We start from the raw sequence: 113025 nt of genomic DNA on the forward strand, positions 1-113025 counted from the left end.
CACCACATCACCGTGATGGCCAGCGATCCGCAGCGCAACATCGACTTTTACACCAACGTTCTGGGGCAGCGCATGGTCAAGGTGACCGTGAATTTCGACGATCCCGGCACCTATCACCTGTACTACGGGGACCGTACCGGGCAGCCGGGCACGATCATGACCCACTTTCCCTGGCCCGCTGCGGCGCGCGGCGTGCGCGGCAACGGCGAGATCGTGGCGACGGCCTACAGCGCCCCGGCGGCCTCGTATGACTACTGGCTGGGCCGCCTGACCGCGCTGGGGCTGGAGGTGCGCGGGGGCGTGCGCTTCGGCCAGCCCATGCTGACTGTGGATGACCCGGACGGAACATGGGTGGAACTGGTCTTCGAGGACGGCGCACCCGTGGAAGAGTGGCCCGCCTCACCCATCCCGCCCGAATACGCCCTGCGTGGCTTTCATTCGGTCACGGGATGGGTCAGGGAAACCGGGGCCGTGCGCGATCTGCTGGTGCGCCAACTGGGCTTTACCGAAGTGGGCACCGAGGACGACGCGGAAGGCCAGCGCACCCGTTTCCGGGGCAGCGGCGATGACGATGGGGGCGCAGGTGTGGGCCTGTTCGTGGACGTGGTGGAACGGCCCGGTCAGCCGCGCGGCTCCTTCGGCGCGGGCAGCGTGCATCACGTCGCGCTGCGGACCCGCGACGACGAGCAGCAGACCGCCTACATGGGGCAATTAACGGCGGCAGGCTTCAGGCCCACGCCCGTGCAGGACCGCCAGTACTTCCACAGCATCTACTTCCGGGAAAGCAACGGCATCCTGTTTGAGATCGCCACCGACGCCCCCGGCTTCCCCGACGACGAGGCGGTGGATGAGCTGGGCAAGCACCTCAAGCTGCCTGAGTGGTACGAGGCCCGCCGCCCCACCATCGAGGCCCATCTGCCGCGCATCGTCAGTCCCGAATACGGCGTGACGCTGGGAACGCGGGACCTGGGAACGGCTCCGGCCATTCAGGAGGAAGCCGCACCCTCCGGCATTCAGGTGTTCACCGCCGGACGCCCGCTGGGCGAGGCGTGCGTGGCCGCTATTTTGCTACACGGGCGCGGGGCGACGGCGCAGGACATCCTCTCGCTGGAGGGGGAACTGAACCTGAGCGCCTTCACCTATCTGGCCCCGCAGGCGGACGGCAACAGTTGGTATCCGCAATCGTTCCTGGCCCCATTGGAACAGAACCAGCCGCATCTGGACGTCGCGCTGGCCACCGTGGACGCCCTGCTGGCCGAACTGGAAGCGCAGGGTATCCCGCCGCAGAACGTGGTGCTGGGCGGCTTCAGCCAGGGCGCTTGCCTGGCGCTGGAATATGCCAGCCGCAGCCGGGTCAAACTGGGCGGCGTGGTGGCGCTGAGCGGCGCACTGATCACGCTGGACGGAACGGACGATCTGGACGGCCTGCCCGTGTTCATGGGCAATGCCCCGGACGACGCACATATTCCGCTGGACCGCTTTGAGGCCAGCGCGGAACTGCTACGTTCACGCGGCGCGGCGGTGGATGCCCGCGTGTTTCCGGGGCTGGGCCACGCCATCAACGCCGACGAACTGGATGCCATGCGGGCGCTGATGCAGGGGATCGTCGGACGGGTCTAACAACTTTCAGCGCAGAGTCGCCGCAATAAAGATAGGCACGGCGTCCGGCCCCTCGAAGCCCGGCCCATAGGCGCGTACGGTCACCAGCACGCGGTTGCCGTGCAAGTCCACCCGCTCCAGCGAGTACCGGGCGGCGCACTTGCGGTCTGTGGGCAGGCTCAGATCCTGGTGAATGGTCTGCGTGTTCACGGTCAGGCTGAATCCGGTGGGCGCATTCCCCGGCCCCAGCAGATCACCGTAGGGGCAGGCCGAGGGCAGGGTGTACACGCTCAGCTTGATCGGGACAAGCACGGACCAAAGGGCCACGTTGGTGATTCCAGTCTGTCCCGCGCCCAGACCGTCGCTCCACTGCGGGAACGGCTGCGGATACACGCGGTTGTATTTCGCGGCGGACACGGCCCCCGGCGTCAGGCCGTAAGCAGCCAGCGTGGCCGGAGTGGGCGGCGTGGTCAGCAGATTCCAGCGCAGCGTATTGGGCAGAGCGTCTGCCGTTTTCTGGCGGCTATAGAGCAGTCCTCCCGTAGCCGTGCTGAACACCTTCAGACTGGCCGTGCCGAGGCCGGAGCCGTCCTGAACTCCCGAACTCAGGACCATCACCCGCGCCGAGGTCGGAGAGAAGCGCACCTGATTGACCGGAATGCGCTCGTTCGCCGCAGCGAGCGTGACGGTGGCGGCCAGGGTCAGCGTCAGCAGATGTCTCATGACTGAGCGTACACCCTGGGCAAGACTACAGAAAATCCTTCCAAAAAACCCTGCTCCATCCTGACTTTTCCGCTCAGGATGGAGCATTGAGTTTGTAATGGCAGGAAGATAGAATGGTCTTATTGAGAATTATTCCCATTAAGGATTCTCTGCCAGGAGGCTCCATGACCACCCCCAACACAGCCACGCCCGCCCGTTTGACCGAACCCAGTCGCCAGCCCCGTTTCAATCTGTCGCCCCAACTGCGCTTTGCCGTCCTCATGACGGGTCTGACCCTGCTGGGTCTTCTGGTGGGCGCGGCGGGGCAGTATCTAATGAACAATCCGTTCGTGATGTGGGGCGGTTACCTCGTCGCGTATCTGGCCGGGGGCATTCCCGCCGGGCGCGAGGCGCTGCACAGCCTGTTCGCGGAAAGGAAACTGGACGTCGATTTGCTGATGGTGGTGGCTGCCCTGGGCGCGGCGAGCATCGGGCAGGCGGCGGACGGGGCGATTTTGCTGTTCCTGTTCAGCCTGAGCAACACCCTCCAGGACTGGGCGATGGGCCGCACCAAGAACGCCATCAGCGCCCTGATGGACCTGAACCCGGCGGGGGCCACCGTGCGGCGCGACGGACGCGAACGCTGGTGCGAGCTGGGCGAGATTCAAATTGGCGACGTGCTGATCGTCAAACCCGGCGAGCGCATCGCCGCCGATGCCCGCGTGACGCGTGGGCAGACCGCCGTGGACGAGTCGCCCATCACCGGGGAAAGCCTGCCGATTGATAAGACGGTGGGCGCGGAACTGGCCTCCGGCACCGTCAACCTGAACGGCAGCGTGGAAGCCGAGGTGGTTCGCCCGGCGGGAGACAGCACACTGGCCCGGCTGGTGGCGCTGATGGAACAGGCGCAGACCGCCAAGAGCCGCACCGAGACCGTCACCGAGCGCTGGGAAAGCCCCTACGCGACGGCAGTGCTGGTGCTGGTGCCGCTGGTCTTCGCGCTGCTGCGCTACGGATTTAACCTGTCGGTAGACGACTCGTGGTACCGCGCCATGACCTTCATGGTGGTGGCCAGCCCCTGCGCGGTGGTGATCAGCACGCCCGCCGTGATGCTCAGCGCCATGGCGGCGGCGGCGCGCGGCGGCGTGCTGTTCAAGAGCAGCGCAGCGATGGACGCCCTGGCCCGCGTGAACACGGTGGCCTTCGACAAGACCGGCACGCTAACCCAGGCCAAAATGACCGTGGCCCGCGTGCTGGCCGACGATGAAGCGGGGGCGCTGGCGCTGGCCGCCGGACTGGAAAGCCACAGCGAACACCCCATCGCGCAGGCGGTGGTGACGCTGGCGCGTGAACGGGGCGTGTCTCCGGTCCCCGTCCACAACGCGCAGGCCGTGCCAGGCATGGGCATTGAGGCCACGCTGGACACTGGCGAGCTGGCCTGGGCCGGAAATCTCCGCCTGATGACGCGCGAGGGGGCCAGCCTCTCCCCCATTCAGGACGCCGCCCTGCGCGAGCTGAACGCCGAGGGCAGCAGCACCGTGATCGTGGGCGTGGGCAACCGCGTACTGGCCGTGATGGGCGTGGCCGATACGCTGCGCCCCGGCATCGCTGAAGCCATCGCGGGGTTGCGGGCGGCGGGCGTGGCCCATCAGGTCATGCTGACCGGAGACAAGCTGGAGGTGGCCCAGGCCGTGGCGGGCCAGATCGGCCTCACCGAGTACCGCGCCGAGTTGCTACCCGAGGACAAGCTGCGGATCATGGGCGAATTGCCTGGCCCGCTGGCGATGGTGGGCGACGGCGTGAACGACGCCCCGGCCCTGGCCCGCGCCGATCTGGGGATTGCCGTGGCCAGCGGCACCGATGTCGCCATCGAAAGCGCCGACGTGGTCCTGATGAAAAACGATCTGGGCAAGCTAGCCGGAGCCGTGAAGCTGGCGAAAGACGCCCGGCGCACCGTGTTCCTGAACCTGGCCTTCGCCTTCGGGGTCATTCTGATCATCGCGCCGCTGGCGGTGGCTGGGCACATCCCGCTGCCGCTGGGCGTCATCGCGCACGAGGGCGGCACCGTCTTCGTGGTGTTCATGGGGCTGCGCCTGCTGGGGCACCGGCTGTGAGCCGACGGCGAGGAACGGCTCGCCGGGGGTGGGGGCCGCGCATTCTGGGTGGGCTGGTCGCCGCTTTCATCCTGATTCAGCTTGTTCCCTATGGACGGGCGCACACCAATCCTCCAGTTATGGCCAGTCCGCAATGGGCCGACGCCACCACCGAGGCGCTGTTTGTCCGCGCCTGCGCCGACTGCCACAGCAACAGGACGGTCTGGCCGTGGTACTCCAATGTTGCGCCGGTCTCGTGGCTGGTGCAGCGGCATGTGGACGAGGGCCGCAGCAAGTTCAACATTCATGTGCCCGGCTTTGGCCGCGACGCCGATGAGGCGGCCCAACAGGTTCGGAGCGGCAAGATGCCTGAGTCCACCTATCCGCCCCTGCACCCCACAGCCAGACTGAACAGCGCGGAGCGGGCGCAGCTTGCGCAGGGGCTGGCGGCCACCTTTGGCGACGATGAATAGGGAAAGGAGAAGTAGGGAAGAGCTTGAATGACGCCCACAGCAGGAAGTTCCAAACATCTGGCACGCCAGGCCGGAAGCACCGATCACCTCGCCCGCAAAAGCCAGGAGGAGGAACTTCGCCAACGCCTTCTAAACCCACCTCGCACCACCGCCCACCCCGCCTCCCCTACCCTGAAGCTACTCAAATTCAGGAGGTTCCAATCATGGGAGAAGGCAAACCAGAGACCACCCCGAGCAGCAACCAGGCCAATCATCCTGCCCAGGAAGGCCACAGTCCGCAGGGCGGCAGCAAGGACACCAACGATCTGCACGACATCAAGGGCGTTCAGAAGACCGGGATGCAGGAAAAGGCCAGACAGGCCGAGAACCTGCCGGAGAGCGTCATCGGCACCGATACTCTGAAAAACCCCAACCAGCGCTCGTAACCGCAAGCCAGAAAAGGAGTCTATATGGGAGAAGGTAAACCGCAGTCACAGGCCAAAACCAATGTCCAGCAAACCGATGTGCAGACCACCGACAAATGGGAAACCGGGACCCCCAAGACCCCCAGCGATGAGGAGTTGAGCGCCGTGGTGGAAGCCATGAGCGACAAGCACGCCGGGGACGGGTCCACCACCTCCACCGCGCAGCAGGTGTCCAGCACGCTTGACCCCCGCGCCGAGGGGCAGGGTGGCGACGCCATCAATCCCAGCAGCTTCGGCGGCCTCAAAGATGGCCTGCCCGCCAGCGGCGCTCCGGCAGACCCCGACAAGACCGTGGACGAGAACGAGAAAATCTAAACCGTTGGAAGCGAAAAATGGACCGCTGGCAGTATCGCCACGGTCCATTTTCTATGGCTGGTCAGAATTCCAGCAGCACATGCTCGGCGCTGAAACCCGGCCCCATCGCGCTCAGCAGTGCCTTTCCCTGCGGCCCGGCTTTCAACGCTTCGTCCAGCACAAAGAGGACGGTGGCGCTGCTCATGTTGCCGTGGTCACGCAACACCTTGCGGCTGCTGTCCAGCGCGCCTACTGGCAGGTCCAGCGCTTCCTCGTAGGCGGCGAGCACCTTGACGCCGCCAGGATGGACGATGAACGTAATGATCTCCTCCTGAGTCCAGCCGTGGGCAGCCAGCGCCTCAGCGACGTTGCCGCGCATCATGCCGCGCACCAGCGATGGAATATCGCGGCTGAAGCGTACTTTCAGGCCATCATCCACCACATCCCAGCCCATGATGTCCTCGCTGTTTTCAATCAGGGTGCTGTACGCGCCACGAAGGGACAGCAGCGGCGGCGGGCCGGGAACATCGGGCGACGTGACCACCAGCGCCGCCCCACCATCCGAAAAGAGCGCCGTGCCCACGAAGTTGCTCTTGGATTCGTCGCCCTTCACGAGGGTCAGACTGCACAGTTCCACCGCCACGTACAGCACGCGCTTGAAGCCTGCGCGCACCAGATCGGCGGCCCGCGCCAGCCCTGCCGCGCCGCCCGCGCAGCCCAGACCCCACACGGGCAACCGCGCTGCGTGACGGCTGATTCCCAGCGACTCAATCAGCCACGCGTCCAGGCTGGGCGTGCTGAGGCCGCTGGTGTTGACCACAATCACCGCGTCGATGTCGGTGGGGCGAAGCTCGGCACGGGCCAGTGCCTCGGCCCCCAGCCGGGTAATCAAAGCGCGGGCCTGCTCGATAAACACGGCGTTCTTCTCGCCAAAGCCACGCGACTCCAGATACCACTCCAGCGGACGCGACAGGGCACGCGACTCAATCTGGGCGTTGCCGAACACATCCAGCAGATGCGGGCGCGCGGCCATGCGTGGAAACAGCGTACGGGCCGCCTCCTTGATCTCAGACTGGGCCACCTGATGCGGCGGCGTTCCGGTCACCAGGGAACGCAGGACGGGCAGTGAAACGGCAGAACTCATTCGGCCATTGTGGCGCGGAACGGTGGGGAAAAACAGGAAAGGGGCGGGCTGAATCGCACCCGCCCGCCCCGTTAGTCCTTGCGACTTATTTCTGGTTCTTCTCCCACTCCTGCTTGCCCACCTCGTCGAGTTTCTTGAAATCCTCGTCGCTCAGGGTGAGGCTGGCGGCGGCCACGTTTTCTTCCAGATGGCGGACCTTGCCGGTGCCGGGAATGGGAAGCATCACCGGACTGCGCTTCAGCACCCAGGCCAGGGCCACCTGCGAGGGGCTGGCATTCAGACGCTTAGCGACCTCGTCCAGCACGCTGCCGTCCTTTGCCAGACTGCCCGCCGCCAGCGGGAACCACGGCAGGAACCCGATGTTCTCGCGCTCGCAGTAATCCAGCACGTCCTCGGATTTGCGGTTCACAAGGTTGTAGAGGTTCTGAACGGTGGACACCGGGAACACCTCGCGGGCGGCCTCGATTTCTTCCACACTCACTTCTGAGAGTCCAGCGTGGCGAATGACGCCCTCCTCGATCAGCTCGCGGATGGCCCCGAACTGCTCGTCGCGCGGGACGTCGGGGTCAATGCGGTGCAGTTGCCACAGGTCAATGCGGTCCACACCCAGGCGGCGGCGCGAGATGTACGCCTGCTGCTTGAGGTACTCGGGGCGGCCTACCGGCGTCCAGACATTGGGGCCGGTGCGGGTCAGTCCGGCCTTGGTGGCGATGACCACCGTGTCGTAGGGGTGCAGCGCCTCGCGGATCAGTTCCTCGCTGACGGCGGGGCCGTAGCTGTCGGCGGTGTCGATCAGGTTGACGCCCAGCTCAGGCAGGCGGCGCAGGGTTTCCAGCACGCCCTCGGGATCGGCGGGATCGCCCCAGATGCCGTCGCCCGTGACCCGCATGGCACCGAAGCCCAGGCGGTTGACGCTCAGGTCTCCGCCGATCTTGAATGTGCCGCTGTCGGCAGCGTTGGGTTGTTCGGTTGTCGTTGATTTGTCGGTCATGGGTGGTGCCTCCATCTGTGAATATGCGCCTTTTTAAAACAGGCGGGGAGAGGTCAGGGTTGAGCGTGTCCAGAGGTTTAGAGCTATGAATTCTCCGCCTCCGGCACGGCGCAGGTCTCACGGTACACGAACTGCTCCAGGCGTTTGCGGTGGCGGCTGCTCCAGTCGATGGTGGGGCGGCTCTGGTCTGCGGGCAGGTAGCCCAGGCGAAACAGGGCCATCAATTCCAGATCGCCCGGTACGGCCAGCAGGTCCTTGATTTCCTGCCAGTGGTGCGGAATCTCGGCGGGCGTGCTGACGAACTGGATACCCATGCCCAGCGCCCCCACCGCGTTCCAGATATTTTCCACCGCCGCGCCCAGCCCGAACACGCTGTAAAAGCCCGACAGCTCGCCGGGGCGGTACTCGGTTTTGTCCAGCAGCGCGGCCAGCAGCAGAGGGCTTCCGGCCACCAGTTGGCGGTTGTCCTCGCCCAGCTTTTTGGGCACACCCAGTTGGCGCATGACCTTCAGGCCCGCGTCGCTGAACACCTGCCGCGTAAACGGCTTGAGCGGTCCCGGCAGATGATCGATGTGGATGCCGTCGCGCTTAGCTTCCATCTCGGCCTGCGAGAAGCGGAAATAGCGGCGATAACGCTCGAAGAACAGCCCCGCATCGATCAATTCGGTCATGCTCTGGCCCGACAGTTCGGCCACCCGCCCGATGGTCTGGGGGCTTTCGATCAGCACGAAACGCCACGGCTGGGAGTTGAAATGGCTGGGCGCGGCCTGCGCCACCCGCATCAGCATGTGCTGGTGTTCGCGGCTGACCGGGTCGGGCCGAAAGGGGCCGTTGGTGGTGCGCCGCCGCAGCATGCCCTCGATCACTGGGGGCGGAACGGTGGATGGAGGGGCAATGGGTGGAGAGGTCATAGGGGCAGGCTAGCAGGCAGAGTTGAACCGTTGCAGGCAATCTGGCCTGTTCCCCACGAGGCGGTGGCAATTAGAGTCGGATCAGCCACTGATCGCCGCGCTGACACCTTGAAAACCTCAGCGCCGGACAAATGGAAATGGGCGGGGTTCCAAACGGCATTTTTCCCGTTCAAGACCCCGCACCTGACCCTTCATAAGCACGCTCTCAAAAAATTGGTTTCCCAGACGTAGGAAAGCGCAGGAAACGGCGTATCCGGGCTATCTGTTGATCAATCTGATGGGACGACCCTTCGGACTGCATTCGCCTTCAGAGGTGTTCGCCGCAGCCCAGCCACCCGTTTACTCCACGCCGAAGCTGATGAACTTCGTTTCCAGGTACTCGTCCAGACCCCAGTGTCCGCCCTCACGGCCCACACCGCTGTTTTTCATGCCGCCGAAGGGCACGTGCGGCGCACCCGCACTCGGCACGCCGTCATTGATGCCCACGATGCCGTACTCCAGCGCCTCGGCCACCCGGAAGGCGCGGCCCAGATCGCGGGTGTAGGCATACGCGGCCAGCCCGTATTCCGAGTCGTTGGCGAGGCGCAGCCCTTCCTCCTCGGTGTCGAACACCACGACGGGGGCCACCGGGCCAAAGGTTTCCTCGCGCAAGATCAGGGAATCGGGGTGAACGTTCGTCAGCACGGTGGGCTGGAAGAACAGGCCGCCCGCCGCCTCGCCGCCCACGGTGGCCGTCGCGCCCAGCCGCAACGCGTCTTCCACCTGCGCCTTTATCTTGTCCAGCCCTGCCTGCTCCACCACCGGGCCGACACTTGTGCTGTCCAGCAGCGGATCGCCCAGCACCAGCGCCCGCGTCTTCTCGGTCAGGATACGGGTAAATTCTTCGGCCACCTCGCGCTGCACATACACGCGGTTGGTGCTGATACACGTTTGCCCGGCGTTGCGGAACTTGCTGCCGACCACTTCACGGGCGGCTTTGTCCAGATCGGCATCGGCGAACACCAGGAACGGCGCGTGGCCGCCGAGTTCCAGGCTGACCCGTTTGATGGTCTTCGCGGCCTGCTGGTACAGCAACCTGCCGACAGCGGTGGACCCCGTGAAGGTCAGCTTCCGCACCCGGCTGTCTTCCATGAACGGCGCGGAAAATTCGGCGGCGGAATTGGTGGGCAGCACTTGCAGGGTATTGAGGGGGCCGCCCGCTTCCAGCCACAACTCGGCCAGATACAGCGCGGTCATGGGACTCTGCTCGGCGGGCTTGAGGACCATCACGCAGCCTGCGGCCAGCGCGGGGGCGGCCTTGCGGGTGATCATCCCAGCAGGAAAATTCCAGGGGGTCACGGCATAGACGATGCCCACCGGCTGGCTGGCGGTCATCCCACGCTTGTGGTCAAAGCGCATGTTGACGCGCTCGCCGCTGATGTTCCCGGCTTCCCCGGCACACCATTCAATAAAGCTGGCGGCGTAATGCACCTCGCCGCGCGTCTCGGTGATCGGCTTGCCCATTTCCAGCGTCATCAGGCGGGCGAGTTCCTCCTTATGGACGAACATCAGGTCATTCCACTTGCGCAGGATCAGGCCGCGCTGGTAGGGATTCACTTTGCGCCAGCTTTCCAGGGCAACTTCGGCGGCGTCGATGGCCCGCCGGGCGTCGTCTGCCGTGCAGTCGGCCACTACGCCGATGCTTTCTCCCGTACCGGGGTGAAAGACCTCGAAGGTCTTAGGGGCGCTGCGCCACTCGCCATCAAAGTAGGCTTTGCTGCGGGTCACGGGATCGTTTTGAATAGTGGTCATAGGGCCTCACTTTCGGCGACAATTGTTGCGCCGGGCACCGGGATGTCCGGCAACAGGAAGAGTTCGGTGGTGAGGGGGTCCGCGCCCAGGCGGGTGAAGTCGGCCTGACGGACGTGATCCTGCCACGAGTGTAGACCCCCAGCACCTGCGCCAGCGTGACGCCCATACCCGGCGCATCCGGCTGACCGACTCCATGTCCACCAGAGGCCGAGAACCCGCGCCGTGTTCAAGCGCAGCGCACCAGACGGTCTGGTAGAAGTGGCAGACTGAGCTGGAACCTGGTTTGAACTGGAATGCAAATACGCCGAAACCGGACCCATCCCCATCACCTCTCCCGAGGCTGAGGATGGGTCCGATCCTTTCCCAAAGAAGTTGCTTTCACCATGCTCCCCATGCCCCCAGCCCGTAAGCAAGTGCGCAGGCCAGCGCCAGCCGCCAGTGTCCCGCACGGCCAGGACGGGTGCGCGGCATCAGCATCAGCAGCGCCAGCGCGGGCAGCAGCCCCCACCACCGCTGCCCCGCTGCGAGGGCCAGCGCCAGACAAATCACCACACCCGCGCAGACGGCGAAGAACAGCAGATGATGTGGGCGGCGTGATGCACCCCTGCGCCAGTCCAGTTGCAGGGACAGGCCCAGTAGGCTGAGCGCGGTCAATAACACGCCGGTCAGCAGCAGGGCGGGGTGATACAGGCTCACCCGGTCAGGATATTCGCCTGCACGGCCCGGCCATTGTGGGCGTATGGTCTGTGATGATGAATCTCAAGCCTGCCCCCCCTCTGCTGGCCGCGCTGGCGCTGTGTTCATTTGCACTGTGTTCGCTGACGGGCTGCCGCAAAGCCGCACAGACAGGCGGCAGCGAGGATCTGGTCTCGAAGGTGCTGTTCACCGCCACCGGCTCCTACGACGCGCAGGCAGACCTGAAGGAACGTATTCCGGGCCTGCGCCGCACCACCTGGACCACGAAACCGCCCCTGCCCGTCCAGAAGATCGTGTTGCAGTACGACAGCAACGCCCGGCCCCTGTCCTGGTTCCTGAACCTGAGCGGCGCGCAGTTCACGGCCCAGTCGCTGGCAGGCGAGGGCGCGGCGCAGGTGCAGACTCCGCAGGGCCAGGGCTGGCGTCCCGCGAAGGGCACCCGGCTGGAAGACGTGCTGATCGTGGCCACGGGCCAGGACAGCATGAACGTTCTGACCCGCGCCTACGTGACCCAGAACGACCCTGCACTCCTGAAGGCGTTCGCGGCGCGCTGAGCGGGGTCTGCACGGAAAGAGGGAGCGGGCTGTCCGGCCTCGCTCCCCCTCTTGTTCGCCCTCCCGCTACGGTCCTTCGGTGTAAATGCGGCTGGGATAGTAATACTTCTGCAAGGTCAGTTTACCCAGGGCCACCAGCGGCACGGCCAGCAGCGCACCCACGAAACCCAGCAAGGAGACGCCGATCAGAATGGCGACCAGCACCGTGACCGGGTGCAGGTCGGTGGTGCGGCTCAGGATGTAGGGGCTGAGGAAATTGCCCTCGATCTGGTTGGCGATCACGAACACGGCGACCACGGCAATCTCGGTGAACAGGACGTTGGGCATGGTCAGCCCCAACAGCAGGGCGGGCGTGGCCCCGATGATCGGCCCCAGATACGGCACGATGTTGAAGGCCCCGGCGATAAAGCCGATGGCGGCGGCGCTGGGCACACCGATCAGGGTCAGGCCCAGCCACACGAACACGCCGATGAACAGCGCGATCAGCAGTTGCCCCCGCACGTAACCGCCCACCGCCGTGCCGATCAGGCCGCTGAATTCCAGGGCGCGCGGCTGCCAGGGGCGCGGAAAGATCGCCAGCAGCGTGGCGTTGACTCGGCTGTAATCGGCCATCAGATAAATGCTGAGCAGCAGGATCAATACGACCTGACCCACCACGCCGCCCACCTGAATCAGGCTGCTGAACAGCGTTCCAGTGGAGTTCAGCGCATTTTTCAGGAGCGGCACCACGTTGTCGCCCAGATTCTGAACATAGCTCTGCGCCGCCGTGATGATCTGCTCGCGGGCGTTGGTCAGGCCGCCCACGCCCCGGTCCGTGAGCCAGCCCGCCAGACGGTCCAGAATGGTGCCCAGTGTGCCGATCTGGTCGGGCAGCTTTTGCACCAGCATGACCAGTTGCCCCGACACCGTGACCAGCAGCAGCCCCACCAGCGCGAACAGTCCGAAGAACAGCAGCACCACAAAGAACACGCCCAGCCCCCGTGCCACCCGCCCGCGTTGCAGCCAGTTCAGGAGCGGATTGGCCAGATAGGCGATTAAAAACGCCACCAGGAAATCCACGATCACGGTATGGACCTGCCCGGCCAGCAGATAGATCAGATAGGCGACCACGGCGAACGCCACGGCCCGCACCCAGGGATTGCGCCACAGGTATTGGAAGGCGTTGGGCGGCGACGCATGCAGCGGTGGATTGATCGGCCCACCGCTGCCGGAGGACACCAGAGCAGGTGGCGCTTCGGCAGGCGGGGCTGCGTCCTGACCCACGATGGGCGAGATCAGCACTGATGGCCCCGTGGTAGATGATCCAGGAGTGGGCGCAGCCTGCCCGGAATTGGACGGACCGGAACCGGAAGATTCAGGGGGAGGATTGTTGGGATTCACTGTCATTCACTGTACGCCACCCAGCACCCCGGCATGACTCACACAGCAGTCCACATCAGCCCACTCTAAAACTGCCGGGTCAGCACCTGCCCGGCCTCACCCAGCGCCTGTTCGGGAGTATCGCCCACCTGTACCCGCACTGACCCCGCGTTCCCGGCGCGGACGCTCACCCCCGGCGGGTACTGCTGAACACTGTCCACTGCTGGAATGCCCTCGAACAACACCTTTCCCCCCCTGTCGGTCACGCGCGCCCACGACTGGCCCACGAAGCGGAGGGCGACAGTGCCAGCGGCAGCAGGAGTAGAGGCGGAAGTGGTCGGAGCAGCGGGCAGTGGAGGCAGCGGCGTCAGCGTTCTGACTCCAGTGTTCAGGTCGGTCAGGACGCTGGGCTGCCGGATACCGGGCGGCGTGACACTGGCGGGCAACGTGGCGCGCAGATTGCGACTCTGTCTCAGATCGATGGTCTGTTTCAGAGGTGTCCGGCCTGCCGCTTCCACGCGCAGTTCGGCCCTGATGCGGGCGTCCACGGGGAACGACAGCACTGGCGTCTGGCCCAGATTGCGGTTATCGAGGTAAACAGCCACGCCGTCCGGCACGCTCTTGACACTCAGGCGCACGGTACCCTGCGGAGGAATGGGCGGGACAGGGGGCGGCGTTGGAGGCGGAACAGGCGCAGGCGTGGGGAGAGCCGGAACCACCAGAACGGGCGGCGGGGGGACGGCGGCTGCCGGGATCGGACGGCTCAGCAGCAGAGTACCGACGGCCAGCAGCAGCACCAGCAGCACCGCAATCAGGGCAATTCGAACCGGCCCCAGCGTCGGCTCACTGGCCCCAGGTGAGGGCGGCCCACCGGGCACGGCAACCTCCCTCTGCGGCTGCGCGGGTTTCGGGGACGGGGGTTTCGGGGGAATGGGGCGGATCAATCGGTCAAAATCGGCCAGCAGCGGCGCGGGGTCCAGCCCCAACTCGCGGGCGTAGGTTCGCAGATAGGCGCGGGCAAAGGTGGCCTCGGGCAGACTGCCAAGCTGAATCTCCTCCAGCGCTTGCAGGTAATCGCGGCGGATGGCGGTGGTCTGCGCCAGCTCACGCAGGGTCAGCCCGCGCGCCTCCCGCGCCTCCCGCAGGACCGGGCCGAAGCACGGCGCAGTATTGGCAACTGTAGGTTCGGTGGGCGCAGCGTCCCCTCTCAGGGTGCTTTCTGGGCGCAGGGGCCTGGTCATGGTTGCCAGCTCACAGTCTCCAACTCACCATCCTCAAACTCACGGTCTCCAAACTCGCAGTGTTCAATCTGAAAATCCAAACTGAAGGAAAGGCTGCAGTTCCCGCTCATCCCTCATAGGGTTTGCCCAGCGCCTTGGGCGCGCGGCTGCGTCCGGTGAAGATCAGGGCCAGGATGGTGATCAGGTACGGCAGCGCCTGCACCAGCGTGGGCGGCAGCAGGTCCCCGCCCCCCAGCGCGATGGACAGCGCCTGAAGGAAGCCGAACAGCATGGTGGCCCCCAGCACCCCCAGCGGTTTCCACTGCCCAAAGATCAAGGCGGCCAGCGCGATAAAGCCGCCCCCCGCGCTGATGTTGCGGACATAGGAATCCAGGTTGCCGATGCTCAGGAACACGCCTGCCGTCCCGGCCAGCACGCCGGACAGGATCACGGCGGTATAGCGCATCCGCTTGACGTTGATACCCATGCTGGCCGCCGCCCCCGGCTGTTCCCCGGTGGCGCGCAGGCGCAGGCCAAACGGCGTGCGGTACAGCACGTACCACGTCACCGCCACCGCCAGGAACGCGAAGTACACGGGCGGGGAGAAACGCAGTTCACCGACGCCCCACAGCGGCAGCGCGTTGGCGACCTTGGGGCTTTCGGTGGAGCTGCCGTACATCGCGGTCAGGATCACGGCAGGCACACCCGTCGCCAGCAGGTTGATGGCCGTGCCACTGATCACCTGATCGGCGCGGTACTTGATGCTGATGACCGCGTGAATCCAGGCAATCAGCCCGCCCACCAGCGCCCCACCCAGCCAGCCTGCCCACGGTGCGGCGGTCCCCAGCACAGGTTCCAGCACCTTGGTCAGCACCGCTCCACCCAGCGCCCCAAAGATGATCAGCCCGTCCAGCGCGATATTGACCACGCCGCTGCGCTCGCTGAACAGCCCACCCAGGGCAGTGAGCAGCAGCGGAACCAGACTGCGGATAAAGGTGGCGAGAAATGCCGCCGTGATCAATTGTGCGAACAGCCCGTCCATTATTTGCCCCCTTCGCGGGTGTTCTCTTCACTGCTCTGGCCGACGTTGGGACTGGGGGTGCTGGCCTGTTGCGCGGCCACGCCGGGCGAGAGTTTGCCACCGTCGTCGGTCCCGGTTCTATCCGTGGCCGCCACCAGTTGCGGCGGCGGCGGGTCCACCAGACGGCGGCTCAGGAAGCCCCCCGCCGCGATGAACAGCACGATCAACGCCTTCAATACGGTCACGATGTCCTTGTTCACGCCGTCCAGTTGCTGGTCCACGTCCACGCCCCCCGTGTCCACCGTGCCGAACAGCAGACTGGCCAGCACCACCCCGGTGGGGGTGTTCTGGCCCATCAGGGCCACGGCGATGCCGTCGAAGCCCACGTTGACCGGCATGTTGCCCTTCAGGCGGTACTCGTCCAGCGCGCCGCCGTTGACGTAATGCGTGCCCGCCAGCCCGGCGAACATCCCCGCCAGCGTCATGGCCAGGATGGTCCCGCGCGCCACGCTGATGCCGCCGTATTCCGCCGCGCGCGGCGACAGGCCCACGGCCCGCAGCGCGTAGCCAGTGGCCGTGCGCCACATCAGCGTGCCGAACAATGCCACGCAGGCCAGCGCGATCAGAAAGGACGCGTTGAGCTGGCTGCCGTTGATGTTCGCCGGAATCCCGATGCGCCATGTCAGTGCGCCCGCCGCCAGCGCAATCACGACGGCGATCAGCCCGCCGTTTTTAACGGCTTTCAGCAGGGGCCGCGCGACCAGCAGGGCGACGACCGCCACCACGATGCCGATGCTCAGAACATAGCCGCCGCCCGCCGGGCCGACATTGAACACGTCCAGCAGGGTGGGAAGCTGGGCCGCCTGCTGCAATTCCTGGCTCTTGGCCTCGAAGCCGGGAGCCTTGAAGGGCAGGGGATATGTTTTGCCCAGAAAGGGAAATGAGTCACTGCCGATCATGAAGATGAACACCGCCGAGGCCACGTAATTGAGCATGATGGTGTTGATGACCTCGCTGGAGCCGAATCTGGCTTTCAGCAGACCCGGAATCGCGCCCCACAGCGCCCCGCCCGCCGCCGCCGCCAGCACCGACAGGGGCAGCAGCGCCCAGCCCAGGCTGGGGGGACCGTACACGCCCATCAGCATCGCGCCGATGGCCCCCATGGTCAGTTGCCCCGGCGCACCGATGTTGAACAGCCCGGTGCGGAAGGCGAAGGCCACGCTCAGGCCAGTGAAGATCAGGGGGGTGGCCAGCTTGAGGCTCGACAGCAGCGGCGACAGGCGGGTAACCGGTGCGAACAGCGTGGAATACACGAAATACACCACGTCGCTCTTGGCCAGCCAGCCCTGCCACAGCGTCAATTCGCGGCCCGAGGGATTGACGATGGGCTGGACCACCAGCACCACCACCGCGCCCACCAGCACCGCCAGCGTGATGGCCGAGACCGGCACCAGCAGTCCACGCATGCGGTTGAAACGGTCCAGCACCCAGGGCCGCGCGCTCAGGCCCGCGCCCGCCGCGATCAGCCCGGCCAGCATGGGCAGAAACAGGCCCAGGTTCATGCCGCCGCCGTCGTAGAAGTTGCGGAGTTGCCGCTTGGCCCCGGCGCGCAGAGTGCTGTCGGCGGCCACCCGCTCGATCTGGGCGGCCAACCCGCTGTCCAGCACCAGCACCGCCGCCACCGCCAGCACGGTGACCAGCAGGCCGGTGATCCAGAACCAGCCCGCGCGGCGCACAGCCCCGATCAGGGTGGCGAGGGTCAGGGCCAGCGTGGCCCAGCCCAGGATCAGGGCGCTGCCGGGCGCGGCCTGCGGGGCCTGCTGGTTGCTGGCGAGATTCAGGACGCTGCCGCTCAGGTGCAGCAGCACGGCGTCGGCGCTGAAGCCCCGGCCCAGCGCGGCCAGTGGAAACAGCAGCATACCGGCGGCGGCCACCGCGCAGGCGATCAGCGCGACGCGAGCCGCGTCCCCGGATGGACGAGAGTGGGTGTTGTGGGTCACGCGGCCCATTGTACGGGGCAAAAACAGGGTTGTGGGCAGTCCCGCGCGGGGCTGGCGGCGTGCGTGCCCCGTGCCTGCCCGCGCCGCGAAAACCCGGGGCGCGGCGGACCGTCCCCGTTTTGCTATTCTCGCTGACGCTATGGAACGAACTTTTGCAATGATCAAACCCGACGGCGTGCGCCGTGGCCTGACCCCCGAAATCCTCGCCCGCATCGCCCGCAAGGGCTACCGCGTGGTGGGCCTCAAGCAGATGACCATCTCGCGCCAGACCGCCGAGAACCATTACGGCGAACATAAGGAGCGTCCCTTCTTCGGTGAACTGGTGGACTTCATCACGGGCGGCCCCGTGGTGGCCATCGCGCTGGAGGGCAACGAGGCCATCGCGGGCTGGCGGGCCATGATGGGGGCCACCAACCCGGCCAACGCCGCCCCCGGCACCATCCGCGCCGACTTCGCCACCACCACTGGCGAGAACGTGACCCACGGCAGCGACAGCAGTGAAAGTGCTGCGCGCGAACTGGGCCTGTTCTTCGCGGACGGCGAACTGCTGAGCTGAGCAGGCCGCAATAACAGGAGCCGCCGGGAAGACAGCATTCCGGCGGCTCCTGCTATTGAGATGATCCAGATTAGCTGCCGGGAGAGCGGGTTCATCAGGCGAGCAGGGGGCATTTCGAGCAGCAGGCCACATTAAGATTCCAGGGAAAGGCAGGCGAAAGCAGTTGGTGGCGATGAGGCGACAGATGGCCCCCTTGTCCCCTCTTAGCACCGCTGTCTATGCATTTTCCGGCATTTCCGGCGGACCATATCCGGGGGCTGTGGAGAGAACGGGAAGGGCGGGGAGAGCCGGGGCCAGGGCCGCAGGCCGCTCTGAAACCTTCCTGTCATGCTTCACGCTTTAAACTCCTGTGAAGTCATGGTCAGCCGCGAAAGCACACTTCAACAACGTCTTCTTAAAAGCCAGCAATACGTGGTGTACGCCGCCAGCCTGACCTATGTCGTGTTCGTGCTGCTGGGGGCGCTGGTCAATCCACCCGCTTCTTTCCCAGAAGCTTTCCAGACGCCGAAGTACGGTTTTGCGCTATTGACGGGCCTCACCTGTCTGGCGGTCTACCTGTGGCCGCTATGGATCCGCACGGTGTATCTGGTGGCCTACGTGGGCTGCCTGCTGTCGCTGACGCTGGAGATTCCGCGCCTGCTGTCGGCTGATCTGAGCGTCATGCAACTGTTCTTGTGGCAGAGCGCCAACGTGATGATCTCCTTTCTGCTGCTGGGATCGCGCTGGGGCCTGGGGGCCAACGTGCTGACCCTGCTGACCATCCTGGTCTCGCTGATGCTGCGGGGTCCGTTCACGGGGGCGCAACTGGCCGACTGGCTGACGGTCTGCCTGACCCTGGCGATCACCGCCTACGTCTCGTACCTGATCATGACCTTTATCGAGGGCAACCTGCTGACCCACGAGGAAGATCAGGGCAAGCTGCGCGCCGCCCGGCAGGACGCCCTGACCACGGTCTACGGGCGCGGCGCAATCGAGGAAGAACTGGAGCGGGCGATGGGCTACTCCCAGAAGAACAACACGCCCATGAGCGTGATCGTGACCGATATCGACCACTTCAAGAGCGTCAACGATCAGTACGGCCACGCCACAGGCGACGATGTGCTGCGAGCAGTGGCCAAGCGGCTGCGGCGCGCGGTGGGCGGCGGCGGCGGCATGGTGGGCCGCTGGGGCGGCGAGGAATTCATCGTGCTGCTGCCCGGTCTGGCCAAGCCCGACGCGCTGGTGGTCGCCGAGCGGCTGCGCCGGGAAATCTGCGATCAGCCGCTGGCAGACCTGAACATCACCGCCAGTTTCGGAGTGGCCTCCTACCGGGGCGTCAAGGACACCACCGACCAACTGTTCGGACGCGCCGATCAGGCCATGTACGACGCCAAGAACGCGGGCCGCAACGCGGTGCGCTGAAACCAGACCAGACCAGTTCAGCCCGGCCCGGCCTCCAGCAGTTCCACCTGCCGCCCGTCCGGGTCCAGCACGAAGGCCATGTCGCGCCCGCCGGGGCTGGGGGTCAGGTCCCGGCTGACCGTCACGCCCGCCGCCCGGAGCTGCGGCAACAGGGCGCGCAGGCCCGTAACATGCAGCGCAATGTGTTCGGCCCAGTGCGCGTGCGGGTGCGGCGACTCGCCCAGAATCTGGAAGAACTGGAGGCGGCCTCCCTGCTGCCCGCCCAGGCGAACCACACCGCGCAGATAACCTTCCGGGGTGGTCAGGTTCTTCTCGGTCACGCCGCCCAGACGCACATAAAAGGCCAGCACAGCGTCCAGATCGGCAGTGAGAAACGAGACGTGTTTGAGCATACCTACAGCCTAGAGCAGTCATATGGATTCCGTCTGTTTCGTGTAGAAATCGGGACAGCGTAGGTCTCTACACTCCACGCCCGGAATTCATTTTTCTCCTTCTCGCTCTGCTCGGATTTCCAGGCGTTTTCAACACCTTTCAATCGGAGTCCGTATCAGGGTTCGAGGATAGAGGATCAAGTCTAGCCACCCAGCCCACGCGAGAAGTTGAAATGAAAAACCCGCCCTCTCGGACGGTGATAGGAAAAATATAGCGTGCAATGCAGATACTGTCAAGTTCATGCGTTGAAAGCCAGAAAAGCTCTCCTGGACGCACTTTTTATCAAGCGGATATCTGGCGGAGTTGCATAAATCCGGGTGGCCCCCTCTGAACAATGGCCGCCCGGACCAGGGAATGTGCAGACGTCATGGAAACAGGCGGACGGTGCCGTCACCCTCTATGCCTGTAGCCGTGAACTGCGCCGTCGTGGCGATGATCCGGCGTTCGGCATCCTGGGTCAAGGCGATCAATGAGCCGGACCCGACGGGCACGTTGCCCCCCTGCGCGGTGTTCCCCAGCACAGTATTCGCTGGCGCGGCCCCGAAGGTCAGGTCCTGCGTCAGGTCTGCGCCAAAACGTGAAACGAACGTGGTGTCGCCCGCATAGCCGCCGAGAACGACGCGGCCATCCGACTGGGGCAGCAGGGCAGTCACGACGGTCTGGAACAGTTGCGCGTTTTCCGGCATCCTGAACTGGAACCTCACGCCTTCCCCAGCCTCTCCCGCCGGGCTGAAGCGCTGGAGCAGGGCGCTGGTGAAAAAGCGCCCGGTGCCGCCGCCCAGCAAAATCGCACCGCCCTTTTCCACAGCCACGGCATGGAAGGTGCTGCGCTCTCCCAGACCGCCCAGCGCAATTCCGTCACCCGAGAAGGACGGGTCCAGCTCGCCCGTCCCCAGATAACGCGCCACCACGGAGCTGTAATTGTTGGCGTCGTACTGGGCCTCACCGGCCACCACGATCCTGCCGTCTGGTTGCAGGGCCACGCCGTACAGCTTGTCGGTGGAGGCGTCACCGCCCGCCAGCAGCGCGTTGAGTGGGGTGGTCACGACACCGCTCCTGCCAAAGGTAAGGTCCGGCCTGCCATCGCTGCCCAGGCGCACCAGCGCAAAATCGTCGTCCGAGAGCGTGACGCCAGGCGCGGGCGAGAAGGGCCGCGAAGCGTACCCCGCCAGCACGATCTGGCCGTCCGGGGCGACGGTCACGGCGGTGGCTGCCGAGCGCACCGGATCGCTGTCGTACTGGCTGGCCGCCACCCCCAGCCGCAGCCGGACCACCCCGCCCAAGCCGAAGCTGGGGTCCAGTGTCAGATCGGGGCGGTAGCGCAGGGCCACCATCTGGCCGTCCGCGTAGCCCACGGCGATGAGCGCACCGTCCGGCTGGAGGGCCAGGGCGCTGGCCGCGCCGTTCAGGGTTGCTGCGCCGTTTGGGGTGGCCGCGCCGCGTGCCAGCACCACACCGGAGGGCGACAGCCGGGTCAGGCCAAAACGCCCCCCCAGCACCACCAGCGTGCCGCCGTTCTCGGTCACGGTGGCCACACCGCCCACGCTGGAGCGGCCCGCCTCCCCGAAGCCGGGATCGCGGGTGCCCGGCTGACCGGTCACCGCCGTTCCGCACTGCAGCCGGGCGTCGGCCCAGTCGGCGTGGTCGTGGGCCAGCCCGTCGCCGCCGTCCGTGACGCTCAGGCGCAGGGTCTGCACGCCGCGCAGGTCCACCACCGCCTGCCGGGCCGGGTCACCGCCGCGTAGGGGGCCGCTGTCATACAGCTTCTGACCGTCACCATAGACCTCAAAACCCACGCTGCCCCGCCCCCCTACCTCCTCGTCCAGACCGAGTTGCGCGCTGAAAGCCGTGCAGGTGCGCCCCAGATCGTAATCCAGGGTCGAGGGCGCGTGAACACCCATGCCCCGGTCAAAGGTGCGGCCAGCAATGGTCAGTGCCCCGCCGTCGCGCAGGCCCTGCTCACCGTTGCTGCGGTCAAACTCCACTGGACCCCAGCCACTCTGCGCCGAGACATACGCCAGATCGCTCAGCCAGACGTCCTTGCCGGGCAGGGCCACCTCGCAGCTCAGGGCGGCGTCTCCCCAGTCGGCGTGATCGTATTCGATCCCGTCGCCGCCGTCGCCCGTCATCAGCCGCAGTTCCCGGATGCCCGCCACGCTCAGGTTCACGGGCAGGGCCGGGTCCCCGCCGCGCCGGACGCCACTGTTAAACAGCATCCTGCCGTCACCAAAGGCCCTGAACTGCACGCTGCCCCGCGCGCCGACCTCGTCATCCACACCCACATGGGCCGTGAAAGTGTTGCACTGCCCACCCAGCGCGTAATGAATCTCGGACGCCGCGTGGACCCCCAGACCTTTGGCGAAGGTGCTGCCCCCCACGCTGAGGGCGCTGCCGTCATCGGCGTTCTGCTCGCCGTTGCTGTGGTCCAGCTCCACGGGTCCCCAGGTATTTGTGGCCGAGGTCCACTGCACCCCGGACAGGAAGTTCTGGCCGTCCGCTGGCCCCTGCGGCTTCAGGCTGGACGCCGCCGTGGGCGAGAACCACGGATAGCTGCGCCCTGCCGCGTAGGGATCGTCCACCGCCAGCTCCAGCCGATCTGTCCAGGGATACTGCTTACCCCCAGCGTAGGGGTTGTCGGCGGACGTGGTGTCTTCCGGGGGAGCGGGATCAGGCAATGGGGGCAGGGGCGGCTGCTTGCCCGAACAGGACGCCAGCAGCAGGGTGCCACAGACAAAAAACAATGGGGCGAGGGATGTCTTCATGAAAGCCTCCAGCCAGAGCAGGGAACAGGTCAACGAAAGGAAAGCGTCCTGCAGATGGGTCTGAGAGTGTTCCCGTAGAAAAGCGTTCCCATAAGAGTGTCTAGAAAAAAGGGTACATCCAGGGCAATGGACTGAATACAGACTTAAGGAGGATGAGGTAGGGGCGCAAAGGCGGCCCGCATTCCACCGCCCCAGCCCAACCGGATGGTAGAAGAACGGTCCCGGCTTCCATGCACCTCATCAGGGGGATGCCACCCCGCCGATTGGGCGTTTGCGGCTCTTACAGCACCCCTGATCAGACCACAGGGTCCTGACCGTGGGCTTTCCTCTGGGCAGTCAATAACAGAACATGAAAGGCCACGTCGCGCAGGGCACAGTTCAGGAGCGGTCAGACGGACGGGACCACTCTAGATTCTGCGTCCCGCAAAAGACCAGATCGCAGTGAACCTGATCACGCCTGTAAGCCATCAATAGCAGCAGAAACCCGTCTGGGCATGTTCCCAGACGGTGTGATGTTGTGGTTTCAAATCAGGCGGATATATGCCGAAGCGACTAACGGAACAGGCGGTAGGTTCCCTGGCCCTGCTCACCATCTGTGGTTCTGCTGGCCGTGGTGGCGACGATCTTATTGTCAGCGGTGTTGATCAGCGAGACGACTAAGCCGCTACTAATGGACACACTGCCACCCGGAGAGCCGCCGAATGTGGTGTCTCGCGTCAGGGCCGGAGTGAAGCGGGCGACATAGGTTCCACTGGAAGAAGAGCCGCCCACGATCATGCTGCCGTCCGTCTGGATGGCCAGACTGGTCACGCTGTTCTGATCAGCCAGTGGATTTTCGGTCACTCTGAACTGGAACTCGGCACTTGGCCCACGCGTCCCGTCTGCTTTGAAACGCTGGATCAGGGCCTGAGTGAAAAACCGTTCTATGCCGCCGCCAGCCACAATCTCACCGCCAGGCAGCAGGGCGACGGTGCGGAAGGTCGAATATGCCCCTCTGGGTGCAAGCAGACCCTGCATGCCAAAACCCGTGTCGGTCTGACCGCTAGAAAGGTAACGGCCCAACACGGCGTATTGCGAAGACGCCACATCACACTGGCCAACCACGACGATCTTGCCATCTGCCTGAAGGGCCAGGGCATACAGGCTCTCGTCCGCTCCCCCCTCTGCTGGAGTGAGCAGACAGTCGCGGTTCAGGGCGGTGAAGGTAAGGCCCTGTGCGCCGAAGCCAGCGTCTGCTAGGCCGTCGCCCTGCAAGCGAACGAGGGTCAGATCATAGCTGGTGGGGCGCAGGGTGGCCGTCTCATAACCCGGCTGGTAACGCTGGGCATAGCCAGCCAGCACAATCTTGCCATCTAGCTGGATCACCACGTCATTTGCGGCCGAACCGGTCCTGCCTCCGAAATCTCCAGTCTGGCTGAGGGTGAGCCTGACCACGCCGCCCGTGCCGAAGCTGGGGTCCAGCGTCAGGTTGCTCAGGTAACGCACGGCCACCATTTCACCGTCCATCTGGCCTGCCACGACAAGTTTGCCGTCGGGCTGACGGGCGATGGCATTGGCCTCGCCGCCCGTCATGGCCGCGCTCTGGGCCAGCACCGCGCCAGAAGCGGACAGCCGCGTAACCTTGAAATTCGCGTCCAGTACGGCCACCCCACCGCCGTCCTCGGCCACCACGTCCACACCGCCCACATCCACACGTCCGCCACTGCCGAAGCCAGGATCGAGGGTGCCGGGCGACTGGGCCTGCGCAGGCTTCACACAATTCAATTTCGCGTCGGCCCAGTCGGCGTGATCGAAGTTCATGGTGTCGCCCGCGTCGGTCAGGGCCAGCCGCAGCGCCCCGACGTTCTTCACGTCCACCGAAATCTGCCGGGCCGCGTCGCTGCCGCGCACCACGCCGCTGTCGAAGAGTTTTTTGTCGTCGCCGTAGACCTGAAAGACCACGCTGCCCCGGTCCCCCACCTCGTCGTCGATACCGATGCTGGCGGTGAAGGTGGTGCAGGCCCCGCCCAGGTCATAGTTCAGCCCGGCGGCAAGGGTGGACGAGGCATGGACGCCCAGCCCCTTGGTGAAAACCTGCCCGCCGATGGTCAGCGGTTTGCCGTCGAACTGGGCCTGCTCGCCGTTGCTGCGGTCAAACTCCACCGGACCCCAGCCGTTGGTGGCCGAGACATACGGCAGCTCAGACAGCACGACGTTGCCCGTGGGCTGCGCGGCCACGCAATTCAGCGCCGCCTCGCCCCAGTCGGCGTGATCGTAGAAGTTGTTGTCGCCGCCATCACTGACCACCAGTCGCAGTTCTTTCACTCCGGCCACGCTCACGTCCACCGGCAGGCTCAGGTCCCCGCCTCGCCGAACGCCGCTGTCGAACAGCATCTTGCCGTCACCGAAGACCCTGAACTGCGCGCTGCCCAGCTTGCCCACCTCTTCATCGATGCCCACGAAGGCGGTGAAGGTGTTGCACTGCCCGCCCAGCGCGTATTTGATCTCGGACGCGGCGTGGACACCCAGGCCCTTGGCGAAGGTGCGCCCGCCGACCTTTAATCCAGCGCCGTCCCCGATGTCCTGCTCGCCGTTGCTGCGGTCCCGCTCAATGGTTCCCCAGCCGCTGGTGGCCGAGGTCCAGTCCAGGTCTGAGAGGAAGTTCTGGCCACCGCTGAGCGCCTGCGCCTGCGCGCCGGATGCGGCGACGGGCGAGGACCAGTCGTAATTGCGCCCGTTCGCGTAGGCATCGGCACCGGGAGCGTCCAGGCGGTCTGTCCAGGGATACTGCTTGCCCCCGGCGTAGGGGCTGCCAGCGGGCAGGTTGCCTTCAGGCGCGGGAGCGGGAATGGGCGTGGGCGTCTGGGAGCAGGCGGCCAGCAGCAGGGCGGTGCAACCGAGGGCAAGGGGAATGAACTTTCCAGTCATAGGTCTCCAGATTAGTTGGGCAATACGCAGATTTTGGGCCAGAGAGGTAGGCGGGATGGCGCAGTATGACAGTTTTCTTACATGTGGAATGCTTAAGACCCAAGTGAGTTCATGAGACTTGGCTGCCTTCCTGTCCTGGCCTGACCGCTCGTTCGGGGTCATCCCGCCCCGGCAGCAGTGGAAGAGTGCAGCCTATGGAATACCGTGAACTCAAAGGAACAGACCTGACCGTCAGCGCCGTGGGCTTTGGCGTATGGACAGTGGGCACGACGTGGTGGGGCGTCAAGGATGAACAGATGGGCAAGCGCCTGCTGCGCGAGGCGTATGACCTGGGCGTGACCTACTTCGACAATGCCGACACCTACGCCTCTGGCCGCGCCGAGGAAATGCAGCGCGAGGCGCTGGGCGACGTGCGCGAAAAAATTGTCATCGGCACCAAGTTCGGCTACGACATTTACAACAACCCGGACCGTCCGGGGCAGCAGGAGCGCCCGCACGACTGGACGCCCGCCTACCTCCGCAAGGCGCTGGAAGGCAGCCTCAAGCGATTGGGCACCGATTACATCGACTTTTATCAGCTTCACAATCCGCGCGTGGACGCCATTGCGCTGGACGACCTGTGGGCCGAACTGGACAAACTGAAATCCGAGGGCCTGATCCGCGCCTACGGCACCGCGCTGGGGCCTGCCCTGAACGAGCGGCAGATCGAGGAAGGCATCGCCACCGTGCGGGACCGCCACGCCCCCACCCAGATCATCTACAACCTGCTGGAGCAGATGCTGGGCGAACAGATTCTGCCGGTGGCCGAGGCAGAGGGCGTGAGCATCGTGGCCCGCGTGCCGCACGCTTCCGGGCTGCTGGAAGGCTTCATGACCAAGGACACCGAATTTGAGCCGGGCGATCACCGCAACTGGCGCATGACCACCAACGCGAAGAAAAAGGCGTGGATGGAAGACGGCCTGAAGAAGGTGGAGGACTTGCAGCAGTTCGTCAATGGGCGCACCATCGGCCAGCTTGCCATTCAGTTCGCGCTGCACTCCCCGATGATGGCGAGCATCCTGCCCAACATCTACGATAACAAGGGGCTGAAGGAATACGTCGCCGCCTTCGGTGCCAGACCGCTGGGGCAGGACGAATACGACGCCATTCAGACCCTCTACCGCGCCAACTTTGGTTTAGAACATGACTTGCGCGGACAGGCGGTGGCCCAGTGAACGACAAACCAGCGAGCGAGGATAATCAGACGCCCCAGACTCCAGCCACGCCCCCCGCCGGACGCCCCGCAGGTGGGGGCCGCCCCAAGATGATGGTGGACATGGACCCCAGCGGGCAGGTCACCGGACGCGAGTCGGACCGCAGCAACCGCCAGTTCATGAACTACGCCTTCTTCAAACTCGATCCGGCCTTTCGCCGCCTGCCGCAGGCCGAGCGCGACGAGCTGAAGGCCGAGTTCCTGGCTGCCGCCGAGGGCTGGGTGGCCGACGCCCCGGCCAGAAAGGGGCTGATCCTGCGCCCGTACTCGCTGGTGGGCGTGCGCGGCGACGTGGATTTCATGCTGTGGCGCATCGCCTTCGACGTGCGCGAATTCACGGAGGCGCAGGCCCGGCTGAACCGCACACGATTGATGGGCTACCTGACGCAGCCGTACAACTTCGTATCCATGAACAAGCGCAGCCAGTATGTCAACCGCGTGGACGGCAGTGGGCACGGGCTGGAAGTGCTGCCAGGGCAGGGGCAATTCCTGTTTATCTACCCCTTCGTGAAAACGCGGGCGTGGTACGACCTGACGCCCCACAGCCGCCAGGGCATGATGGACGAGCATATTCACGCCTCGGTGCCGTTCAAGGGCGTGCGGATCAACACCTCTTACAGCTACGGCATCGACGATCAGGAATTTGTGGTCAGCTTCGACAGCGATTACCCGCAGGAATTCGTCGACCTCGTTCACCGCCTGCGCTACACCGAGGCCAGCATATACACCTTGCAGGACACGCCGATGTTTACGTGTGTGAAAAAGGAACTGGCAGGGGTGCTGGACGATCTGGGGTAATTGGACCACCAATAAAGCAGGATCTGTCAGGTAATGGGATCAAGTCACCCATCTTCGCTTTCACTGCAAATACAGGCAGAGTGATTTTGTGTTCTGGCTGAGAGGGGAGAACGTTGACTCCTCTCCCCTCCCAGCCTCCCACGCAAGGCGAGAGGGGCTGGGAACGCCATTTTCATCGGCACTACTCCTTCCTCGCCGCCTACCCGTCCACAAAAATATCCAGCGGCAGGAAGGCGCTGACCGTGTAATTCGGCGCGTCCACCACCTGACTGATCTTCAGATCGACGCAGGCGCTGGACAGCACGTAGGCCTGTTCCAGGCTGAGGCCGCGCGCGGTCAATCGCCGCAGCAGGGCGCGCAGGGCAAGACGTGCGGCGGTCATCAGGTCTGGATCGTGCCCGGTGGTGGCGTGCCAGCGCGAACTGGTGCCTCCGTGCGTGGGCGTGAGGAATTCAGGCGTGGTCAGGCCCGCACCTTTTTCCAGCCCGACACGCAGTGTAATCTGGCCCGCCATCTCGATGCCTGTGCCCGACAATTCGCCGTCGCCCTGCGCCGCGTGTAAATCGCCCACCGAGAGCAGCGCGCCAGGAACTTCAACCGGCAAGAACAGCGTGCTGCCCGCCACCAGTTGCCGGATGTCCATATTGCCGCCCACCTGCCGGGGCGGCGCGGTGGGGTGGGGGCCGTCCGCAGCGGGCGCGACCCCGATCACACCCGGAAAAGGCGCGAGCGGAAGGCGAATGCCGGGCAGAAAATCCGTGTGGGTGCCTGCCCGCAGATCCCAGAAATGCGTGTAGGGTTGCAAGCCTTCCCCGGCCAGCACGGCGTCCAGCAGGCCAATGCCGTCCGGGCGGCAGGCGGTCCAGCCCCAGGCGGCAGGCCGGACTTCCAGAATGTCGATCTTCAGGGCGTCGCCGGGCTGGGCACCTTCTACAAACACCGGGCCAGTCAGCGGATGTCCGCGCGGCGCATCACGGGCAGGACGGGCATCGGCGCGGATCAGGGCGTCCAGCGCGGCAGGGACTGTCAATTCCCCGGCCACCACCCGCCGCGCCACCCCACCGTCCGAGGCGTCCAGCGTGTCGAAGGTGAGGGTGTCGCCGGGCCGCACCCGTAGCGCAGGCGGCAGCGCACGGTCCCAGACGGTGTGAATGAACTGGGCGCTCAGGTGATGGTCAGTCATGCGGCACAGCCTACCGACTATTCTGGAAAACAATGCTCAATCCACACGCCGCCCTCCCCTTTTCCGCCGCCGTTCACCCGGACGCCCGCCCCGCCGCCCGCCTGACCTGGGACTCGCGCGAGGCTGGCCCCGACGTGGCCTTTGTCGCCCTACCCGGTGAGACGATGCACGGCAACCGCTTCGTGGACTCGGCGCTGGCAGCGGGCGCACCCTTCGTCCTTACTGATCTGGACGTGCCACGCGCCGTACGGGTGCCGGATGCCTGGGCAGCGTTAAAGGCCTGGGCGCAGGCCGAGCGGGCAAAGAATGGGCGGGTCATTGGCATCACGGGCAGCGCGGGCAAGACCACCGCTAAGGCGTATGCGGCGGCGGCGCTGAAAGCCCACTTCATGCCCGTGTACAACACGCAGCCCGCCATCGCCTGCTTTCTGATCGAGTTCGGAGCCTCCGCAGGGCCACTGGTGGTAGAGATGGGCATTGACCGCCTGGGTGAAATGGCCGAACTGGTGGAACTGGTGCGCCCGGACGTGGGCGTGGTCACGGCGATTGGCCCCGCGCATCTGGAGCAACTGGGCAGCATCGAGAATATCGTGCGAGAGAAGGGCGAGATTCTGCGCGGTGTGCGCGGACTGGTAGGCGCTCAGGCCGCGCCGTTCTACAAGGGTACGGAGAGTTACGGCTTTGGGGACGTGAAGCACGCCGGGCAGGGCCTGGAGGTCACGCCGCAGGGCGCAACATTCACTTTTGAGGGAAGAGAAGTCACCCTGCCTCTGGCTGCCCGCGTGCAGGCCGAGGCAGCGGTGCTGGGGCTGCTGCTGGCGCGGGAAGCGGGTCTGGATTTAGAAGAGGCGGCGGCGCGGCTCTCGGAGGTCAGCGTGCCGGGTGGCCGCTACCGGGTCCACGCGGGGCGCTTCACAGTGATCGACGATGCCTATAACGCCTCGCCTGTGGCCGTCTCTGCCGCGCTGGACGCCCTAACGGGGATGCCAGGGCCAGGCCGCCGTATCAGCGTGCTGGGGCGCATGCTGGAACTGGGAGACACGGAGCAGGAGCTGCACGCGCAGGTGGGCCAGGAGGCGCGGGCAAAAGCGGACCTGACCTACGGCGTGGGCGCATTCGCCGCCGAGCTGGGCGAACGGGCGTTTGCCACGGTACCGGAACTGACCGCCGCCCTGCTTGCAGAAGTCAGGGACGGCGACGTGGTGCTGATCAAAGCCAGCCGAGGCATCAGCTTTGCGCCAGAAAAACGCGCACAGGAGGGCGTGGGACTGGACGTGGTGGTGGACGCGCTACTTGAGATGAGGGACAGGATTCAGTAACGGGCCTGTATCCAGTAACGGGACAGGGTTCAGTTGCGGGACAGGATCAAGGAGTCCGGCGCTGGAAACTGATCCAGATACGCCAGCGCCCGCTCCCACACACCCGGCGGAAAATAGCCGGGGGCGGCGTGATCATTGGCCGCACAGAATTCGGCCATTGGCACGGTGATGTCCTCCACGCCACCCTGCCAGTATGGGGCGTAGGCGGCGTGGTGGCGGCGCAGCAACCCCGCCTCGGACACGTAGCCCTGGGCATCAAATGCGGTCTGGCCGTCTGTGACGTAGATGTGGCTTCCGTCGAAATCGGGGGTGGGGTAGATGAAGCGGGGCCGGAAGCCTGCATGCGGATACGTTTCCAGAAAGGCGAAGGCCAGGATCTGGCACGCCCCCGCCGAGAAGAAGGCGACATCCGGGCGCTGGTAGCTCAGACGCGCGCTCTCAAACTGATCGCGGGTCCGGGCGAAGTGGGTGATGGGCTGCCTCATGTACCCCAGCCTAATGCCGGGAACAATGACTGTGATGCGCCGCCTCTTGCCACTGTCTTTGGGTCTGCTGCCGCTGGTGGCCTGCGCCCCAGCTCCAGCCCAGTCTCAGCCCGTCCGTCCGGCTGCCGTCGCCGCGCCCGCTGACCCAGGTTTCCGGGCTGCCTTTGCTCCCGAAGGCGTGGCCTGGGTTTCGGGCGGGCGGGCCTGCGTGGCGCGTGTGCCGTCATACCGCGTGAGCTGCCCCAACCTGCCCCCGGCGGTGGACGTGGGCTGGAACGGCGGGGACGCCTGGGCCGCCGTTCCGGGTCTGGGCGCGGTGATCACGCTGGACCGCGCTGCCCAGACCGCTCAGGTAGGCCGCGTGGTGGCCCTGAGCAATACCCGTGCCTACCGCGAGGACGGCACTGCCGTGACCTACGCGGGAGCGGCGGCGCGCGGCGTGATCGGTGCGCCGTCGGCGGCCATCACGGGCGGGGGCGGCCAGGATTACGTGCTGCTGGGCGGCAAGCTACTACGGGTAGCCGACGGCGCAGTGCTGGAAACTAGCGCGGGGCCGTATCTGCGCGCCACGCCCACCGGCGTGACATCGGCAGACGTTCCCGGCGTGACCACGGACTTCGGCACCTACCGGTTGGCGAACGGCGAGTTGCAGCGGCTGGACACGGCGGGAGGTGTGGTGGGCCGCGTGCCGCACGGGCCAGGAAGAATTGGGCTGGTGGGGGGCGATGTGGTCACGGTCAGCCCGCAGGGTGGGGTGCGCGTCTTCGGTGTAGACCTGCGTGAGCGGTAACAGCAAGTGGGGGTGGGGGGCTGGATACACCTGCCCGATTACATCTGCCCTGCGTGAATTGCTATGTACGAACTACCATGCGTGAATTGCTATGTACGAACTACCCTGCGTGAATTGCTCTGTGTGAACTACCCTGGGCCACCTGTTCTGTACCGATGATCAAGTCCAAACTGCACACACCCCTCTCTTCGCCCACATCCGTCTATTCAAGGCGGCCAGCGCAACCAGCGTCACATCCATTCCAGGCCATACTGTTCGGCGGGTCAGCTCTGCGGGGGCGTCTTCCCGCTCTTTCAACTGCCTGAATCTCCCCGAGGCCCTTCCACACACTTCTTAGAAAAGAGACTTTTTATTAACGCTTTCTGTTTTTTACTGCGTGGCAGAAAAACGGTCTCCATGCGTTCAGACCGCCCAGCGCATTCTGAGAGCCAGGCACGGTTTTTCACCGTGTCAGAGTTCGGTAAGCGCCGGAGTGGTTGCATGGAGGGGCCTATGGTAGCCGCAGCGTTCTGTCTTCCCGCCCGCCGTCCTTCGTCCCTTTTCCCCGTCTGGAACAGCTCCCGACAGATGAGCGCCTGCTAAAATCCACCCTAATCTGGAGGGAGAATGTCTAGTTTCGTACAACGTCTGCTCAACCCGCGCCCCGCTGCGCTCGGGGTAGAAATCGGCACCAGCGCCATCAAGGTGGTGGCGCTGCGGGCCGGTTCGCCGCCCTCGCTGCTGCACGCCGTGATGACGCCCACGCCCATCGGCAGCATGCAGGACGGTCTGGTCGTCGAACCCCAGGCCGTGGCCAACGAACTGCGCAAGCTGCTGGCCGAACACCGCATCACCACAAAATACGCGGTGACCGCCGTGCCCAACCAGTCGGCGGTCACGCGCAACATCATGGTGCCCAAGATGGACCGCAAGGACCTCCAGGAGGCCATCAAGTGGGAGGCCGAACGCTATATCCCGTACCCGATCAACGACGTCAGCCTGGATTTCGACATCCTGGACGATCCGGCCACCATCCCCGAGGACGGGCAACTGGAAGTGGTGATCGCCGCCGCCCCCACCGAGGCGGTGGCCCGGCAGATCGAGGTGTTGCGGCTGGCGGGCCTGGAACCCACCGTGATCGATCTGAAAAGCTTCGCGGCCCTGCGCGCCCTGCGCGGCAACCTGCTGGGCGAACACCTGACCAAAAGCACCCTGACCGGCACCAACTACACCGAATCCGGCGAGGTGGCGCTGGTCATGGAGATCGGCGCGAGCAGCTCGGTGATCAGTCTGGTGCGCGGTGACCGGGTGCTGATGGCACGCAACATCAACGTGGCCGCCGATGACTTCACCACCGCGCTGCAAAAAGCCTTCGATCTGGACTTCAGCGCCGCCGAGGACGTCAAGCTGGGCTACGCCACGGCCACCACGCCCACCGAGGACGAGGAAGACCTGCTGAATTTCGACATGGCCCGCGAGCAGTACAGCCCGGCGCGCGTGTTCGAGGTGGTGCGCCCGGTGCTGGGCGACCTGATCACCGAGATCCGCCGCTCGCTGGAGTTCTACCGGGTCCAGAGCGGCGACGTGGTCATCGACCGGACCTTCCTGGCCGGCGGCGGCGCGAAACTGCGCGGTCTGGCGGCGGCTATCAGCGACGCGCTGGGCTTCCGGGTGGAAATCGCCAGCCCGTGGCTGACCGTGCAGACCGATCAGGCCAACGTGGACACCGGTTACCTCCAGACCAACGCGCCGGAATTTACCGTGCCGCTGGGGCTGGCGCTGCGGGGGGTGAGTGGCCGTGGTTGAAATCAACCTGCTGCCCGCGCAGTACCGCAGGCAGTCCGCCCCCAGCGCGTGGCGCTACGCCACCTACGCCCTGCCCATCGCGCTGGTGGCCGCCATCCTGATCCCGGAAGTGGTCACCTCCACCCGCGTGGGTGACCTGAACCGCGAGCTGGACGCCCTGAACGGCGACGTCGCCGCGCTGGCCCCCGCCAAGCAGGAATTCGACACCCTGACGGCGGAGGCGCGCACCCTGGAACAGGTCACGTCCATCGCCCAGCAGCTCAGAACCGGCAAAACATACTGGACCAACGATCTGGCCGCCTTTACCTCGCAGCTTCCCAATGACGGCAGTCTGGCGGTCAATTCCATGACCATCCGCAATCTGGACGCAGGCAACCTGATCACGTTGCAACAGGGCGGCATCTACATGGGCAAGGCGGTGACGCGCGAGATCGATCTGAGTGGCACGGCCACCAGCCAGCAGGCCGTGGTGAATTTCCTGAAACTCTACGAGGACAACCCCAATTTCGGCGTGAACTTCAAGTCCCTGCAAAGTGACGCGCAGGGCGGCGCAGCCCTGATCGGCGCAGGCCAGAACGGTGCGGTGGGCGCAAAGAAACGCTACACCTTCACCGCCAGCGTCGGGATCGTGGGCGGGCCACCTGTGGGCACCGAGACGCCAGCGGTGCAGGCTGCTCCGGGCGCAGCCCCAGCCCCACCGGCAGCCACGCCAGCACAAGGAGCGGGCAGTGTTAACTAAACTCTCTCCCAGAAACCTGTTTCTGATCGTCATGGCCGTGTGCCTGCTGGTGCTGGCGCTGTGGTTCGTGCTGCGCTTTCAGCCCCGGCAGCAGCAGATCACGGACCTGCAAAGTCAGATCGAGCCACTCCAGGCCCGCGTGGCCACCATGCGTTCGGCCTCGCAGGGCCTGCCCGCACTGCGTGAACGCGTCGCCAAACTGCGGATCGACCAGCAGGAGTTCGTGACTGCCCTGCCTGAGGCCGCCAACTTCGGCGCGGTCCTCGATGAACTGCGCCGCACCACGGCGGCCAGCGGGGCCACCCTGAACACCTTCGCGGTGCAGGGCAGCGGCGCGGCAGCCGGACTTCCCGGCGGCGTGCGGCCCATCGGCCTCAGCGTGGGCGTGTCCGGCAAATTTGCCCAGATGTTCGAGACCCTGCGCGCCCTGGAAACGGCTGGCCGCTTTACCACCGTCAACAACGTGGCGCTGCAACTGCCCGCCGCGACCAGCTTCGATCCCGAATTGCAGGGCACCCTGGGCCTGACCGTCTACACCTTCGCCCCGGCCCAGGCCAGCGCCCAGGCCGCAGGCGGAACCACACAGGCACCGGAAGCGGCCCCCAGCGCCCCCACCAGCGCCCCAGGAGGAACCCAGTGACCCGCGCGCCCATCAAACTCTCCCGCGAGATGAAATTGCTGCTGCTGCTGCTCCTGATGGTGGCATTGATCGGCGCGTGGTACGTCTGGACCAACAGCCGCACGTTGGTTGCCCCCTCCTCTCCCACCGGAACGACAGGCACTGGGACGGACCCCCAGGCCCTGCCCAGCACGGGCGCAGATCCGGCCACCGGCACCGCAGCGGGCACGGCTCCCGGCGACACGGCCCCCGGCAACGACGGCGTGGCTGCCACGGGTGAAGGGACAGCCAGCGATCCTTCCAGTGATCCAGCCAGCGCCACAGGCAACACTCCAGCCAACGGCGCGGCGACGTCCAGCCAGCCCGGCAGCCAGCCCGGAACCCCTACGGCGAACGCTGGGCAGCCCAGCACCAGCCCCAACACTGGCGCGGCCCCCGATGGCACGGGTCTGGGCAATGGCGCGGATACGGTGCCCCTGATCCCGTCCAGCGGCGCGTCCGGGCAGAACGGCACAGGTACAGGCAACGTGGGCGCAGGCAACCCCGGCGCCCTGGCCGTGCAGCCCAACCGGCCCGTGGAGATCGAGGTCATTCCGCCCTTCCCCACCCCCGAGGTGCCCAGCGCGCCCGACGGCACGGCGACCCCCGGCGGCATCAACCCCCAGGCCAGCATCGCCAGCGTGCCCCGCAACAACCCCTTCCGGCCCCTGTCGGTGGACCCCAGCACCCAGGCCGGCGCCCAGAACGCCGCTGCTCCGGTAGCCGCCTCGGGTCTGGCAGGCAGCGGCAGACCCTCCAATCCACAGGCCAGCACTTCGGGCGGCAGCGTGCAGACCACGCCGATCACGCCCAGCACCAACGCCGGACCGCTGGCGATCAGCCCGATCCCCGGCGCGGGCGGCAGCACGGGCGTCACGTCCGGCAGCACCAGCGGCCTGCCCAGCATTCCCGGTGGGGACGGCAGCACAGGACTGGGCAACCCCAGCGCGGGTCTGAACGTCCCCGGCAGCGGCGTCACCTCCAGCAGCGCCATTCCTGGCGGCTCCGGCAACACGGGCGCAGGCGGCACCGTCTCCGGCAACGCTCCTGGCCGCACCATCTCCGGCAACAGCGGCGACTCCGGCGTGACCGTGATCGGCGGCAGCACGGGCGCAACCAGCGGTTCGGGCACGGCGGCCTCCAAAAACCCGAACGCCGCAGGCACTCCGGGCCAGACCGCTGGACAGGCCAGTGGCCAGACCAGTTCGCAGGGCGCAGTGGTCATCACCGCCCCCAAACCGCCCAAGCCCATCGTGCCGCCCATCACCGGGATGAACGTGCCAAACGTGACCCGCGTGCCCGTCACCCCGTCCAGACCCGCCCAGGGGGCAGCTACGGCCACCACTGGTGCTGGCCGCCCAGGGTCCACCGGCAGCGCGTCCGGCACCCCTGCTCCCGGCAACAGCCCACAGGTCATCACCTCGCTGGGCCAGAGCGTAGCCGAGGGAGACGCGACGGACGCGGCCTCCAGTGCCAGCAAGCTCGATCTGTTCGTGCAAAAGCAGCAACTGGCCTTTAACGCCGCCGTTCTCGGTCCCATCAACACCGCCATCTTCCGGGGCCAGGACGGTTACGTGGTCGTCGCCGTGGGCCAGACCCTCCCCAACTCTCAGGTCACAGTCAAGGAAGTGAGCGCCACCAGCGCTGTCCTGAGCCTGGGCAAAGAACTCAAAACTCTCGAACTGGACCAAAGGTGAGCCAAGCCATGATGAACCGTTACGCCCTCCTGCTGACCGCCGCGCTCGGCATGGCCGCCGCGCAGACCACCCCCAACCAGGCTGTTCCCGCCGCCGCTCCCAAGATCAGCGCCGCGCAGTCTGCCGTGGCCGACCCCCAGCTTTCCGGCGCAAAGGTGACCTTCGAGGTCCGCCGCGCGGGCAGCGATCTGGCCTCCATGCTGATTGCCCTGGCGATGAGCGCGGGCTACGAGATCATCATTGAACCCTCCGTGGACGGCGTGTTGCAGGCCAACAGCGTCTCGGCCCCCACCGCAGCCACCGCTTCCGCTGGCGCAGCGCCCGCCGCAGCCAGCAGCGTCGTGTCGTACTCGTTCAAGGACAAGCCCTTCAACGAGGTCTGGCCGCTGGTGCTGGATATTTACGGCCTCAGCTACGAGTCGCTGGGGATCGGCGGCAAAACTGTGCTGCGCGTGGGCATCAAGCCCATCCAGAAGATCGTCAGGCTGCCCGCTGGCCTGAGTGCCGCCGACACCGAGCGGCAGCTCAAGCTGTCCTTCGGCAGCCTGCGCAAGATCACCAGCAGCCAGACCAACGCCGCGCCCGCCGCAGGTGTGGCCGGAGCACAGGCCAGCAACACCACCACCGAGGCCAGCCAGGAGGAAATCATCCTGGATTCGCCCACCATGCGGATCGTGGCCGAGCCGGTTTCCAACAGCGTGATCATCCGGGGCACCAATCAGGAAGTCGCGCAGGTTGAAAGGCTGCTGAACCAGATCATTGCCGCGCAGGCGTCGGCCCCGGCCATCGTCAAGCCCACCCCCATTGCAAACGTCCAGCGCGTCTACAGTGTCAATGGCCGTCAGGAAGACGTGGTGGCACTGCTAGGCAAGCAGTATCCGGCTCTGAACGTCTCGCCCGTGGGCACCACCGGACAGATCGTGGTCAGCGGCCCAGAAGATCAGCTCGGGGAGGCACTCAAGCTGCTGGCCCAGGTGGACCGCCCCGTGAGCGCCGCGCCGGACCCCAAACTGGGCACCCAGGTCTACGCGGCCAGGGGCAAATCCGACGACGTGACCAAGTTCCTGGCGGCGCAGTATCCGGGCCTGAAGGTCACGCCCATCGGCACCACCGAGCGGCTGGTCATCAGCGGCCCGCAGGAACAGCTCAGCGCCGCGCTGGCCCTGCTGGGACAGGTGGATATGGCCGCGCCCGTGGCCGCCAGCACCGTGCAGCGCGTCTTTACACTGATCAACGCCAGCGCTGAGGACGTCAAGGCCACCCTGGAAGGCACCCTGGCCCGCGACGTGACCCCGAACATCCTGACCCCCAATTCCACCCTGATCAACCCAATTACCGGGCAGCCCTACACCAACGGTCCTCTGGCCAATGCGCCCCTGCAACCCCAGACCACGGGCACCGCTGCGGCAGACGGCGCGGCCACATCTGCGGCCCAGCCCGCCACCATCATCGCCGACAAGCGCACCAACAGCGTGATCGTGCGCGGCACTTCCGATCAGGTCGAGCAGGTGGCCCAACTGATTCCGCAACTGGACCAGAAGGTGCCGCAGATCAACGTGCAGGTCCGCATTCAGGAGATCACCGAAACGGCGGCCCGCAGCCTGGGCATGGACTGGAAAATCGGCTTCGGCGGCTTCCAGGTCTCGGCGGGCAGCGGCGGGTTGGGCGCGGCTTTCAACCCCACCCAGAGTCTGATGGGCTTCAATCTGGGCGCGACGCTGAACACCCTGCAAAACCAGGGCCTGTCCAAGAGCGTCTACGACGGCGCGATTACCATGCAGAGCGGTCAGCGTTCGCTGGGCAGTGAGGGCCAGACCCAGAACGCCTCGGGCACGGCGGCGGCCAGCGTCAAGTCCGGCGGACGGCTGGAACTTAACATCCCCTCGGCGGCGGCCAACGTGCCCGGTATTCAGAAGCAGATCGACTACGGCGTCAACCTGGACTTCTACAACCCGCAGGTGGCCCCGGACGGCTCAATCACCATGCGCGTGCGCGGCCAGGTCAACGATCTGACCACCGTCATCACCGCCGCCACGGTGCCCAACCTGCTTCAGTTCACCAACTCCGAGGCCCAGACCACGCTGACCTTCAAGAGCGGCGAGACCCTGCTGCTGAGCGGCCTGCTGAAGACCAAGGAAACCCGCAACAACGACGGCGTACCGTTCCTGTCCAGCATCCCGGTGATCGGCGGCCTGTTCGGCAAGGAATCCACCCGCAAGGAACAGACCCAGCTCCTGGTGGTCATCACCGGAAACATCGTCAAGTAATCTCAAATTTCCACCGCCCCCCTCCTGAAAGCGGAGGGGGGCCTTTTGCTGTCTCCAGTCTTCCCCACCCTGTTTGGGCATGGCGGGTCAAATGACGTGAACCGGGCGCTACAGTCACCCCATATGAGGTATCTGACCGCTGGAGAATCGCACGGGCCGCAACTGACGGCCATCATCGAGGGGGTGCCGTCGGGGCTGCCGCTGGGCAAAGGGGACATCGACCCGTGGCTGCGGCGGCGACAGGGCGGCTACGGGCGCGGGCGGCGCATGGTGATCGAGACCGACGAGGCCGCGATTACGGGAGGCGTGCGGGCCGGGCGGACCACCGGAGCGCCGATTGCGCTGGTGATCGAGAACAAGGACCACCGCAACTGGACCGAGATCATGTCGCCGGAACCGGGCGGCGAGCCGCGTAAGAAGGCCCTGACCGACGCCCGCCCCGGCCACGCAGACCTGACTGGCGGCATCAAATACCGCCACAAGGACCTGCGCGACGTGCTGGAACGCGCCAGCGCCCGCGAGACGGCGGCAAGGGTGGCAGTGGGCAGCGTGGCCCTGAAGCTGCTGGAAGAGCTGGGCATTCAGGGGGCGAATTACGTGTCCAGTCTGGCCGGAATCGAAACCAGGCAGGACTTCAGTTGGGACGCGCTGGAGGCCATTGAGGACAGCGACTTGCGGACGCCGGATGCCGACGCCGCAGAAAAAATGCGCGAACGCATCGACGCCGCCAAGAAGGACGGTGACACGCTGGGCGGCATTCTGGAAGTGCGCTTCCGGGGGCTGCCGGTGGGCCTGGGCAGTTTCGTCCACTGGGACCGCAAGCTGGACGGGCGGATTGCCCAGGCGTGCCTGAGCGTGCAGGCCATGAAAGGGGTGGAGATCGGGCGGGCCTTCGACAATGCCGTGAAGGCCGGAAGCGGTGTGCATGACGCCATCCATTACCGGGACGGGACCTACGCCCGCGACACCAACGGCGCGGGCGGTCTGGAAGCAGGGATGACCAACGGCGAAGAACTGGTGGTCCGCGTGGCGATGAAGCCGATTGCCACCCTGATGAAGCCGCTGCCTACCGTGAACGTCGTCTCTCACGAGGCGTCCGACGCGGCCCGCGAGCGCAGCGACACCACCGCTGTGCCCGCCGCCGGGGTCATCCTGCAATGCGTGATCGGCTTTGTGATCGCCGACGCCATTCAGGAAAAATTTGGCGGCGATACCCTGGCCGAGTTGCAGGAACGGGTGGCAGCGGCGCGGGCCTACGCGCAGTCGTACTAGTGGAATCAGCTCAGGCCGCGCCGCAGACGTCCCACCCGGAGTCGGCTCTGGAATGCCTGCCCGAATGCGTGGAGGACGCGCTCCAGGTGCTGCTGGCCGCCCCGCCCGAACCGCCCGAGGGCACGTCAGACCGTGCCTTTGTTACTTCCCTCACAGGTGAGTCCTCTAGACTGTCCCCCATGTGGGGTACGGGCCTGATCGAACGCCCAGTCGACTGGGTGGCGCTGGCTGGCTTCATGGGGACTGGAAAGAGCCGCGTGGGCTGGGAGCTGTCGCGTGCGCTGGCGCTGCATTTCGTCGATACCGACAAGCTGATCACGCGGGTGGTGGGCAAGAGCATCCCCGAGGTCTTCGAGCAGGAGGGCGAGGGCTATTTCCGCGCCTGCGAGGCCGAGGTGGTCAGCCGCGTTTCCAGGCTGGAACACGCGGTCATCAGTCTGGGAGGCGGCACCTTCATTCATGAAGCCAACCGCGCCGCCCTGCTGGAACGCGGCCCGGTGGTGGTGTTGTGGGCCACCCCTGAAACCGTGTACCAGCGCACCAAGCACAGTGACCGCCCACTGCTGCGCGCCGAGGACCCGCTGGGCCGAATCCGCAGCCTGATGGATGAGCGCGAGGGTGTGTACCGCCAGGGGACCATCCACGTCCACAGCGACGGACGCCCCTCCGAGGAAATCGTGGAGGAAATCATCGAGCGCCTGTGGAACTGGTCCGATGCCGCCCACGCCTGGGCCGAGTCCCCTGAACCCGAAGCCGTGGGAGACCGTGCGACGGATTGAGGTTGGCGGGGCGCAGCCTTATGAGGTGGAGGTGGGTGCAGGACTGCTCTCCAGTCTGAAAGTTCCACAGCGACATATCGCGCTGATCCATCCGGTAGATCTGCCCGCTCAATTCGTGGCGGCGGTGCAGGCCAGCCTCTCCCCTACGGTGACCATCGAGGTTCCTACCCGCGACGACTGCAAGACGCTGGAAGTGTTGAGCGGTGTGCTGTCTAAACTGGCCGCTGCCAACATTCCCCGCGACGGCGCGGTGGTGGGCCTGGGCGGCGGCGCGGCCACCGATCTTGCGGGGTTTGCCGCCGCCAGTTACCTGCGCGGCGTGGCCTTCTACACGCTGCCCACCACGTTATTGGGCATGGTGGACGCGGCGGTGGGCGGCAAGACCGGCGTCAACTTGCCCGAAGGCAAGAATCTGGTGGGTGCGTTCTGGCCCCCAAAGGCCGTGTGGTGCGACACCGACACGCTGGCAACGCTACCGGACGCCATCTTCCGCGAGGGCGCTGCCGAGGCGTACAAGCACGGGCTGATCTCCGATCCCAGTCTGCTGGAGCGGGTGCTTTCGCCCGAGTTCAAACCCGGCAGCGCAAATCTGGAAGACACGCTGGCTGACGCGATTGCCGTCAAAGCTGGTGTCGTGACCCGTGACCTGACCGAGCAGGGCGAGCGGGCCTATCTGAACTTCGGGCACACGCTGGCGCACGCACTGGAGGCGCTCACGGATCACGCGGTCACGCACGGAGACGCGGTGGGGTACGGGATGCACTATGCCGCGCTGCTAAGCCGCAGCATGGGCGGCGCGGACCTGACGCCGCACACGCTGGCCTTCCTGGAGTGGCAACGGCCCGCGCCCCTGCCCCCGCTGACCTTTGAAGATGTCATGCCCTACATGGCCCGAGACAAGAAGGCCGATGCTCAGGGCGTGCGTTTCGTGCTGCTGTGCGATCTGGCCCAGCCGTACCTGACGCGGGTGCCGGAAAACGTTTTGCAGGAAGCGTTTGCGGAATGGCAGGTGCAGATGAGCGGCCTTCCCGCCGCGCACTGACCTGTCACACTGAACCCCTTCAGGAGGACCGTATGTTCAATTGGAAGTCCACAGTTCTAGGTTTGTCCCTCAGCGCCGTGAGCGGAATGGGCGTTGCCTCTGCCGCGCCCATTTCCACACTCCTCACCCCTGGTAGCCTGACCATCGGCACCGATCCCACGTACCCGCCGTTCATTTTCCTGAAAGGCGAGACCCTGGGCGGCTTTGAGGTGGAGGTCATGAATGAGGTGGCCCGCCGTCTGGACCTGAAACCCGTCTGGACCTGAAACCCGTCTGGAAATACCAGCCCTTCGACAACCTGTTGATCGGGCTGGGGCAAAAGCGCTTCGATATCGTGGTGGGATCGCACGGCATCACGCCCGAGCGCCTGAAGGCGGTGGATTTCAGCACGCCCGATTATTGCTCTGGCGGGGTGATCCTCAGCCCTCCCGGTGGCCCGAAAACGGTGGCGGACCTGAAGGGCAAGACGGTGGTGGTGCAGGTGGGGACCACCTATTTCCAGCGGCTGCGCGAGGTGCCGGGGGTGGGCGAGATCAAGACGCTGCCTAGCGATCCCGCCGCACTGCAAAACCTGCTGGCCAAACGCTCGGACGCCTTCGTGACGGACCGTTTTGTGGCCCTGACCGCGCAGGAGAAGAACCCGGCGGCCAAACTCCAGATCGGCTCCATGCTGTTTCAGGAGAAGATCGGCTTTGCCATCGGCAAGGGGAACGCAGCGGTCAAGACGGCGGTGGACGCTGCTCTGGCGGCAATGCAGAAGGACGGCACGTACAACAAGATCTCGCAGAAATACTTCAAGACCGATATTCGCTGCAAGTAAAGTCAGCCCTCTGAACTCACGCCCCGGAGAGATTTGATTGCCCTCTCCGCCCCACTTCTTGCTGGAGTTCCCATGACCACACCGGAAACGACGCCCGCCCGCACCTTCCACCAGAGCATGACCGCGCCGCTGCGACGGGTGCTGGTCAAGCGGCCCGATGGCGCATTTGCCGTCGATGATCCGGTGGCCTGGCACTACACCGCCCGCCCCGATCTGGCCGCCGCGCAGGCCGAACACGACGCCTTCACGGCCATTTTGCGGGAGGCCGGGGCCGAGGTGGTGTACCACGAAGTAGATCAGCCCACGCGGGCCGATTCGGTGTTTGTCTACGATCCGGCGCTGATCACCAACGACGGCGCGATTCTGCTGCAACTGGGCAAGGCGCTGCGCGAGGGCGAGGAAGAGGCGCTGGGCCAGCAGTTTGAAGCGCTGGGCGTCCCCATCATCGGACGGTTGACAGGCGATCAGCGGGCTGAGGGCGGCGACATGTTCTGGCTGGATGACCGCACGCTGGCGGTGGGCCGGACCTTCCGCACCAACGAGGCGGGGGTGGCCGCCCTGCGCGCCCTGCTGGAGCCGCGCGGCGTGACGGTGATGGCCTACGACATGCCGGTCTACGACGGGGCCGAAGCGTGCCTGCACCTGATGTCGGTGATCAGCCCGCTGGCCCCCGACGCCGCCGTGGTCTACCCGCGCCTGATGCCCGTGCCGCTGTGGCAGGAATTGCAGCGCCGCCAGATGCGCCTGATCGAGATTCCCGACGCCGAATTCCCCACCCAGGCGTCCAACGTGCTGGCGCTGTCGCCCAACGCCTGCCTGATGCTGGCGGGCAATCCGGTCACCCAAAAGCGGCTGGAGGAGGCGGGCTTTACCGTCCACACCTACGTGGGCGAGGAGCTGTCGCTGAAGGCCGAGGGCGGTCCCACCTGCCTGACCAAACCGTTGCTGCGCCGCGCCTGATCCCCTGCGCTAACCTCATCCCATGCTGCTGATCCTCAACGGCCCCAACCTCAACCGCCTGGGCCTGCGTGAACCGGGCGTGTACGGCTCACAGACCCTCGAAGACCTGGAGCGCCAGTGCGAGGCGTGGGGCGCGGAACTGGGCGAGGCCGTCACCTGTCGCCAGAGCAACTACGAGGGCCAGCTTCTGGAATGGATTCAGGAGGCGCAGGAGCAGGGTTTTGGCGGCATCGTGATCAACCCCGGCGCGCTGACCCATTACAGCTACGCCCTGCGCGACGCTATTTCCGGCCAGCCGTTGCCCGTGGTGGAGGTGCATATCAGCAACGTGGACGCCCGCGAGGAGTTCCGTCACAAGTCGGTGACGGCGGCGGTCTGTAAGGGCAAGATCAGTGGTCTGGGGTTTCTGGGGTACCGTCTGGGGATGGAATACCTGATCGAGGCGGAAGCGTGAGCTGGCAACCTTACGCGGCGAAGCCGAACAGCACCGTGACCGGAACATTGCTTCAGTGGGAAGGGGTGGGCGACGACAAACACGCGGCGCGCACCGTGCTGGCGTGGCTGCCACCCTCCTACGACTCTCAGCGCGATAAACGCTACCCGGTGGTCTACCTCCACGACGGGCAGAACGTCTTTGACACGGCCACCAGTTACAACCTCAGCGAATGGGGCGCAGACGAGGCGCTGACCACGCTGGCGGCGGAGGGGCTGGAGGCCATCGCCATCGCCATTCCCAACGCCAATGAGCGGCGGTATCACGAGTACAGCCCGGTGCGCCACCCTGGATTTCCGCCGGAAGTGGAAGGCGGCGGGGGCGGCGACGATTACCTCAGCTTTCTGATCGATACGGTCAAGCCACTCGCCGACGACAACCTGCGAACGCTGCCCGACGCCGCTCACACCTCTCTCCTCGGCTCCAGCATGGGAGGATTGATCAGCCTGCACGCCCTGCTGACGCGCCCGGAGGTCTTCAGCGGCGCGGGCGTGATGAGTCCGGCTTTCTGGGCCTGTGCGGGCGAGGCATTCGAGCGGGTGCGGAACAGTCCGCCCATTGCGGGCAGGGTCTGGATGGACATCGGCGGTAAGGAAGGCACCGATCACCCGGAGCAGCAGCAGGCGTACTGGGACGACGCCCACGCCATGCGCGATCTGCTGCTGGAAAAGGGCCTGGGCGAACGCCTGCGCTTCCAGGCAGACCCGGAAGGAATCCACAGAGAGACCGCGTGGAAGGTGCGGCTGCCGGATGCTCTACGGTTCTTGCTGGGCAAAAGCTAGAGAAAATGACCCCAGAACGGAGGCGTGGCTCCTACTTCCTGTCTCCATCAAAGCTGACTGTCACCGCATGAACACCTTCATTGCATGAAAACCCTGTTCAGGCGTGAGCTTGCACTTCTCAATGAGAATCCAGAACAGCAAGTGGAGTCCAGAGCAGTCTGTATGAACCAAAGGTCAGCCATCAGGCCGATTGCGCCCGCCCCGAAAAACAGCGATGCTGGGGTGTGAAATCAGGAACCGCCCAGCATGATGCGGCATCTACAGCACAGGGAGGCGAGCCGTGAATCACGCTTACGTGGATGCCAGTTGGCACGAACTCCCGGACGGCTCCGGCGTGGGCGGCTGGGGACTGGTGCTGCGAACGCCCGGCAGCCTGCCGCAGCGGTTTCAGGGCCAGCTAGAGGCCCCCGACAACAACGCGGCGGAGTTACGCGCCGTGCTGGCAGCGGTGCGGCTGGCCCCAGCAGGCGAAGCCCTGAGCGTGTTTACCGATAATCAGGCCGTGATCGCCGCCGTCTCACGCGGGCGCGGCGGCCAGCATCTGGGCGAACTGGCGCGCGAAGTGATGAACGAGGCCGAGGCTCGCGGCGTGACCTTGCGGGTGGGCTATCTGCCGCGCACGCGGCGGCACATGCTCTCGGCGCACAATCTGGCGAACGATGCGCGGCGCGGGAACGGCACGCCGGGTCTGAACGCGGCCCAGGCCGACGTGCTGATCGAGCAGCGCCCGGCATTGACCGAAGCTCGCGTCAGCCTGCGCCGCAGCGGCGAGCGGGTCACGGCACATGTCACCCTTGATCCCATGTCCGAGGTGCCGCCCAGCGCCCAGGCCCTGCTGGCAGCGGTGGAACTGGCCCAGCCCGGTGAATCGCTGCTGGTGCGCCGCGCCAGCAAGGTAGCCCAGGCGTTGTGGCAGCGTCCAGAACGCGCATTGCGCCCGGCAGCTCAGGCCGCGCTCCTCAGCGCCCGGCAGGCAGCGGAGGCTTCGGGCGTGCAGGTGGAATTCCTCGGGGTGGGGTGAGACGGGCATGGGCGGCGATAAAAAGTCAGGGCGAGCATGCCCGCCGGTCCACCGTCTTCCATTGGCCTCTTCCTTCAGCCGTTAGACTGACCACATGACGGGGCCAAAGAAAGGATCACGGGGACGCGCCCCAAAGCGCAACACGGCGCAGGGACGCGGCGGAGCGACGCGCGACACGGTTAAGCCTGCGCCACGCGAACGCACCACCTCACGCGGCAGTGAGGTAGAGACCGCAGGAAGCGGCAGGACAGGAACCAGGACAGGAGCCAGAACGGGACCCGCAAAACCTTCGGGAAGCCGGGCAACACAGACGGAGCGGCGGTCCAGCGGGGCAAGCGGGGCCAAAAGTGCCACCAATCCAGCGCGGCGTGGGCCGGGGGAACGGACAGCGGGCGAGCGCAGTGCGGACAGCAGAGGCGAGCGCAAGGAGGGCACGGCGGGACGGACCTTCAAGCCCGCCCCCGGACGCAAGCCGCCGCCCAAGCTGGGCCGCAAGCCCATGCCGGAGCTGAAGCGGGTGCAACTGGACGCACCGCCATCCGACACGGTCTTCAAGGACCGCGACGGCGAGAAGCTGACCTTTCCCGAGAGCAACCTCAAACGGGTGGCCGCTGCCGTGCTGACCGAGAAGAAAAAGGCGTGGCGCTACCGCCCCTTCCCCTTCCCGCTGTTCAGCGACAGTGGCAACGAGTCGGCCTTTCACTTCGATTTCTATGTCTACGACTACGAGGACAGCGTGATCCGCCTGATCATGGTGATCCCCTTCGAGTCCCGTGAGGTCTGGGATAAGGTGGGCCGGTTCAAGCGGCAGTACCCGATGTACGACTACGAACTGTGGACCCCCGAAAAGCTGGCCCGGCTAAGCGGCCCGCGCGGACGGCTGGAGTTCTAGAGCGTTTATCAAAAGAGTCACTGGCTTCTGACCGAACGGGCGCGCAAGTGCCCTCATGGGCGTCTGTTCTGCCCAAGACAGTGAGCGAATTTAACCGAGTATTTTGAAGAATGGAGGCACCGGAAGTCCCTTTTTCTGATGCAGTCATTCGGACAGATGCTCCAGACCGGCCCGTCTCTCTCAAGAATAGTTAAGGCGACCTGCAAATCGTCCTACAGATATAGGGCCTCAGTTCTGGTAGCGTTTCCAGTGAGGGGGTAGAGGGCAGATGCAACACACTGTCCTCTCCCCTATTCTTCTGCTATCTGCGGGCCTGACCCTGTGACCACTGGACAGCCAGTGACGTTCACAGGGTTCAGACCTTTTCAAGGAGTTTCACGCGATATGCCAACCACCGAAAAACCCCAGACCACCGTTCGCCTGCGCCCCGGCACCCCCTATCCGCTGGGGGCCACCTGGGACGGCAAGGGGACCAATTTTGCCCTGTACAGCGAGAACGCGGGCAGCGTGGAACTGTGCCTGTTCGACGACGCGGGCGTTGAAACCCGCCACCCGCTGACCGAGCAGACCGCCTTCGTCTGGCACGGTTATCTGCCCAACATCGCGCCGGGGCAGAAGTACGGCTACCGGGTCCACGGCGAATATGCCCCCGAACGCGGCCTGCGCTTCAACCCCAACGTCGTGTTGCTCGATCCCTACGCCAAGGCCCTGAGCGGCACCGAGGAATTCGCCGAGGGCGTCTTCGGCTACGTGCCCGGCGGCGACGACCTGACCATGCAGACCGAGGAACAGCGCGGCGCACCGCTGGGCGTGGTCATCGATCCGGTGTTCAACTGGGTGGGCGACACCAAACCCAACGTCCCCTTTCATCAGTCGGTGATCTACGAGGCGCACGTCAAGGGCCTGACCATGACCCACCCGGACATCCCCGAGGCCCTGCGCGGCACCTACGCGGGCGTGGCGACGGGGCCGATGCTGGATTACCTCAAGGAACTCGGCATCACCGCCATCGAGTTTCTGCCGGTGCATCAGCATCTGGACGATCCCTTCCTGCTGGACAAGGGCCTGACCAACTACTGGGGTTACAGCACACTGAGCTTCTTTGCCCCTGACGTGCGCTACTCCGCCGAGGCGCGCAAGGGCAACCCGTCCGGCGCGGTGGCCGAATTCAAGAACATGGTGCGCGCCCTGCATGACGCGGGAATCGAGGTGATTCTGGACGTGGTGTACAACCACACCGCCGAGGGCAACCACATGGGGCCGACCCTGAGCTTCAAGGGCATCGACAACCCCACCTATTACCGGCTGGTGGCCGAAAACCCACGCTTTTACTTCGACTACACCGGCACCGGCAACAGCCTGAACGTGCGCCACCCGCAGACGCTGCAACTGATCATGGACAGCCTGCGTTACTGGGTCACCGAGATGCGTGTGGACGGCTTCCGCTTCGATCTGGCCTCCACGCTGGCACGCGGCCTGCATGAAGTGGACCAGCTCTCGGGCTTTTTCACCATCATCCACCAGGACCCGATCATCAGTCAGGTCAAACTGATCGCCGAGCCGTGGGACGTGGGCGAGGGCGGCTATCAGGTGGGTAACTTTCCGGTCAACTGGGCCGAGTGGAACGGCATCTACCGCGACGACATGCGCGCCTTCTGGAAGGGCGAGGGCGGGCTGGCCTCTGAAATCGGCTACCGTCTGACGGGTTCGTCTGACCTGTACCAGAACGACGGACGCGCCCCTTACGCCTCGATCAACTTCGTGACCGCGCACGACGGCTTTACGCTGCGCGACAGCGTGACCTACGAACACAAGCACAACGACGCCAACGGCGAGGGCAACAACGACGGCCACAACCACAACATCAGTTGGAACTGTGGTGTGGAGGGCGAGACCGACGACGCGGCCATCAACGCCCTGCGCGGTCAGCAGCAGCGCAACTTCCTGGCGACCCTGCTGCTGGGCCAGGGCACCCCGATGATCCTGGGTGGCGACGAGATCGGGCGCACCCAGAACGGCAACAACAACGCCTACTGCCAGGACAACGAGATCAGTTGGTACGACTGGGACAACGTGGACGAGGAGTTGCTGGCCTTCACCCGAAAGGTGATCGCACTTCGCAAGGCGCACCCCTCGCTACACCGCCGCAAGTTTTTCTCCGGGCGCACCATCCGGGGCGAGGACATTCAGGATCTGGTGTGGCTGCGCTTCGACGGCCAGACCATGACCGACGCCGACTGGAACAACAACCAGACCCAGAGCCTGGGCCTCTTTCTGGACGGCGACGGTCTGGACGATGTGGACGCCGAGGGCAACGCCCTGCACGACGACGATCTGCTGCTGCTCCTGAGCAGTTCCTACGTGGACCTGCCCTTCCGCCTCCCTGATCTGGACAGTTGCGACAACTGGGAGTTGCTGCTGGATACCTCCGACGACAATGCCGAGGAACAGATCAAGACGGGCGAGGAAACCACGCTCAAGGCGCGTAGCGTCAAGCTGTACCGCTGCGTGCGCGGCTAGATTCGGGCTTCGATCAGAGCTTCAGGGGGACGCCAGACGCGGCAGTTGCGTGGGCGTCCCTTCGCGTTTTTCTCATGGCCGGAGCCGCCTCAGCCTCTAGGCTGAAATGTTAATTGTCTGAAATTCAGGGCAATTTGGAAGGAGCAAGTCATGATCCACCCCTCACGAGAACAGACCGAGAATCTCAAGGCCCCCATCACTTCACTGCCCCAGGACGCCCCCGAAACCCGGCTGGGCGCGCATCTGCTGCCCGGCGGAGAACAGACGCGTTTCCGGGTCTGGAGTACCACTGCCGAGCAGGTAGAAGTCAAGGTGAACGGCACGCTGCACCCCATGACCGCTCTGGGCGACTGCTTTTTCGAGGCAGTCCTCCCCGTCGGGGCGGGCGCACGTTACCTGTTCGTGCTGGACGGTCAGGAAGTGCCCGATCCCTACGCCCGCTTTCTGCCGGACGGCGTACACGGCGAGGCGGAGGTGGACCATCCTGATACCTATACCTGGAAGAACATTGGTTGGAACGGCATCGCGCTGGACAAATGCGTGTTCTACGAACTGCATGTCGGCACCTTCACCCCTGAGGGCACGTATCAGGCCGCGCAGGCAAAGCTGCCGTACCTGAAAGAGCTGGGAATCACGGCCATTCAGATGATGCCGCTGGCCGCCTACGACGGCGAGCGCGGCTGGGGCTACGACGGCGTGGCAATGTACGCGCCGCACGCACCCTACGGACGGCCCGAGGACCTGATGGCCTTCATCGACGCCGCGCACGGGCTGGGTCTGGGCGTGTTTCTGGACGTTGTTTACAACCACTTTGGCCCGGCAGGCAATTATCTGCCCAGCTACAGCCCCAGCTACTTTACCGAGCGCTTTTCCAGCGCCTGGGGCATGGGCCTGGATTACGCAGAAGTTCATATGCGCCGCTATGTGACTGGCAACGCGCTGATGTGGCTCGACGAGTACCACTTTGACGGCCTGCGCCTGGACGCCACCGCCGCCATGCAGGACGATAGCCCGCTGCACATTCTGCAAGAGCTGGCGCAGGAGGTTCATGCACTGGGCGGCACCCACCTGCTACTGGCCGAGGACCACCGGAACATCCCAGAAGTGGTCACCGAACATGGTCTGGACGGCATCTGGGTGGACGATTTCCACCACGAAGTGCGCGTGACCCTGACTGGCGAGCAGGAGGGCTATTACGGCGGCTTTCAGGGCAGCGCCGCCGAACTGGCGCAGGTGGTCAACCGGGGCTGGAAATACGAGGGCCAGTTCTGGTCCGTGACCGGCGAGGAACACGCACGCGGCAGACCCGCCGACGCCCTGGAAGCGCCCAGCTTCGTGTACTGCATCCAGAACCATGACCAGATCGGCAACCGCGCCCTGGGAGACCGCCTGCAACAGCACGCGCAGGTCAGTCTCCAGCAGTTCCGGGGGGCGTCCACGCTGCTGCTGACGCTGCCCATGACGCCGCTGCTGTTCCAGGGGCAGGAGTGGGCCGCCGCGACGCCGTTTCCCTTTTTCAGCGATCATGCTGGGGAACTGGGCCATCTGGTCACGGAGGGGCGCAAGAAGGAATTCGCGTATTTCAGCGACTTCGCTCATCTGGAAGTGCCGGACCCGCAGGCCCGCAGCACCTTCGAGAGCGCCAAACTGGACTGGCGAGCGAAAGACGGCGGCGAACACGCCCGGACGCTGGGCCTCTACAAGTCGCTTCTCAAACTGCGGAACGAGGACTCGGTCCTGCAAGACCACTCGCGCCAATACCTGAGTGCCGGAAACGACGGTGAAGTGCTATGGGTGCGCCAGTGCAACCCGGCAGGTGAACGCCTGCTGCTGTGGAACGTGGGCAAGACAGAGGTAAAGGTGGGCAGCCTGAGATTGCCCCACCCGCTGCCCACCCGCGTCATCCTCCACTCTGAGCAGACGGACGGGCCGCCCGCCACCCTGACCTCACTGCCCGTGGGCGAGGCTGTTCTGCTGGGGAACGTATGACCGCCCCACAATCCACGGCGCCCCACATCCCCTCCTCTACCTACCGCCTGCAACTGAACAGGGACTTCAATTTCGCCGACGCGCGCAAGATCCTGCCGTATCTGGCGCGGCTGGGCGTCTCGGACGTGTATCTGTCCCCCATCTGGGCCAGCACGCCGGGCAGTCCGCACGGCTACGACGTGACCGATCATTCGGTGGTCAATCCTGAACTGGGCGGCCTCAGTGGCCTCCGCAAATTCTCGGCGCGGGCGCAGGAGCTGGGGCTGGGCGTCATCGTGGATTTCGTGCCGAACCACATGGGCATTCAGGGCGGCCACAACCCGTACTGGGAAGACGTGCTGATGCACGGGCAGGCCAGCCGTTACGCGCACTTTTTCGATATTTCGTGGCATCCGCTCAAGCGCGCGCTGGAAGGCAAGGTGCTGCTGCCGGTACTGGGCGATCAGTACGGGCGGGTACTGGAAAACGGTGAGCTGGCGCTGGAACACGCCGGGGGCCGCTTCTTCCTGCGCTACTGGGAGCGCCAACTGCCGCTGTCGCCGCGCAGCATCGGCACGGTGCTGGAAGCCGTGCGCGGACACCTGCCCAGAGCGGCTGCCGGAGCGGTGCGGGGCGAGCTGGCAAGTGTCGCGCGCAGCATGGACAATCTGCCGCGCAGCACGTCGGAAGACCTGACCGACGAGGACCGGGTCAGCCGGGCGCAGGAGCTGGAAGTCATGACCCGCCGCCTGCGGGCGCTGCTGGAGACCTCCGGCGAGGTGCGGGGGGCGCTGGACGCCGCGCTGGGGGCCATCAACGCCGATTCGGCCCAGCTCGATGCGCTGATCAGTGAGCAGAATTACCGGCTGGCCTTCTGGAAGGTGGCCGCCGAGGAAATCAACTACCGCCGTTTCTTCGACATCAACGATCTGGCGGCCTTGCGAATGGAAGACCCGCGCGTCTTCGCCTGGGCGCATACCACGCTGTTCGAGCTGGTGCGGGAAGGCGTGATTCATGGCGTCCGTCTGGACCACACCGACGGCCTGTACGATCCCGCCGGGTATTTCCGGGCGCTTCAGGCCGGAGCCGCCGAGGCGCTGGGCGTGGACTGGAACCCGGAAGAGGGCGGCCCGCTGCCGCTGCCCCTCCCGCTCTATGTGGTGGCCGAGAAGATTCTGGAGCCAGGAGAATACCTGCCCAACGGCTGGGCAGTCCACGGCACCACCGGTTACGACTTTCTGGCCGAGCTGAACGGCATTTTTGTGGACTCTAACCACGAGGACGAGATGGGGGCCGTTTACCGCCGCTTTACCGGCGACCGCCTGAGCTACGGCGAACACCTGTACCGGGGCAAGCAACTGATCCAGCGCGTCAGCCTGCCCGGCGAGGTCAATGTGCTGACCGAATCGCTGGAGCGGCTGGGCGAATCGGACCTGCGTTCACGCGACTTCACCCTCTCGGCACTGCGAAACGCCGTGCGCGAGGTCATCGCCACCTTCCCGGTGTACCGCACCTATCTGCGGGCCAACGGGGACCGCGAACCGGGCGACAACGCCAAGATTGCCAAAGCGGTACGCGACGCCAAGATCCAGAACCGCCGCGAGGGCGGGCCGCTGGACCCCAGCGTGTTCGATTACCTGGGTTCGGTGCTGACGATGGACGTGCCAGAAGAGGGGGCGCGCGAGGCTTACGCCGACTTCGCCCTCAGCTTCCAGCAGCTCACCGGGCCGGTGACGGCCAAGGGCGCGGAGGACACTGCCTTTTACCGCTACGCCCGCCTGATCTCACTGAACGAGGTAGGCGGCGATCCGGCGCACTTCGGCACGCGCCTCAAGGACTTTCACAGGGCGGCGCAGGAACGCTCACAGCGCTGGCCGCACGCCATGCTCTCGGGCAGCACCCACGACACCAAACGTGGCGAGGACACCCGCGCCCGCATCAGCGTGATCAGCGAGCTGCCGCAGGCATGGGGGGCCTTCGTGCGCCGCTGGGCCGCCCCCATTCTGGAACTGAGTCAGGAGCAGGAGCTGGGCCTGGCCCCCAGTCCGCTGGATTCTTACACCCTGCTGCAAACGGCGCTGGGGGCCTATCCGCTGTCCGGAGATCTGAAAGATTTCCCGGACCGCCTGAGCGCCTACATGCTCAAGGCCAGCCGCGAGGCCAAGCTGCGGACGAGTTGGGCCGCCCCCGACGAGGAATACGAGGCCGCGATGGACCGCTTCGTGCGCGGGTTGCTGGCCGACAGCGGCTTCGCTGGTGCGCTACGCGATCTGCATATGCTGATCAGCCCTTACGGCGCGCAGAACGGCCTGAGCGCCACCCTCGCCCGCCTGACCGCCCCCGGCGTCCCCGACACCTACCAGGGGTCCGAGGGCTGGAACCAGAGTCTGGTGGACCCCGACAACCGCCGCCCGGTAGATTATCAGGGGCTGCAACGCCGCCTGATCCGGCTGGAGAAGGGTATGGGTTTGCCGCTGGGCCGCAAACTGCTGGGCAGCTATGAGGACGGCAGCGTAAAAACACTGGTGACCTGGGCCGCCCTGCAAACCCGCGCTGCCCATCCAGAGTTGTTCCAGGCGGGGAGTTACCGCTCCATAGACGCCGGACGGCATCTGCTGGCCTTTGCCCGCGAACACGAGGGCGAACTGGCGGTCACGGTTGCGCCGCGCCTGACGCTGACCCTGACCCGTCAGACGGTGCCGTGGGCGCTGGGCGAAACGTGGGGCACGCGCCAGCTCACGCTGCCCAGTTCCGGCACCTTCGAGAACGTGCTGACCGGCGAGCGCTTCAAGGTGCGCGGCGGCAAGATTCCGGTGGCAAAGGTGCTGGAGGACTTCCCGCTGGCGCTGCTGATCAAACGATAGGCCGCTCCAGCGTGTGACGTGCGCCCTACCTCTGACCCACCGCTGGCCTGTACACTGACGGGCTGACCCTGCCTCCGCCCCGGATTGACCACGGGTCCAGAGAGGCGAGAGGACGGAGGAGAGCGCATGACGCAAATTATTGATTCGCCCACGACGGCGAATAAAAACGAACTGCCCAGCAGGAAAGTCGGATTCATTAGCCTGGGATGCCCCAAAGCCCTGGTGGACAGCGAACGCATCCTGACCCAACTGCGGGTGGAGGGCTACGAGGTGGCCGACAGCTACGAGGGCGCGGACGCCGTGATCGTCAACACCTGTGGTTTTATCACCCCCGCCGTGGAGGAAAGCCTGAGCGCCATCGGCGAGGCGCTGGAAGCCACGGGCCGCGTGATCGTCACCGGTTGCCTAGGCGAGCGCCCCGAGAAGATTCTGGAACGCCACCCCAAAGTCGCCGCGATTACTGGCAGCGAGGCGGTGGACGACGTGATGATGCACGTGCGCGAACTGTTGCCGATTGAAACCGACGAATTTACTGGCGTGCTGCCCGTCACCGCGTCGGGAATGCGCCCAGAACGTGAGAACACCAAGCACGGCGACGTGTTCGCACCCACCATCAAGCTGACGCCCCGGCACTACGCCTACGTCAAGATCGCCGAGGGCTGCAACCATACCTGCGCGTTCTGCATCATTCCCAAGCTGCGTGGCAAGCAAGTCTCGCGCGATGCGGGCGCGGTGCTGTACGAGTCGTTCCGCCTGATCGCGGGCGGCACCAAGGAACTGATGATCATCTCGCAGGACACCAGCGCTTACGGCGTGGACGTGCGTTACCGCGAGTCCGAGTTTCAGGGTGGTCAGGTCCGCGCCCACCTGACCGATCTGGCCGTCAAGCTGGGCGAGATGGGCGCGTGGGTGCGGATGCACTACGTCTACCCGTACCCGCATGTGGACAAAATCGTGGAGCTGATGGCGCAGGGCAAAATCCTGCCGTATCTGGACGTGCCGCTGCAACACGCCTCGCCCCGCATATTGAAGCTGATGCGGCGGCCCGGCGCGGGCAAGCAATTGGAGACCATCCGGCGCTGGCGCGGCATCTGTCCCGAACTGACCATCCGCAGTACCTTTATCGTGGGCTTTCCCGGCGAAACCGAGGAAGAATTTCAGGAGCTGCTGACCTTCTTGGAGGACGCGAGGCTAGACCGCGTGGGCGCGTTCGCCTACTCGGACGTGGAGGAAGCCGACGCCAACGCCCTGCCGAACCCCGTGCCGGAGGACGTGAAGCAGGAACGTCTCACCCGCTTTATGGAAGTCGCGCAGCGCATCAGCACCGAGCGGCTGGCCGAGAAGGTGGGCCGCGTGATGGACGTGATCGTAGACGAATTCAACGACGACGAGGGCGACGCGCCAGGAACCCGCCTGATCGGGCGGACGAAGGGCGACGCGCCCGGCATTGACGGTCAGGTGTACCTGTTCGCGGGCGACTATGCGGGGCAGGTCAAGATCGGCGACATCGTGAAAGCCCAAATTGAGGACAGCGACGAATACGACTTGTTCGGGGAAGTGGTGGAACGGCCAGAGTGGAAGCCGAACGTGCCGCAGTTGGGGCATTTCGGGGGGCATTGAGTGGTAATGTGAGTTATGACAGGGTACGTCTACATCTTAGTCAATGAGAGTTTGAAAGGACTTGTCAAAATAGGTATCACTTCGCGTGAGCCATTTGCTAGAGCTTCTGAACTTCAGACTACAGGTGTGCCAACCCCATTTACTGTGGCAGCAACTATTAAAGTGAATGATAGTCGTACTGTAGAGCGTCAGATACACATCCTGCTCGCAGATCATAGAGTAGCTAATGGTAGAGAATTCTTTAAAATTAATCTTCCAGATGCAGTTAAGGTCCTTTATGAATGTTGCCGTAATAACTTAGACCAGCCGCTTGACACTTTAATTAATCAAAATTACTTATCAGACTTGACAACAGGGCAAAATAAAGATATAGATACCATCCTCCAGTTTTTAATTCCTGGAGAGAATTACAATCCCCCTAGAGTAGAAGTAGAACTATTTGCTCTTATAAAACAGAAAAATCCCCGAGCTATGGTAGAGATGGGAAGAATGATTAGGGGGAAGCTATCCCGTACCGGATATGGACACGTAGGGGATGACAAAAAAGCTAACAAACTATTCGAGCAGTCCATAGCTTTACAGTATTTGGACGCCATGTACGAAAGAGGTATAACGGGGTGGTTCTATTCCGATTATCTAGATTCATACTTTGCGAAGGAAATGAATAAAATTACGAGAATGTCTCGTATTTTGGAAATTTTCTCGCTGGCTCCTGGTAGAAATTGTCTTCCGAGAATATTTGATGTTCCAATATCTGAGCAAATAATGAAAGTTGTTGAAAATAAAATTTGGGCGCATTATAATTTAGCCGCACAACAGCATAGAAGTTTCGTTTGGGAACTCCAAAAAATAAAACCCCATCTATTTAAATTTGAAATTCGTGGGCCTGAAATAAAACCAGACTTCTATGGACTTAGAGCATTCAGCAGTCGGAGTACCTACGAGGCCGAAATACCCATAGAACTAGAAAATATTGAGGACTCTTACAGAAAATCTATCAGAAATCTGGTGTTCCTCTATGACTACATAGGTTACTTAAATTCAAAAGGTTACGAATTTAAACTAGATAAGCATCGCCACTATATGGCCGATGCCGAAAGGCAGCGTTTAGCCATCGAGATTAATTCGGTAATCAAATTTGTATAGAAATTCGTAAAATCTTTCAGTCATTTTTACCCGGCCTATACCGCCCCAGCAAGAACTCCACCACATCCTCTGCCCCATACCCCAGAGGCCACGCGGCGATGTCGTTCAGGCTGTCGCCGCTGGTCATCAGCGAGCCTTCGGTGTAACCCCCCTTCTGCACCTGGGCGTATCCGGCGTCGGTCATCAGGGCGTTGCACAGGCATTTGCGGCCCACGGTGTCCTCAATCTTGCCGCCCTTGGACAGGTAAGCGTCCACAGGTTCGGCGGCGCAGCGCAGGCCCGTCTTGCCGTCCTCGCCCGAGTACGCCTCACGCAGATAGCCGATGTCGCACACGCGCGGGCGGGCCAGATAATGTTCCACGCGGGCCAGCGTGTCGTCCACCTGCACCACCTTGAACGGAAACCCGGTGGGCGAGGCCAGCGGATCGGTGTAGACCTCCACACCGCCGTCCTTGGTCAGCACATGCACCTGTTCGCGCAGATCGTTTCGCAGCCCGCTGTCGGCGCAATAGGCGAACAGCGTGCCCACCTGAATGCCCGCCGCGCCGCGTGCCAGCGCTTCCTGCAAGGCTTCGGGAGTGGCCCGGCTCCCGGCCAGCCAGAACGGCAGGCCCAGCTTCTTCATCTCGTCCAGATCGGCAATGTCGCGCTCGCCATAGATCGGCTGGCCGGACTCATCAAAAGTGGGCGTTCCGCGCGGCGGGGCATTGTGGCCCCCGGCGGTGGGGCCTTCAATGATAAAACCCTCCACCGAGCCGCTGGCCTTCTTCATCAGCACCCCAGCCAGAATGTGCGAGGTGACAATCGGGTAGAACTTCGGGCGCGGCAGCTCGCGCCGTTCTAGGCCGTAGTCGGCGGGATCAAAGGTCAGGACGGCGGCGTCCCCGCCCTTCACGTCCAGCTTGATAGATGCCTGTCCTCCCGCCGCAAAGGCATCCAGCACGCCGGGAATCTCGCGCGGAATGCCCGCGCCCATAATCACGGTGTCGGCCCCGGCCAGCATCGCGCCGTAAAGGGCCGGGACGGTGTGCAGTTGCAGCTTGGTCAGCAGGTTGACGCCCACCGGGTTGCTGTGACCCTCACGCGCCAGAAAGACCTCCACGAAGCTGCCCATCACCCCGAGTTCCCAGGCCGCGCCGTGCTTGGTCACGGTGGGCAGCGGCACACGGCGGTAAGACTGGCCCGGTTCACGGCCCTCCGGCAGAAAGTACATCTTGATGACCTTCTCGGCGCGTTCCTGGTTGGGATAGGCGGCCAGGGCGCGGCGCACATGGCCGCCCTCGTCGCCGTCCTGGAGGCGGCGCACCAGCACGTTGTCGATGCCGGTACACGACACGATGCCCAGTTGCCCGATCTGGGACACGGCCTGCGCCAGCCCCCAGTGGGAAATGCCCACGCCCATGCCGCCCTGGATAATCTGCGGCAGGGCCGGGGTGCGGGGTGCGGTGGCGGAAGAGGTGGTCATTGCGGGAGTTTGCGTCATGTTGGGTACCTTTTGGGACGCCGGAATCGGCGGAGTCAAAGCGGATGAGGCGCTGGATAAGGCTCTCAACGGGGTGACAGGAGACCAAAAGGCAGCGTCACCCCAGATTTTATTTCTCCAGTATTCCACTGCTCCGCCGCATGATATCCAACTTGGAACGCAGTCAAAAGGTAACCTCCCTCTCCAGCGCAGGACGACGTGTCGTGAAACGGGCCTAATGTGGAAGGCCACTGTAAGGCCGGGGCGCTTACACTTTTCCGGTGAGTATCGACGTCTTGCTGGTGGTCTTCGCTGGTCTCTTCGGCCTGCTGGTGGGATCGTTTTCCAACGTGCTGATCTGGCGGCTGCCGCGTGGCGAGAACATCGCCTTTCCGCCCAGCCACTGCCCCCACTGTGACCATGCCCTTAGCCCGCGCGATCTGGTGCCTCTGTTCTCGTGGCTGTCATTGGGCGGCAAATGCCGCTACTGCCGCGCGCCGATCAAGTCGCGGTATCCGGTTGTGGAGGCGCTGACGGGTCTGGGCTACGCGGTCATTGCCCTGCTGTTTCCCATCGCCCTTTACGGCGCGGGCAGCCTGGGCCTGATGGTGCTGTTCACGCTGCTGCTGGTGGGCAGCGCCATTGATCTGGACACCTACACCATTCCCGACGAGCTGACCTTGCCGGGGGTGGCGCTGGGACTCCTATTCGGTTTTTTCAACGGCAGGAACGCGGTGGAGGGCTTGCCTGATCTGGCGGGCGCGGTCAACGGGGCTTTGCTGGGCGCGGGATTGCTCGTCGCCATCAACCAGTTCGGCTCGTGGGTGCTGCGGCGCTTCCGCGAACGGCAGTATCCCGAATTCCCCATCGGCTTTCAGCAGATCAGCCTGGGGTTGCTGGCAGGGGCGTGGCTGGGGCCGTGGTGGGGCGCGGGCGTAGGCCTGCTGTCGGCGGCGGTCAACGCGGTCAGCCGCCGCGTGGTCCGCATTCCCGAACTGCTGACCCTGGGCGGCCTGCTCCTGAGCGTGGTGGTGGGCAGCGCAGGCATAGGCCCCGGCCTGATTCTGATGGTGCAGGGTTCACTGGCGGCGGCAGGCGGCGTGTCTTTGGTGGCGGGCGTGTACTGGTGGGTCAGACACCGCCCCGGCGCTGCGGATGAGGCAGAGAACGACGGCGCGGATGACCAGTACGATGCCAGCGCGATGGGCTTCGGGGACGTGAAACTGGCTGCCGTGATCGGCGCGTTCCTGGGCTGGGAGAGACTGCTGGTGGCCTTACTCGTGGCGGTCTTCGCCGGGGCGATCATTGGCGTGATTCAACTGGCGCGCAAGCAGGAGAACCGGGTCAAGTTCGGCCCCTTTCTGGCCTTCGGTGCATTGGTGGCGCTGATCTGGGGCGCGGGCATCGTGGCAAGCTACCGGGGGATGCTGGGGCTGTAGGGCCTCTCTCCTATTCCAGCCAGGCCAGATCCATACTCGGCACCCCTGGCGACACCCACGAATTGCCCCGAACGATAAACCGCCACGGCAGATTGCGCCCCTCCTTAATCCCCACGCGGGCGGTGATCTCCACCTCTTCATCGGGCAGAGTCGCGGGCGGTGCGAACAGATGCAGCGCGGCGCTGTCCACCGCCGTCCCCGTTACCTCGGCAGGCCGGATGCCAAGCGCGTAGACCAGTTTAGCCGGGCCGTTGGTCAGGTCACGTTCGCGGGTCACGGGGCGGTGCGTCAGCATTTGCCCTTTGCCCTCCAGCGGTTCCAGCGCGCGAATTAACACGCTGGCGGCAATGCTTTCGGGGCGGCAGGAGACCTGCAACAGCGGATGCCCGTGCGTACTCCAGAACAGCCAGCGGCCTGCCTGGACAGCCATCTCGGCGCTGCGGGCGGCATGAAACCGTCCGGCGGTACAGGCTGGGTCACGCGGGCAATCGTAAGCCTCGGTTTCCACAATTCTACCGCTGAGAACCTCGCCGCCGGGCAGGACATGAACCAGGGTGCCGCCCAACAGCTCACGGGCCACCCGCACCGGATCGCGGTCAAAGAAAGCGGGAGGCAGAGGCGTAGTCATTTACTTCCGCATCATCCGCAGGCGGCGGAAGAGCTGGCCTTCCTGGTGGGTCACGGTGTCCTGAAGCTGGGCGGTGGTGACCTCCTCCACGGTGACAAATGCCTTCGGGTACACCGCTTCAATGGCGCGGATGGCCTGTTTCATCTTCTTGCGGGCGATCACGGTGAACATGATCCTCACCTCTCCGTCGCGGCCCGAGGCGTTGACGGTGGTGACGTAGAATCCGGCCTTTCGCAGCGCCTCCTGAACGTCGGGGGCGCTGACGGGCACGATGATTCGCAGCACCACCTTACCCACCGCCAGCCAGCGCTCAATGTTCGCGCCCAGCATGGTGCCTGATGCGTAGCCGCCCGCGTAGGCGATGAATTGCAGTGGGCTGTCCAGCGTGCTGAGAACCTTGGCGGCGGCCATCAGCCACACCAGCGATTCAAAGAAACTCAGCGCCCCCGCCGCCGTGCGTTTGCCCCGGATCAGCATCCCGATTCGCAGCGTGCCCAGCGACACGTCCACGATTCTGAGGGAGAAAATAAGCAATGCACCCAGTAGGGCGTCGGCAGTCAGAGCATCAAACACACCCCTGAACTTAGGGGGGCGGTAAATGAGAATGGTCAGCGATTGGAGGGGAAGGAGGGCCGCCGATCACGCCAGTCCTGCGGGTCATCTTTGAGACCAAAGCAGTCCTCGGGCGTCAGACCTGTCTCCCCTGACGGGTTTGAAACCACAGATAGATCAGACCGCCGACAAACGCCAGACCAGTCACCACCAGACTCAGCCACATGAAGCCGATAGTGCGGCGATAAGATTCGCCCAAAACGGCAATCTGTCCCAGTACAGAGAAAAATTGCATAGCAACAAAGGCCAACCCGATGACGAACATCAGTTGTGAATGCTGTTTATGTCGCGTCCAGAACCACCACCCGAACAGGACCGGCAAGGGAATCAAGGCAGCCAGCCAGAGCTTGAGCAGACTTTCGCTGGGACTGATGAGAATGGGGGCCATTGAGAACACCGCCGCGATGCTCAGCATCACCAGAAACATCAGCGGTGTGCTGACACTCGGCGCTGGCCCACGCTGTCCACCACCTGACACGCCATCCCGCTGATCCATGATTCAGATTATCCCATCCCGCAACAGCCCACCCTCGTAAATGCGGCGAATGGTGGCTTCAATGTCCGGCTCCCTGACCGTGATGTCGCGCACCGGGGCATGGGCGGTGACGCGGGCAATCGGGGCGGCGGCGGCCCCAATAAAGCCGTAGCGGACGCGGGGGCCTTCCGCACCCAACAGCTCCAGCCCTGGCACCTGCGGGTCAATCGGAGTAGCCTCAAAATCCACCACCAGTTCGCGGGCGCTGCCGTAGCGGGCCTGCAAACTCGCCAGCGCGCCATCGTACAGCAGGGAGCCGTGGTCAATAATCATCACGCGGCGGGCCAGCCGTTCCACATCGCCCAGATCGTGGGTAGTCAGCAACACCGTGACCTCGCGGGTGGCGTTGATATGGCGGATAAATTCGCGGATACGCTCCTTGGCCACCACGTCCAGCCCCACCGTCGGCTCGTCCAGAAATAGCAGTTCGGGGTCGTGCAGCAGGGCGGCGGCGAGGTCCGCCCGCATCCGCTGGCCCAGGCTGAGGGCGCGGGCCGGGGTGTTCAGGAACGGCCCCAGTTCCAGCAACTCGGTGAAGTCGCGCAGGTTCTGGCGGAAACGGGCTTCGGGCACGCGGTAGATGTGGCGCAGCAGTTCCAGCGATTCGTGGACGGGCAGATCCCACCATAGCGTCGTGCGCTGGCCGAACACCGCGCCCAGGCGGGCCACATGCGCCCGGCGGTCCTTCCACGGCACCAGACCGCCCACCTCCACCCGCCCAGTGTCAGGGACCAGCAGCCCGGTCAGCACCTTGATGGTGGTGCTCTTGCCCGCGCCGTTCGGCCCCAGATAGCCCACGATCTCGCCGCGTTCAACACTAAAGCTCACGTCTTTCACGGCTTCCATAACGATGCTGGAACCGCGCAATAGGCCGCCCTGACGCACGCGGAAGGTTTTGCGGAGGTTGTGGACGGTGATCATGGCTGCTCCTTGTGTTTCACTCATGTTCCCGTTCCGCCGTAGTGCCGCACGCCCACGCGCCAGAAGGCGAAAGCCGCCGCCAGCATCAGCGGACCGACGAGGGGCGACAGGTAAGCGGCCAGGGGGGGCAGACCATCCGGCAGCGGACGGCCCAGGACGTGCAAAACGGGGAAATACGACAGGAAGGCAGCAGGAATCAGGTACGTGAAGGTCTTGCGGAGGAACTGGCCGTAGATGTCCATCGGGTAGGAAATCAGGGTGCGTCCGCCATAGGTCAGGACGTTCATGGCCTCCACGCTCTCCACCGTCCAGAAGGTCAGCGTGCCGCCGATGACGAAGAGGCCGCCGAAAAAGGCGATCATACCCAGCACACTTCCTGCCAGCAGCAACGCGGCTTCGGGGGTGAGGATGGCCCCGGACGCCATGACGCCATACGCCAGAATCCCCATCGCCAGAAAGACCCGCGTGATCCGCCGCAGCGCAAAGTCCGAGCCGAAGATTTGCAGACGCAGGGGCGCAGGCCGCAGCAGGAAAGTGTTGAAGCTGCCACTGCGCACATGCTGACTGAGGTTGGGGGCGTCAAAACCGCCGAACAGCAGGTCCATCAGCACGAAGGAGATTTCTGCGAGGCCGTAGAGCAGGCTGACCTCGCCCAGCGTCCAGCCGCTCAGCGAACCGAAACGCGGCAGCACCAGCGCAAAGGCGGCAAATTCTGCCAGTGTGATCAAGGCCGATCCCAGCGCGTCCAGAGCGAACGACACCCGGTAAACGGCCTGCGAACGGGCCTGGGCGCGCAACAACAGGAAGTAGAGACGCAGATGGTAGATAACCGACGCCAAAAGACTTTCTTTGTCTTTTTGCTCCCTCCCTCCTCGTGGGGGAGGGCTGGGGAGGGGGGGCGACGGCGAAAGCTCCGGCCTAGCCACCCGCCACCTCCAACCGCCGCAAGCCGCGCGATAACACAAACGCCGCCACCCCGAATAGAAGCAGCGCCCAGCCGAGTTGCACCGCCAGCGCTGTCCACGCCTCCGCTCCAGTTTTTACACCCAGCCAGATTTCCACCGTCGTATTCATCATGCTGGGAAAGGGGGTGAAGGCCAGCACATTCTGAAACCACAGCGGGAAGAAGGCCAGGGGCATCAGAAAGCCGCTGCCCAGGCCCAGCACCGCCCAGGCAAAGCGCCCGAAGCCCACGGCGTCCGGGGACCAGAAGGCCGCGCAGTTGACCAGAAAACGGAAGGCAAAACCGCAGGCCCAGGCCAGCAGCAGGCTCAGGGTAGTCAGGGTCCAGCCTCCCAAGCCTGCCGGAAATGTCGCCCCCCAGATCAGCGCAAACAGCGCCAGCATCGGCAACCCGCGCAGCACGAACTGGCCTGCCGCCCGGCCCGCGTCCTGCGCCGCCCAGAACGCCAGCAGGTCATGGGGGCGCAGCAAGTCAGAGGCCACCTCGCCCCGGTGAACCGTCCGCATAAAATCGGTCCAGCCGAACAGGGACAGCGCCATGATGAATGCCTGCGTGAGTCCGGTGTAGGTAATGGCGTCCTGTACGGTGTATCCAGCCACCTGCGGCGTGTTACCGAACAATGCCACCAGCACGGCGATTCGCAGCACGCCAAAAAACAGGTTGGTGATCAGCCCCCACAGCGCCGCCTGCGGATACGCGAACTGCCGCCGGAAGCCCAGCCGCGCCACCGAGGCGTAGAGCGGCACGTTGAGGCATGGCGTGGGTTTCAGGGCCGCTTGCATACAGGCCAGAGAGCTTAGCGGCTGCCGATGCCGGGGCGCATGGGCCAGATGGCGGAGTTCTGTAGGGCACACCCCTCCCAACCTCTGCCTTTTCTGAAGCCCCTCCAGAGGATTGGCCTCAGCCGCAGGGGGTAGGCTGGCCTCTCTTCAATAGTTCACAGTCACCCACAGGAGGTCAACAATTATGATGGACATCTTCAACATGCTCGGCGGGATGGGCAACGCGCAGCAGCAGGTCAGCCAGCAGACCGGGGCCACCCCACAACAATCCGCGTCCGCGATGGAGGCGGCCATTCCGCTGCTGCTGGGGGCCATGACCCGCAATGCGGGCAGCCCGCAGGGCGCGGCTTCTCTGGCCGGGGCTTTGGGCCAGCACGACGGCAGCGCGCTGGACCTGTTCAGCCAGGGCGGCGCACCCAACATGCAGGAAGGCCAGAAAATTCTGGGCCATGTCTTCGGCAACCAGCAGCAGTCTGCCGCCAACGCGGTGGGCAAACGCGCGGGCATTGATCCCCAGCTCGCCATGCAGATTCTGAGCATGGCCGCGCCGCTGGTGCTGGCCTACCTGGGCCGTCAGCGTCAGCAGGGCGGTCAGGGCGGTGGGCCAGACCTCGGTGGTTTGCTGGGCGGACTCCTCGGCGGCGGTTCCGCTGGAGGTCTAGGCGGCATGCTCGGCGGCCTTCTGGGCGGTGGACAGCAGGCCCCGCAACCCCAGAGCGGTGGTGGCGTATTTGGAGGCGGCCCGGTCATTTCCGGCCTGCCCCCGCAGAACAATCAGGTGCAGCAAGACACCCAGCAGGGCGGTGCGGGCGGCATTGTCGGCACCCTCAACAATGTGCTGGACCGCGACGGCGACGGCAACGCCCTCAACGATCTGATTGGCATGTTCAGCGGACGGCGCTGAGAAAGGCTGTTCTGATCCCTGAATAGAACAGGTTTTAAATCCGAGATTTGAGGAGGTGGCGCGAGTAGAGCATTCTATTCACGCCACCTGCTTTTTGCTGTTCCAGACACGATTGCCATACCGGCCAACCAGTATCAATTCACCAGCGGACTGGTAGCCCCGTCCGCGCACTCTCATAGCCGCCCAGCACCAGCCGCACGCTCTCGCGCCCGTCCTCGCCCGTGCAGACGACGGGCGCACCGCCCTGGATGCTCTGGACAAAGCGCACGACGCTGCGGACGTGGGCATTGTCGGACGCGGCGAAGTCGTACCACGTTTCATCGGTCTGGCCCCACTGCCCGTAACCCGATTCGCGGTTCACGAAACGCAGGCGCGGTTTGCCCAGGCGGTTGCTGCATTCCAGCGCGCCCTCTGTGCCGTAGACGGCGAAACTCTCCTCCCAGCCGGTGGCCGTCCAGGCGTTTTCCACGCTGGCAAAGCCGCCATTCTTGAATTCCAGGGTGGCGATGCTGGTGTCCTCTACCTCAATCTCAAATTTCAGCGTGGCCATGCGGGCGTAGATGCTGTCCACGTCGCCGCCGAAGTGCCGGGCGAGGTCCATCATGTGACAGCCGTTGTCCAGCAGGGTGCCGCCCCCACTGGCCGCGAGGTTGCCGAACGCCCCGCGCACTTCCGGCGCACCGCCCCAGTCGTGCGCCTGCCGCAGGCGCATGAAGGTCATGCGCCCGATGCGGCCCTCATTGATCAGGCGTTTGGCGGTCTGCACCAGTGGGCTGGAGCGCAGGTGATGCCCGGTTTGCAGAATGGCCCCGCCCTCCCGCGCCGCCGCGATCATCTCGTCGCAGGCGGCCAGATCGAGGGACAGCGGTTTCTCGCACAGCACATGAATGCCGCGCCGCAGGGCAGCCAGGGCGGCGGGCGCGTGGAAGGCATTGGGCGTGCAGATGCTGACCGCCTGCACCCCGCCGCTTTCCAGCAGTTCCACGAAATCTGCGTAGCCCCGCGCGTTCCAGTCGGTCTCGCGCCGCTGCCGGGCGGCGACGTTCGTTTCGGCAAAGGCCACCACATTGGCCCCGGCATGGCTGTACCCCTCATAGTGCCGCTGCGAGATGGCCCCCGCGCCGATAATGCCGACATTCAGCGGGGCAGACTGAGGCAGCAGAGTGGTCATAGCTTTTCCAGCGGCAGTGTTTCCAGTGGCTGGGGACGGTGTCCGAACGAGCGCGGCGCACTGGCAGTGGGCATAGCCCAGCGTGCGGCGTTGGCAATCACCTGTTGAATCTGCGGGTTGTGGTACGTGGGGAATGTCTCGTGGCCAGGACGAAAGTAAAAGATCTTGCCGCTCCCGCGCGTGAAGGTGCAGCCGCTGCGGAAGACTTCGCCGCCCGCGAACCAACTCACGAAGACCAGTTCGTCGGGGGCCGGGATGTCGAAGTGTTCGCCGTACATTTCCTCATGCTCCAGCTCGATGAATTCGCCCACGCCCTGCGCGACGGGGTGCGCCGGGTTGACCACCCACAGCCGCTCCTTCTCGCCCACCTCACGCCATTTCAGGTCACAGCCGGTGCCCATCAGGGCCTTGAACGGCTTGCTGAAGTGCCCGGAGTGCAGCACGATCAGGCCCATGCCGTCCAGCACGCGGGCCACCACTTTCGCCGCCACGGCATCCGACACGTCGCCGTGTGCCTTGTGGCCCCACCACAGCAGCACGTCGGTCTTGCCCAACACCTCGTCGGTCAGGCCATGTTCCGGCTGATCGAGGGTGGCGGTCTGGACACTTTCAAAGCCGTGCGTCCGCAACCCGTCGGCGATCACGGTATGGATGCCGTCCGGGTAGTGGACGCTGACTTTGGGGTTTTCCAGTTCGTGACGGTACTCGTTCCAAACGGTCAGGCGGGGCGGTGTGGATGAGGTCATGACGGGAATGAATGTAGCGCGGCAGCGGGTGGCGAGAGAAAGGAGATGAAGGGGTGGCTGTACAACTCACCCCTCAGCTCTGCCAGTCCGGTGCCCCGTGCTACATCCTCTCAACTCAGCCCCTATAACAGCTTGTCCAGCGTGATCGGCGTTTCCCGCACCCGCTTGCCCGTCGCGTGATAGATGGCGTTGGCGACGGCGGCGGCGGTCCCAACAATGCCGATTTCGCCCGCGCCGCGTGCGCCCAGGGCGCTGACATGAAAGTCGGGATGGTCCAGCGCGATGGCCTGCACGCTGCCGATGTCGGCGTTGACGGGAATGTGGTACTCGGCCAGATTGCTGTTCAGGATCAGGCCCGTGCGCGCGTCGGTGTGGGTTTCCTCGTGCAGGGCCATGCCCACGCCCCAGACCATGCCCCCGGTCAGTTGCGATTCGGCGGTCTTGGCATTGATCACCTGCCCGATGTCGAAGGCTCCCACCACCCGGCTGACACGCGGGGTCATGAAATCGGGATCGACGCGAACCTCCACGAACACTGCGCCCCAGGAATGGCGGGCAAAGCGCTCGGCCACCGCTGCCACGCTGCCGTCCTTGCCCGCCTTGAGCTGATCCAGGTGTTTCTGGCTGCCCTCATGTGGAATAGTTTCGCGGTAGACCTCGTGCTGGTCCTTGCCCAGGCGTCCAAGGATGGCGGTGTAGTCCTCGCCCTGAGCAGTGTCGCCCAGATACAGGCCGCCGTCGCGTGGGTGGATGTCCCGCCCAGCCACGCCAAACAGCGGGGAGGCGGAATCGTGCGTGGCGGCTTCCATCAATTCTTCGCGCAGGCCCATCGCGGCGGCCAGTACAGCGCTGCCCACGCTGCTGGCGGTGCGACTACCGCCGGAATAGCCGTTCTTGGGCAGGCGTGAGTCGCCCAGCTTGACCTTGATCCGTTCGATATCCAGCCCCAGCGAATCGGCGGCGATTCCGGCCAGGATGGAATACGTCCCCGTGCCGATGTCGTGGCTGCCCGCCTCGATTTCCACATGGCCGTCGGCGCACAGCCGGGCGCGGGCGGTGGCGGCGCTGGCGTAGACCGGATAGGTGGCGGTGGCCATACCCCAGCCGATCATCGTGTTCCCGTCGCGCATGGAGCCGATTTCGGGATTACGCCCCTCCCAGCCAAAGGCTTCCGCCGCACGGTCATAGCATTCCAGCAGGTGCTTGCTGCTGTAGGGCTTGCCGCTCTCCGGGTCACTGTTTTCCGGGGCGTGGTTGCGGCGGCGGAATTCTAGGGGGTCCAGGCCCGCCTTCTCGGCCAGCTCGTCCATCAGCACTTCCAGGCCAAAGCTGCCGCTGGCCTCGCCAGGGGCGCGCATCATGATGTTTGGCCCGGCGTGGGTGCGGATCAGCGTGTACTTCAGGTCCATGTTCGGGTTGGCGTAAAGCATCTTGGGCACATTGCCCACCTGTTCGGGGAAGAGGTCAGACACCCCAGTCTGCGTCTGCGCGTCCAACTTCATGGCCGTGAATTGCGCGTTGTCGTCCAGCCCCACCGAGTACGCCGAAGTCGTCGCGGCGCGGTAGCCCACGGCGGCGAACATCTGCGCGCGGTTTAGCACCAGCTTGACCGGGCGGCCCAGTTTGCGTGCGGCCAGCACGACAGTCGGCAGGTGCGGCCAGGTGGTGGCCTTGCTGCCAAACCCTCCGCCCACGAAGGGGCTGATCACATGCACATTGTCCGGCTCCAGCCCCAGCATGGCGGCCAGGGTGTGCTGCGCAGACTGCATCCACTGCGTCGGCTCGTAGATGGTCACGCGCTCGTGACCGTCCCAGGCGGCAATGACGGCGTGCATTTCCAGCGGGTTGTGGTGGTGGACTGGTGTGTCGTAGGTGGCCTCGAAGGTGCTGGCCGCGTCCTTCAGACCTTTCTTGACGTTCCCGCGCGAGTGGCCCAGCGGCGGCAGTGGCAGTTTGTCCAGCAGCGGCATCCCATGTAAACCCTGCTCCAGCGTGGCGCGGAAGTCGGAGGCGTCGTACTCGATTTCCAGCAGTTGCGCGGCATGTTGTGCGGCCTCCAGCGATTCGGCCACCACCAGGGCGACGGGCTGCCCCCGGAATTCAATTTTGGCCGACTGCAACGGCAGAACGGAAGTTCCGGCGGGGCCGCGCGGATACGCCTTGACGGGCTTCAGCTTTATGCCCTGAGACTCGTGGGTCAGGATGTCCAGCACCCCCGGCACGGCGCGGGCGGCCTTTTCATCAATGCTTTTAATGCTGCCGTGGGGAATCGTGGCACTGACCAGAACAGCGTGCGCCAGTTCCGGCAGGTCAAACTCGGCGGTATATGTGGCCGCGCCGCGCACCTTGTCGGGGCCGTCCACACGGCTGACCCGCTGGCCCACATAATTCTGAGGCTGGCCTTTCTGAACGGTCATGCGCCTGCTCCTTCGATTGAATTTCCAGCCTCATCCACAAGACCTGCCGCCTGCATCAGCGCCCGAACGATCACGCGGGCGGTCAGCGGCACCTTGAAGGCGTTCTGAGAGAGGGGATGGGCATGCTGAAGCGCGGCGCGGGCGGCGGCTTCAAAGGTTTCACGGGTGGCGGGCTGGCCGACTAGTGCGGCTTCGGCTTCCGGCGAACGCCAGGGCTTCGTACCCACGCCACCCAGCGCGACGCGGGCCGCATTCACTTTCCCATCCTGCACGTCCAGCAGGGCGGCGCAACTACTCAGCGCGAACTCGTAGCTCTCGCGGTCCCGCACCTTGAGATACACGCCACGCTGGGCAATCGGTACGGGCAGCGTCAGCGCGACGATCAATTCACCTTCCTTCAAGTCGTGTTCGATGTGAGGCGTTTCGCCGGGAAGCAGGTTGAAATCTTCCAGCTTAACAGTGCGTTCTCCATCTGGGCCGCGCAGAACCACGTTTGCCCCATACGCCACCAGCGCCACCGAAGCGTCGGAGGCGTGCGTGGCAATACAACTTTCCGAGCCGCCCAGAATCGCCATCTTGCGATGATGGCCTTCTATCGCGCCGCAGCCGCTGCCCGGATCGCGCTTGTTGCATTCCTTGAAGGCCAGATCGCGGAAGTACGGGCAACGCGTGCGCTGCATGATGTTGCCGCCCATGCTCGCCATGTTGCGAATCTGCTGGGACGCACCCACGAGAAGGGCTTCACGGAGCGCCGGATACCGTTCAGCAATCAAGGCATGTTCGGCAGTCTGCGACATGGAGGCGAGTGCGCCGATTCTGACGCCCTCACCGTCCTCCACGATCTGCGACAGCTCCCCATTCTCGCGCAGCGGCGTGATGTCGGTCAGGTGGCTGGGACGTTCCACGTCCAACTTCATCAGGTCAACCAGGGTGGTGCCGCCTGCCAGAAATTTGCCCGGCTGACCCACGGCGTCGGCCACGCTCTGCGCCCGTGCGTATTGAAATGGTCTCATCGCTGCTGCCCGGCCACGCTCTTGACCGCTTTAAAAATCTGCGGATAGGCGGCGCAGCGGCACAGATTCCCACTCATGAAATCGCGCAGCTCGGCGTCGTTTTCTGCGTGTCCGCCCTCCACACAGGCCACCGCGCTGAGAATCTGGCCCGGCGTGCAGTAGCCGCACTGAAAGGCGTCGTGTTCGATAAAGGCCGCCTGCATCGGGTGCAACTCACCGTCGGGATTGCTTAAGCCCTCAATGGTACGAATCTCGTGGCCCTGGGCGCTGAGGGCCAGGGTCAGGCAGCTCAGGTGGGGTTCGCCGATCAGCACGGTGCAGGCCCCGCACTGGCCGTGATCGCAGCCCTTCTTGGTGCCGGTCAGGTGCAGCCGCTCACGGAGCACGTCCAGCAGGGTGGCCTGCACGGGAATATCCAGCGCGTGCGCCTGCCCATTGACCGTGAGGGTCAGGGGAACGCTATTGAGTGAGGTCATGCCCCAGGCTAGAGCGGCGCGGCGTGGGGCTGTGCAAGGCGGGGTTCACGGGGCCTTGAGCTGAGCGTTGTTACTTGCAGACCAACCCTCCACCACACTCCCTAGCCACCCGCCACACTCCGCGCCGGCTCCCACAGCCGCCACAGCTCATAAATGCCCATCAGCAGATGCAGGATCAGTTTGGCACTCAGCCCGGTCAGCAAACCCACTAGCGTTCCCCAGGCCGAGCGCATCGCGTCCGGCAGGCTTTTACGGACCACCAGCAGTTCGGCCAGCAGCGCCCCGGCCAGCGGCCCCACGATCAGGCCGAAGGGAATGAACAGTCCGGCCAGTCCGCCGATCAATGCGCCCCACACCGCCTGTTTGCTGCCGCCGTAGCGCCGCGCCCCCCACGCCGAGGCCAGATTATCCACGAAACCGATCAGGATGGTCAGCGCCCCGAAGGTCAGCAGAAAGGGCAGGTCCGGCCAGACCTGAAAGCCGTCCAGCAGCGTGGCTCCTAGCGCCCCCAGAAAGATGATCAGGGTGGCGGGCAGCACCGGCACGAAAGTCGCCACCATGCCGACGATCCAGGCGACGAGAAAAATCAGGAAGGCGAGGCTCATGTCGCTCCACAGTACGGCCCGGAGAACGCTGAAGTTTCCTTACCTGGTAGACATAAAAAAGCCCCACCGTGAAGTGGGGACTTTATTGACTTTGGTTGCAGGGACAGGATTTGAACCTGCGACCTCCGGGTTATGAGCCCGACGAGCTACCAGACTGCTCTACCCTGCGTTACCCTTTGAAGCTCTTTTGAAACTCCGTAGCACTTTTAACGTGCCTCACGCCGTCTCTCTCTTCTCAGCGCTTGGGAATAGTACAGCCCCCCGCCCAGACTGTCAACTGTGCATGGCGTTGCCATAGGGCGGTGGGGTGCGAAAAGCAGTGCGTGAATTCGTGCGCCAGCCTGACCCGACGGGCGCTAGGCTGGGGGCGTGACCCCCACGGCAGACTCTGAAATCGCGGCGCGCAAACTGCGCCATGTGGACGCCTGCCTGCTGCCCGCAAGCCAGTACGCGGGCGTGACCACCGGGCTGGAGGCGGTGCCGTGGCCCTACCGCGCCCTGCCGGAGCGCAACCTGAGCGAGGTGGACCTGAACACCACCTTCCTGGGCCATGCCCTGACAGCCCCGGTCCTGATCGGCGCGATGACCGGCGGGGCCGAGCGGGCGGGGCGCATCAATGCCCATCTGGCACAGGCCGCGCAGAAGCTGGGCGTGGGCCTGATGCTGGGTTCGCAGCGCGTGATGCTGGAGCGCCCCGACACCGCCGCCACCTTCCAGATCCGCGAACTGGCCCCCGACATCCTGCTGATCGGCAATCTGGGCGGGGCACAGTTCCTGCTGGGCTACGGCGCGAAAGAGGCCAGCCGCGCCGTGCAGACCGTGGGCGCGGACGCCCTGGCGATTCACATCAATCCCTTGCAGGAAGCCTTGCAGCGCGGCGGCGATACGAACTGGGCGGGGCTGACCGCGCGGCTGGCCGAACTGCTGCCAGACCTGCCCTTTCCGGTGGTGCTGAAGGAGGTGGGGCACGGGCTGGACGCCCGAACCGTGGCCGCCGTTCGTGACCTGGGATTTGCCGCGCTGGACGTGGCCGGGGCCGGGGGCACCAGTTGGGCGCGGGTGGAACAACTGGTGGAACATGGCGTGGTGCGGTCCCCCGACTTGTGCGAGCTGGGCGTGCCGACGGCCCAGGCATTACGTGAGGCCAGAATCGCTGCCCCGAGGATGCCACTGATCGCCTCCGGGGGCATTCGCACGGGGCTGGACGCCGCCCGTGCCCTCAGCCTGGGCGCGGGGGTGGTGGCAGTGGCCCGGCCACTTCTTGCACCTGCGCTGGACAGCGCTGAAGCCGTGGAAGACTGGCTGGCGAACTTCATTCAGGAGCTGCGAGTGGCCCTGTTGGTCGGCGGCTACGCGGATGTTTCGGAGGTACGCGCCTCGGGCAATCCATCCAGTGCGTCTTCCACCGAGTCGGGCTGATCACCCTCTCCCAGACGCTCCAGCACAGCTTCCTCCAGTTGGCCCAGCCGCCGCGTGACCGGATCGGTGGCGATGATCAGGGCCACCAGCGTGGTCAAGGCACCGACGGCCAGATGCACCCGGAAGGTGTCCAGATCGATGAACAGCAGCCCCACGGCCAGCCCCGCCCCCACCAGCAGCGCGGGCAGACTTCTGTCCGGGAAAAAACGGCGCGTGACCCGTAGCGAATTCCAGCGCAAAAAGGCCAGCGTCAGCAGGGCCAGGGCCAGTGCGGCGGCCACCAATTGCTGGTCCTCGGCGGCCTCCCTGGACCCGGCGGCGGACAGGCCGTTTCCCAGCCCTACACCCAGCACCACCACCGCCAGCGTGAAGGGCAGGTGGCCGTACAGCCACGCCAGCATGCCCTCTACCCGGCGGTCCACCCGCGCCCCCAGCAGCGGCAGCGAGCGGGCCTGATCGAAGTACATGCGCCACAGTGCCACCGCCGTCACGATAGCCGCCAGCGCAGGAATCAGGTTATTCGCGTTCAGCTCCTGCTGACGGCTGCCGCCCACGATCTCGGTGACGATTTCCCCCAGCGCGATAATTTGCAGCAGGCCCACCCGTTCGGGCAGGTGGCCCTCGTGCGGCAAGGCGTGGCGGCTGTGGTTGCGGATGAAGACCGGGGTCAGCACGTCCAGCAGCAGGGCGGCGCACCACAGCCCGGTCTGCGCCGCCGAGCCACCCGGCCACGCTGCCGAGACCAGCCACAGCGCCGCCGCCGTGCCGAAGGCCAGCGCCATGCGCCCGGCGAAGGCGGCCACACCAGGACCACGCCGCGCCACCGCCACGTAAAGCCCCGTCTGGATCAGCCGGTTGACCCCGTAAGCCAGCGCAAAGGCCGAACCGGTATCCGTCAGATCGCCCCGGAGGGTCAGGGCAATCATGCCCAGCGACACCAGTTGCGCCAGCGTGCCCCAGCGGTAGGTGCGGCTCTCGTTGCCGTAACGGGCGGCGAAGGTGGCGTTGCCCGCCCAGGCCCACCACACCGCCACGAACAGCAGCCCGAAATGCCACAAACTGGCGGCGTCCGGCGACTGGCCCAGCCGCTTGGCGAGTTGATCGAAGGCCACCACGAAGATCAGGTCAAAGAACAGTTCCAGCCAGGAAACCTTCTGTTCCTGATAGACAGAAGTATCTTCGCCGTGCGCGGCAGGCTCGCCCGCTCTGCCAATATTCACTTCGTCTGGCTGGCCGTGCATCACTCGGATTTTTTTATCAGATAGAAGAGGCAGACCACCGTAAGCCGCCTCAAGCGGCCCATTACCGTAAGCGACCTAGTCCCTTGCGGATCAGCGCGTCGGCGCTCAGCCCCGGCTCGGCAGACAGCAGTTCGGCCACCACCGCGCGCACCCCGGCCTCGCGGAAGCCTAGCGCCAGCAGCGCGTCCACCGCGTCGCGGCCCTCTGTCGTCACTGGTCTTACAGCCCTTACACCACCCACGGCAGGCGCGGCCAGATGTTCGGGCACCTTGCCCTGAAGCTCCAGCACCAGCCGCTCGGCGGTCTTCTTGCCCACGCCAGAGACACTGGACAGCAGTTTGGCGTCGCCGCTCAGCAGACCCTGCGCCAGCGCCGAGACCGGCATGGCCGACAGCATCGCCAGCCCCAGCTTTGGCCCCACGCCGCTCACCCCGGTCAGTAGATCGAACAGCCGCACGCTGTCGGTATCCGCAAAACCGAACAGCAACTGGGCGTCCTCGCGCACGATGAACCGGGTGTTCAGTTCGGCGGGTTGCCCCACCACCAGTTTTGCCAGCGTTCCTGCCGGGCACTGGACCTCGTAGCCCACGCCGCCCGCCACCACCACGGCGCTGTTCTCGCGCACCTCGCGCACCACGCCGGACAGGTAAGCAATCATTGCCCAGGATTCTAGTGGGTCGCGCGGGCGCAGGCTGTGGGAGTGGGCAGGATTTGCAGGGGCTGGAGAAGCGTGGGTGTCACCCGGCCACCGACAATCTCACCCCGGCCATTTTTCAGAACATGCCCCGGTGTTAGACTTCCTGCGGCAGACCCCGCTCTACTGAGCCGAAGAAGCCCTTTGAGAGCATCCCATTTCCCGCCCCATCCCTTTTTGCGCTGTACCCAAGCCCGGCCCACAACAGGAGAAACCACAATGCAATACGTTGTTCACCGCCCCCGAGTGGGCGTGTTTATCGATACCCAGAACCTCTACCACTCTGCGCGTGACCTGCTGGAGCGCACCGTCAACTTCGAGACGCTGCTGAACGTGGCCGTGGATGGCCGCGAGTTGCTACACGCCATTTCTTACACCGTGGAGCGCGAGAATGAGGCCACCGCCCGGCCCTTCATCTACAAGCTGTCCACGCTGGGCTTCAAGGTGCGGCGCATGAACCTGCACCTGCACCACGTCACCGATGGCGGTAAGCCCATCTACGAGGGCAACTGGGACATGGGCATCGTGGCCGACATGGTGCGACTGATGGACCATCTGGACGTGGTAGTGCTGGGCAGCGGTGACGGCGATTTCACCGACATGGTGGAGGTCTTGCAGGAACGCGGCAAGCGCGTGGAGGTCATCGCCTTCCGCGAACACACCGCCCAGCGCTTGATCGACGCCGCAGACCGTTTCATGCACCTGCCCGACATCGAGGACGCGTTGATGCCCGCCCGCCAGCGCAACAACGCCAAGGCCGACGAGCCGAAACCCGAAGAAACCGTCCAGTAATCCAGAAATGCCCGATCTAAATCCCCATGACGCGGACGCTGTTCTCGCCCGCCTGAACTTCACGCTACCTCCGGAGCGCATCGCCCAGACCGGGGCCGAACCGCGCGACTCCTCCCGCCTGATGGTGGTGGGCCAGAACGAGATTTCGCACCGCGTCTTCAGCGATCTGCCCTCGCTGCTTCGCCCCGGCGACTTGCTGGTGTCCAACCAGAGCCGCGTGATTCCTGCCCGTGTGATGGCGCGCAAGCCCGTGACCCCCGAAGGCCACGGTGGCGGAGCAGTGGAAGTGATGCTGCTGCGCGAGGAAGAGAACAATGTCTGGAGCGCATACCTCAAACCTGCAAAACGGGCTGGGAAAGAGTTGTGGCTGGGGGAGCATCGAGCCGAAGTCGTCGGCATTCTGGAAGACGGCGCACGCCTTTTGCATTTCGAGCATGACCTCAAGCCCCACCTGGACGAGATCGGACGGCTGCCCCTACCGCCGTACATCGATGCTGGAGATGACGACGAGATGTGGCGTGAGCGGTATCAGACGGTGTATGCCCGCGATCCCGGCAGCGTGGCCGCCCCCACCGCCGGGCTGCACTTCACGCCGGAGTTGCTGGCCCGACTGGACGGTATGGGCGTGGAACGCTGCGCCGTGACGCTGCATGTCGGCGCGGGCACCTTCCGGCCCATCCAGGGATCGGTCGCGGACCACACCATGCACGCCGAGCGGTACTCGGTAAGCGAGGTCACCGCGCAGGCCATCAACCGTGCCAGGGCCGAGAGCCGCCGCACCGTCGCTGTCGGCACCACCACCGTTCGCACGCTGGAAAGCGCCTGGGACGGGCAAATGGTACAGGCGGGCGAGGGCGATACGCGAATTTTCATCACGCCCGGCACCCCCGTTCACGTTCCAGACCTGCTGATCACCAACCTCCACCTGCCAGGCAGCACTCTGCTGCTGCTGGTCTCCGCCTTTGCTGGAGAGGATCGCATCCGGGCCGCCTACGACGCGGCGCTGGCGGGGGATTACCGCTTTTACTCGCTGGGTGACGCGATGCTGCTGGAAAATCAACGGGAGGCTAAAGCCTAATTCAGCGTCCGTTGCCCCGGCACGTCCAGCATGAACGCCGGAATCGGCACCCGCACCCTCGCGCCCCAGGCGTCCTGCATGGCGTAATAGCCGCGCATCACACCCGGCGTAGCCTCCACCGTTACGAAGGAATCGTAGACGAAGGTGCCGCCCGGCGCGATCACGGGCTGCTCGCCCACCACGCCGTCACCGTCCACATTGATCTCGTGGCCCAGGGCGTCCACGATGTCCCAGTACCGGGCCAGCAGTTGCCAGGTCTGATCGTGGTGGTTCTCGATACGGATCACGTAGGAAAAAACCCTGCGCTCCGGCGTACTGTGCGCGGCCAGATGGCTGACCTGCACGCTGACGCGGATGTCCGGCGCAGTGTCGGCCCCAGTGTCTGGACTGGGAGGGTCTGAACGTTCTGAATCGGGGGGAGGACGGCTCATGGCCCTCAGAGGATAGCGGAGGCCACCGCCGCAACGTGCCCCGGCGGACCGCATGAGCAATCGGTGATTCATATGCTGAAGGCAACGCGAGGAAGCCTGCTCTACACTGCCCTGCGTGACTTCTAACTCAGAACTGGGCATCAACAAGGACTTCCTTTTCGCGCTGCTTTCCGAAGCCGCACCCAGCGGTCTGGAACGCCGCGCCGCCGACGTCTGGAAAGCCGAGGCCAGCGCCTTCGCCCGCGTCTCCGAGGACCATTACGGCAACGTGTATGCCGAACTGGGGCCACAGGACGCGCCCGCGATTGCCTTGATGGGCCACTTGGACGAGATCGGCCTGATCGTCTCGCATGTGGGCGACGAGGGCTTTCTCAGCGTGCTGCCCATCGGCGGCTGGGACCCGCAGGTGCTGGTAGGCCAGCGCATCCGTCTGCTGGCACCGGGCGGCGACCTGCTGGGCGTGATCGGCAAGAAAGCCATCCACGTCATGGAATCCGAGGAGCGCAGCAAGGCCAGCAAACTCGAGGACCTGTGGATCGACGTGGGCCTGAGCAAGGAGGACGCACAGGAGCAGATTCCGGTAGGCACCTACGGCGTGATCGAGCAGGGACCGATCATGGTGGGAAACAAGATCGTCAGCCGGGCGCTGGACAACCGCGTGGGCGCGTTTGTGGTGCTGGAAGCCCTCAAGGCGCTGAAGGACACGGACCTCAAGCACCGCGTCGTGGCCGTGGGGACCAGCCAGGAAGAAATCGGATTGTTCGGCGCACAGATGGGCGGCCATAAAATTGATCCCATCGCTGGAATCGCCGTGGACGTGACGCACGAAACCAAGCAGAACGGCGTCAGCGAGAAGAAATACGGCGTGATTCACTTCGGCAGCGGTGCGAATCTGGGCGTGGGGCCAACCAGCAGCCCGGTGGTGGTCCGCCAGCTTCAGGAGGCCGCCCGCAAGAACGGCATTCCCTTCACCCTGGGGGCCAACACCTCGCGCACCGGCACCGACGCCGACGCGCTGACGCGGGTGCGTTCAGGCGTGCCCACCGCCGTGGTCAGCATTCCCAACCGCTACATGCACAGCCCCAGCGAAATGGTGGACGCCCACGACGTCAAAGCCTGCATCGACATTATCGCCGCCTGGGTAAAGGATCTGGAGGAAGGGCCAGACTTTACGCGGATCTGAAACTAAGAGCGTGTTTTAGAAGGTGTCTCATTTTGAGGCAGAAGATGGATGTCGTTTCGTTCAGGCCGCGCTGGGAAGGCGTTTGCGGTTCCCCCCTCCCAGCCTCCCCCACAGGGGGGGAGGAGCTAAAAGCGCGTGTTCCTGGGACTCGCAGAAATCCTGAAAGGCTTTTGAAATACGCTCTAACCGTCAGAGGACGCCACGCAGATTTTGAGTGGCGTCCTTGTTTTCTGTCAGCCTGCCACAAACCGGAGCGTTCCCTGCGGCACATTCTCGCCGCGTTCCAGGGTGGGAACCACCGTGCTGGTGCTGAGGCCCGCCGCGAGCCGCACGTCCTCGCCCAGACCCAGGGCAGCCAGATGCAGACCATGATCGCTGCCTGACAGAGCCTCTGCGGGATCGCCGCCGCCCCGGCGTACGGTCAGGGCGATGCGTGCGCCGTCGTCCAGCGTGAATTCGCCCATCGCCAGCAGGTACTCGGCCAGCACCCCTGCGGTGTACACGTCTTCCAGACCCACCCGCCCATCCGTTCCGGCGCAGACGATGCTGACCCCTTCAGAGGCCAGGGCGCGGGCGCGGCGGGCGGCGGCGTGGGCATTGGTCAGGGCGGCCAGCAGCACATGTTTGCCACTCCGGGCAGCAATGTGGGCGGCCCCGGTGCCATTGGTGGTGTTCATGACCACCGTCTTGCCCGCAAAGTTTTGCGCCCCTGCCTCTGCCGGACTGTTGCCGAAATCAAAGCCGGGGATGGGTAGACCACCGCGTTCCCCAGCCAGCAGCAGGTTTTCCCGCGTGCCGCGCAGGGCCAGGGCCACTTCCGGCGTACTGGTCAGCAGCAGCGCCTGTGCGCCGCGTTCCAGGTAAGCGACGGCGGTGGTGGTGGCGCGCAACGCATCGATCACCAGCACCACGTCCGGATAATTCCCGTATGGCAGCAGATCGACGCGCAGTTTCATGCGGGGCAGCTCTTCACTTCAGGGCTTCCCGCAGGCGTTCCAGCCCGGCCTTTGCGCCCCCTGGCCCATAGACCGCACTCCCAGCCACTAGCACCGTGGCCCCGGCACTGACCACCGCGCGGGCGTTGGTGCTGGACACGCCGCCGTCCACCTGCAACTCGGCGTCGCTTCCCATCTCATCCAGCCAGCGGCGCAACGTGCGAATCCGCTCCAGGCTGGCCGGAATGAATTTCTGGCCGCCAAAGCCGGGATTGACGCTCATGACCAGCACCAGATCCACGTCGCCCAGCAAGGGTCGCACAGCCTCCAACGGGGTGCCGGGGTTGAGGGTCACGCCCGCCCGCTTACCCAGCTCCCGGATCTGCTGCACGGCGCGGTGAACATGCGGCGTGGACTCGACATGCACGGTCATGCTGTCGGCCCCGGCAGCGGCGAAGTCCTTCAGGTAACGTTCGGGGCGCTCGATCATCAGGTGAACGTCCAGCGGCAGGTTGCTGGCCCGCCGCGCCGCTGCCAGGATGGGCAACCCGAAACTGATGTTGGGCACGAACATCCCGTCCATCACGTCCACATGTGCCCAGTCGGCCCCGGCGATGGCCCCCATTTCATCGGCCAGATGCGCGAAGTCGCACGACAGGATACTGGGGGCCAGCTTAACGGGGCGGGGGGTCTCGACTTCAGCACTCACGCCGGGCAGTTTACGACATGGCTCACAAATCCGGGCGCGGCTCAAACGGACAGGAGACGGAGAGGCGGTCAATCCCGAAGCGCAGCGCGGCAGTCTGCCTGCTACCCTCCCCCTATGCCTCCTTTGCTCCCCTCTGTGACGCCGGACTGGGCCTACGAGCGAGAACACTGGCGGCGCGGGTATTTCCGGGTGGCGGGTGTGGACGAGGCCGGGCGCGGGGCCTGGGCCGGGCCAGTCACCGTGGCGGCGGTGATTCTGCCCGGTCTGGCGCTGGACTATCCGTTCCGCGACAGCAAGCAACTGACCGCGCCGCAACGCGAGGAATACGCCGCAGAGGTCCGCCGTGTGGCCCTGGCCTACGCCGTGGAACACGCCTGGCCCGACGAGATTGACGAACTGAACATCCTGGGCGCGACGCACGCGGCGGCGTTGAGGGCGCTGGAAAGACTCAGTCCGCCCCCGCAGGCGCTGGTCACGGATTACCTGAAACTCCGCGTCAGAATTCCCATCAGTGCCCCGCCCAAAGCTGACGCCCTGAGCTACAGCGTGGCCGCCGCCAGCCTGCTGGCGAAAACAGAGCGTGACGCCGTGATGCGCGAACTGGACTGCCAGCATCCGTGCTACGGTTTTGCCACCCACAAGGGCTACGGCGCACCGGCCCACCGCGCCGCGCTGGAGCAACTGGGCGTGAGCGCGGCGCACCGCCGGACCTTTGCTCCCATCCGGCGACTGCTGGAAGACGGCGAGGGCGGTCTGTTTCCAGTTCAGCCCTGACCTGTCACGCATTTCCCAGCTTCCTCATGTGTGGCCCGTATCCTGCGGACATGTTGAAACGCGCTGTCTTACCGCTGGCCCTGGGTCTGCCTCTGCTGCTGGGAGCGTGTGGGCCAGTCGCCTCGCTGCTCTCCTCTACCGACGGCGACAAGGGACCGCTGCAATTCGGGCCGCTGGCCGTGGGGCAGACCTGGACCCTCAGCGGCGTGGTGGACAGCCGCAACGTGGTCACCACCGTCAAGATTCCCGATCTGGTGAACGTGCAGGGCAAATTCGCCTCCTTCAGCGCGCGGGACGAGTACAGCGGTTTCAACGACAACCGCGCCGGGTTTGCCGTGGCCACCTACGACCCGGACCGCCGCAACGCCGAGTTCCGCTGGGTGGGCGACGCCGGGGCGACCAGCTTCGACAAGGTGGTCTACACCTGCAAGCTCGACAATCTGGCAGGCAACCCGCTGATCGGCACGCTGACCTACACGCGCAACGGCCAGACGGTGGCGAACGGCACCTGCGAGGCCAACCTTAGCAGCCAGTCCTAGTCGCCCCGACTCCACACGAAAGCCTCTGACCATGCCTCCCCGCGCCGGATAAATGGCATGGGCAGGCCCACCACGCGCCCGCCTCCCTTGATGGCGGCGCGTACCAGCAGACGTGGATCGAGCTTTGGGTAGAGGTTGCGGGCAAAGGCCACGTCCCCACGCACGTCCAGACTCTCGCCGCTGGCGACGGAATCCGTTCCTAGTGCGATTTCTACCCCAGCGGCGGCGAAGGCGATCCAGGGAAAGGTGCCGCATTCCAGATGGTGGTTGCTGCGCGGGCAACTGACCACCGCGCACCCAGCCCGCGCCACCCGCGCAATGTCGTCGGGGGTAACGTTGACCATATGGATCAGCGTGGGTTTTGCGGCCAGAGCGCCCAGTTCGTCTAAATAGCGTACGGGAGTGAGTTCTGGCTCTGGCGTGCGCCCGATGACTTCGGCAAAGTTATCGGGTGTCATGGCGACGAATCGGTGGTTCCACAGCGGTCCCGCGCCCGTGGCAAATAGTTCAGGTTCACTGGGATGCTCGGCCACATGGATCTGGAGGGGCAGGCCCTCGCCCGCCGCGTAGTCGCAGACCAGTTTCATCAGGCGGTGACTGACCGTGTAGGGCGTGTGCGGTGACAGGCCGATGCGGGGGCCGCCGGGGCGCTCCAGCTTGCGCCACGCCTCCACCCGCTCCCGCATTCCGGCGAACACCTCGTCGGCCCTGCCGGGAAATGTACTCAGCACCTCGAAGTAGAGGACGCCGCGCAAATCTTCCCGCGCCAGCAGGGCGTCCATCACTTCACCTGACCACACGATGTCGCCCACGCCGCCCACCCGCAGCCGCGAGAGTTCGTCGGCCCCGGCCACTGCGCCCGATACGCCCCGCTGCTCGCGCTGGGCAATCACCACTTCGGGCAGCCAACGGAAATACGGCAACGCCTGAAAAGCGTAGGCGCTCATGTCCAGATGCGTGTGCGCGTTGATCGGCGGCGGGGCGATGATGCCGCCCATCTCCTCCACAACGGCCTGCGGATACTGGAGGCGAAGTTGCGCCGGATCGCCCGTGGCCGCCACCGTGCCGCCCACCACCAAGACTCCGCCGGGCGCGTGGCCGCCGCCCATGCCGGTGTACAGGACATCGCAGACGAGCAGGCGCGGCGTGAACGGATCAGGCGGGGAAAGGGTCATGTGGGCATGTTAGAGGGCTGGGGCGGGGATTTTCGCCCTCGCACCTGCCTGGAGCTTCTCTGGGACGCGAATCCTACTTCTTCTTGCCCGCCTTGCTCTCAGCCTTCGGCGCGGCTCTGGAGGCCACAGACTTTTTCTCCTCACCGTTCTGAGATTCCTGCGCCAGCATGGCCGCGCCGACGATTCCGGCGTCGTTCAGCAGTTTGGCGGGCACCAGTTTGCTGCGCTCCAGCTTGATGTGGTCCTGCCATTTGTCGGCCTTTTTGCTGACGCCGCCGCCGATGATGAACAGGTCCGGGCTGAACAGCAGTTCCAGGTGTTGCAGGTAGGTGCTGACGCGCTTGCTCCACTGTTTCCAGTTCAGATCGTCGCGCTCGCGGGCGCGGTCAGAGGCCCAACCCTCGGCTTCCTTGTCGCGCAGCCACAGGTGGCCCAGTTCGGTGTTGGGCACCAGCACGCCGTTGTGGATTAAAGCGCTGCCGATGCCCGTGCCGAAGGTCAGCACCAGCACCACGCCGTCCACGCCCGCCCCCGCGCCGAAGCGGGCCTCGGCCAGCCCGGCGGCGTCGGCATCGTTGATCAGATACACGTCCTGCCCGGTGGCCTTGGTAAACAGCGCGTCGGCGTCCAGCCCGATCCAGTCCTTGTCCACGTTGGCCGCGCTGAGGGTCCGCCCGTGCTGCACGATGCCGGGGAAGGTCACGCCGATGGGGCCGGTGGTCCCGAAGTGCTTTGCCAGCTCGGCCACCACATCCTTGACCGCGTCCGGGTGCGCGCCTTCGGGGGTGGGGATGCGGTGCCGTTCTTCCAGCAGCTTGCCAGTGGCGGTGTCTACGGGTGCGCCCTTGATGCCACTGCCGCCGATATCGATGCCCAGAATCACGCTCATGCGCTACAGCCTAAGCGAAGTTGGGGGCCGGGGTGGAGGGTGGGGCGGGTCGGAGGATCTGCTGTCATCCTGCCGCCGCTGGAGAATGTCACTCTTACACCGCTTCCCTGGAGTGGCCGCCCTGCCACGCCAAATTTGCTCATCCCATCCGAACAAGAATGGAGGGACGACTGGTCTGCCCAGCATCAAGAAGATGGTGTCCCACTGTTTTTTCCAGCTTGACCAAACCGCCTTGGGTCTTCCCTAATTTAGACGGGGTGCAATTTTAGACTGGAAGCGCTATACCTTGTGTCACCCCTATGGATTCTTCCTCGCTGCGTGAACGTCAGAAGGAGCGCCGACGCGCCCGGATCTACAGTGTTGCCATTGAGCTGTTCAAGCGCGGCGGCTTCCAGACCACCACGGCCACCGACATTGCCAAGGCCAGCAACGTTTCGCGCGGCACCTTCTTCAACTATTACCCCTACAAGGAAGCCGTGCTGCTCGATTACGGCTCCGAGGTCATGGAGCGCCTGCGTGATCAGGCCGAGTCGCGTCTGGCCCAGGGCATTGCCCCGCTGACCGTGCTGTACGAGGTCTGGGACGCGTTGGCTGAGGAAAACGCCCGCGAGCGCGATCTGTTTCCCCCGCTGGCCTACGAGGTCATGAATCCCAACCCCGAACGCGCCCGCACCGCGTATCAGGCGCTGCCGCTGAGTAAGGTGATCGAATTGATCCTGCGCCCGCTGCACCAGAGTGGGCAGATGCGCACGGACCTCAGCTTGCAGCGCATCAGCAACCTGATCGCCGACACGTACCTGATGGTGGCCCTGCGCTGGAGCGCCTACGGCACTGAACGCCCCTTGCAGGAGGAAATGCGGCTGGCGCTGAATCTGCTGCTGGAAGGCGCGGTTCGGCGTGATCTGGTGCGGCAGTAGTTCTGACGCAGAGTCAGGTTTTTGGGTGGCTGCTTGTGGTTTAACCCCTCTTCCGCGAGTCCGCCCCTCTGGGGCACCTCACCTTGGAAGGGAGGCAAGAGTTGCGGAATTGACGTGCCAGTCACGCTCCTTGGCTCCTTTTAAGGAAAGCAGACTGGCTGGCACAGCTCCGCAGGAGAGGGGTCCGCCTTCCAGCTCAGCCGCACCCCATCACCCTCCTTGCAACTTTCCCGGCTAGACTGCCAGGAACGCCCTTTCCCCTCCCCCCCATTTCCGAAGGAGCCTTCCCCTTGACCCAGCCTGAACTGCGCATCGGCACGCCCCGGCACGCCTTTCCGTTCAGCCGGGGGCTGGTGGTGGAGTCGCTGGTGAACGCTGGGGCCTCGGGCAACGTGGCGGCGGCGGCAGCGCGGCGCATCGAGCAGAATCTGCGGCTGTCGCGGCGCAGTCTGGTCACGCCGGGTGAATTGCAGGCTCTGATGACCGAGGTGGCGCGCGATCTTGCCGGGGAAGAGGTGGCACGGGCGGCCCAGGCGCAGATCCCCGCCTTCGTGGACATTCTGGTCACGGCCAAAAAGGGTGACCTGCCCTTCAGCCGAGGCGTGCTGGCCCGCACGCTGGAAGACGCCGGCCTGACCGGGCGCGAGGCGTATGCCACCGCCAGCGCCGTGGACGTGGAGCTGCGCCAGGAGGGCGTGCGAAGCCTAAGCGCCGAGGACATCGACAACCGCACCGAGCGGGCGCTGGCCAGGCGCTACGGCGAACATCTGCGCCTGACCTACCGCTACCTGCGCCACAACCGGGGCAAGCTGGGCGTGATCAGCAGCGGGAGTACGCTGCCCACACCGTTTTCCAAGGGCATCCTGACCCAGTCCATGCTGGCCGCCGGGGTTGCGCCCGATGTGGCCCGCAAGGTGGCCCGCGTGACCCAGCGCGACCTGCGCGGCCAGGAAGACCGCGTGGTCACGCGTACGGCCATCCGCACCAAGGTGGAGGCCCTGCTGCGCGACGAGGTGGGGCCGGATGTCAGCGCCCGTTACCGCCTGCTGCGCGTGATCCGCCGCCCGCCGCGTCCGGTGATCGTGCTGCTGGGCGGCGTCAGCGGCACCGGCAAAAGCTTTCTGGCGGCAGAAATCGCGTACCGCCTGGGCATTGCCCGCGTGGTCAGCACCGATTCCATCCGCGAGGTGATGCGCGCGATGGTCTCCCCGGCGCTGCTGCCCACGCTGCATGCCAGCACCTTTAACGCCTGGGAGGCGCTGCTGCCCCCCGGCACGCCCCGCCCCGAGACCCCCAGCAAGCGGGTGCTGCTGGCCGGTTTCCGCGATCAAGTGCAGCAGGTCAACGTGGGCCTGGGCGCGGTGGTGGCCCGCTCGGTGCAGGAGGGCAGCAGTCTGGTGCTGGAGGGCGTGCATCTGGTCCCCGGCTACCTGCGCGCCGACGCCTTCGCCGGGGCGCTGGTGATCCCGATGCTGGTCACCCTGCCCGATCCCGAGGAACACCGCCGCCACTTCCAGAGCCGCGACGTGGAAACCGCTGCCAGCCGCCCCCTGCACCGCTACATGCAGTACTTCGGTGAAATCCGCGCCATGCAAGACGAGCTGGAAGACCTGGCCCGCCAGGAGGACGTGCCACTGCTGGACGGCCTGACCCTGGACGAGAGTGCCGATCAGGCCGTGGACGTGGTTTTGCGCCGCGTGATGGTGGCCCTGACCCCCCAGGAACGCGCCGACCTGCTGGGCGATCCGGGGGACGGCGAGGCGGCGGAGCTGACACGAGGTACGGCAGGGAACTGAAACAGGGCCATGCAATCGGACCCACTACGTTCTGGAAGAAGCGCGAAAAAGCCCTCTCCCAGCGGAAGAGGGTATTTTATTCCTCGAAACTCAGTTCGCCGAGCGGGTCAGTTCCAGCACCTTGCCGGACTTGGTGGTCAACTTCAGCGCCCCACCATCCACCGCGTAACCTGTCACTTCCGATAGGTCCTGCATGAAGGTCTGTTCCTGCTTGCTCATGGCCTCATCGGCACAGGCGCGGCGGGTCATGCCCAGCGCCCCAAAAGTCAGGCCCGCGTCCACGACTCTGTAATCGCCCATGAAGAGGTTGCAGCCCGTGTTGCCGTTCACACGCCCGTCCGCACCGAACATCACCGTTAGAGGTTCCTCACTCTGCGCTCCTGTCAGGGTCCAGTTGCCCTGGAGTCCGTTCTGAGTCTTGTTCTGTTCCACTGCGCCTCCCGTCCTGCCCACCATTTTAAAGACCGCCTTCGACGTGCCGGAGGTCAGAAGCAGCGTGTCACCGATCCGCGCGTAGACGCGGGCCTGTCCCAGCACATTCAGGACACGAGTTTCCAGTGCATTCTGTTCGGGCGCGCACAGCTTGCGGGTGGTGGCGAGCGGACCAAAGCGGAAAGTCTGCCCAGTGAGCGCCCCGGAAGTCGTGAAGGTGTTGCATCCAGCGGACCCAGAAATCTGCTCGCCCTGCACGGTCAGCGTGGGGATGTCCGTGCCCGTGGGGGCGGTGGTGCCCTGCGCATCGGTCAGCGCCGTCAGGGTCCAGTTGCCGTCGGTGGCGGGCGGTGTGGCCTGGGCGGAGGCGAGGGCGGAAAGGCCGAGCGCGGCACTGAGCAGAATGGTCAGGGGTTTCATCTTGTTCTCCTGCGGGAAAGGTGGTGTGGAGGTGCGGGGCAACCTCTTTTCTCACTATCAGACTGCCGCCGCCGACTGACGGGCGGATGACGTACCGCCTCACGCGGACTTAGACAGGGGTGCTAAGAGCCACAGAAAGTCAAAGGAAAAGACCCCAGGCCAGCGCCCAGGGTCCGTTTCGAAACGTTAAAAAGCTTCAGTCGCCCCGGAAAATCTTGCCCACCTTGTCGAAAAAGCCCTCGTGCTTCTCGTTGACCTCGTCGCCCACGGCGCGGGCATAGGCCAGCAGCGCCTCACGGGCTTCGGGGGTCAGGTCTTTGGGCTTCGGCACGATCACGTCGTATTCCACGATCAGGTCGCCGCTGCCGCGCCCCTGCAAGCGGGGCATGCCCTGACCGGTCAGGCGGTGTAACTCGCCATACTGGGTGCCCGCCTTCACCTCCACGGCCTGTTCGCCGTCCAGCGTGGGCACCGTGATCTGGCCGCCCAGCGCCGCCTTGGCAAAGCCGATGCGGGCCGGGTAGATCAGGTGTTCCTGCTCGCGGCGCAGCGCCGGATGGGGTTCCATCTCGATATGCACGTACAGATCGCCGCTGCCCCCCGGTCCCTCGTTGCCCATGCCAGACACGCGAATCCGGTAGCCCTCGTCGATGCCGCGCGGCAGCTTGACGCCCACTTTCTCGGCCTTTAGCGTGCGACCACGGCCCTTGCAGACGGTGCAGGGGTCCTGAATGATCTGGCCCTCGCCCCGGCAGGTCGGGCAGGGCTGCTGCGTTTCCACCACACCGAAGATGGTCCGGGCCTGAGCGCGCACGGCCCCCGCGCCCCCACAGGTGGAACAGGTTTTGGGCGGCTTGCCACCCGGTTCGGTCTTGCTGCCGTGGCAATGTTCGCACTCGGTCAGGCGGTCCACGACCACCTCGACTTCCTCGCCCGCACGGGCCTGGAGCAGCGTGACCTGAACCTCGGTTTCCAGATCGTCGCCGCGTGCCGGGCCGCGCCGCCCACGTCCGCCCGCCATGCCGCCAAACAACTGCTCGAAGATGTCCATCGGGTCAAAACCCGCACCGCCCATGCCGCCGAAGGGATCGCCGCCGGGCATACTCGCCCCCGGCGCAGAGCCGAAGCGGTCATAATGGGCGCGCTTCTCGCTGTCGGACAGCACCGAGTACGCCTCGCTGATCTGTGCGAATTTCTCGTGCGCGCCCTCTTCCTTGTTGCGGTCCGGGTGGTACTTGAGGGCCAGTTTGCGGTAAGCAGATTTGATTTCGTCGGCGTTTGAAGTCCGGGTCACGCCCAGCAGTTCGTAATAATCCATGTGTCGTATTCCGCCGGGCAGCCTTCATCTTAGAGACGTCATTCCTGACTCTGAGGTGCCGGGCCTCCGCCCACTAGGTTAACATGACCACACTCAGGAAAAGTGGGCGGGGCGCAGTCTCAGGAAGGGCGCAAGTGGCAACCACCGACGCTCGCCAGCAATTTCAAGCGTCACGGCAAGGCCACCCTGCACCGGGTCCAAAATTCCCAGCTTGACACCCCGGCCATGAATCCGTAGGATACAGAAGTCCAATTAGTTAGCCATCTAAGTAGTTTTGTTGTCCCACCCGCCGGAGGAATCTTTTGACCCAAAGTCCTGCCCCTGTTGCCCGCCTGAGCCTTGAAGCCGTGAACGCGCTGAGCGCCGACGCCTTTACCGACTACTTTGCCGGGGTGCTGGAATACTCGCCGCAGTACGCCCAGGCCGCTGCCGCCCAGCGCCCGTTTCAGAATATGGAAGAGGTGGCCGACGCCTTCAGGGACGCCGTGCAGGCCGACTCCGAGAGCGCGCAACTGCGGCTGATCCGCGCCCACCCGGATCTGGCGGGCAAGGCAGCTCTGGCCGGTGAACTGACCGCCGAGAGCGCCCACGAGCAGGCTTCGGCGGGTCTGGACCGTCTGACGCCCGAAGAATTTGCCGAGTTTGGACGGCTAAACGACGCCTACCACGAGAAATTTGAATTGCCCTACGTGGTCTGCGTGCGCGAGAACGACAAGGACAGCATCTTCGAGGGGGCCAGGCAGCGGCTGGCGAACACCCCGGAGCAGGAAAGGCAGGCCGCCCTGCACGAGATCAGCCGGATTGCCCGGCTCCGCGTTCTGGACCTGATCGCCGACGGCGACGGGAAATAGGGGGAGGAAGCGACATGACGCAGACCACAGAAAAGAAGGCCACCGTGAAAGTCAAACTCGGCGAGAACAACTACGGCAAGGCCGAGATCAACCTGATGAAGATCAACCGGGGCGGCAAGCGCCACGAGATTCGTGAATTGCAGGTGCGCGTGGCGATGACCGGCGATTTCGATGCCGCGCACAGCAAGGGCGACAACTCCGAACTGGTTGCCACCGATACCGTCCGCAACACGGTGTACGGGCTGGCTAAGGAAGGCTTTACGAGCAGCCCCGAAGTGTTCGGCAAGGAACTGATCGCGCACTTCGTCAAGACCGGCCCCAAGGTCACGGGCGGCTTCATGGAATTCACCGAACACCTGTGGGACCGCGTGCAGGTGGGCGGCCAGGGCCATGACCACTCCTTCGTGCGCCAGATGCCCAAGCGCACCGGACGGATTGAGAGCGAGGACGGCAAGGCGTTCAAGGTAACCTCCGGGATTGCCGAGCTGTACGTGCTGAAGACCACCGAGAGCGGCTGGGAAAACTACCTGCTAGAGGAGCGCTTCACCACGCTGCCCGAAACCCACGAGCGCGTCATGGCGACTTTCGTGACCGCCAAGTGGGAGTACAACACCGATGACGTGGACTACGACGCTGTGTGGGACAAGGTCTTTGGACAGCTTCAGGAAACCCTGACGGACCACTACTCGCCCAGCCTCCAGAACACGCTGTACCTGATGGGCGAAGCGGTGCTGTCGCTGTGCCCAGAAATCTCGCGCATCTGGTTCCGCATGCCCAACATGCACCACCTCCAGTACAACCTGGGCCGCTTCGACCTGGACAACAATCTGGAGATCATGCACGTCGATCCCGAACCCTACGGCCTGATGGAAGGCTGGGTCGAGCGCGCTTAATGGCCGCCCACGCCGGACTGAGTACGCACGTGCTGGACACCGCGCGGGGCCGTCCCGCGCAGGGCATTCCGGTCCAGTTGCACCGCATCGAGGGGGAGACGTGCAAGCCGCTCGCCGAGGCCGTCACCAACGCCGACGGACGCACCGACGCCCCACTGATCGAGCGCGGCAGCCTTCAGAGCGGCACCTACGAACTGACCTTTCATGTGGCCGACTATTTCTCGGACTTTGACGCGGCCACCGATCCGCCCTTTCTGGACGTGGTGACGCTGCGCTTCACGGTGGGCAACCCAGACGCCCATTACCACGTTCCGCTGGTGATGACGCCGTGGTCCTACAGCACCTACCGGGGAAGCTGAGTTTCAGCCCTCAAATTCAGCAGAGTTGCCCGCGAGACCATCTCCGGGCGGCTCCGTTTTGCCTGATGCTGAAAAGCAGAAACCTATGCTTCTTCATCCCCGTCCAGCAGGTAGGTCACCATGCTGCGGCAGTGGGTAAAGCCCATGCGGGCGTACAGGGCGCGGGCAGAATGCAGGTGATCGTGGGCACGCACGCGCAGGGTCCGCAGTTCCGGGTGGGTCTGGGCTTCCGCTGCGGCCAGAGCCAGCAGCACGCGGCCCAGGCCCTGCCCGCGCTCGGCGGGATGCACGGCTAGATACGTCACGTCAGCGCGGGCGTCGTCGGGGCTGAATTCCAGCTCGGCAAACCCCACCGGATGGTTGCCGCGCCACAGGGCCACCAGACGAACGGTATCGTCGGCAAAGTGGGCGGCGTACTGCTCGGGGGTCCAGTCCAGGCGTCCGGCCCAGGCGTCCTCGGCGGCGCGGTACAGGGCGCGGTACTCGGCAATGGGCAAGCTATCCGTGGTCCGCATTCCGTCCGGCACACGGGCACCACGCGAGATCTGGGCCAGCGGCGCGGAATAGAAGGCGGTGCTGTGCAGGGGCGCAAATCCCGCCTTCTCCAGTGCGGTCCGCACCGGCAGGTTGTCGCGGGCGCTGAAGGCATAGACGGGCTGGCCGTCGGTGTGCTGCACGGCGCGGCCCAGCAGGGCCTTCATGGAGCCGCCCTCGCTGCCAGCATTCTCGGCGATGGGGCCTTCCAGTACCAGACCATCCCGGAAGGGGGACAGGGCGCAGTAGGCGCGCACACCGTCGTCATCCTCCTCGACCAGACACAGCCCTTCCTCGCACTCCAGATGCAGTTCGCGCGGGTCACGGGAGTCGGGGGCGAAGACCTCACGTTCGGGGGCGGCGTCCATCCAGTGGAGCAGCGCGAGGACGTCGGGAATATCGGTGGCCTGCATGGAACGGATCATGGGGGTGTCCTCCGTGCGGAAAGGCGATATGAACTGGCGGCAGCTTGAGGTTCTGCCTTCCAGCCTAGGAGGCGGGACGGCGCGCTGTCTGCCGAGTGCGTCACGTCCTTTTCTGCCGCGCCGTGCTATGCTGGGCGCATGCCCTGAACAGGGTACGACGCCTGCCTCCTCCCAGACACGAAGCCGTGTTTGAGAGGCCTTTTCTTTTTTGGGGGTGCAGGTCAGCGCGTCAGCCCAGCAAAAAAGACAGAAGGCAGGGAGGCGGGGACGTTTTTCGGAGGTGTTCGCCGTGACCAAACAGTCCAGCAAGCCGATTGGGATCAACCACAACCGTCAGGGGGGCCGCCACAGCGTGACCGCCGCGCCGCAGACCCCACCCCGGAAGCAGGCACAGCCTCCGTCTGCCCTGCTGGCCGAGGTCCAGACCGGGACCGATCTGCTGGCCCTGCGTGCCCAGTTGTCGCGCGCCGAGAAAGCGGCCCGCCGCGCCCCCACGCCTCTGCCTGCCCGCGCCGTGCGCCCGGCCCCGGTCAAGCCCCAGCGCGAGGTAGAGCTGGTTGGAATCGCCACGGACGACTTCAGCCTGTCGCGCGCCCACGCCAGATTGCGCGACGCTGTGTACGACACGCACTATCACCTGTGCCCACACGCCATCGGCCACGCCCGCGCCGAGGGGTTTTTAGAACACGACATCATCAATGTGCTGCTGTGCGGGCGGGTGCGGGCGGTGTACCCGGAAGACCGCCGCTGGCTGGTCCACGGCTCGTTTGAAGCCTGCGGCGTGGCGCTGCCGCTGCATGTGGTGGTGCAGTATCACCGGGACGGGCATCTGGACATCGTGACCGCCTTCGTGCCCAGACATCCGCACCACATCATCAGCCGCGCGAGGCTGGCGGTAATGCTGCGCTACGACGACGAACAGATCAGGGTCCGCACCAGCACGCCAGGGGCAAAGGCGGGAGCGCGCGGGCGGGGGCGCTGGAAACGTTGAGGGGCTGATGCGGAGAGATTGGTGACGGCCAGACCCGTAGACTACCCCTCTCCCCTGCTACCCTTGGCCCCGTGACCCGTTCTGGCCTGTCCGACACCATCGCCGCCATCGCCACCGCCCCCGGCAGCGCGGGCGTGGGCATTGTGAGGGTCAGCGGACCGGACGCGTTGAACGTGGCCGACGGCGTATTCAGGGGCAAGCGCGCACCCTCCAGAACGGCAGGTGGGCGTTTTCTCTTTGGGGAACTGATGGCGGACGACGGCGAGGTGCTGGACGAGGGGCTGTGTCTGGTCTTCCGCGAGCCACGCAGTTACACGGGCGAGAACGTGGTGGAACTGCAATCGCACGGCAGCCCGGCAGTCCTGACACGCGTGCTGGCACGGGCGCTGGAACTGGGCGCACGTCCCGCCCGTCCCGGCGAGTTTACTTTGCGGGCGTATCTGGCGGGACGCCTGGATCTGGCGCAGGCCGAGGCCGTGCTGGGGCTGGTGGAAGCCCAGACCGACGGCGCGCGGCGGCAGGCCAGCCTGGGGTTATCCGGGGCACTGGGCGCGCGGGTGGCGCGGGTGGCCGCTGGACTGATCCGTGCCCTGGCCGCCATCCAGGCCATGCTCGATTACCCGGAGGAAGGCGTGCCGGACGAGGACCGAGCCGAGCCACTGGCCCAGGCACAGGCCGAGTTGAAGGCGCTCCTGGCCAGCGCGCGTGCCGGACAGGTCAGCACGCGCGGCGCACGGCTGGCCCTGATCGGGCGGCCCAATGCCGGGAAAAGTAGCCTGCTGAACGCCCTGGTGGGCTTTGAGCGCAGCATCGTGACGCCCATTCCCGGCACCACCCGCGATTATCTGGAGGCGGGACTGGAACTGGCAGGCGTACCCGTGACATTGGTGGACACGGCAGGACTGCGCGAAACGGTGGACGAGATCGAGGCGGCGGGCGTGAAACAGGCGCGGGCGTTGGCCGAAGCCGCCGATCTGGTGCTGGTCTTGGAGGACGGCAGCGCAGCGCGCGAGGAGTTGCCGCTGGACGTGACAGGGACACCCACGCGAGTCATCCAGCTCAGGACGAAAAGCGATCTGCTCGCCGCGTGGACAGACACGGAGTTGCTGGACGTGAGCGCGGTGACGGGTGCTGGCCTCCCCGAGTTGCGTGAGGCGGTGCGGGTGGCCCTGCTGGGAGACGCGGCACGGGGCGAGGCGTGGCTGACCACCGAGCGGCAAGCAGATGCGGCGCGGCGGGCGCTCTCGCATGTGCAAGCGGCCCAGACCCTGCCCGACGATCTGGCCGGCTATGAGCTGGAAGAAGCGTTGCGTGCCCTGGCCGAGATCACCGGGCAGGACGTGCAGGAGGATGTGGTGGACGCCGTATTCCGTAACTTCTGCGTGGGCAAGTAAGAGAGGCAATCAGCCGTACTTCGCGCGGTGTTCCTTCTTCAGACACATGTAGTCCTCGTTCGCCTCCGCCTCATCCCATTTCGCCTTGAAGATGCGGGCGGACTCGGCTTTCACGGGGTCCTCGGGCTTGCGGGGCAATTCCTCCCGCCCATGTGCGCCGCTCTGGCCTTTTTTATCGTCGGGGACGGGGCCGTCGTATTTCTTGCCGCCCTTGTGATTGGCGTAGCGGCGGGCGCGGGTAAAGCCCATCTGCAAAAACTTGCGGGCCATGTCCGCGCCGACAAAATCACCAGCTTTCAGGTACTTCTCGAACATGGCATAGATCGCCTCGCTACTCTCACGGGCCACATCCGGCGTGGCGAACCGCCAGTGGGGCAGAATCTCGCCCTTGTATGGCTGCACCAGCAACACGCCCTGCTCACCCCGGCCCACACGGTACAGCTCTGGACGAGCGCGCAGGTCCAGGTCGGCGTAGTTCAGGTCATAGTCGAATTTGGGCATTCACGGTCCTCCCAGACAGCAAAAAACGGACTGCCGGAATAAACCAGCAGCCCGCCTCTACCTGTCCGAACCTCAGTTCAGACGGTCGTCGTCCATGATCGCCTGAAGCATCCAGCGGATCTTGTCGATGGTGGCCGCGTAGCCGTTGTACATGTCGGAAGTGGCGGGGTCATTGGCCTCGTCCACGGCCTTGCTGTCGTCACGGTAGCCCCTGGACACGCGGGTCAGATCGCTGACCAGATCGGCGACCTGGGCGCGGGCGTCACGCACGGTTTCGGTGGGCACCTTGACCACGCTGAAGCGCTCCAGGTCGCTGGGCGCGGCGATGGGACTGCCGCCCAGGGCCACCAGACGCTCGGCCTGCTCGTCGATGCCGGGGAAGATTTCGTCGATGAACTCGTCGTAGGCCAGATGCAGATCGCGGAAGAAGCGGCCCCGGATGTCCCAGTGGTACTTCTTGAACTTCAGGTACATGCAGATGGTGGTGGCGAGGTTGCGCTGCAAGGTCTCGGCGACGGTATCGAACTCGCTCTCTGTCAGGTAGTTGTGGTCCACCAAGGCATTGAACGCCGTATCCAGGTGGGCCGCGTCAGCCTTGGCCTCGCCGCCGGGGGTCACACCGGGCTTGGCGGCCTTGGCCTTGCTCGCCTGATCGGCGGCGCTTTTGCTGGCCTTGCTGGGCGTGGAGGGATCGGTCTTGCTCTTCTTGGTCATGCCCCCACGCTACTCCCAGCGCCCCCACGCAGGCCATTTGAGTTCCTTTACGCTTGAGCGCCAAAGATGAGTTTGTTGCCCAGAACCTTCATCTCCACCTGCCCGGATTCCAGCAATTCGGTCAGGTGGGCGCTGATCACGGCGCGGTTGAGAAGGACAGCCCCGGCGTTGGTCATCTCGACATTTAGTGCGCCGCAGACGCGGGCCAGCAAGTCGTCGATGCTGGCCTCTCCCCCCTTCACCGCAGCCAACACCGCCTCTGTCGTCCGTTCATAGGAAGCGAGATTGGCTGCCACCAGTCCGGCCAGATCATCCGATGGATCGCCATGGCCCGGCAGGACTATTCGGACGCCCTCCAGTTCTGCAAGTGCCGCCGCGCTGGCTTTCTGCAACCCCGAATCGGCGCAGAAGGTCAGCGGGTGTTTGTTCAATGCGTCGGGGCCGAACAGGGCGTCTGCGGCATACAGCACCTCTCCCACGCGCACGGCGTACATCATGGAAGCGTGCCCGGCCACCTCGATCAGTTCGATATCGGCCCCACCGATGCGGCACAGCCCCGGCTCGGGAGCGAGGCGGGCGGGGCTGGGCGGCGCGAGCAGGAATTTGTTCTGCAACTCGCGCGGCGGGCGTGCGCCGAACAACGTGAGCGGCTCCAGAATCGGGTGGGTGATCAGGGCGTCTTCCATTGGTGGGGCAAAGACCTTGAGTTCGGGAAAACGCTTGAGAATGAAGCTATTGCCCCCGTGGTGGTCCGCGTGACTGTGGGTGTTCAGGATGCCGCTGGGCGTCAGGCTCGCCTCTGCCACCGCCCGCAGCAGCTTGCGCGCGTGCGAGTCATCCAGGCCAGTATCCACCAGCAGGGCGTCCGTTCCCCGGCCCACCACCACGAAACTGTTCACCGCGCCGGGAAAGTAGAGGACACCGGGGGCCAGGGCAATCAGGGGCATGGCAGACAGGGTAGCGTGGGGGCAGGAGGCGCATTCATGACCCTCAATGCCGAAATGCTCGTCACCCTGGCCGACATTCAGGCCGCCCGGACCCGCCTGAATGGCTGGGTAGCCCGCACACCGCTCATCGCCTTTCCCAACGAGAACCTCTGGCTCAAGGCCGAGAACCTGCATCCCACCGGGGCCTTCAAACTGCGTGGGGCCTTCAACAAGTTGCTGTCGCTGACGGCTGATGAACGGGCCAGGGGTGTGGTCGCCCATTCCAGCGGCAACCACGCCGGGGCAGTGGCCTACGCGGCGCGGGCGCTGGGCATTCCGGCGGTAGTGGTCATGCCGTCCGGTGCGCCGCAGACCAAGCTGGCGGCCACCCGCGCGTGCGGCGCGGAAGTTGTGCTGGTGGGCAACGCCAGCGAGGAACGCGCCGCAAAGGCCAGAGAGCTTGCCCAGCAGCGCGGCCTGACCCCGGTGCCGCCCTATGACGATCCGCTCATCATCGCCGGGGCCGGAACGGTGGGGTTGGAGATTCTAGAGGACCTGCCCACAGTCGGCACGGTATTGGTGCCGGTCAGCGGCGGCGGGCTGATTTCGGGTGTGGCGGTGGCGATCAAAAGTCTGCGCCCGGATGTGCGCGTGATCGGTGTGGAACCCGAACTGGCGGCGGACGCGCAGGCCAGTCTGCGGGCCGGAAAGCGGTTGGCGTGGGACGCTGCACAAGTCGCCCACACCCTGGCCGACGGCCTGCGCGTAACGACGCTAGGCGAGCTGACCTGGGAACATATCCGCGCCCACGTGGACGACATCGTGACCGTCAGCGAGGCGCAGATGCGGCGGGCGGTGCGTGACACGGCACTGCGCGCCCGATTGATAGCCGAACCCAGCGGCGCAGTAACGGTGGCGGCGGCCCTGTACGGCGGGTACGACTTCGGCCCTGGCCCGGTGGTGGCGGTGGTCAGCGGTGGCAATCTGGACGTGGAGTTGTTGGTGGAATTACTGGGGGGGTAGGAAGCGTGAGCAGGAGTGTTCTCCTTCCGTTCCTAACCCCGAATCCTTCACCCAACTTTGAATCTGGCCTCACTCCATGCTTTAAGAGTTAAAGTAGCAACTTATGGAATACCGGAATCTGGGCAGGAGTGGTCTGAAAGTCAGTGAAGTCGCGCTGGGCGGCTGGGAAACCTACGGCGTGGGCGTGGACGATCAGAAGATGGTGCGCGACATCGTGACGGCAGCCTACGAGGGCGGCGTGAATTTCTTCGATCAGGCCGACATTTATGCCAAGGGGCGGAGCGAGGAACTGATGGGCGTGGCCCTGAAGGAACTGCCCCGGCACACGCTGGTGCTGTCCAGCAAGGTCTTCTGGCCCATGAGCGACGACGTGAACGACCGGGGTCTGAGCCGCAAGCATGTGCTGGAAAGCATTAACAAGACCCTGAAACGTCTGGGAACCGACTATCTGGACATCTATTTCGCCCACCGCTATGACCCCGACGTACCGATGGAAGAGATCGTGATGGCCTTCGATCAGGTGGTCCGCAACGGTCAGGCCATGTACTGGGGCACCTCCATGTGGCCCGCCGCGCGGATTGCCCAGGCCGTGGAATTCGCCCGCGCCAACGGCCTGCACGGCCCCGTGACCGAGCAGCCGGAATACTCGATGCTGCGCCGTGAACGCGTGGAAAAGGAAATCCTGCCCTACACGGCAGGCGCAGGCATCGGCCTGGTGGTCTGGAGTCCGCTGGCGATGGGCCTGCTGACCGGCAAATACGACGACGGCAAGCCCGAGGGCGCACGCCTGACCGAGAAGGAAAACTGGGGCAAGAACTTCCTGACGGAAGAGAACATCCAGAAGGTGCGTGACCTGAAGCCGATTGCCGACGATCTGGGCATCACGCGGGCGCAACTCGCGCTGGCATGGTTGCTGCGCCAGCCGGGGGTCAGCAGCGTGATCACCGGGGCCACCAAGGTGTCGCAGATTCAGGACACCGTGAAAGCGGGCGGCGTGCGCCTCAGCGACGACGTGCAGCAGAAGATCGAGGAAATTCTGAACCCGGCGTAAGCGGCGAAAGGATCCTCTGTTGCCCCTTCCCGCGTGGAGGGGGCTTTTTGCTGTCCCATACAGGTCTGGCAGTTCAGCGCACGTCGTCCCACAACGCCAGCGCCGTGCCGACGATCACCGATGCCAGCGCCAGGAAAAAGACCACCCGGCCCAGCGGCTCGGCCAGATTCAGCGCGTCCCAGCCGCCCAGCAGTTGCCACCAATCATGGGTATCGGGATCGCCTGTAATCAGGTCCAGATTGCGGGTGGGCGCGTCGCGGATGTAGGCGGACACCCCCGCGAAGGACTGCCCCAGCCACAGCGTCACGATGCCCGCCGCGTAGCGGTCCCCGCGCAACAGGAAAGCGGCAATACACGCGGCGGGAATCAGCAGTTGGAACAGACTGCCGCCCAGCAGCATGACCATTTCACCCGCCCACATCAGCAGAACGTGACCCGCCTCGTGGAAGATCAGATTGACCAGATCAAGTGGGTGGTTCTGGAGCGGGTGAATGACGCCAGGGATGATAAAAATCAGGGCCACGAGCAACCCCACGATACGTGCCGCCTTGCGCTGAAGCGGAGTCACCTTTTATACCCGTTCGCGCAGCCACGCCAGCAGCAGGTCTTCCACCAGTTCGCTGACGCTCTCGGCAGTATCGCCGTCACGCCGGACCTCGCGCCACACGGCCCGCAGCGTTTCCTTGCGGATATAGACGACTTCCACGCGCTCGCCGGATTCGCCCTTGTTGCGGCCATCAGGGGCGGGCGTGGTTTTGCGGAGGCTGGCTTTCTTGCCCTTCTTCGATTTGCCGTCCAGATAATCGAAACGTCCCATCAGCCGTGCCCCAGCAGCAATGATCTCACAGCAGTTCCCGCGACAGGGCCAGGATGTCGGCCCAGGCCACAGCGGCGCGGGTGTCGCGCACGTCTCGGGCCAGCGTCCCCAGTTCGGCGGCTTTCTGGTAGGCGGCGTACTGACGCACGAGGGTGTTGCAGACGGTCAATCCCTCGTCGCGCAGATTCTCGCGGGCGTCCTCTCCGGCATGGCCCACGGGCGGCACACGGGTCAGGACGATGCGGGTTTTGCGCCCCACATCTCCCGCCTCCAGCAGAAACTCCAGCAATTCGCGGGTGGAGTCCAGTTCCAGCGCACTCACGCCGGACGGGACCAGAATCAGGTCCGCGCGCTCCGAGAGGCGGCGCAGTTCCTTGCGTTTGGGGCGGCCCTCAGTGTCGATCAGGACGGCATCGGCGGCGGCCAGTTTCTTGGGTTTCACATCGTCCGGGGTCAGCACGGGAAAACTCAGGCCAGCTTCTCCAGCACGCTCAGCCCAGCGCAGGCTGCTGCCCACACGCCCGTCCTCGTCGACCAGAACGGTGGACAGACCGCGCTCGGTGAAGGCTCCGGCCAGATGGACCGCCAGCGTGCTTTTGCCCACGCCTCCCTTCTCAGACGTGATGGCAAGGACGCGCGACATGGAGGGAGCGTAGCAGACGGGCCAGGAGATTGCGTCAGGCATGATGGGGGCATGGATATGGACACCGAACGCCTGGAAACGCTGATGGCCGCCGAGGTGTACTGGACGGCACTGGCGATGAAACAGCAGGGGAGCCGCTTTTACCGCGCCATCGGGGAGGCGCTGGAGGCCGCCGACGTGCCCAACCGCCGCCTGATCTACCAGACCTGGCCAGACGCTGTATGGGACTTCTACTTGCGCGGCTTACGTTTAGAGGCTGGGGAATCTTCGCCGTCCTGGGGCTGATGGTCTGGTTGAAAGATGGCCGCATAGAAGGCCGTGCGGACCAGCGTTCCGAGGGTCTGGAGGAGGCCACTGGGACGGTTTTCCTGCACATGCATACGCTGGCGGGCCTTTCTGGCCTGGACTTCCGGTTCGGTGCCACCGTCCGGCTGACCGATCACTCCCAGGAACAGGGCGCGGAACACGGCCCAGAGAGAGCTGAGGGCATTTCGCATCGAATTAACGCCTACGCTGGGTGGGCCGGTGCTGAGGCTTGCCCCTGGCCTGCCACCAACCGTCGAACGCGAAGAAATTGAGGGCGTCCACCACGGCATACACCGCGTCTCTGAGCGTCTCCTTCAAGGCAGAGAGCCATAGTGGACCGGGCGGTACAGATGATGGCATTTGCCTGGGTGGCCAGCCCGTGCCGCGCACACCCGATTCTGGAGATGGCTTCATACTTTCAGATACGTTGCGAGGGCGCGGCACGTTCCCGCACTAGACTCCGGGCCATGAGCGATTCAAAAGATTCAACCGCTGCCAAACCCACCCTGATGGCCGTTTTTGCCCACCCTGACGACGAGGCATTTTCTGTCGGCGGCACGCTGACCCATTACGCGCGCAAGGACGTGCGCGTGCAACTGGTCTGCGCCAACCGGGGCGAGGCGGGCAAGATCACCGTGCCGGGCATGACGGTGACTGATCTGGGCCAGCAGCGCGAACACGAACTGCGCGAGGCGTGTAAAGCGCTGGAAATTCCCGAACCCGTCTTTCTGGACTTCCACGATTCGGGCCGCTTCGAGCGCACCCGCTATGACGATCCTCTGGCGATGATGAACGTCACGCCTCTGGAGATTGAGGTCAGGTTGCGCGCCGTGATCGCGGAATATCAGCCGCAGGTGCTGGTCACCTTCGATCCGCACGGGGGGTACGGCCACATCGATCACCTTCAGATCAACCGGGCCGCCACCGCCGCCTTCTTCAGCACAGGCGTGTTGCCCTACGGCGGGCCGCAACGGCTGTATTTCACGGCGCTGAACGTGGAGGCTGCCAAGGGGTTGTCGCGCATGGGCCAGGATCTGGACCCAGAAGTGTACGGCGTATCGGAAAGCACCATCGCCGTCAGCATGGATGTCAGCCCCTACCGCGAGAACAAGAAAGCGGCGCTGGCCGCGCACGGCACCCAGATGGGGCCGGACAGCCGCCTGGGCCAGATGTCGCAGGAGGAGCGCGACGAGATGGAAACCCGCATGCTGGGCTATGAGAACTTCAGCATCGGCGGCACGCGCACGCCGATTCGCAACTGGCCGTTGAAGGGCCTTTTTGACGGGGTAGCCGGGGGCGAAGGGCTGGACTGAATTCGGGCCGACTCTGCCCACAGACTGCCCAGTGACCTCTCGCCCCTCGCAACTTGGGGCGAGAGGTCATTCCCAGCGTCTTGACCCAGCGAATCGGGCCGAATCGCTTTACAGCGTACCCAGCCGCCGCACTGCATCTGCCGCTGCCTCCGCGCCCCAGACGGCGGCGGCGGCGTGCAGGGCGGCGTGCAAGGCCGGGAAGCCGCCTGGCGTGGTGCAGAGATTCATGTCGGTCCAGACCTCGCCGGAATGCACGTCGCCTGCGCCGTGGCCCCACAGCGTATCGGCCAGATCTGCCGGGCCGCCCACCTCTCGCCCGGTCAGCACACCTGCCTCGCCCAGCAGCAACAGGCCGCTGCCACTTGCGCCAATGGGCAGGGCGGCATGGGCAAGGAGAAACGCCTTGAGCAATGGATCGCGGGCTGCCTTCAGCGCTCCGGGGCCGCCGGGCAGCAGCAATGCAGCAGGCTCGGGCAGGGCGGCGTATAGCACATGCGGCGTGCTGACCAGTCCCCCGGCGGTCACGATGCTGGCGCGCGAGCGGTTGACTGTGATGGCCGCGCCCTCGCCGCCGCACAAGCGGCAGACCGTGACCATGATGCCCAGTTCCAGTTCGCTGACGCCCGCGTAGACGGGAATCGCAACGATAGGGCCATCCGTTTCCTGCTCTGAGGACTGCACCCCGGAGTCACTCACGGCAAGGTGGAAGGAACGAGATGCCGCAGCCGGTATTCCCGGCGGGCCAGGGGCGGGGCGACGTGGCCGTCCTCGATCAGCGCGTCGGCGGCTTCCTCCGAGAGGCGTTCGATTCGCAGCAGGTAGGGGCGCAGACTGGCCGGGCCATCAAACCGGCGGGGGTGGGTATCCCCCTCGGTCAGCAAGTCGAGCCAGTGAATCACAGCGCTCGTCCGTCCATCACAGCTCTCTCAGGTCCTCCCAGAGCTGCCAGCCCACGCCTTCCGGGGTGCCGTCCAGCAGCGGCCCTAGGGCCTGCGAGGCTGCTGCGGCGTCCTCGTGCAGTTCGGTATTGTCGGGGCGCTCGTCGTACACGCGCAGCACCGTGAACTGGTAAAAGACCTGAGAGGCGGTGGGATCACCGTTCTCGAAAAAGGCAAAGGGCGGGTTGACCGTGTCCCACAGCACATGGGCGCTTTCCTGCTCGGCCAGGCCAGGGGGCGTGGGCAGGTCCAGCTCACGGGGCAAGAAATGCTCCAGGTCAACGTCGGCGTCCTGGGCGTGCCAGATATAGCCTTGCAACAGTCGGATAGCGGCGCGGCCTCCGGCCTGCGGTTCGGTGGGACTCACGCCGCACAGCATACCTGCTCGGCGCGCAGGCGGGGGCTTAAGCCTTTGCCTATTTCTATTTTCCCGGACGGCACTCCACCACCCCAGACGGCACCGGGCACCCGGACCTTATGCTGTCCGCATGCCCAATGTCAGTCCACTCGAACTGATCCTGCTGCTGGTTGTCCTGACCAGCAGCGTCGCTTTTATCGTCGGCGTGGTCTGGCTGACCAAGAGAATGGTGAACGGCACAGAGCAGACGAAAATCCGTGAACTGGAAGCGCGCGTTCAGGAATTGGAACAGCGTCGGCGCTGACCCCCGCATCCCCCCCGTTTTATCGGAGAAAAACTATTTCAGCGTGGCGACGCAACTGCCCAATTCAGTGCCCTGTTTATCATCCTTGGAAACATACAGATATGCCTTGCCACGCAGGCTGCGGCCCGTCACGCCGCTTTTGACAAACTCGCAACCAATGTATGTCTTCCCGTCGGCGGTCATGTCGAGGATCACGCCCTCGCCTCCACTGTCATTGATGTAGTAGTAGACCGCGTTCCACTGCTGCCCACCCGGCGCAATCGCCGTCCCCGCTGGATTGCCCTTGTCCGAGCGGCTGCCCAGCGGCAGCGTCCATACGCCGCGTCCCTGGACATCCACGGTCCAGGTCTGGCCTGTGGTGGGCTTGACCGGCCATTTCAGAGCCGCCGCGCCAGCAGGCGGTGTGGGTGCGGCGTTTCCGGCAGGGGCCGCCCCGGTCCTGACCAGCGCCTGACAGTCTCCGATGCGCTCCGGGTCGGCATTGGTATCGCTGTAATAGAACGCGCGCCCCACCCACGGACTGGTCCGCAGACCACTGACCTCGAAAGCACAACTGGTCATGGACTTGCCGTCGCGGGTCAGGTCGATCCAGACCAGATCCGCTTTCTTGTCGTAAGCGACATATCCGGTCTGGCTCTGGCTGCCCTGTGTCGCGGTGCCCTTGAGATCACCATTATCGGCGCGGTCCTTCAGGGTCAGCGCCCAGCTCTGGGTCTTGGGCGTGCCGCTGCTGCGCTGGATACTGACCTGATAGTTCTGCCCCAGTGCGATGGTGGGCGGCCATTTGGGCTGGGGCGCGGCACCGCTGGACTGACCCGTACTGGTTTGACCGGTGCTGGCAGGCGCGGAGGCCGTCGGCCCACCAGACCCCGCGCCGCGCACCACGAAACGCGGCACATTGGGCGTGATCAGGCCCCAGGCCACCGCCAGCGGACGCGCAAAGGGGGTGCTGGTGCTGCTGGACTTGTTGATGTTGATGGCGCTGTTGACGCCGATCAGCAGGCCCTTTTCATCGAAAACGCCGCCACCGGAGTTGCCGGGGCCGGTCTGGGCGTCGTGCTTGATCCACTGCCGCCCGCTGCCCTGGGTGTCCTCGCCGGTAAAGCCGCTGACTGCGCCGCTGGTGTAGGTCAGGGTACTGCCGCCCGTGCCAGGAAACCCGAAGACGAATAGGGGGTCCCCCACGGTCAGGCTGTTGGAATCACCCAGTTCCACGAAAGGCAGATTCAGCGCCCCCACCGGCTTCTGGTCATAGGTTTCTAGGATACGGACCACCGCCAGATCCAGGTTAGGATCGGCGGCCACCACCTTGCCCCAGTAGGTGGGTTCGGGTTCGCGGTCCACAAACTTGACAGTTCGCACCAGAATCCACTCGGAAACCTTGCGGCTGTCGATGTCCCCGATCACATGGAAATTAGTCAGGATGTACCCTGCCGGACTGATCACGCTGCCGCTACCCAGCGAACCGTCGATCTTGCCGTCTGCCCCGGTGGGCATCAGCATCACGGTGGACTGCACAATCTTGTCCCGCGTGGCCTTGGGCAACACCTGGGCCACCGCTGAACCCGACAGGACGGCCCCAGACAACAGCGACGCAGCGAGGACGGCGGCAGCCACACGAATTTTCATATAGCACTCACTATAAAGGTCACAATTGGCCGATGTTTGTCTGGAGAACGCCATTTCTCGGACCGCGAGACCGGCGGCCCGAAGGGACCGGAAAGCCTAGTTCAGCACAGGAAAACGCACGCCACCCACCCCACCTTCCGAGTGTTCGGCCAGATGCGCGGCCAGCGACAGCAGCGGGGCGTCCGCGCCTGCCGGGGCCACCAGTAGCACGCCGCCGGGCCGGGTGCCTGCGGGCGCGTCCGGCACATGAACGGGCAGGGTCACGCTAGGATAACCAGCTTTCGCCGCCAGCGCGCAGCCGTGGATGCCCGGAAAGACCACGGCGTCCAGCCCACCCGCGAACAGCAGATCGAAGCCCTGCTCACGGGTCAGGCGCAGGTCACGGGCGCGGGCCAGCAGATAGCCCGGCTCGCTGGCATCGCCGCGCGTGCCCTGGGCAGCGTGCAGGAAGGTCTGACCATATTTCAGGCAGCGTTCGGCATCGGCCTGGTTGCCCTCGATCACGTCCGCCACGGTGCGCGGGCCGTCCGTGACCCCGGCCAGATAGGCATTGAGATCTCCCCTGAACTCGTATTCCAGGACTTCGAGCATCACGCCGTTGCTGTTCAGCTCGGCACGGCTGGGGAAGGTCACATCGCGCACCGTGGCACCGGCCTTTTCCAATGCAGTGCGGGCCAGGTTCAGGCTGGCGACGTCGGCCTCCGAAACGCCCTTCTCGTCGGTCACGATGCCCACCACAGCGCCGCTCAGGGCATTGGATATCAGCCTCAGTTCGGGCACGGGCCGCAGGCGGCTGGCCTCGTCGCGCTCGTCTGGCCCGGCCATCACGGAGAGCAGCAGCAGGGCGTCGCGGGCGCTGCGGGTGATCGGCCCCGCCGTATCCTGGCTGTGGCTGATCGGCACGATCCCGGTGCGCGGAATCAGCCCCAGCGTGGGCTTTAATCCCAGCACGCCGCTTTCGTGCGCCGGGCTGACCACGCTGCCGCTGGTCTCGGTGCCAATCGCCGCCACGCACAGCCTCGCGGCCACCGCCACGCCGCTGCCCGACGAACTGCCCCCAGTGTCGAAGTCCTCGCCCCAGGGATTGACGGTCTGCCCCCCCTGCGAGGAATAGCCGTTGGGCATTCCCAATGTCATGAAGTTGGCCCACTCGGTCATGTTGGCCTTGCCCAGAATCACCGCGCCCGCCGCCCGCAGCCGGGCCACCAGCGGCGCGTCCACCTTGGGCATGTGTGCGGCCATCAGCGCGCTGCCCGCCGTCGTGGGCAGGCCCGCCACGTCAATGTTGTCCTTGATCAGCACCGGGCAGCCGTGCAGGGGGCCGCGCTTCTCTGGCTTCAGGGTATCCAGCGCGTCGGCCTCGGCGCGGGCGTAGGGGTGAATGGTAATCACGGCCCGCAGGCGGGGGTTCAGAGCTTCCAGCCGCTCCAGGTAGATGCGCGTCACTTCGCCGCAGGTCAGGTCGCCGCGCCGGGTGGCGTCGGCCAGATCGGTGACGTCCAGATCAAGAATGGGATCGGGCAGGGGCAGGGTCATGCGGAACACTGTAGCGGCAGGGTTGGAGCGGGGGCTGTGTGGGTTGATGCGGTGGCGGCGGCATGATCCCCCTGCACCCGAACTTCTGCCGACCCCGACTTTGCGGCCATGCCAGCGCCGTGCGCTAGCCTCACGGTCATGAGTGAGCGCCGTGAGTAAAGCCGTGCCCCCGTCCGGGCCTGAACCTGTCGCCTCTGAATCTGTCGGCTCTGAACTTGACGGCTCCGGGTCCATCACTGTCGCCTTTCAGGGCAATCCCGGCGCATATGGCGAGATCGCCGCGTTGAACGCTGTTTCAGAAGAGGGAACTGACCGACAGACGCGCGGCTACCCCACCTTTCACGGCGTGGCGCAGGCGGTAGAGAGTGGCGAGGCGCAGTACGGCGTGCTGCCGGTGGAAAACAGCCTGATGGGCGCGATTCATCAGGCGATTGACCTGCTCAGCGACACCGAACTGTACGTGATCGGTGAGGTGGTGGTGCGCGTCAGCCACTGCCTGATGGCGCTGCCGGGGGTGGAACTGGCAGACCTGAAAAGCGTGGCCAGCCAGCAGCCCGCGCTGGACCAGTGTACCGGGCTGATCCGCAAGTACAACCTGCAACCCGTGGCCGCCCACGACACTGCTGGAAGCGCCCGTGAGCTGGCCGAACGCGGGGCAGCCGGCGGCGGGCAGGGCGAGGCCGCCATCGCAAGCCGCCGCGCCGCCGAACTGTACGGCCTGAACATCCTGGCCCACGAGATCGAGGACGAGCCGTTCAACTACACCCGCTTCATGGTCCTCTCGAAGCACGAACCCGCGCCCAGCGACGTGCCGCATAAGACCAGTCTGGTGTTCGCCGTGCGCCACACCCCCGGTTTTCTGGTGGAGACCCTGAACGAACTGAGCGGCCTGAACCTGAGTCGCATCGAAAGCCGCCCGCGCCGGGACCGCGCCTGGAGCTACCTGATGTACGTGGACATCGAGGGCGACGCCCGTGACCCCAAGGTGGCCCAGGGACTGGCGGGAGTACTACGCAAGGCCAGTTACGCCAAGATCATCGGCAGCTACCCACGGGCGATGGAAACGGTGGGCTAGGGGCGGACCTGGAATGGCCTCGCCCCTGACCCTCCTTCGACAGCTTTTTCTGTCACCGCCCGCCTGCCGCGATTCACGGCGGCTGGAAGCGGCAGTGCGTGGCAAAACGGTCCTGGTCACGGGCGCGTCCTACGGCATCGGGGAGGCGACGGCGCGGTTGCTGGCCGGGTGTGGGGCCGAAGTGTTGCTGCTGGCACGCAGCGGGGGGCGGTTGGAAGCGGTGGCGGCTGAGATACGGGCGGCGGGTGGGAAGGCCAGTGTTTATCAGTTGGATTTAACTGACCCAATAGCGATCAAAGGAGTGGACGCGCAGATCGAGATGAACCACCCCCGAATCGACGTCATCATCGGCAACGCGGGGCATTCCATCCGCCGTCCAGTTCTACACAGCGCCGAGAAGGATGATCTGGGCCGCCTGCTGGCCGTCAATTTCACTGGGCCTGCCGCGCTGCTACTGTCCTTGCTGCCGCGCATGGTGGGGCAGGGTAGCGGGGTGATCGTCAGCGTCTCCAGCGCCTCGGCCCTGCCCCCTGGCATTCCGCGCTGGGCCGCGTACCAGGGCAGCAAGGCGGGCTTTGACCTGTGGCTGGGCAGCCTGGGCAATGAGCTGCGGGGGCGTGGCGTGCGCGTTGCCAGCGTCTATCTCCCCCTAGTCCGCACCCGCATGATCGCGCCCACCCGCGCCTACCGCTTCGCCCCGGCCCTGACTCCGCTAGAAGCCGCACAATCGGTAGTGTATCCACTCGTAAAACCCCTGCGCCGTGTCGCTCCGTGGTGGCTGAAGGGGCAACAGGTGGCGGCGCTGCTGTTTCCAGACATGCTGGATCAGGCGCTGAGCGGTCTGGAGGAGCTGGAGCGCAGGCTGACGCAGCGGCGTAGAAAGTGAGTCTGCTGGCAGCCGTCCGGCACACCGGGATTCTCGACTCCCAACCGCTGAAAAATGCGCTGAGCCTGGCATGGGCGGTGCTGCGGCACGGGCCGACGCTGTATGCGCTGGCCGCCTGGAACGCGCGCCGGATGCCGAATGCGGTGGCGCTGGTGGACGGGGATGGACCGCTGACCTACGCAGAGTTGCTGAAGCGGGCAGACGGAATGGCCGCCGCCCTTTCCCACCGGATCAGGCCGGGCGAGACGGTGGGCCTGTTGTGCAGCAACAGCGTGGATTTCGTGGCCGCCCTGCTGGCCTGCGTTCGTATCGGCGCGCGAACTGTTCTGCTGAACACCTCCTTCTCTGCTGCCGAAACCGGGTGGGCTGGGCGTGAACAGCGCCTGCGCCTGCTGATCTGCGACGGCGACTGGCCGGAACGGTTACGCGGAGCGGTGGAAGTGGGCATAACGGTTCTGACCCTCACTGAGTTAAAAACCACGAACGCGAAGTCTCACCCATTGCGCCTACCCCGCGTCGGCCCGCTGGTCCTGCTGACTTCCGGCAGCACGGGAACGCCGAAAGCGGTGCGCTCTCGCATAGGACTGCGGGCCGGGCTGCGCTTGGCGGGCGCATTGCTGGACGCCCTGCCGCTGCGGGCGGGTGCGCCCACGCTGCTGCCCCTGCCGCTGTTTCACGGACACGGACTGGCAACGCTGGGCATGGGTCTGGCACTGCGCGCACCCCTGCACCTGTGCCTCCCCACGGCAGACGCGATGTGGCTCACGCTGCAAGAGGAGGGCATCAAGGTTCTGATGCTGGTCCCTACCCTCCTCCACCGGCTGCTGGACGCGCCGGATAAGCGGGCTGCGCCTGCACTTCGGGCGATCATCTGCGGCTCGGCCCCGCTGGGCGCATCGCTGGCGACGGCAGCGCTGGAGCGCTTCGGGGACGTGCTGTCCAACCTCTACGGCTCCACCGAAACGGGCCTGATCTCCCTGGCGACGCCCGCCGATCTACGTGCTGCGCCAGGGGGTGTGGGCCGGGCGCTGCCAGGGGTCAACCTTGAGCTGGATGGAAACATGGGGCGCGTGATCGTGGACGGACACGACACGGGCGATCTAGCTTCCCGCGACGCGGCGGGCCGCCTGACCCTGCATGGCCGCGCCGACGACCTGCTGATCTGCGGCGGCGAGAATGTCTTTCCGGCCAGCCTGGAGGAACGCATCGCCGCGCACGTCGCCGTGGCCGAGTGCGCCGTGGTGGGCGTTCCCTGCGCCGAGTTCGGGACAGGCATCCACGCCTTTGTCGTGCTGAAACCCGATTGCGAGATCACGCCCGAACAGCTTCTGGACGGGTTGCGCCCACTCCTGCCGCGCATGTTCGGCCCACAGAAAATTACGCTGCTGGACGCGCTGCCCCGCACACAAACAGGAAAGCTGCTACGCTCGCATCTACCAGCAGAGGCACACATGAAAATGGGCGCTACAGACGAATAATCTTCGCCGTAACGCCCTGTTCAGCCGCTACCACTCAATCGGCAGATACGGCCATCGCCATCGTCTCTGCTGCCCGCGCAGGTAAGGCCGCCCGTCCCAGAATCAGATCGGCGGCCTTTTCCGCGATCATGATGGTGGGTGCGTTGGTGTTGCCGCGCGTAATCACGGGCATCACACTGGCGTCGGCGATCCACAGATTCTCCAGACCACGGACACGCAATTCGTCGTCCACCACGGCCAGTTCATCGTTGCCCATCTTGCAGGTGCCGACAGGATGGTAGACAGTCATGGCCTGCTCGCGGATGTAATTTTCCAGATCGGCGCGTTCGGTGACGGCCTCGCCGGGCATCACTTCACTCAGGCGGTAGCTGGACAGGGCTTCGGTGTCGCCCACCTGCCGGGCCAGTTCCACCCCAGCAATCAACACGTCCATGTCGTGCGGGTCCGAGAGGTACTCCGGCTCGATCAGCGGGCGGGCCTGCGGATCGCTGCTGGCAATGCGAATCCGGCCCCGGCTGCGCGGCGCAACCAGCGAGGGCAGCAGCGTGTAATGGTAGCCGTCCAGCTCGGCAAAACCGTGGTCCACGAACAGCGCCGCACCGTTGTGAAATTGCAGGTCCGGGGCAGGCAGCGACGCGTCGGTCTTCATGAAGCCGCCCGTCTCGCCCACGTTGCTGCACAGCATTCCGCGCTGTTCAGACATGTACAGGGTCATCTGGGCGTCGCTCGTGGCGTCCTTCAATCCCGCTGTCTCGGTATCGTAAACCACGGGCACGAACAGGTGGTCTTGCAGGTTCTGGCCCACGCCCGGCAGATCGTGCAGCACTTCCACGCCCGCTGCCTCCAGTTGCGCCCGCTCGCCCACGCCCGACAGCATCAGCAAATGCGGGCTGGTGATTGCGCCCGCCGCCAGAATGACACCTTTACCGGCCATGACCTGCTGGGGTTCGGTGCCGTCCAGATATTCCACGCCCACGGCTTTCTTGCCCTCAAAGAGAATTCGGGTCACATGCGCGCCTGTGCGGGCTTCTAGCTTGCCGGGGCCTTCGCTGGCCAACGCCGGGCGCAGGTACGCCACCGCCGCCGAGTGCCGCGCGCCGCCCTTCTGGGTCACATGGAAACGGCCCACGCCTTCCATACTCTCGCCGTTGAAGTCGTCGTTGGCAGGGTGGCCCAGTTCCTTGAAGCCCTCGGTGATGGCGTCGCAGATTTCGTGGGTGTAGCGGCGGTTCTCGACGTGCAGCGGGCCACCTGCGTTGTGGTATTCACTGGCCCCATCCTCGAAATCCTCGGAGCGCAGGAAATAGGGCAGCACGTCGTCGTAGCCCCAACCGTGGTTGCCCGCCGCCGCCCAGCCATCGTAATCGGCGCGGTGGCCGCGAATGTAGATCATGGCGTTGATGCTGCTGCTGCCGCCCAGCATCTTGCCGCGCGGCCAGTACAGCTTGCGCCCGTTCAGGTGTTCCTGGGCCTCGGTCTCGTAGTTCCAGTCCAGCGGCGACTTGAACAGCTTGGGAAAGGCGGCGGGGATGTGGATTTCAGGCGTTTCGTCCGGCACACCAGCTTCCAGCAGCAGCACCTGCGCCCCACCCTCCTGCAAACGGGCGGAAACGGCACAGCCGCCCGAACCCGCACCGATCACCACGTAGTCGTAATTCTGCTGGGCGGAACTCGCCTGACCGTCTGGACTGTGATCGCTCTGCATCTCTGGGGCCTCCGCGCGAATGGGTGAGGACGGCAGGCCAGAGGGCGCCGACAGCTTCGGCACACGACAGGTCAGGGCCACCGGGATTAAATTCGCGTTCGGACAAAGTATAGAACCGGGCCAAGCCAAACATTGGAGGGCACGCTCCAGACCCGGCATCAGCCGACGCCAGAAGCGCGCCCAGCAGCCCAGCTACAGGCTGTGTCAGATCGGATTTCCAGGTGTTGCCAACACCCTTCAGTCGGAGTCCAGATCAATTCAGGTGCAGCTCAATTCAGACTCAGGTCAGCTCAGTTCAGCCGGTCTCCGGAATCATCCTCGCTCCCGGCAGATGACCCGATGAACGGGGCCAGTTCCGGCGGCACGTCGTCGAACAGGTCCCGCCACTGCTGGCCGTCAAAGGTCACCTCCGATTCCATGAAGGTCTGAGACAGCGGATCGGGGTCCTGCAAGGCGTCTTCGGGAAGGTCCAGACGCACGGCGACGGGAACTGGCAGACTCTGGCCTTCGGGCACGTTCAGCTCGTCGCCATAGGTCTCGGTCAGCATCTGGGCGGTCCACTCGGCCCACTCGTCGGCGGTTCCGGCCCCGGTGGCCTCGCGCAGTTCGGTCTCGATACGTTCACGGTGTTCTGCGGGAACGTCGTCCTCAAATTCCACGCGCCCATCGGCGTACACGGTCACGCCCACCGTCGCCATGTCGAAGATGCTGGCAAGTTCGGGAGGCAGGTGGCTGCCGTCCACTTCGGCGTCGGGGTCCGCGTAACTGGTCCAGGTTTCGCCGTCCAGGCTGTAGGTGTCGGACTCCATGACCGGGATGAATTCCACGCCCGAGCGGATGGCGAACACGCCGCCCAATGGATTTTGCAGCGGGGCGGGATGGCGCAGTTCAAAGCCGCTGCGACGGACTATCGGCACCGGAGCGTCGTCAGCCTCCATACGGTCCCGGTGGATCTCAGCCCACAGTTCCTCGGTCTCGCCGTGCCACTCGCGCGCCACTTCCTCCAGCGCCTCCAGCAGTTCCTCAGGCGGATCAGGTTCGATGTCGATGCGCCCAGCCTGCCAGTGTTCGGCGGCAAACTGTCCGATCAACTCGCCCTGAAGGTTGAAGGCCGCGTTGTTCTGCAAGGCCGACATGACCTGCTGCGGGCTGCGCGGCGCGGCCAGGGTCTGCCAGCGCTGGCCGTCAAACGAATGCCGCTGCTCACGCAGACGGATCGCGCCGCCCTCGACTGGAATGGAGACCTGTTCGCTGTTGCTGCCCTGCGGCCCCAGCGCCAGCTCGCCCGTGATGCGGCGCAGGTCCGGCACGACGATGGCCTCCACATCTTCCACCGTGGACAGCGTGCCGCCCTGGGTGCTGGAAAGCAGCAGCGACGTGCGGTACTCGCTGGCCCAGGCCGGACCACTGGATTGCGTGGCCTTCAGCGCGTCCACGATGACCTGCGTCAATCCAGCGTCGTCCGGCCCCCGCACCAGCGTAACTGCACCGGACGCGTCCAGTTGCGCCTCGAAAGGATGGACGGTGGGCATCAGGCCCAGTTGTTTGCGTCGTTTGGCTTCACCCATAAGGCATGCAGTATTTCAGAGAATGGATGGGTTCTCTGCGGTGACCGCACATCGTCAGGGAATTTGGAAGATACCGAGAAAGAGCATACCGCACATCTCAAAGCACGCCGGGACCACCAGAGGAACCAGAGCCGTTGCCAGACCTACCCTCAAAGACAGAGAGGGGAAGCGCGAAATGCCCCAGAGTACGGGCAATCCCAGAGAGGACAGAAAGGCGGTGCGCGTCAGATCAGCGGAGTAATCAGAAGAGTCAGAGGTGAAAAGCTGGAAGACTCCCATCAGCACGGCCAGCACGGTTGCCAGTGCGGGCAGGACGGCCCAGCGGCGATCCCCCACCGCCAGCCAGCCCAGAAGCCAGCCCGCCACAAGAAAAGACGCAAACCAGCGAGGATCTTGCAACAGATAAAGGCCGGACACAGCCTTTAGCCTTCCTCAGTCTGCCGCTTCAATGCTGTCGTTGTACTCGCGTGGATCAGAGATAAAGCCGCTGACTGCGCTGGCTGCGACCGTTGCGGGCGAGGCCAGATAGATGGCCGCCGTGGGATCGCCCATGCGCCCCACGAAGTTGCGGTTGGTGCTGGAAATGCACACGTCGTCCGGCCCCAGCACGCCGCTGTGCATGCCCAGGCACGCGCCGCAGCTTGGATAACTCACGCTGGCCCCGGCGTCCACGAAGATTTCCAGCAGGCCCTCGCTGGCCGCCTGCTTCCAGATCAGTTGGGTGGCGGGGACCACGATCATCTGCACGCCCTCGGCCACCTTGCGCCCCTTCAGGATGCGGGCCACGTCGCGCAGGTCGCCGATACGCCCGTTGGTACAACTGCCAACATAGGCGTGGGTGACGGCAATCTTGTCGCTGCCAGCCACG

108 protein-coding genes and 1 tRNA gene (2 of these 109 only partly in view) are annotated in these 113025 nt (G+C 65.0%); 55 read left to right on the forward strand and 54 right to left on the reverse strand.

The window, feature by feature from the left end:
* Positions 1 to 1620 carry the 3' portion of a VOC family protein gene (locus tag DAAJ005_RS13235; RefSeq protein ID WP_151847522.1) on the forward strand. 60 nt of this gene lie to the left of the window's left edge, so 1620 of the gene's 1680 nt are visible here — the last part of the coding sequence; its start codon lies beyond the left edge, outside the window; its stop codon occupies positions 1618 to 1620.
* A 6-nt stretch (positions 1621 to 1626) separates the two neighbouring features.
* On the opposite strand, the gene DAAJ005_RS13240 is transcribed toward DAAJ005_RS13235, so the two are convergent.
* Positions 1627 to 2322, reverse strand: coding sequence for a DUF2259 domain-containing protein (locus DAAJ005_RS13240; RefSeq protein WP_192930759.1), 696 nt, complete (start codon positions 2320 to 2322; stop codon positions 1627 to 1629).
* A 164-nt stretch (positions 2323 to 2486) separates the two neighbouring features.
* Here DAAJ005_RS13240 and DAAJ005_RS13245 point away from each other — a divergent pair, with 164 nt between their 5' ends.
* From DAAJ005_RS13245 to DAAJ005_RS13265, 4 genes are all read left to right on the forward strand, one after another.
* The gene (locus DAAJ005_RS13245) at positions 2487 to 4415 is read left to right on the forward strand and encodes a heavy metal translocating P-type ATPase (protein WP_192930760.1); all 1929 of its coding nucleotides are present in this window, start codon (positions 2487 to 2489) and stop codon (positions 4413 to 4415) included.
* Between the two features lie 119 nt (positions 4416 to 4534).
* Positions 4535 to 4867, forward strand: a complete 333-nt coding sequence (locus tag DAAJ005_RS13255) for a heme-binding domain-containing protein (RefSeq protein ID WP_255447982.1) — start codon at positions 4535 to 4537, stop codon at positions 4865 to 4867.
* Positions 4868 to 5070: 203 nt separating this feature from the next.
* Positions 5071 to 5292 carry a hypothetical protein gene (locus DAAJ005_RS13260; protein WP_151847526.1) on the forward strand — a complete coding sequence of 74 codons (222 nt, stop codon included), beginning with the start codon at positions 5071 to 5073 and terminating at the stop codon, positions 5290 to 5292.
* Between the two features lie 24 nt (positions 5293 to 5316).
* Positions 5317 to 5646 carry a hypothetical protein gene (locus DAAJ005_RS13265; protein ID WP_151847527.1) on the forward strand — a complete coding sequence of 110 codons (330 nt, stop codon included), beginning with the start codon at positions 5317 to 5319 and terminating at the stop codon, positions 5644 to 5646.
* Positions 5647 to 5707: 61 nt separating this feature from the next.
* Here the strand turns inward: DAAJ005_RS13265 and DAAJ005_RS13270 are convergent, their stop codons facing one another.
* From DAAJ005_RS13270 to DAAJ005_RS13290, 5 genes are all read right to left on the reverse strand, one after another.
* Positions 5708 to 6769 (reverse strand): type III polyketide synthase, encoded by a 1062-nt coding sequence (locus tag DAAJ005_RS13270; protein WP_151847528.1) that lies wholly within the window; start codon positions 6767 to 6769, stop codon positions 5708 to 5710.
* 85 nt (positions 6770 to 6854) lie between these two features.
* Positions 6855 to 7760, reverse strand: coding sequence for an aldo/keto reductase (locus DAAJ005_RS13275; protein ID WP_192930761.1), 906 nt, complete (start codon positions 7758 to 7760; stop codon positions 6855 to 6857).
* 83 nt (positions 7761 to 7843) lie between these two features.
* Positions 7844 to 8671, reverse strand: a complete 828-nt coding sequence (locus tag DAAJ005_RS13280; protein WP_151847530.1) for a nitroreductase family protein — start codon at positions 8669 to 8671, stop codon at positions 7844 to 7846.
* Between the two features lie 339 nt (positions 8672 to 9010).
* Positions 9011 to 10462: an NAD-dependent succinate-semialdehyde dehydrogenase gene (locus DAAJ005_RS13285; RefSeq protein ID WP_151847531.1), complete on the reverse strand. Its 1452-nt coding sequence runs from the start codon at positions 10460 to 10462 to the stop codon at positions 9011 to 9013.
* 378 nt (positions 10463 to 10840) lie between these two features.
* Positions 10841 to 11158, reverse strand: a complete 318-nt coding sequence (locus DAAJ005_RS13290; RefSeq protein WP_151847532.1) for a hypothetical protein — start codon at positions 11156 to 11158, stop codon at positions 10841 to 10843.
* Positions 11159 to 11214: 56 nt separating this feature from the next.
* On the opposite strand from DAAJ005_RS13290, the gene DAAJ005_RS13295 reads away from it, so the two are divergent.
* Complete coding sequence (locus DAAJ005_RS13295) at positions 11215 to 11712, forward strand: hypothetical protein (RefSeq protein ID WP_226342426.1); 498 nt, start codon at positions 11215 to 11217, stop codon at positions 11710 to 11712.
* Between the two features lie 66 nt (positions 11713 to 11778).
* On the opposite strand, the gene DAAJ005_RS13300 is transcribed toward DAAJ005_RS13295, so the two are convergent.
* The 4 genes from DAAJ005_RS13300 to DAAJ005_RS13315 all read right to left on the reverse strand — a co-directional run bounded on the left by DAAJ005_RS13300 (position 11779) and on the right by DAAJ005_RS13315 (position 17312).
* Positions 11779 to 12894, reverse strand: a complete 1116-nt coding sequence (locus tag DAAJ005_RS13300) for an AI-2E family transporter (protein WP_226342695.1) — start codon at positions 12892 to 12894, stop codon at positions 11779 to 11781.
* A gap of 263 nt (positions 12895 to 13157) precedes the next feature.
* Positions 13158 to 14312 carry a helix-turn-helix domain-containing protein gene (locus DAAJ005_RS13305; protein ID WP_151847534.1) on the reverse strand — a complete coding sequence of 385 codons (1155 nt, stop codon included), beginning with the start codon at positions 14310 to 14312 and terminating at the stop codon, positions 13158 to 13160.
* 106 nt (positions 14313 to 14418) lie between these two features.
* Positions 14419 to 15333, reverse strand: a complete 915-nt coding sequence (locus tag DAAJ005_RS13310; RefSeq protein WP_151847535.1) for an ABC transporter permease — start codon at positions 15331 to 15333, stop codon at positions 14419 to 14421.
* Positions 15333 to 17312 (reverse strand): ABC transporter permease, encoded by a 1980-nt coding sequence (locus DAAJ005_RS13315; protein ID WP_370519716.1) that lies wholly within the window; start codon positions 17310 to 17312, stop codon positions 15333 to 15335. Before DAAJ005_RS13315 ends, DAAJ005_RS13310 begins: the two co-directional genes overlap by 1 nt.
* Before the next feature lie 139 nt (positions 17313 to 17451).
* Between DAAJ005_RS13315 and ndk the strand changes: the two genes are divergently transcribed.
* Together ndk and DAAJ005_RS13325 are read left to right on the forward strand one after the other, a co-directional pair.
* Positions 17452 to 17868 (forward strand): nucleoside-diphosphate kinase, encoded by a 417-nt coding sequence (gene ndk / locus DAAJ005_RS13320; protein ID WP_029479986.1) that lies wholly within the window; start codon positions 17452 to 17454, stop codon positions 17866 to 17868.
* A 357-nt stretch (positions 17869 to 18225) separates the two neighbouring features.
* The gene (locus tag DAAJ005_RS13325; RefSeq protein WP_226342427.1) at positions 18226 to 19269 is read left to right on the forward strand and encodes a GGDEF domain-containing protein; all 1044 of its coding nucleotides are present in this window, start codon (positions 18226 to 18228) and stop codon (positions 19267 to 19269) included.
* 17 nt (positions 19270 to 19286) lie between these two features.
* On the opposite strand, the gene DAAJ005_RS13330 is transcribed toward DAAJ005_RS13325, so the two are convergent.
* The 3 genes from DAAJ005_RS13330 to DAAJ005_RS13340 all read right to left on the reverse strand — a co-directional run bounded on the left by DAAJ005_RS13330 (position 19287) and on the right by DAAJ005_RS13340 (position 25370).
* Positions 19287 to 19661: a VOC family protein gene (locus tag DAAJ005_RS13330; protein WP_151847536.1), complete on the reverse strand. Its 375-nt coding sequence runs from the start codon at positions 19659 to 19661 to the stop codon at positions 19287 to 19289.
* A gap of 405 nt (positions 19662 to 20066) precedes the next feature.
* On the reverse strand, positions 20067 to 22463 hold the full coding sequence (locus tag DAAJ005_RS13335) for an NPCBM/NEW2 domain-containing protein (RefSeq protein WP_151847537.1): 2397 nt from the start codon (positions 22461 to 22463) through the stop codon (positions 20067 to 20069).
* Positions 22464 to 23015: 552 nt separating this feature from the next.
* Complete coding sequence (locus DAAJ005_RS13340; protein WP_192930762.1) at positions 23016 to 25370, reverse strand: NPCBM/NEW2 domain-containing protein; 2355 nt, start codon at positions 25368 to 25370, stop codon at positions 23016 to 23018.
* Positions 25371 to 25564: 194 nt separating this feature from the next.
* On the opposite strand from DAAJ005_RS13340, the gene DAAJ005_RS13345 reads away from it, so the two are divergent.
* Positions 25565 to 26584, forward strand: a complete 1020-nt coding sequence (locus DAAJ005_RS13345; RefSeq protein ID WP_151847539.1) for an aldo/keto reductase — start codon at positions 25565 to 25567, stop codon at positions 26582 to 26584.
* Between the two features lie 89 nt (positions 26585 to 26673).
* Positions 26674 to 27420: a chlorite dismutase family protein gene (locus tag DAAJ005_RS13350; protein ID WP_192930958.1), complete on the forward strand. Its 747-nt coding sequence runs from the start codon at positions 26674 to 26676 to the stop codon at positions 27418 to 27420.
* 199 nt (positions 27421 to 27619) lie between these two features.
* Here DAAJ005_RS13350 and DAAJ005_RS13355 read toward each other — a convergent pair whose 3' ends face one another.
* Positions 27620 to 28603: an acetamidase/formamidase family protein gene (locus DAAJ005_RS13355; RefSeq protein ID WP_151847541.1), complete on the reverse strand. Its 984-nt coding sequence runs from the start codon at positions 28601 to 28603 to the stop codon at positions 27620 to 27622.
* A gap of 32 nt (positions 28604 to 28635) precedes the next feature.
* Between DAAJ005_RS13355 and murF the strand changes: the two genes are divergently transcribed.
* Entirely contained in the window at positions 28636 to 29922 is a 1287-nt protein-coding gene (gene murF, locus DAAJ005_RS13360) for a UDP-N-acetylmuramoyl-tripeptide--D-alanyl-D-alanine ligase (RefSeq protein WP_151847542.1), read from the forward strand.
* Between the two features lie 29 nt (positions 29923 to 29951).
* Here the strand turns inward: murF and DAAJ005_RS13365 are convergent, their stop codons facing one another.
* A complete protein-coding gene (locus DAAJ005_RS13365; RefSeq protein WP_151847543.1) occupies positions 29952 to 30407 on the reverse strand; it encodes a hypothetical protein in 456 nt (151 codons plus the stop codon).
* Between the two features lie 13 nt (positions 30408 to 30420).
* Here DAAJ005_RS13365 and DAAJ005_RS13370 point away from each other — a divergent pair, with 13 nt between their 5' ends.
* The 21 genes from DAAJ005_RS13370 to DAAJ005_RS13465 all read left to right on the forward strand — a co-directional run bounded on the left by DAAJ005_RS13370 (position 30421) and on the right by DAAJ005_RS13465 (position 56522).
* Positions 30421 to 31197, forward strand: coding sequence for a hypothetical protein (locus DAAJ005_RS13370; protein WP_226342428.1), 777 nt, complete (start codon positions 30421 to 30423; stop codon positions 31195 to 31197).
* Between the two features lie 606 nt (positions 31198 to 31803).
* A complete protein-coding gene (gene pilM / locus DAAJ005_RS13375) occupies positions 31804 to 32982 on the forward strand; it encodes a type IV pilus assembly protein PilM (RefSeq protein ID WP_075834308.1) in 1179 nt (392 codons plus the stop codon).
* Positions 32969 to 33721 (forward strand): fimbrial assembly protein, encoded by a 753-nt coding sequence (locus DAAJ005_RS13380; RefSeq protein ID WP_151847545.1) that lies wholly within the window; start codon positions 32969 to 32971, stop codon positions 33719 to 33721. Before pilM ends, DAAJ005_RS13380 begins: the two co-directional genes overlap by 14 nt.
* Positions 33711 to 34361 (forward strand): type 4a pilus biogenesis protein PilO, encoded by a 651-nt coding sequence (locus DAAJ005_RS13385; RefSeq protein ID WP_151847546.1) that lies wholly within the window; start codon positions 33711 to 33713, stop codon positions 34359 to 34361. The genes DAAJ005_RS13380 and DAAJ005_RS13385 overlap by 11 nt, the downstream gene beginning before the upstream one ends.
* Positions 34358 to 36076, forward strand: a complete 1719-nt coding sequence (locus DAAJ005_RS13390; RefSeq protein ID WP_151847547.1) for a hypothetical protein — start codon at positions 34358 to 34360, stop codon at positions 36074 to 36076. The genes DAAJ005_RS13385 and DAAJ005_RS13390 overlap by 4 nt, the downstream gene beginning before the upstream one ends.
* Positions 36073 to 38343 carry a secretin N-terminal domain-containing protein gene (locus DAAJ005_RS13395; protein WP_151847548.1) on the forward strand — a complete coding sequence of 757 codons (2271 nt, stop codon included), beginning with the start codon at positions 36073 to 36075 and terminating at the stop codon, positions 38341 to 38343. The genes DAAJ005_RS13390 and DAAJ005_RS13395 overlap by 4 nt, the downstream gene beginning before the upstream one ends.
* 123 nt (positions 38344 to 38466) lie before the next feature.
* Positions 38467 to 39615 carry a chorismate synthase gene (aroC, locus tag DAAJ005_RS13400; protein ID WP_151847549.1) on the forward strand — a complete coding sequence of 383 codons (1149 nt, stop codon included), beginning with the start codon at positions 38467 to 38469 and terminating at the stop codon, positions 39613 to 39615.
* On the forward strand, positions 39615 to 40394 hold the full coding sequence (locus DAAJ005_RS13405) for a shikimate kinase (protein ID WP_226342429.1): 780 nt from the start codon (positions 39615 to 39617) through the stop codon (positions 40392 to 40394). Before aroC ends, DAAJ005_RS13405 begins: the two co-directional genes overlap by 1 nt.
* Positions 40381 to 41436: a 3-dehydroquinate synthase gene (gene aroB / locus DAAJ005_RS13410; protein ID WP_151847551.1), complete on the forward strand. Its 1056-nt coding sequence runs from the start codon at positions 40381 to 40383 to the stop codon at positions 41434 to 41436. The genes DAAJ005_RS13405 and aroB overlap by 14 nt, the downstream gene beginning before the upstream one ends.
* A gap of 62 nt (positions 41437 to 41498) precedes the next feature.
* Positions 41499 to 41702, forward strand: a complete 204-nt coding sequence (locus DAAJ005_RS19310; protein WP_255447983.1) for a transporter substrate-binding domain-containing protein — start codon at positions 41499 to 41501, stop codon at positions 41700 to 41702.
* Positions 41703 to 41737: 35 nt separating this feature from the next.
* On the forward strand, positions 41738 to 42256 hold the full coding sequence (locus tag DAAJ005_RS13415) for a transporter substrate-binding domain-containing protein (protein ID WP_255447984.1): 519 nt from the start codon (positions 41738 to 41740) through the stop codon (positions 42254 to 42256).
* Between the two features lie 72 nt (positions 42257 to 42328).
* Positions 42329 to 43216: a dimethylarginine dimethylaminohydrolase family protein gene (locus tag DAAJ005_RS13420; RefSeq protein WP_151847552.1), complete on the forward strand. Its 888-nt coding sequence runs from the start codon at positions 42329 to 42331 to the stop codon at positions 43214 to 43216.
* A gap of 22 nt (positions 43217 to 43238) precedes the next feature.
* Positions 43239 to 43670, forward strand: a complete 432-nt coding sequence (aroQ, locus tag DAAJ005_RS13425) for a type II 3-dehydroquinate dehydratase (RefSeq protein ID WP_151847553.1) — start codon at positions 43239 to 43241, stop codon at positions 43668 to 43670.
* Positions 43667 to 44491, forward strand: coding sequence for an alpha/beta hydrolase (locus DAAJ005_RS13430; protein WP_151847554.1), 825 nt, complete (start codon positions 43667 to 43669; stop codon positions 44489 to 44491). The genes aroQ and DAAJ005_RS13430 overlap by 4 nt, the downstream gene beginning before the upstream one ends.
* A gap of 280 nt (positions 44492 to 44771) precedes the next feature.
* Entirely contained in the window at positions 44772 to 45512 is a 741-nt protein-coding gene (locus DAAJ005_RS13435) for an RNase H family protein (RefSeq protein WP_151847555.1), read from the forward strand.
* Between the two features lie 94 nt (positions 45513 to 45606).
* Positions 45607 to 46404 carry a hypothetical protein gene (locus tag DAAJ005_RS13440; protein ID WP_151847556.1) on the forward strand — a complete coding sequence of 266 codons (798 nt, stop codon included), beginning with the start codon at positions 45607 to 45609 and terminating at the stop codon, positions 46402 to 46404.
* 384 nt (positions 46405 to 46788) lie between these two features.
* Complete coding sequence (glgX, locus tag DAAJ005_RS13445; protein WP_151847557.1) at positions 46789 to 48924, forward strand: glycogen debranching protein GlgX; 2136 nt, start codon at positions 46789 to 46791, stop codon at positions 48922 to 48924.
* Between the two features lie 150 nt (positions 48925 to 49074).
* Positions 49075 to 50913, forward strand: coding sequence for a malto-oligosyltrehalose trehalohydrolase (gene treZ, locus DAAJ005_RS13450; RefSeq protein ID WP_151847558.1), 1839 nt, complete (start codon positions 49075 to 49077; stop codon positions 50911 to 50913).
* Entirely contained in the window at positions 50910 to 53756 is a 2847-nt protein-coding gene (gene treY / locus DAAJ005_RS13455) for a malto-oligosyltrehalose synthase (protein ID WP_151847559.1), read from the forward strand. The genes treZ and treY overlap by 4 nt, the downstream gene beginning before the upstream one ends.
* Positions 53757 to 53882: 126 nt before the next feature.
* A complete protein-coding gene (gene rimO, locus DAAJ005_RS13460; RefSeq protein WP_151847560.1) occupies positions 53883 to 55376 on the forward strand; it encodes a 30S ribosomal protein S12 methylthiotransferase RimO in 1494 nt (497 codons plus the stop codon).
* A 15-nt stretch (positions 55377 to 55391) separates the two neighbouring features.
* Positions 55392 to 56522, forward strand: coding sequence for a GIY-YIG nuclease family protein (locus DAAJ005_RS13465; RefSeq protein ID WP_151847561.1), 1131 nt, complete (start codon positions 55392 to 55394; stop codon positions 56520 to 56522).
* A 16-nt stretch (positions 56523 to 56538) separates the two neighbouring features.
* On the opposite strand, the gene DAAJ005_RS13470 is transcribed toward DAAJ005_RS13465, so the two are convergent.
* Complete coding sequence (locus DAAJ005_RS13470; protein WP_151847562.1) at positions 56539 to 57987, reverse strand: nitronate monooxygenase; 1449 nt, start codon at positions 57985 to 57987, stop codon at positions 56539 to 56541.
* A 278-nt stretch (positions 57988 to 58265) separates the two neighbouring features.
* Between DAAJ005_RS13470 and DAAJ005_RS13475 the strand changes: the two genes are divergently transcribed.
* Complete coding sequence (locus tag DAAJ005_RS13475; RefSeq protein WP_151847563.1) at positions 58266 to 59423, forward strand: A24 family peptidase; 1158 nt, start codon at positions 58266 to 58268, stop codon at positions 59421 to 59423.
* Between the two features lie 10 nt (positions 59424 to 59433).
* On the opposite strand, the gene DAAJ005_RS13480 is transcribed toward DAAJ005_RS13475, so the two are convergent.
* The 6 genes from DAAJ005_RS13480 to DAAJ005_RS13505 all read right to left on the reverse strand — a co-directional run bounded on the left by DAAJ005_RS13480 (position 59434) and on the right by DAAJ005_RS13505 (position 63865).
* A complete protein-coding gene (locus DAAJ005_RS13480) occupies positions 59434 to 60051 on the reverse strand; it encodes a DNA-3-methyladenine glycosylase (RefSeq protein WP_151847564.1) in 618 nt (205 codons plus the stop codon).
* On the reverse strand, positions 60052 to 60624 hold the full coding sequence (locus DAAJ005_RS13485; protein WP_151847565.1) for a DUF2179 domain-containing protein: 573 nt from the start codon (positions 60622 to 60624) through the stop codon (positions 60052 to 60054).
* A gap of 115 nt (positions 60625 to 60739) precedes the next feature.
* Positions 60740 to 61159 carry a hypothetical protein gene (locus DAAJ005_RS13490; protein WP_151847566.1) on the reverse strand — a complete coding sequence of 140 codons (420 nt, stop codon included), beginning with the start codon at positions 61157 to 61159 and terminating at the stop codon, positions 60740 to 60742.
* 3 nt (positions 61160 to 61162) lie between these two features.
* The gene (locus tag DAAJ005_RS13495) at positions 61163 to 62119 is read right to left on the reverse strand and encodes an ATP-binding cassette domain-containing protein (RefSeq protein ID WP_192930764.1); all 957 of its coding nucleotides are present in this window, start codon (positions 62117 to 62119) and stop codon (positions 61163 to 61165) included.
* A gap of 20 nt (positions 62120 to 62139) precedes the next feature.
* Positions 62140 to 62919, reverse strand: a complete 780-nt coding sequence (locus DAAJ005_RS13500) for an ABC transporter permease (protein ID WP_226342430.1) — start codon at positions 62917 to 62919, stop codon at positions 62140 to 62142.
* Positions 62920 to 63037: 118 nt separating this feature from the next.
* Positions 63038 to 63865 (reverse strand): ABC-2 family transporter protein, encoded by an 828-nt coding sequence (locus DAAJ005_RS13505; protein ID WP_151847569.1) that lies wholly within the window; start codon positions 63863 to 63865, stop codon positions 63038 to 63040.
* Positions 63866 to 64049: 184 nt separating this feature from the next.
* Between DAAJ005_RS13505 and DAAJ005_RS13510 the strand changes: the two genes are divergently transcribed.
* Positions 64050 to 64769: a DUF937 domain-containing protein gene (locus tag DAAJ005_RS13510; RefSeq protein WP_151847570.1), complete on the forward strand. Its 720-nt coding sequence runs from the start codon at positions 64050 to 64052 to the stop codon at positions 64767 to 64769.
* Between the two features lie 139 nt (positions 64770 to 64908).
* Here the strand turns inward: DAAJ005_RS13510 and DAAJ005_RS13515 are convergent, their stop codons facing one another.
* The 7 genes from DAAJ005_RS13515 to DAAJ005_RS13545 all read right to left on the reverse strand — a co-directional run bounded on the left by DAAJ005_RS13515 (position 64909) and on the right by DAAJ005_RS13545 (position 71366).
* The gene (locus DAAJ005_RS13515; RefSeq protein WP_151847571.1) at positions 64909 to 65940 is read right to left on the reverse strand and encodes a Gfo/Idh/MocA family protein; all 1032 of its coding nucleotides are present in this window, start codon (positions 65938 to 65940) and stop codon (positions 64909 to 64911) included.
* Entirely contained in the window at positions 65937 to 66686 is a 750-nt protein-coding gene (locus DAAJ005_RS13520) for a ThuA domain-containing protein (RefSeq protein ID WP_151847572.1), read from the reverse strand. Before DAAJ005_RS13520 ends, DAAJ005_RS13515 begins: the two co-directional genes overlap by 4 nt.
* A 122-nt stretch (positions 66687 to 66808) precedes the next feature.
* Entirely contained in the window at positions 66809 to 69103 is a 2295-nt protein-coding gene (locus DAAJ005_RS13525; protein ID WP_151847573.1) for a xanthine dehydrogenase family protein molybdopterin-binding subunit, read from the reverse strand.
* A complete protein-coding gene (locus DAAJ005_RS13530; RefSeq protein ID WP_151847574.1) occupies positions 69100 to 70116 on the reverse strand; it encodes a xanthine dehydrogenase family protein subunit M in 1017 nt (338 codons plus the stop codon). Before DAAJ005_RS13530 ends, DAAJ005_RS13525 begins: the two co-directional genes overlap by 4 nt.
* Positions 70113 to 70592, reverse strand: coding sequence for a (2Fe-2S)-binding protein (locus DAAJ005_RS13535; RefSeq protein WP_151847575.1), 480 nt, complete (start codon positions 70590 to 70592; stop codon positions 70113 to 70115). Before DAAJ005_RS13535 ends, DAAJ005_RS13530 begins: the two co-directional genes overlap by 4 nt.
* Before the next feature lie 101 nt (positions 70593 to 70693).
* The gene (locus DAAJ005_RS13540; RefSeq protein ID WP_151847576.1) at positions 70694 to 71197 is read right to left on the reverse strand and encodes a DUF456 domain-containing protein; all 504 of its coding nucleotides are present in this window, start codon (positions 71195 to 71197) and stop codon (positions 70694 to 70696) included.
* A gap of 92 nt (positions 71198 to 71289) precedes the next feature.
* A tRNA-Met gene (locus tag DAAJ005_RS13545) sits at positions 71290 to 71366 on the reverse strand.
* A 200-nt stretch (positions 71367 to 71566) separates the two neighbouring features.
* Here DAAJ005_RS13545 and fni point away from each other — a divergent pair.
* The gene (fni, locus tag DAAJ005_RS13550) at positions 71567 to 72616 is read left to right on the forward strand and encodes a type 2 isopentenyl-diphosphate Delta-isomerase (RefSeq protein WP_151847577.1); all 1050 of its coding nucleotides are present in this window, start codon (positions 71567 to 71569) and stop codon (positions 72614 to 72616) included.
* Here fni and DAAJ005_RS13555 read toward each other — a convergent pair.
* The gene (locus tag DAAJ005_RS13555) at positions 72547 to 73836 is read right to left on the reverse strand and encodes a low temperature requirement protein A (RefSeq protein ID WP_226342431.1); all 1290 of its coding nucleotides are present in this window, start codon (positions 73834 to 73836) and stop codon (positions 72547 to 72549) included. The two genes, fni and DAAJ005_RS13555, sit on opposite strands and share 70 nt — an antisense overlap.
* 82 nt (positions 73837 to 73918) lie before the next feature.
* Positions 73919 to 74515: a Holliday junction branch migration protein RuvA gene (gene ruvA, locus DAAJ005_RS13560; protein ID WP_151847579.1), complete on the reverse strand. Its 597-nt coding sequence runs from the start codon at positions 74513 to 74515 to the stop codon at positions 73919 to 73921.
* Between the two features lie 255 nt (positions 74516 to 74770).
* Between ruvA and DAAJ005_RS13565 the strand changes: the two genes are divergently transcribed.
* Together DAAJ005_RS13565 and queA are read left to right on the forward strand one after the other, a co-directional pair.
* Positions 74771 to 75343, forward strand: a complete 573-nt coding sequence (locus DAAJ005_RS13565) for an NYN domain-containing protein (RefSeq protein ID WP_151847580.1) — start codon at positions 74771 to 74773, stop codon at positions 75341 to 75343.
* 7 nt (positions 75344 to 75350) lie between these two features.
* Positions 75351 to 76421, forward strand: coding sequence for a tRNA preQ1(34) S-adenosylmethionine ribosyltransferase-isomerase QueA (queA, locus tag DAAJ005_RS13570; RefSeq protein WP_151847581.1), 1071 nt, complete (start codon positions 75351 to 75353; stop codon positions 76419 to 76421).
* Here queA and apaG read toward each other — a convergent pair.
* Positions 76418 to 76852 (reverse strand): Co2+/Mg2+ efflux protein ApaG, encoded by a 435-nt coding sequence (apaG, locus tag DAAJ005_RS13575; protein WP_151847582.1) that lies wholly within the window; start codon positions 76850 to 76852, stop codon positions 76418 to 76420. The two genes, queA and apaG, sit on opposite strands and share 4 nt — an antisense overlap.
* A 115-nt stretch (positions 76853 to 76967) precedes the next feature.
* Between apaG and DAAJ005_RS13580 the strand changes: the two genes are divergently transcribed.
* On the forward strand, positions 76968 to 78035 hold the full coding sequence (locus DAAJ005_RS13580) for a M42 family metallopeptidase (RefSeq protein ID WP_192930765.1): 1068 nt from the start codon (positions 76968 to 76970) through the stop codon (positions 78033 to 78035).
* 233 nt (positions 78036 to 78268) lie between these two features.
* Here the strand turns inward: DAAJ005_RS13580 and DAAJ005_RS13585 are convergent, their stop codons facing one another.
* Together DAAJ005_RS13585 and rpe are read right to left on the reverse strand one after the other, a co-directional pair.
* Positions 78269 to 78991 carry a 2-phosphosulfolactate phosphatase gene (locus DAAJ005_RS13585; RefSeq protein WP_151847584.1) on the reverse strand — a complete coding sequence of 241 codons (723 nt, stop codon included), beginning with the start codon at positions 78989 to 78991 and terminating at the stop codon, positions 78269 to 78271.
* Between the two features lie 13 nt (positions 78992 to 79004).
* Complete coding sequence (rpe, locus tag DAAJ005_RS13590) at positions 79005 to 79595, reverse strand: ribulose-phosphate 3-epimerase (protein ID WP_255448067.1); 591 nt, start codon at positions 79593 to 79595, stop codon at positions 79005 to 79007.
* 198 nt (positions 79596 to 79793) lie between these two features.
* Here rpe and DAAJ005_RS13595 point away from each other — a divergent pair, with 198 nt between their 5' ends.
* Both DAAJ005_RS13595 and DAAJ005_RS13600 read left to right on the forward strand, forming a co-directional pair.
* Positions 79794 to 80453, forward strand: coding sequence for a ribonuclease HII (locus tag DAAJ005_RS13595; protein ID WP_151847586.1), 660 nt, complete (start codon positions 79794 to 79796; stop codon positions 80451 to 80453).
* A 50-nt stretch (positions 80454 to 80503) separates the two neighbouring features.
* Positions 80504 to 80992, forward strand: a complete 489-nt coding sequence (locus DAAJ005_RS13600) for a hypothetical protein (RefSeq protein WP_151847587.1) — start codon at positions 80504 to 80506, stop codon at positions 80990 to 80992.
* Here DAAJ005_RS13600 and DAAJ005_RS13605 read toward each other — a convergent pair.
* Together DAAJ005_RS13605 and ppgK are read right to left on the reverse strand one after the other, a co-directional pair.
* Positions 80989 to 82167 (reverse strand): amidohydrolase family protein, encoded by a 1179-nt coding sequence (locus DAAJ005_RS13605; protein WP_151847588.1) that lies wholly within the window; start codon positions 82165 to 82167, stop codon positions 80989 to 80991. The two genes, DAAJ005_RS13600 and DAAJ005_RS13605, sit on opposite strands and share 4 nt — an antisense overlap.
* A 73-nt stretch (positions 82168 to 82240) precedes the next feature.
* On the reverse strand, positions 82241 to 83056 hold the full coding sequence (gene ppgK / locus DAAJ005_RS13610; RefSeq protein WP_151847589.1) for a polyphosphate--glucose phosphotransferase: 816 nt from the start codon (positions 83054 to 83056) through the stop codon (positions 82241 to 82243).
* A 299-nt stretch (positions 83057 to 83355) separates the two neighbouring features.
* Here ppgK and DAAJ005_RS13615 point away from each other — a divergent pair, with 299 nt between their 5' ends.
* Both DAAJ005_RS13615 and DAAJ005_RS13620 read left to right on the forward strand, forming a co-directional pair.
* The gene (locus tag DAAJ005_RS13615) at positions 83356 to 83973 is read left to right on the forward strand and encodes a TetR/AcrR family transcriptional regulator (RefSeq protein ID WP_075834238.1); all 618 of its coding nucleotides are present in this window, start codon (positions 83356 to 83358) and stop codon (positions 83971 to 83973) included.
* A 290-nt stretch (positions 83974 to 84263) separates the two neighbouring features.
* Entirely contained in the window at positions 84264 to 85769 is a 1506-nt protein-coding gene (locus DAAJ005_RS13620; protein WP_151847590.1) for a 2-phosphoglycerate kinase, read from the forward strand.
* A 90-nt stretch (positions 85770 to 85859) separates the two neighbouring features.
* Here DAAJ005_RS13620 and DAAJ005_RS13625 read toward each other — a convergent pair whose 3' ends face one another.
* Both DAAJ005_RS13625 and dnaJ read right to left on the reverse strand, forming a co-directional pair.
* Entirely contained in the window at positions 85860 to 86621 is a 762-nt protein-coding gene (locus DAAJ005_RS13625) for an META domain-containing protein (protein WP_151847591.1), read from the reverse strand.
* Positions 86622 to 86817: 196 nt separating this feature from the next.
* A complete protein-coding gene (dnaJ, locus tag DAAJ005_RS13630) occupies positions 86818 to 87939 on the reverse strand; it encodes a molecular chaperone DnaJ (RefSeq protein WP_151847592.1) in 1122 nt (373 codons plus the stop codon).
* Between the two features lie 302 nt (positions 87940 to 88241).
* Here dnaJ and uraD point away from each other — a divergent pair, with 302 nt between their 5' ends.
* From uraD to uraH, 3 genes are read left to right on the forward strand one after another with little or no spacing between them, the layout of a single operon-like run.
* Positions 88242 to 88790: a 2-oxo-4-hydroxy-4-carboxy-5-ureidoimidazoline decarboxylase gene (uraD, locus tag DAAJ005_RS13635; protein ID WP_151847593.1), complete on the forward strand. Its 549-nt coding sequence runs from the start codon at positions 88242 to 88244 to the stop codon at positions 88788 to 88790.
* A gap of 14 nt (positions 88791 to 88804) precedes the next feature.
* Positions 88805 to 89683: a factor-independent urate hydroxylase gene (pucL, locus tag DAAJ005_RS13640; protein WP_151847594.1), complete on the forward strand. Its 879-nt coding sequence runs from the start codon at positions 88805 to 88807 to the stop codon at positions 89681 to 89683.
* Positions 89683 to 90042 carry a hydroxyisourate hydrolase gene (uraH, locus tag DAAJ005_RS13645; protein ID WP_151847595.1) on the forward strand — a complete coding sequence of 120 codons (360 nt, stop codon included), beginning with the start codon at positions 89683 to 89685 and terminating at the stop codon, positions 90040 to 90042. Before pucL ends, uraH begins: the two co-directional genes overlap by 1 nt.
* Before the next feature lie 83 nt (positions 90043 to 90125).
* Here uraH and DAAJ005_RS13650 read toward each other — a convergent pair whose 3' ends face one another.
* The gene (locus DAAJ005_RS13650; protein ID WP_151847596.1) at positions 90126 to 91001 is read right to left on the reverse strand and encodes a GNAT family N-acetyltransferase; all 876 of its coding nucleotides are present in this window, start codon (positions 90999 to 91001) and stop codon (positions 90126 to 90128) included.
* Positions 91002 to 91407: 406 nt separating this feature from the next.
* On the opposite strand from DAAJ005_RS13650, the gene DAAJ005_RS13655 reads away from it, so the two are divergent.
* Together DAAJ005_RS13655 and mnmE are read left to right on the forward strand one after the other, a co-directional pair.
* A complete protein-coding gene (locus DAAJ005_RS13655; RefSeq protein ID WP_151848560.1) occupies positions 91408 to 91992 on the forward strand; it encodes a DUF4258 domain-containing protein in 585 nt (194 codons plus the stop codon).
* A gap of 71 nt (positions 91993 to 92063) precedes the next feature.
* Positions 92064 to 93386: a tRNA uridine-5-carboxymethylaminomethyl(34) synthesis GTPase MnmE gene (gene mnmE, locus DAAJ005_RS13660; protein WP_151847597.1), complete on the forward strand. Its 1323-nt coding sequence runs from the start codon at positions 92064 to 92066 to the stop codon at positions 93384 to 93386.
* Between the two features lie 9 nt (positions 93387 to 93395).
* Here the strand turns inward: mnmE and DAAJ005_RS13665 are convergent, their stop codons facing one another.
* From DAAJ005_RS13665 to DAAJ005_RS13675, 3 genes are all read right to left on the reverse strand, one after another.
* On the reverse strand, positions 93396 to 93887 hold the full coding sequence (locus DAAJ005_RS13665; RefSeq protein WP_192930766.1) for a DUF4385 domain-containing protein: 492 nt from the start codon (positions 93885 to 93887) through the stop codon (positions 93396 to 93398).
* 72 nt (positions 93888 to 93959) lie between these two features.
* Positions 93960 to 94601, reverse strand: a complete 642-nt coding sequence (locus DAAJ005_RS13670) for a Dps family protein (RefSeq protein WP_151847598.1) — start codon at positions 94599 to 94601, stop codon at positions 93960 to 93962.
* A gap of 47 nt (positions 94602 to 94648) precedes the next feature.
* Positions 94649 to 95548 carry an MBL fold metallo-hydrolase gene (locus DAAJ005_RS13675; RefSeq protein WP_151847599.1) on the reverse strand — a complete coding sequence of 300 codons (900 nt, stop codon included), beginning with the start codon at positions 95546 to 95548 and terminating at the stop codon, positions 94649 to 94651.
* Between the two features lie 36 nt (positions 95549 to 95584).
* Between DAAJ005_RS13675 and DAAJ005_RS13680 the strand changes: the two genes are divergently transcribed.
* Both DAAJ005_RS13680 and DAAJ005_RS13685 read left to right on the forward strand, forming a co-directional pair.
* The gene (locus DAAJ005_RS13680) at positions 95585 to 96550 is read left to right on the forward strand and encodes a threonine/serine dehydratase (RefSeq protein WP_151847600.1); all 966 of its coding nucleotides are present in this window, start codon (positions 95585 to 95587) and stop codon (positions 96548 to 96550) included.
* 103 nt (positions 96551 to 96653) lie between these two features.
* On the forward strand, positions 96654 to 97601 hold the full coding sequence (locus DAAJ005_RS13685) for an aldo/keto reductase family protein (protein WP_151847601.1): 948 nt from the start codon (positions 96654 to 96656) through the stop codon (positions 97599 to 97601).
* A gap of 73 nt (positions 97602 to 97674) precedes the next feature.
* Here the strand turns inward: DAAJ005_RS13685 and DAAJ005_RS13690 are convergent, their stop codons facing one another.
* Genes DAAJ005_RS13690 through DAAJ005_RS13700 form a run of 3 tightly spaced genes read right to left on the reverse strand, consistent with a single transcriptional unit; the run spans position 97675 to position 99061 of the window.
* A complete protein-coding gene (locus tag DAAJ005_RS13690) occupies positions 97675 to 98169 on the reverse strand; it encodes a hypothetical protein (protein ID WP_151847602.1) in 495 nt (164 codons plus the stop codon).
* Between the two features lie 3 nt (positions 98170 to 98172).
* On the reverse strand, positions 98173 to 98418 hold the full coding sequence (locus DAAJ005_RS13695) for a hypothetical protein (RefSeq protein WP_192930767.1): 246 nt from the start codon (positions 98416 to 98418) through the stop codon (positions 98173 to 98175).
* A gap of 25 nt (positions 98419 to 98443) precedes the next feature.
* A complete protein-coding gene (locus DAAJ005_RS13700; RefSeq protein WP_151847604.1) occupies positions 98444 to 99061 on the reverse strand; it encodes a ParA family protein in 618 nt (205 codons plus the stop codon).
* Positions 99062 to 99112: 51 nt separating this feature from the next.
* Between DAAJ005_RS13700 and DAAJ005_RS13705 the strand changes: the two genes are divergently transcribed.
* Together DAAJ005_RS13705 and DAAJ005_RS13710 are read left to right on the forward strand one after the other, a co-directional pair.
* Positions 99113 to 99346 (forward strand): hypothetical protein, encoded by a 234-nt coding sequence (locus DAAJ005_RS13705; protein ID WP_370519718.1) that lies wholly within the window; start codon positions 99113 to 99115, stop codon positions 99344 to 99346.
* A gap of 488 nt (positions 99347 to 99834) precedes the next feature.
* Complete coding sequence (locus DAAJ005_RS13710) at positions 99835 to 100680, forward strand: PIG-L deacetylase family protein (protein WP_151847605.1); 846 nt, start codon at positions 99835 to 99837, stop codon at positions 100678 to 100680.
* A 108-nt stretch (positions 100681 to 100788) separates the two neighbouring features.
* On the opposite strand, the gene DAAJ005_RS13715 is transcribed toward DAAJ005_RS13710, so the two are convergent.
* Genes DAAJ005_RS13715 through DAAJ005_RS13725 form a run of 3 tightly spaced genes read right to left on the reverse strand, consistent with a single transcriptional unit; the run spans position 100789 to position 101985 of the window.
* On the reverse strand, positions 100789 to 101376 hold the full coding sequence (locus tag DAAJ005_RS13715; RefSeq protein ID WP_192930768.1) for a DJ-1/PfpI family protein: 588 nt from the start codon (positions 101374 to 101376) through the stop codon (positions 100789 to 100791).
* Positions 101373 to 101579 (reverse strand): hypothetical protein, encoded by a 207-nt coding sequence (locus tag DAAJ005_RS13720; protein ID WP_151847606.1) that lies wholly within the window; start codon positions 101577 to 101579, stop codon positions 101373 to 101375. The genes DAAJ005_RS13715 and DAAJ005_RS13720 overlap by 4 nt, the downstream gene beginning before the upstream one ends.
* Positions 101580 to 101595: 16 nt before the next feature.
* Positions 101596 to 101985 carry a DUF3208 domain-containing protein gene (locus DAAJ005_RS13725; RefSeq protein WP_139323064.1) on the reverse strand — a complete coding sequence of 130 codons (390 nt, stop codon included), beginning with the start codon at positions 101983 to 101985 and terminating at the stop codon, positions 101596 to 101598.
* 121 nt (positions 101986 to 102106) lie between these two features.
* On the opposite strand from DAAJ005_RS13725, the gene DAAJ005_RS18975 reads away from it, so the two are divergent.
* Entirely contained in the window at positions 102107 to 102280 is a 174-nt protein-coding gene (locus tag DAAJ005_RS18975; RefSeq protein WP_192930769.1) for a hypothetical protein, read from the forward strand.
* 33 nt (positions 102281 to 102313) lie between these two features.
* Here DAAJ005_RS18975 and DAAJ005_RS13730 read toward each other — a convergent pair whose 3' ends face one another.
* Both DAAJ005_RS13730 and DAAJ005_RS13735 read right to left on the reverse strand, forming a co-directional pair.
* Positions 102314 to 103909, reverse strand: a complete 1596-nt coding sequence (locus tag DAAJ005_RS13730; protein WP_192930770.1) for a S1C family serine protease — start codon at positions 103907 to 103909, stop codon at positions 102314 to 102316.
* A 96-nt stretch (positions 103910 to 104005) separates the two neighbouring features.
* Positions 104006 to 105445 (reverse strand): amidase family protein, encoded by a 1440-nt coding sequence (locus DAAJ005_RS13735; RefSeq protein WP_151847608.1) that lies wholly within the window; start codon positions 105443 to 105445, stop codon positions 104006 to 104008.
* Between the two features lie 232 nt (positions 105446 to 105677).
* Between DAAJ005_RS13735 and DAAJ005_RS13740 the strand changes: the two genes are divergently transcribed.
* Genes DAAJ005_RS13740 through DAAJ005_RS13750 form a run of 3 tightly spaced genes read left to right on the forward strand, consistent with a single transcriptional unit; the run spans position 105678 to position 108884 of the window.
* Complete coding sequence (locus DAAJ005_RS13740; protein WP_151848564.1) at positions 105678 to 106520, forward strand: prephenate dehydratase; 843 nt, start codon at positions 105678 to 105680, stop codon at positions 106518 to 106520.
* A 13-nt stretch (positions 106521 to 106533) separates the two neighbouring features.
* Positions 106534 to 107406 (forward strand): SDR family oxidoreductase, encoded by an 873-nt coding sequence (locus tag DAAJ005_RS13745; RefSeq protein WP_151847609.1) that lies wholly within the window; start codon positions 106534 to 106536, stop codon positions 107404 to 107406.
* A complete protein-coding gene (locus tag DAAJ005_RS13750) occupies positions 107403 to 108884 on the forward strand; it encodes an AMP-binding protein (RefSeq protein ID WP_151847610.1) in 1482 nt (493 codons plus the stop codon). The genes DAAJ005_RS13745 and DAAJ005_RS13750 overlap by 4 nt, the downstream gene beginning before the upstream one ends.
* Before the next feature lie 34 nt (positions 108885 to 108918).
* On the opposite strand, the gene DAAJ005_RS13755 is transcribed toward DAAJ005_RS13750, so the two are convergent.
* From DAAJ005_RS13755 to DAAJ005_RS13770, 4 genes are all read right to left on the reverse strand, one after another.
* Entirely contained in the window at positions 108919 to 110589 is a 1671-nt protein-coding gene (locus DAAJ005_RS13755) for a GMC family oxidoreductase (RefSeq protein ID WP_151847611.1), read from the reverse strand.
* A gap of 290 nt (positions 110590 to 110879) precedes the next feature.
* Positions 110880 to 112157 carry a hypothetical protein gene (locus DAAJ005_RS13760; RefSeq protein ID WP_151847612.1) on the reverse strand — a complete coding sequence of 426 codons (1278 nt, stop codon included), beginning with the start codon at positions 112155 to 112157 and terminating at the stop codon, positions 110880 to 110882.
* A gap of 54 nt (positions 112158 to 112211) precedes the next feature.
* A complete protein-coding gene (locus tag DAAJ005_RS13765; RefSeq protein WP_192930771.1) occupies positions 112212 to 112574 on the reverse strand; it encodes a hypothetical protein in 363 nt (120 codons plus the stop codon).
* Between the two features lie 15 nt (positions 112575 to 112589).
* Positions 112590 to 113025: the 3' portion of a 3-isopropylmalate dehydratase large subunit gene (locus tag DAAJ005_RS13770; protein ID WP_151847613.1), read on the reverse strand. The gene runs 851 nt beyond the window's last position; the window shows 436 of its 1287 coding nt (coding positions 852–1287); its start codon lies off the right edge, out of view — the gene reads right to left on this strand; the stop codon is at positions 112590 to 112592.

The sequence above is a fragment of the Deinococcus sp. AJ005 genome, assembly GCF_009017495.1.
Taxonomy (GTDB): domain Bacteria; phylum Deinococcota; class Deinococci; order Deinococcales; family Deinococcaceae; genus Deinococcus.

What these genes read in the sequence shown, in the direction of transcription:
- dnaJ (WP_151847592.1), bottom strand. Translation starts at nt 87,939, where the DNA reads ATGGATTATTACGAACTGCTGGGCGTGACCCGGACTTCAAACGCCGAC.
- DAAJ005_RS13285 (WP_151847531.1), bottom strand. Translation starts at nt 10,462, where the DNA reads ATGACCACTATTCAAAACGATCCCGTGACCCGCAGCAAAGCCTACTTT.
- queA (WP_151847581.1), top strand. Translation starts at nt 75,351, where the DNA reads ATGCCCGATCTAAATCCCCATGACGCGGACGCTGTTCTCGCCCGCCTG.
- DAAJ005_RS13275 (WP_192930761.1), bottom strand. Translation starts at nt 7,760, where the DNA reads ATGACCGACAAATCAACGACAACCGAACAACCCAACGCTGCCGACAGC.
- DAAJ005_RS13520 (WP_151847572.1), bottom strand. Translation starts at nt 66,686, where the DNA reads ATGACCTCATCCACACCGCCCCGCCTGACCGTTTGGAACGAGTACCGT.
- rpe (WP_255448067.1), bottom strand. Translation starts at nt 79,595, where the DNA reads ATGGGGGCCATCGCCGGGGCCGACTGGGCACATGTGGACGTGATGGAC.
- ruvA (WP_151847579.1), bottom strand. Translation starts at nt 74,515, where the DNA reads ATGATTGCTTACCTGTCCGGCGTGGTGCGCGAGGTGCGCGAGAACAGC.
- DAAJ005_RS13505 (WP_151847569.1), bottom strand. Translation starts at nt 63,865, where the DNA reads ATGCAAGCGGCCCTGAAACCCACGCCATGCCTCAACGTGCCGCTCTAC.
- DAAJ005_RS13240 (WP_192930759.1), bottom strand. Translation starts at nt 2,322, where the DNA reads ATGAGACATCTGCTGACGCTGACCCTGGCCGCCACCGTCACGCTCGCT.
- aroQ (WP_151847553.1), top strand. Translation starts at nt 43,239, where the DNA reads ATGCTGCTGATCCTCAACGGCCCCAACCTCAACCGCCTGGGCCTGCGT.
- DAAJ005_RS13605 (WP_151847588.1), bottom strand. Translation starts at nt 82,167, where the DNA reads ATGACCCTTTCCCCGCCTGATCCGTTCACGCCGCGCCTGCTCGTCTGC.
- DAAJ005_RS13650 (WP_151847596.1), bottom strand. Translation starts at nt 91,001, where the DNA reads ATGATCCGTTCCATGCAGGCCACCGATATTCCCGACGTCCTCGCGCTG.
- DAAJ005_RS13665 (WP_192930766.1), bottom strand. Translation starts at nt 93,887, where the DNA reads ATGCCCAAATTCGACTATGACCTGAACTACGCCGACCTGGACCTGCGC.
- DAAJ005_RS13745 (WP_151847609.1), top strand. Translation starts at nt 106,534, where the DNA reads ATGGCCTCGCCCCTGACCCTCCTTCGACAGCTTTTTCTGTCACCGCCC.
- DAAJ005_RS13700 (WP_151847604.1), bottom strand. Translation starts at nt 99,061, where the DNA reads ATGTCGCGCGTCCTTGCCATCACGTCTGAGAAGGGAGGCGTGGGCAAA.
- DAAJ005_RS13355 (WP_151847541.1), bottom strand. Translation starts at nt 28,603, where the DNA reads ATGACTGACCATCACCTGAGCGCCCAGTTCATTCACACCGTCTGGGAC.
- DAAJ005_RS13420 (WP_151847552.1), top strand. Translation starts at nt 42,329, where the DNA reads ATGACCACACCGGAAACGACGCCCGCCCGCACCTTCCACCAGAGCATG.
- DAAJ005_RS13760 (WP_151847612.1), bottom strand. Translation starts at nt 112,157, where the DNA reads ATGGGTGAAGCCAAACGACGCAAACAACTGGGCCTGATGCCCACCGTC.
- DAAJ005_RS13695 (WP_192930767.1), bottom strand. Translation starts at nt 98,418, where the DNA reads ATGGGACGTTTCGATTATCTGGACGGCAAATCGAAGAAGGGCAAGAAA.
- DAAJ005_RS13585 (WP_151847584.1), bottom strand. Translation starts at nt 78,991, where the DNA reads ATGAAACTGCGCGTCGATCTGCTGCCATACGGGAATTATCCGGACGTG.
- DAAJ005_RS13495 (WP_192930764.1), bottom strand. Translation starts at nt 62,119, where the DNA reads ATGATCACCGTCCACAACCTCCGCAAAACCTTCCGCGTGCGTCAGGGC.
- DAAJ005_RS13540 (WP_151847576.1), bottom strand. Translation starts at nt 71,197, where the DNA reads ATGAGCCTCGCCTTCCTGATTTTTCTCGTCGCCTGGATCGTCGGCATG.
- DAAJ005_RS13330 (WP_151847536.1), bottom strand. Translation starts at nt 19,661, where the DNA reads ATGCTCAAACACGTCTCGTTTCTCACTGCCGATCTGGACGCTGTGCTG.
- DAAJ005_RS13365 (WP_151847543.1), bottom strand. Translation starts at nt 30,407, where the DNA reads ATGAGGCAGCCCATCACCCACTTCGCCCGGACCCGCGATCAGTTTGAG.
- DAAJ005_RS13595 (WP_151847586.1), top strand. Translation starts at nt 79,794, where the DNA reads ATGCCTCCTTTGCTCCCCTCTGTGACGCCGGACTGGGCCTACGAGCGA.
- DAAJ005_RS13305 (WP_151847534.1), bottom strand. Translation starts at nt 14,312, where the DNA reads ATGACCAGGCCCCTGCGCCCAGAAAGCACCCTGAGAGGGGACGCTGCG.
- DAAJ005_RS13625 (WP_151847591.1), bottom strand. Translation starts at nt 86,621, where the DNA reads ATGAAACCCCTGACCATTCTGCTCAGTGCCGCGCTCGGCCTTTCCGCC.
- DAAJ005_RS13705 (WP_370519718.1), top strand. Translation starts at nt 99,113, where the DNA reads ATGGATATGGACACCGAACGCCTGGAAACGCTGATGGCCGCCGAGGTG.
- DAAJ005_RS13440 (WP_151847556.1), top strand. Translation starts at nt 45,607, where the DNA reads ATGACGGGGCCAAAGAAAGGATCACGGGGACGCGCCCCAAAGCGCAAC.
- DAAJ005_RS13680 (WP_151847600.1), top strand. Translation starts at nt 95,585, where the DNA reads ATGACCCTCAATGCCGAAATGCTCGTCACCCTGGCCGACATTCAGGCC.
- glgX (WP_151847557.1), top strand. Translation starts at nt 46,789, where the DNA reads ATGCCAACCACCGAAAAACCCCAGACCACCGTTCGCCTGCGCCCCGGC.
- murF (WP_151847542.1), top strand. Translation starts at nt 28,636, where the DNA reads ATGCTCAATCCACACGCCGCCCTCCCCTTTTCCGCCGCCGTTCACCCG.
- DAAJ005_RS13480 (WP_151847564.1), bottom strand. Translation starts at nt 60,051, where the DNA reads ATGACTACGCCTCTGCCTCCCGCTTTCTTTGACCGCGATCCGGTGCGG.
- DAAJ005_RS13535 (WP_151847575.1), bottom strand. Translation starts at nt 70,592, where the DNA reads ATGACCTCACTCAATAGCGTTCCCCTGACCCTCACGGTCAATGGGCAG.
- DAAJ005_RS13465 (WP_151847561.1), top strand. Translation starts at nt 55,392, where the DNA reads ATGACAGGGTACGTCTACATCTTAGTCAATGAGAGTTTGAAAGGACTT.
- DAAJ005_RS13615 (WP_075834238.1), top strand. Translation starts at nt 83,356, where the DNA reads ATGGATTCTTCCTCGCTGCGTGAACGTCAGAAGGAGCGCCGACGCGCC.
- DAAJ005_RS13255 (WP_255447982.1), top strand. Translation starts at nt 4,535, where the DNA reads ATGGCCAGTCCGCAATGGGCCGACGCCACCACCGAGGCGCTGTTTGTC.
- DAAJ005_RS13280 (WP_151847530.1), bottom strand. Translation starts at nt 8,671, where the DNA reads ATGACCTCTCCACCCATTGCCCCTCCATCCACCGTTCCGCCCCCAGTG.
- DAAJ005_RS13735 (WP_151847608.1), bottom strand. Translation starts at nt 105,445, where the DNA reads ATGACCCTGCCCCTGCCCGATCCCATTCTTGATCTGGACGTCACCGAT.
- treZ (WP_151847558.1), top strand. Translation starts at nt 49,075, where the DNA reads ATGATCCACCCCTCACGAGAACAGACCGAGAATCTCAAGGCCCCCATC.
- DAAJ005_RS13245 (WP_192930760.1), top strand. Translation starts at nt 2,487, where the DNA reads ATGACCACCCCCAACACAGCCACGCCCGCCCGTTTGACCGAACCCAGT.
- DAAJ005_RS13670 (WP_151847598.1), bottom strand. Translation starts at nt 94,601, where the DNA reads ATGACCAAGAAGAGCAAGACCGATCCCTCCACGCCCAGCAAGGCCAGC.
- ndk (WP_029479986.1), top strand. Translation starts at nt 17,452, where the DNA reads ATGGAACGAACTTTTGCAATGATCAAACCCGACGGCGTGCGCCGTGGC.
- ppgK (WP_151847589.1), bottom strand. Translation starts at nt 83,056, where the DNA reads ATGAGCGTGATTCTGGGCATCGATATCGGCGGCAGTGGCATCAAGGGC.
- DAAJ005_RS13345 (WP_151847539.1), top strand. Translation starts at nt 25,565, where the DNA reads ATGGAATACCGTGAACTCAAAGGAACAGACCTGACCGTCAGCGCCGTG.
- DAAJ005_RS18975 (WP_192930769.1), top strand. Translation starts at nt 102,107, where the DNA reads ATGCCCAATGTCAGTCCACTCGAACTGATCCTGCTGCTGGTTGTCCTG.
- apaG (WP_151847582.1), bottom strand. Translation starts at nt 76,852, where the DNA reads ATGAGCCGTCCTCCCCCCGATTCAGAACGTTCAGACCCTCCCAGTCCA.
- DAAJ005_RS13260 (WP_151847526.1), top strand. Translation starts at nt 5,071, where the DNA reads ATGGGAGAAGGCAAACCAGAGACCACCCCGAGCAGCAACCAGGCCAAT.
- pilM (WP_075834308.1), top strand. Translation starts at nt 31,804, where the DNA reads ATGTCTAGTTTCGTACAACGTCTGCTCAACCCGCGCCCCGCTGCGCTC.
- DAAJ005_RS13515 (WP_151847571.1), bottom strand. Translation starts at nt 65,940, where the DNA reads ATGACCACTCTGCTGCCTCAGTCTGCCCCGCTGAATGTCGGCATTATC.
- uraH (WP_151847595.1), top strand. Translation starts at nt 89,683, where the DNA reads ATGGCCGCCCACGCCGGACTGAGTACGCACGTGCTGGACACCGCGCGG.
- DAAJ005_RS13340 (WP_192930762.1), bottom strand. Translation starts at nt 25,370, where the DNA reads ATGACTGGAAAGTTCATTCCCCTTGCCCTCGGTTGCACCGCCCTGCTG.
- DAAJ005_RS13525 (WP_151847573.1), bottom strand. Translation starts at nt 69,103, where the DNA reads ATGACCGTTCAGAAAGGCCAGCCTCAGAATTATGTGGGCCAGCGGGTC.
- DAAJ005_RS13710 (WP_151847605.1), top strand. Translation starts at nt 99,835, where the DNA reads ATGAGCGATTCAAAAGATTCAACCGCTGCCAAACCCACCCTGATGGCC.
- DAAJ005_RS13510 (WP_151847570.1), top strand. Translation starts at nt 64,050, where the DNA reads ATGATGGACATCTTCAACATGCTCGGCGGGATGGGCAACGCGCAGCAG.
- pucL (WP_151847594.1), top strand. Translation starts at nt 88,805, where the DNA reads ATGACGCAGACCACAGAAAAGAAGGCCACCGTGAAAGTCAAACTCGGC.
- treY (WP_151847559.1), top strand. Translation starts at nt 50,910, where the DNA reads ATGACCGCCCCACAATCCACGGCGCCCCACATCCCCTCCTCTACCTAC.
- aroC (WP_151847549.1), top strand. Translation starts at nt 38,467, where the DNA reads ATGAGGTATCTGACCGCTGGAGAATCGCACGGGCCGCAACTGACGGCC.
- DAAJ005_RS13565 (WP_151847580.1), top strand. Translation starts at nt 74,771, where the DNA reads ATGCAATACGTTGTTCACCGCCCCCGAGTGGGCGTGTTTATCGATACC.
- DAAJ005_RS13350 (WP_192930958.1), top strand. Translation starts at nt 26,674, where the DNA reads ATGATGGTGGACATGGACCCCAGCGGGCAGGTCACCGGACGCGAGTCG.
- DAAJ005_RS13335 (WP_151847537.1), bottom strand. Translation starts at nt 22,463, where the DNA reads ATGAAGACATCCCTCGCCCCATTGTTTTTTGTCTGTGGCACCCTGCTG.
- DAAJ005_RS13270 (WP_151847528.1), bottom strand. Translation starts at nt 6,769, where the DNA reads ATGAGTTCTGCCGTTTCACTGCCCGTCCTGCGTTCCCTGGTGACCGGA.
- DAAJ005_RS13675 (WP_151847599.1), bottom strand. Translation starts at nt 95,548, where the DNA reads ATGCCCCTGATTGCCCTGGCCCCCGGTGTCCTCTACTTTCCCGGCGCG.
- rimO (WP_151847560.1), top strand. Translation starts at nt 53,883, where the DNA reads ATGACGCAAATTATTGATTCGCCCACGACGGCGAATAAAAACGAACTG.
- DAAJ005_RS13490 (WP_151847566.1), bottom strand. Translation starts at nt 61,159, where the DNA reads ATGGATCAGCGGGATGGCGTGTCAGGTGGTGGACAGCGTGGGCCAGCG.
- DAAJ005_RS13265 (WP_151847527.1), top strand. Translation starts at nt 5,317, where the DNA reads ATGGGAGAAGGTAAACCGCAGTCACAGGCCAAAACCAATGTCCAGCAA.
- DAAJ005_RS13755 (WP_151847611.1), bottom strand. Translation starts at nt 110,589, where the DNA reads ATGCAGAGCGATCACAGTCCAGACGGTCAGGCGAGTTCCGCCCAGCAG.
- DAAJ005_RS13325 (WP_226342427.1), top strand. Translation starts at nt 18,226, where the DNA reads ATGGTCAGCCGCGAAAGCACACTTCAACAACGTCTTCTTAAAAGCCAG.
- DAAJ005_RS13730 (WP_192930770.1), bottom strand. Translation starts at nt 103,909, where the DNA reads ATGAAAATTCGTGTGGCTGCCGCCGTCCTCGCTGCGTCGCTGTTGTCT.
- DAAJ005_RS13295 (WP_226342426.1), top strand. Translation starts at nt 11,215, where the DNA reads ATGAATCTCAAGCCTGCCCCCCCTCTGCTGGCCGCGCTGGCGCTGTGT.
- DAAJ005_RS13685 (WP_151847601.1), top strand. Translation starts at nt 96,654, where the DNA reads ATGGAATACCGGAATCTGGGCAGGAGTGGTCTGAAAGTCAGTGAAGTC.
- DAAJ005_RS13370 (WP_226342428.1), top strand. Translation starts at nt 30,421, where the DNA reads ATGCCGGGAACAATGACTGTGATGCGCCGCCTCTTGCCACTGTCTTTG.
- DAAJ005_RS13470 (WP_151847562.1), bottom strand. Translation starts at nt 57,987, where the DNA reads ATGACCACCTCTTCCGCCACCGCACCCCGCACCCCGGCCCTGCCGCAG.
- DAAJ005_RS13530 (WP_151847574.1), bottom strand. Translation starts at nt 70,116, where the DNA reads ATGAGACCATTTCAATACGCACGGGCGCAGAGCGTGGCCGACGCCGTG.
- DAAJ005_RS13310 (WP_151847535.1), bottom strand. Translation starts at nt 15,333, where the DNA reads ATGGACGGGCTGTTCGCACAATTGATCACGGCGGCATTTCTCGCCACC.
- DAAJ005_RS13600 (WP_151847587.1), top strand. Translation starts at nt 80,504, where the DNA reads ATGTTGAAACGCGCTGTCTTACCGCTGGCCCTGGGTCTGCCTCTGCTG.